Origin of the sequence: Shouchella shacheensis (assembly GCF_001484965.1) — a bacterium.
Lineage (GTDB): Bacteria > Bacillota > Bacilli > Bacillales > Bacillaceae_D > Shouchella > Shouchella shacheensis.
The window spans coordinates 1-86,295 of the sequence record NZ_LLYY01000017.1 but is presented as its reverse complement, the minus strand read 5'-3'; the positions used below and the strand labels follow the sequence as shown (position 1 = coordinate 86,295).

Below are 86,295 nucleotides of genomic sequence, written 5' to 3'. Positions count from 1 at the left end.
CGCCTAACCGACATTCATCTCCCCCTTATCGCTGGGCTCCGCCCTACACGCGCTTGAAGAGGGGGTCTTCTTTCGGAAACCGATAAAACAGAGGATTGGTGGAGATTCGACACCCTTCCCCTCTCCAAGCGCGAAGTACGTCTAAATATGCGCTTCCCCGGGAAATGAAAAAAGTCTACTCGTCTTCATTTCCCGCTTTTCGTCTCAAGCGCCCCACTCGTTTAACGGCTTCTGCGTGTTCTTTTGCTGTCTCCGCATAAGCAAGTGCTTCGTCGGCATAAAGACGGGCCTCGTGTACGTTTTTAGAATGATGTTCGAGCAAAAGTGCGCACTGGGTGGCACTGTGCCAGCTTTGATACGAGTGCCGAAGAAGGAACTTATAGCAAGCCAACGACTCATCGTGGCGCCTTTGCTTCTTAAGGAGATCCGCTTTTTTCAACAAGCTGGCTAACGCTAACTCCCCCTCTTCTATAAGGAGCCCTTCATACAGAATAAGTGCCTTCGACTCCTCCCCCACCGCTTCATACCAGCGAGCAATTTCGTATATCTCTTTAGCCGTTGCTTGGTCTGGAGCCCCAAGGATTAACGCGGTCATCTCTGCATAGAGTGCGATTAGGGAAAGCAAATCCCACTCATGGTGGCAAAACACCCCTTCCACAAGACTCGGGTCCTGCTCCCGGACAAAGTCAAAGTAAAGCATTGGAACTAGATAGGAAGGCGTATCCTCACTTCGTGTAAAACAGAGCTTCTCTTCTTCTATCACCCCGAGCCCACACGATGGCAGCGTGTCCTTCCAGAGACGCCGGGCCCCGTGGAGCAAATCAAAATGGCCGAATTTCGGTAGCTTTGGTACACGATCACGGACGAAGGTATGCCTGGTCTTCAATCTCGGCCAGTCAAAAGCTTTGCCGTTAAAGGTCACAAGATGATCCATGGATGCCACATCCGCTAAGAAATGGTGATACAGAGCTACCTCCGCCTCCGGACCTGGCAGGAAGAACTGCCTAATGAGCACATCCTCCTCTGTAAACTTTGCGTACCCAAGCAAAAACATTTGCGTACCGGCTCCACTTGAAAGTCCTGTCGTTTCCGTATCAAAGAACAGCAGCTTCTCTCGCTCAATCCCTTTGCAAGAAAGGGGGTGGGTTTCCTTACACGTTTCCCAGCGCTCCAGTATATCGACCATCTCTTTAAACGTATAGCGTCCATGCTTTTGTTCGTAAGGGATTCGTCGCTCGCGAACGTAAATCGAGGCGCCGTCGAATTCACGTCTCTTCGCCCCGAGGTCGGTCCATTCTTTGGACGTGTTGCGTGCCTCCTTCTTTTGCCCACTTTCCACACCCTTTATGTTGATATGGCCTTCCATCCGCTTGAGCTTTGCTTTTAAGTTAATAAAAACTCCTCCACTCTTATTTCGGTATGTGAAATTTTTATCTCTTGACCATTCGCTCCTCTCTGACCTGAGGATGCTCTTGCAACAACCGGACGAGTCTGCCAACGACGCGTTTAACGCCACCTTCTTCTGACTGAGCACCAACGCAGGCTGGACAACCCGATGTACACAGACAAGAAGAAAGTAGCGCCTGAACATGCCCTAAAATCACCTCGGTTCGCTTGTGCACTTCCTTGGCGAGGCCAATCCCTCCTGGGTAGGAATCATAGACAAAGATGGTCGGAGCCTCTGAATGTTCCGCTTTCATTTGCGGGACGACATGAAGATCGCCGCGATCGCACATGACATGAATCGGTGCGACATGTCCAATCAATTGCGCGAGACCAACGAGTGCTTGGTCGAGCGTCTCCTTGCCAAAGCGCTCAATCACCGACTCATCAAAGCTCAGCCACATTGCGCTTGTGTGGAGCTCTTCCTCCGGCAAATGGATCGGCCCTGACCCAATGTTTTCCATCGTGCTTACGCGAAGCTTTTTGAAAATGGTCGCCTTCGCTCTCACCATCACATCGCCATAAGAGACGGTCGCGTACGATTCCTCTCGTGTCGCGTCTTCTTCCAGCACAGAGAGAGACACCGCTAAATTGGCATCGGTAAAATACTCTACGTGCACTTCTCTAACAAAGGCCTTCTTTTCCTCCCAATCTAAATGTTCGACCTGGTACTGAACGCCTTGATGCAAGTAAATTGCTTCATCGTGCAACAGTGTCATCGCGCTGAATCGATCCATCTCGCCGATCACCGTATGATTCGTCACATCGCTTTGGTCGATAATGACGACATTTTCCTGTGAGGCAGAGCGCAAGCTAATGCCGTGGGCAGGGAAGGCATCGTTCATCCAATACCATCGCCCAGCGCGCTCGTGAACGACGTGTTTTTCAGCCAGAAAGTCCAAATAATCATCGACCTCTTCTCCACCAAAGACATCTCCACTTGAAAACGGCAGCTCATAGGCGGCACATTTTAAATGATCAAGAAAGATGACCAAATTGTTCGGATTCAGTCTGGCAACCTCCGGCGATTTCTCAAAAAAGTATTCCGGATGGTGGACGATGTACTGGTCAAGCGGCGTAGAACCAGCGACCATGATGACAACCGCTTCATTTTGTCGTCTTCCCGCCCGGCCGGCCTGCTGCCAGGAGCTAGAAATCGTCCCTGGGTAACCGGTCATGATACAGACTTGCAGCTGACCGATATCCACACCCAGCTCAAGCGCGTTGGTTGAAACCACCCCCTTGATTGTCCCTGAACGCAATCCCCGCTCAATCTCTCGGCGCTGCTTTGGCAAGTAGCCGCCGCGGTAGCCTCGAATCGCATCCTCCCCAAACCTCCGCTTCGTTAATTCCTGCAAGCGACTGAGAATCAGCTCGACGCGAACGCGGCTCTTCGCAAAGACAATCGTTTGAATGTCGTTTTTTAAAAATGACTTTGCGAGTGCATCCACTTGCATGAGCGCACTCTGGCGAATGTTGAGCGGTTCATTGACAAGGGGCGGGTTGTAAAAGATAAAATGCTTCTTCCCCGTTGGCGCCCCGTTATCATCGATCAGGGAAACCGTCTCTCCTGTTAATTCTTGCGCTAGCTCCCTTGGATTGGCAATGGTCGCCGATGTACAAATAAACTGCGGACTGGACCCGTAGTAGGCACAGATCCGTTTTAAACGGCGAATGACATTCGCTACATGGCTTCCGAAAACCCCTCTGTACGTATGGAGTTCGTCGATAACGATGTAGCGGAGATGTTCAAAAAAGGACACCCATTTCGTGTGATGCGGCAAGATCGCTGAGTGCAGCATATCCGGATTCGTAATCACAACATGTCCAGCTTTGCGAATCGACTGCCTGATTTGCGGGGCCGTATCTCCGTCATACGTGTGGCATTTTACTGGGACCCCCATCGCCTCGATCAGTTCATTGATATCGCTCATTTGGTCTTGAGCGAGCGCTTTTGTTGGAAATAAGTAAAGGGCGCGGCTTTCTTCATTGCGCAAAATTTCGGCCAGCACCGGCGCGTTATAGCAGAGCGACTTTCCAGAGGCGGTTGGCGTCACCGCGACAATATTTTCGCCTCTCTCTGCCCGTTCGAAGGCAGAAGCCTGATGCGTGTATAGCTCGCCAATGCCGCGCGTAGCAAGTGCCTGTGTTAAACGGTCATCCATCGACTCTGGTGGGAGAACGGCCTTGGCAGGCACCGCCTCTATTTCTTGCCAATGCGTAACGTTGGCGTCCTTCTTTAACCCTTCAAGCAGCTGCGTAAGGTTCTTTTTAAACATTGTGGTACCACCTTTGTTTATTCTCTCTCTATTTTAGCGAATGGTTGTTCTGCTGGCTAGCCTTTCACCTAAAATCGAGCCAACAAGTTAGTGGTTATGTCATGCACTCGTTTTCGAAATTGTGTATACTTACATTAATTTCGGTTTCCGAAAAATAAGAGGCGCTGGAGGAGAAAAAAATGGAATTAACCAAACGTCAAGATGTTCCCGCGGAGCAAACGTGGAATTTAGCTGATTTGTTTTCATCCAAAGAGGCATGGGAACAGGAGCTGAAGGAGCTTGAGGAAGACGCGGATAAGCTGTCGATTTACACGGGAAAGTTAGGCGAGCGTGCGAGCAATCTCTTGCTCTGCTTGCAAGCGAGAGAAGCGCTGCTCGAACGAGGGGTACGTGTCATGACCTATGCAACCCTTACCCTCTCGGGCGATGGTTCTGATTCCGATGCTCAGGCAAGCGCGAGTCTCGCCCAGCAAGTCTATGCGTCTGTTCAAGCCAAACTCTCAAACGTAGAAGCAGAAATCCTTGCGTTGCCGAAGAGCTTAATTGAACAGTTTGAAAAAGAGGAATCTGAGCTTGCCACGTATCGAGTCTACTTACATAAAGTGATGAGTGACAAGCCATACGCGCTTACGCCCGAAACGGAAGAAACGCTTGCGGCGCTCGGCCCTGTGATGAATGCCCCTTACGCGATTTATTCAACAAGCAAATCAGCCGACATGACCTTCCCTTCTTTCAGCGGGAAAAACGGCGAAGAGCAACCCCTTTCCTTTGCGAGATTTGAAGATCAGTACGAGCTCTCACCAAACACAGAGGAGCGCCGCCGCGCTTATGAGGCCTTTGACGGGACGCTTCAGCAGTATGAGCACACCTTTGCGAAGACGTACGCCACCGAAGTCACCAAGCAAGTAACGCTTTCTCGCATACGAGGGCATCACTCTGTGACGGATATGCTGTTGCATAGCCAGGATGTGACACAGACGATGTATGAGAATCAGTTAGACATCATTTACAAGGAACTCGCCCCTCATATGCAGCGCTATGCAAAGCTAAAAAAACGCGTGCTTGAGCTTGATGAGATGCGTTTCTGTGACTTGAAAGCGCCGCTTGACCCTGACTTTGAGCCAGAGACATCCTATGAAAAAGCGAGTGAGATGATCAAAGCAGCGCTTGAACCTTTAGGTGAAGAGTACCGCTCGATGCTAGATCAAGCCTTTGCCGAACGGTGGGTCGACCGAGCAGACAATATCGGCAAAGCAACCGGCGCTTTTTGCTCCAGCCCGTACGGGGTGCACCCCTATATTCTGCTAACATGGAAAGATACGATGCGAGGAGCTTTTATGCTTGCTCACGAGCTTGGCCATGCCGGCCACTTTTATCTTGCCAATGCGCACCAGCCGCTCAATGCAACAAGGCCTTCCACGTATTGCATTGAAGCTCCGTCGACGATGAATGAATTGTTTCTTGGCAACCATCTATTAACGGCCACGGAGGACCCGAGAATGAAGCGCTGGGTGCTGATGCAATTTATCGGGACGTACTACCACAATTTTGTGACGCATTTGCTTGAAGGCGAATTCCAGCGCCACGTCTACCGCTTCGCCGAAGACGGACAGCCGCTGACGGCCACGTTGCTGCGGAAAACGAAGCTTGAGGTTCTCCAAGGATTCTGGGGCGATGCCGTCGTCCTTGATGAAGGAGCCGGAAGAACATGGATGCGCCAACCACACTATTATATGGGACTGTATCCGTACACGTATTCTGCTGGTCTAACGGCCGCGACCAAAGCGTATTCTCTCTATCAAAACGAAGGACAGCCAGTGATTGATGCCTGGCTTGAAATGCTCAAGGCCGGTGGTACGAAGCAGCCCCTCGACCTGCTTCGCATGGCAGGAGTGGATATGGAAGACCCGGAAACGATTCGCGACGCCGTTGCCTACGTTGGCACACTGATTTCAGAGCTTGAAGAAAGCTTTGCTTAAGCATCTGAGAAGGCCCTTGAGGAAGGTCCTCAAGGGCTCTTTAACGACTGGACGCGAGCCCAAGGCCGGTTGTCCTGCCACTCCATCGTGACTGGTACGCCTAAAGCTGTACTGACAAACTCTGACGTTAGCACGTCTTCTTTTAGACCAGCAGCCAGTATTTTCCCTTCTTTTAAAAGCAGGACATGCGTAATGGATGGCACAATCTCTTCAGGGTGGTGAGTCACATAAAGAAGCGTCGGCGCTGTTTTCGTATCCAAAAGCTTCTCAATGCTCGCAAGAAACTGCTCCCGAGCTTGAAGATCAAGGCCGCTTGTAGGTTCATCAAGAATGAGCAAGTCCGGGTGATTCATCAACGACCGGGCGAGGAATGTCTTCTTCCTTTCCCCTTGGGACAAGGTGGACAGTGGCGCGTAGGCCACCGTCTCCAAAGCAAATTCACTCGCGAGCTTCAGTGCTCGCTCACAGTCCTCCTGCCTCACTTCCTCGTGAACACCAATCGATGCATGAATTCCGCTGACAATCACATCAACGCAAGCCATCCCTTCATGCGTTCGATAGCGTTCATCAAGGGAAGCGCTCACCCAGCCAATGTTTTTGCGCAGCTCATGAAGCGCGACTGTACCAAACCGCTGATCAAACACAGAGATTCCGCCCTTTGATACCCATTCATACCCAGTGATTAGTTTCAGAAGCGATGTTTTGCCCGAGCCGTTCGCGCCTAGAATCGCCCAGTGTTCCCCGGGTTTCACCTTCCAGTTGAGACTTGCCAAAAGTGTTCGTTCATTACGTACAAACGTCGCTGCGTCCACTTCAATGATTGATTCCATTGTCCGCCCCCTATGTATAGGTCTTTCTTTATCTATCTTATCACAGACATTCGATTTTTCAGTTAGCATGGTGCGGTTTGTTTCCCATTGATGCTAAAGCGCCACCAGACGCATGTTGATCAACATAAAATAGCACCCCGGTACACGAATGTACGGGAGTGCTAGAATGACGCTATTCTTCTTCACTCGCTTGCAGCAATGCTTTATAGCCCGAGCGCGTGAGTTGGTTGTCTTCATCTACGTAGTTGGTTTTGGCGAGTGCGTCTTTGCTTTCTTTGGAGAGCCTTGGCACGAGCCGCTGGATCTCTTGGTTCAACTCTTGAAAAGACCCGTGATCGAGAATCCGCTCGTCAATGGAGGCCGCCATTTCTTTCATCGGACTTTCCTTTACAAACATTCGCTTCGCACCACTAACCATGGACATCATTCGATTCGAAGCATTTAACCATTCCTCGCGCACTTTGGACGTTTCTTTGTCTGCTTCCTGAATTTTTTCGCGAAAACGACTTTTATCAGCTTCTTCTAAAGCGGTCTGACTTAATAGATCCTCAAAAATTTGCGTCCGATCAAGGTCGAGCTTTTGCAGCTCAAATTCCTTTTGTTCCAGGGTTCTTAAGTCATTGGCTTTTGTTTTTTCTACCTCGTCCTCATCCTCCACTTCCCTTATAACTGCGACCGATCCTTTTTCCTCAAGCAGCTCCTCAAGCTGCTTAAAACGGTAAACCACAAACCCACTTAACCCAAGCAGCGCAGCCAAAACAACTGCCCGGTACCATCGTTCTTCAAATATCGCTAAGTAAAAAACAATTGCTAATGCAACGGCTACTCCAGCATAAAGCAGCCAGTTCTTTTTTGACGTTTCTTCACTCATAGTTCTCCCACCTTTTCCATTAAGCAGCGTCCATGCTTTTTTACGAGGATGAGTTCCTTGCATTTTATCCTTTCCTCCTCGCTTTGTCTATACCTAACGAAGAAGCGGCTTTACGAATGGCTGAAGCTCCCCTATACTACTCTCATAACCGGAAAAAGGGGAGGCGCAAACATGAGCTACGTGATTCGAGAGGCGGCGGTGGCTGATGCCGAAGCGATTGCGACGGTCCACGTTCATAGCTGGTTAAGTACGTATAAAGGAATTGTGGCGGACTCGTTTTTGGAAACACTATCCATTCGGGCACGTACGCATCGGTGGCAAGACATCTTAAAGGGCAATCAAGGCCCTGTGTTTGTTGCCGAAGCTGAAGACGGCTCTATCTTCGGCTTTGCCAATGGCGGGCGGAAACGCACAGACGGTTACCCCGATTACGACTATGAGCTGTACGCGATTTATTTGCTCAAAGAATACCAGGGCTTTGGCGCAGGGCGGGCGTTGGTAGAAACCACACTGAGAGATTTACATACTCGGCTTGGCGCTCCTTCCGCCGTCGTCTATGCGTTCACAGATAATCGTCCTGCGTGCGAATTTTATGGAAAACTTGGCGGCGCAACTCTCGGCAACAGCTCCTTCACGATCGCTGAACAATCATACGAGGAGACCGCTTTCGGTATTCCGCATTTGGAGCGGTTTGCTTAGCGGAGGAGCGGTGGTCCTACTCACATATGAAAGCAGCTTAAGCGAAACTTCACTTGGACTGCCGGCGTACTTCCAGCGTCAGCTAAAAAAAGCGACCCTCGTTCGGTCGCTTTTTTTCTTCCTATAACGCCTCGTACCACTCTTTTGCCGCCTGGATTTCCTCCCGCATCAGCTCATGTCCACCTTCTGTCCAGAACGTTTTCACTGCTGCTCCAGCGCTTTCTAAGTCGCGCTTAAGCTGCTCCGTTTCCGGCGCCGGGATCATTGGGTCGTGTTTGCCTGCGCCAATAAAGACATTCGCATTTTCAAGGTTTGGAAGTGCCTCTTTCTGTTGCGGAACCATCGCATGAAACAACATCGCGCCTTTGAACACGGCCCCGTGCTCATAATAAAGGTTTGCGGCAATATTCGCTCCATTCGAATAGCCGATCGCCACGAGATTCTGCCGATCAATGCCGTGCTCCGTGGCCGCCTCTTCTAAAAACGCATGAAGTTCATCCGTGCGAAGTTTTAGGTCTTCCTTATCAAAAACGCCTTCTGCTAAACGCTTAAAGAACCGCGGCATGCCGTTTTCTGAGATGTTCCCGCGGATGCCTAAAACCGACGCTCCTTCATCAATCATGTTCACAATCGGGAGCAAGTCTTTTTCGTTCCCGCCTGTTCCGTGTAGAAGCACAAATGTTGGCTTCGTCTCATCTTCGCCTTTAACGAAAAGATGCTTATGGTCACTCATGGTCGCCCTCCTAGGATTTCGTGTTTAATGGCTTGATTTTGGCTTCGATTTCCGCTCGCTTGCCTTCGAGGTACGGTGGCAATGCGAGGGATTCCCCTAGATGCTCAAAGGATTCATCGCCTTCAAATCCTGGCCCATCTGTTGCTAATTCAATCAAAACGCCGTTCGGTTCACGGAAGTAGAGCGACTTAAAATAATAGCGCTCCACAAAACCAGAATTTGGCAACCCGTAGCTTGTTATACGCTCAACCCACTTGTCCAGCTCTTCCTCGCTTTCCACACGGAGAGCAACATGATGAACACTGCCACGGCCGGGACGCTCCTTTGAGGTTTCTGCATCTTGAAGCAAGTAAATTTCTGCTCCTGTGCCCCCTTCACCCGTAGCGTAGACATCAACCATTTTCTCTGATTCTTCCACCGTTCGCTCGTAGCGGAACCCGAGAATTTCCGTTAATACTCGGGCAGTCACATCAGCGTTACTGATCGTCAGCCGCACCGGTCCAAGCCCATAAATAGCGACATCCGCCGGAACTGGACTCTGATCCCAAGGCTTCCCCCCTGCAACACCGGTATTCTCTTCATCAGAAACAAGCATCAAACGCTGTCCTTCAAAGTCCTCGAAACGAATGGACTGACGCTTTCCCTCGGCTTGGATTCCTTCATGCGCCACATGATAGTCATCAAAGCGATGCACCCAGTATTGGAGAGCTTGATTTGAAGGGACTCGCAAAGAAGTCGTTGAAATGCTGTTGGTGCCTCTATACGTTGTTCCCGCAAAAGGAATTTCAAAAAAAGTTAAATCCGTGCCTGGATTTCCGCGTTCATCGGCATAAAACAAGTGATAGACCGAAGTATCATCTTGATTGACCGTTTTTTTGACGAGCCTCATCCCGAGTACGTCGGTATAAAAGCGTACATTTTCTTTTGCATCTGCCGTGATTGCCGATACATGGTGCTGTCCCTTGATCGGTTTGAGGTTCATTCAAATTCCTCCACAACTGTTTGTTTTTGGAGCTTTCTCATCAGTTCAAGCAATTGTTTCTGCTCTTCCTTTTTCAGCGGTTCAAACAAAGACGCCTGAAATGCCGACTGTTCAGGCATTACCTCTGCTACAAGCGCAGCCCCATTTTCCGTTAAAGCGATTGTTTTTGTCCGCCATTCTTGCTTTCTTGTGATATAGCCACAGCTTTCGAGCTTGGTCAGCGTGTGTGTCATATTTCCTTTTGTGACGAGAAGCTTTTCCGCAAGCTCTCCCTGCGCCACAGGCTGAAAAGCACGAACCTGCACAAGCGTATCAAATTGTGAGAGCGATATGCCCCACTTTCTTACGTGCTGATTGGACATTCGGTTGCTCTCATGGTAGAAGCGAGCGAGGCGAAACCACAGCGTCAGCGCTAAGCGTTCGTCCTTTTTAAATGAGTTCATCTTGTTCCTCCAATGATTAGTTTAGCATTAAACTGATAAAAGCGCAAAATGACAGAAGGGTTCTTAATACCGAAATGTACAGGCGCCCTGCTCACGAGCGACAAGTTCTGAAGAAACCTCGAGCAAGTGGGCGCCAGAGCTAGACGAAGGCCCGGAATATTATTCCGGGCCTGTTTGCGTATGATTCCTTGCCTTTAACTTCTCAATTTCTGCCTCAAGCATTTCCACGTACTCGTCATACGCCGTAATAAATGCTTCCCGGCGGTATTCCTGTTCTTCGTTCTTCATGGCCTCAATTTTGTCTTTGAGTTCTTTCTTCGAAGGTCCTTGTCTCTCAATCATGTCATATCCTCCTCCCTCAGCTTACGATTCAATAGCCTTGAACACTCCTGTTCATATTCCCTTTACTTTCTGTTTTAAACCTTATCTCTGTTACACAACAATCAAACAGAAAGGGAAACACAAAAAAAGAGGCCTAAGGCCCCTTTTACGCGTAAGATTCATTAATCATTTCTAAAATGGACGGTTCCCTCTGTGTATCATGCTCTTCTTGTGTCGGATTCGGTTTCATTTCTGCCATTTCGATCACATCTCCTCTGTTCAGATTTGTTTATCTATTTACAGTATACGCCTGTTGTATTATAACAGTCAACCCATTTTTAAAATTTGTTTTATAACATTTCCATCTCTTCCCGGTGCACAAAAAAGCCCCTGGAGTCAGGGGCTTTTTCTAATCGTTTCTAACAGTCATTTTCACGCCCGCAATCGTATAAATCGCGTGTGCGACGCCATGCTCTTCATTTGTTTTCGTCACATAGTGGCATTCCTCTTGAATCTTGCCTTCAGCGTTCCCCATAGCAACCGCTGTACCCGCTTTTTGAAACATTGAGACGTCATTTAAGTTATCACCAAGCGCCATGCAGTCTGCCAAAGAAACGCCTTTGCTGTTTGCAAGAGCCTCTAGCGCAATTCCTTTTTGCGCGTTTTGATGCGTAATTTCAAGGTTATCTGCAGCTGAAGCACTGACAGCATACGCTTCGTTTTCCTTTAAGCGATCCCTAGCCGCATTTAGTTGATCCGCCTCTAATGAGAACGCGAGCAACTTAAGAATTGGATGTTCCTGGTCGATTAGCTTTTCATAGGAATCAACTGGTTTTACAGAGCCATTTTCAAAGCGCTTCTTAGCCATAGCCAGCATCTCTGCTTCACTTTGGTCGGATCCTGTAGACTTCAAGACATCCACCACCACAGCGAGCGCTTTGCTATAGTTATCGGAGTATGCACCTTCGGTTGTATAGACTTCAAAATAAACGTCTTCTGCACGCAAGACTTCAATCGCCTCTCTTACAAGATCTCTAGAGAGAGGCTCCTCAGCCACAAGCTCCTGCTGTTCATTGTGCATTTGCGCTCCATTCACACTAATAATCGGAAGTTCCAACCCCGCTTTTTGCAGGGGAAGCCTTGCCTCTCTGAGGTCCCGCCCCGTCGCTACGGCCACGATCCGACCGTCTGCAAGGGCGTCTCGCACCGCTTGAGCGTTTTCTTTTGATACCTCTTGTCTATCATTCAGTAGGGTCCCATCCATATCAGTCACAATTAGTTTCATACTCGTCACTCCACTTCTCGTTGTCGCTTCTTATTCTAATCAATGAGTCCTGATGATGCAAACGAATGAAAATCTTGCACGTGGCACATACTACGGGAAAGACGACGCTTATGGAAGGAGTTTCTAGTTATGAAAAGCGTACACAATTGGTTTATTCTAGGCATTGCGCTGCTTCTAGTTGTGACAGGGTGCGTGAGGGGAGATACAGTAGAAGAACCCGGTGCTCTCTCTGAAAGGGAGCTCAGCTCTTTATCCAATACGCGGGAAGTGAATCATCGTGACCTGGTCGTGAATGATCAAATGGTGCTTTACGAGGAACAAATGCGTACCTATGTTGAAGGGCTGCGCCCCTCTCTTTCCGATCTTGGAAAATCGCTTTCTAACGGAGATCAAGAGCGTGCCTTAGCAATTGCGGGAGAACTGCAGGACGACGCTACGCATGTCCGTCTCTTTGTTGAGCCTGAGCCGTTCGCAGGGTTCATTGACATTCACCAAACGTTCCTTGTCTCGATTGAATCTTTGATTGAAGCATTGCAAACCGAGTCGCCCAATGAACAAGAACAGCTTCACTACGAAAACGCGACGCTTTCCGCTGATTTATTAAGTCGAGAATTTACCGCTGTCGTCAAAAAGTATGGGTTAAAACCACAGCGACAAACGAATGTCGAACGATGACTGTTTGTACAATTATTTGACTTCTTTTGTGAAAATGATGTTTCTTTCTCTGATTCCGGCTATAATGGCTTAGGGAAAAATCAAGATTACACATAGACGGAGTGGAAAATCATGATCCAAATAGACATTGAAGCTAAGCGTAATGAGATGCTTTGCGTTGCCAACAAGTATGGGATGAATGCCAGAAAAACCGTGAAGTGCTCGCAAGAATTGGACGTGCTCCTAAACTGTGTTCAGTTTTATCGCATGCAGAACCGAGGCTAAGCGAAGGAGCAGAGAGGAAGGGCCTGCTTCTTTTAACAGAAAACCATTGCAATTGGCCTGAGGGTCTGTTACTGTAGACGTAAGAATATGAACTGAACAAGTTAGTGGGAGTAGAGGTGCGAGAACGATAAGTAAGGTTTTCGAGGAGAATGAGCTCCGTTTGGAGAAAACCTGAAAGGCGTTTTTGCCGAAGCGAGTGGTACTCATCAACCATTTTAGCTGGGGTTGCTACTTAACAAGTGCAGCACTGTCATACGTTTGTATGGGGGGCTTTCTCACACATTGGCACAGGTTTTTACTGTCACCGTGCAACAATGAGCCACCCTCATTGTTGTTTTTTTGTGCTCACACACATGCCCTTGCTTATCCGCAACTTACGTTCTAAGGAGGAAATGGAATATGGATTTTGGACAGATTATAACGGCGATGGTTACTCCTTTTAATGAACAAGGCGGCTTTGATGCTTGTGCAACACAGTCACTCATTCGTCACTTAATCGAAAATGGGTCGGACTCCATTGTTGTAGGTGGTACAACTGGGGAATCGCCAACCCTTAGCTTCGAGGAGAAAAAACAGCTCTTTGCGGTTGCGGTTCATGAAGCGAATGGCGAGATTCCCGTTATTGCCGGAACAGGCTCCAACAACACCTGGCAGACAATCGAGTTATCGCTTGCCGCCGAGGCCGCTGGCGTGGACGCCCTTATGATTGTGGTTCCCTACTATAACAAACCTTCTCAAGAAGGTATTTATCAACATGTAAAAGCTGTGGCCAATGCCACTCACTTGCCGATCATGCTATACAATGTTCCAGGACGCACAGGTGTCTCCATGAGCCCTGAGACGACACTCCGGCTTGCGACACTACCAAACGTCGTGGCCACAAAAGAGGCAAGCGGAAACCTTGATGCTGTTACCGAAATCATTCGCTTGGCACCAGAAGATTTTGCTGTCTACAGCGGCGATGATAGCCTTACACTTCCGATGCTCTCGCTTGGAGCTAAAGGCGTTGTTTCCGTCGCTTCTCATATTGTCGGCAGAGAAATGAAGGAGCTTACGAATGCCTTTTTCACTGGTCATGTGCAGGCAGCTAGCGCGATCCATCAGCGACTGTTTCCTCTCATGCGTGGCATGTTCATGGCTCCAAACCCAACGCCTGTAAAAGCGGCTTTGGATGCTTTTGGCGTCCCGTGTGGCTCCGTTCGCCTCCCACTCCTCCCTCTTACCAATGAGGAAGCAGGGGCCTTAGATCAGCTGATTGCTCCGTTTAGGCCTTATGCAGCTCTGCCATATGAATAACATGAAAAAATCAAAAAGATCGAGCCCGCTGGTTAAGGCGGCGCTCGATCTTTTGCTTTCTCTTATTCGCTAAACCCATACTCTTTTTTCAATTCCTCCAGCTGCTCGAGGCATAAGGCAGCCCACTTACTGTCCTGCTGCTGGAGTTTCTCCCACTCCTCTGCCCATGCCTCTTTTAGTGACGCTGTATAATCCTGCACTCCACCCTCATAAGGTTGAACCGTGCTAAGGGGCATCCATGACTTTTCCAAGTACGCCAGCGCTTTTCGCTGATGAAACAAGGGAACATCCACCTGTTTAGGGTGGTGGAGATCCCCCTGCATCGGATGCTTAAGCACCGCTAGCACTTGAATCAACGCGCGGTTCTCTTGCTCGACTCGCTCCATCATCTTGCCAAGATAGACACCTGTTTTGTATTTCGCCCGCACAAGCTCCATTTCGTCCCTCCTTACGTCATCAACAAGAAAATCACAATGATAAATACAATCACGATCAGAGCAGCAATCGGTCCGCTCCATAGTGCTCTTTTGGGTCGCCCCATCATAAGTCCGTGAATGGCAAGCCCTCCAAACACACCTGCTGAAATGAAACCGGCCATCATCAAGACGACCAGTACCATTCCTTCGCTCTCCGTCAACTATGACGCCTCCCTACAAACCTGGGACAAGCCACGTAAACAGCCCCCACATAAATTCGGATACTGGCACAAGATACGTCTCTGAAAACTGCCTGAGCGAATGGTTGTCCGTAAATGCCTCAATCACAATCAGCGTAAACGTGCCTGTGATCGTCAAGATCGCAACAGCCAGAACAAGCACAAGCAGACCCACATAGATGAAGACAACTCTTAGCAGCCATCTGAGCCAGGCAGGCCACTCTCTCCTTTGCTTTTTCTCTGCTTCCACACCAAGTTCCCCCTCTAAATACCTTCCCCTCCATCGTACCAAATTTTAAAGAGAAGCGGATAGCGAAATAACGAAAAAACTACGAACATTGAACGAAAGGCGGCGGGGGTCTGAACACGAGCGACAAGTTCTGGAGCGACGGCAGGTTCAAGCCCGGTTTTGGCTTGACCTGGCGGCGTGAAGAAACCTCGAGCGAGTGGGCCCCGCAGCTAGATCACGAAAGGCGGAGGCGGGTCGCATCTACCCGCCGCATTCAGCGCAAAAAGGCAAAGACTACGCCGAGAAACGCGGCGGCTCGTCTTTGCCCCAATAGATGCTGCCAAGAGCGAAATGCTCGAGGAAAAGGTCCTCATTCAAATGATAATGAAACTGAAAGTAATGCCCTCTTTTAGGAGGCCGGTCAAGGCGCACATGAAAGCGGAGCAAGTCCTCTCCTGTGGCACTGTTGTAGATATGCATAATTTTTTCGCCTCGCCCAGCCGCTGGAGCTTTCGACACGGCCAGCTCCTCCAAGGTCGTAGGGTCATAGTTTACGAGAATTTTCTCAACAGCATCGCCTAGCGCTGGGATGATTTGATCTTTATAAGAAGACTCTATTCGACTAGCAATGCCTGTGCCAAACTTTTGTAACCCTTGCTTCGTCGCCTCATCGAGAATGAATGTTTCGGTGAGCCAGAGAGGCCCAATATTGACATCGTCATAATTTGGAGCTTCTGAAGCAACCACCGCAGGAAGCAACTCGTACTCGTCAACATCAATTTTTGAGACAAACGACTTAGCTTCTCTCGCGTTTTTTCCGAAAACGACATCGTTTTCCTCCGATGTCAACAATCCGAATGATAAAAAGGTTAGCATGACCATGACCATGCCTTTAATGTGGCGCATCATCATCCTCCACCTCACATCCGACAATTTTATTCTATTATCGCATGAGGCTCACCTATTGGCTACTACTAATCTAAGAAAAAGAGTCAAACATTATGGCAAATACGTATCCCCCATCAAAAACCGGTCACACTCTCTCGCGGCTTCTCTTCCTTCATGAATTGCCCATACAACAAGGCTTTGACCACGACGGTTGTCTCCAGCCGCAAACACGCCCTCTTGGGTGGTCTCGTACTTTCCGTACTCAGCTTTCACGGTTTGCCTGGACGTGCGTTCTACTTGTAAGGAGTCAAGCACGGCTTCCTCCGGTCCAGTGAACCCAACAGCAAGCAAAATAAGGTCTGCTTTCCATACTTGTTCTGTACCGGGAATGACCGTCCGCACTTTATGGCCGTTTTCATCGAAGCTTGTTTCCACCTGTATCGTATGCAGTTCACGAACATTGCCTTCTTTGTCCCCGACAAATTTTGTTGTCTGCACTTTGTACGTCCGTGGATCGCTGCCATAGACCGCCTCTGATTCTTTGTGCGCATCTTCGACGTTGTGGACGATCGGAAAGAGCGGCCAGGCGTTATCGGGTTCGCGCACATCGCTTTTTTGTTTGTTAATATCAAATTGAGTAATGGAGGCCGCTCCGTGACGGACCGCTGTTGTGATACAATCGGCTCCTGTATCTCCTCCGCCAATCACAACCACATGCTTGCCTTTTGCTGAAATATAGTTTTCATCACGATGGTTAGAGTTCAACAGGCTCTTCGTATTTGCGGTGAGAAAATCCATTGCATAGTGAATGCCTGTGAGCTCCCGTCCTTCGGTATCAACATCTCTTGGTTTTGTGGCTCCTGTCGCCAAAATCACAGCGTTGTATTTGCGGCGCAACTCGCGGGCGGTCACATCTTTTCCAACGTCGACACCCGTTTTAAATTCAATGCCCTCTGCTTCCAGCAGGCTGACACGACGTTCCACGATGCCGAATGCAAGCTTCACATCAGGAATCCCGTACGTAAGCAAACCACCGATGCGGTCGTCACGCTCAAAAACCGTAACCAAATGGCCCGCTTTGTTTAGCTGAGCGGCTGCTGAAAGGCCGGCGGGACCTGAGCCTATGACGGCCACTTTTTTCCCCGTACGCGTTTGTGGTGGCTCAGGTACGATCCACCCTTCCTGGAAGCCACGTTCGATGATATGGTACTCAATGGATTTAATCGAAACGGGGTCATCGTTGATGGCAACGGTACAAGAACCTTCACACGGCGCTGGACACACACGGCCGGTGAACTCAGGGAAATTATTCGTTTTATGAAGACGGTCAAGCGCTTCCTTCCACTTCCCGTGATAGACAAGATCATTCCACTCGGGAATCAAGTTGTAGACCGGGCAGCCAATTTCGCCGGAACCGATCATATCGGTACCTGCTTGACAAAATGGAATCGCACAATCCATGCACCGAGCACCCTGAGTCCGCAGAGAGGATTCGGGCATCAAGAGTTGAAATTCTTGCCAATTCTTCGTGCGTTCAAACGGGTCTCTCTTCGATGGGTTTTCACGCGTATAGTCTATAAATCCAGTTTGTTTCCCCACAATCATCACTCCTAACTATTCAAGCACGTCCGCATGTAGAAAACAGCGGGGAGGCTTGTCGCCGCCCCACAATCCTTACGAACCACCGACACGTGATTTCGCGTTTTTGTTTTCATCAAAGGCCATCATCGCTGCTTCATGCTCAGGAACGCCTTCTTTTTTCAATCGTTCAATCGTTTCGAGAATGCGCTTGTAATCTCTCGGGATCACTTTGGTAAACGAAGCCACGGATGTGGACCAATCTGCAAGTATCGCTTCTGCTCTGGCGCTAGCTGTTTCCGCATGGTGCTCTTCCACAAGGGCTTTGAGCACAGTGGCGTCGTTGTCAGAGAGCTCTTCAAGCAAGACCATTTCTTCATTCAAGTGTGTTTTAAACGTGTTATCCTGATCAAACACATAGGCAATCCCGCCAGACATTCCAGCTGCAAAGTTTTTGCCTGTACCACCGAGATTGACAACCATGCCCCCAGTCATGTACTCAAGGCCGTGATCACCAACACCCTCAATCACAACATGGGCACCGGAGTTTCGCACACAGAAGCGTTCGCCAGCCTGGCCAGCGATAAAAGCCTTCCCGTCTGTCGCCCCGTAAAACGTCGTATTGCCAACGATAATATTCGAGTGCGCTTCAAACGTGGCTTGCTTTGACGGTCGAACAACCAATTTCCCGCCAGAGAGCCCTTTGCCCAAATAGTCATTCGCATCTCCCTCAAGGCGAAGCGTCATTCCTTTTGGCACAAACGCCCCAAAACTTTGACCAGCTGAGCCTGTGAACGAAAACTGAATCGTATCTGGCGCTAGTCCTTCCGCCCCAAATCGCTTGCTGACTTCACTACCGACAATGGTACCAACAACGCGATCCGTGTTGCGAATCGGTGTGGAATAGGTGACGAGTGTTCCCGTTTCAAGGGCGGGCGCAGCTGCTGGCAACAGCTCTCGTGCATCAAGGGACACCTCAAGTAAATGGTCTTGCCCACTTGTGCAGCGATGGGCTTTGTCTTCTTTCCCTTTAGGTCTGTAGAGAATGCTGGATAGCTCCACATCACGAGCTTTCCAGTTGTTCACTGTCTCGCTTTGCTTAAGCAAATCCGTGCGTCCAATCAGGTCATCAATCGTCTTGACGCCAAGCTCAGCCATGATTTCACGCATTTCTTCGGCGATAAACGTCATAAATCGAACGACATGATCTGCTTCTCCCATGTACTTTTTTCGAAGTTCAGGGTTTTGCGTGGCAATGCCGACCGGGCACGTGTCCAAATGGCAGACCCGCATAATTACACAGCCAAGAACGACAAGAGGTGCTGTCGAAAACGCGTACTCCTCCGCTCCAAGCATAGCCGCGATCACCACGTCCTTGCCCGTCATCAGCTTGCCGTCGGTTTCAACGGTGACACGGTCGCGCAGATTGTTCATCACGAGCGTCTGATGGGTTTCCGCAAGACCAAGTTCCCACGGCAGTCCCGTATGCTTGATGCTCGTACGCGCAGCCGCACCTGTCCCGCCGTCATAGCCGCTAATGACAATGCCGTCCGCTCGGCCTTTCGCTACACCAGCCGCAATCGTTCCCACGCCTGTTCCTGAAACGAGCTTGACGCTCACTTTAGCGGCAGGGTTTGCATTCTTTAAATCGTGGATCAGCTCTGCGAGATCCTCAATCGAGTAAATGTCATGATGCGGCGGTGGAGAAATTAAGCCCACGCCTGGTGTAGAGCCCCGTACTTCGGCCACCCAAGGATAAACCTTCTGTCCAGGAAGCTGCCCACCTTCCCCAGGCTTCGCCCCTTGAGCGACTTTAATTTGGATTTCGTCCGCATTAACAAGGTAGTGACTGGTGACACCAAACCGCCCTGACGCCACTTGCTTAATTGCGCTTCTCCTAAGATCGCCGTTCTCATCAGGCGTAAATCGCTCAGGATTTTCTCCACCTTCGCCGGTGTTGCTCTTCCCGCCGAGACGGTTCATTGCGATGGCTAGCGTCTCGTGCGCTTCCTCTGAAATCGAACCATAGGACATCGCCCCTGTCCGAAAACGTTTCACAATGGACGCTGCTGGCTCTACCTCTTCAAGCGGGATAGAAGATGTCGTTCCGGAGGTGAATTCTAGCAATCCACGAAGTGTCGTCTGATCGTCGGTTTGTTCATTGATCGACCTTGAATAGTTTTTAAATAACTCGTAATTATCGTTACGACACGCATTTTGCAACATATGAATCGAGTGCGGATTGTATTGATGAGGTTCTCCGCCTCGGCGCCACTGCAGGTCATCGCCAGGCTCCAATTCCTCGTCAAATCCTTCACGTGTTGTAAATGCTTTTTCATGTCTTGCGAGCACTTCTTTCGCAATCGTATCAAGCTTGATGCCGCCAATTCGTGAAGATGTCCACGTAAAATACGTGTCGATCACTTCTGGGTGAATACCAACCGCTTCAAAAATTTGGGCCCCGCGATAGCTTTGAATCGTTGAAATCCCCATTTTCGATAACACTTTCATAACACCCTTTACAGCGCCCTTCACATAACGGCTGCATGCTTCAATATAGGAATAGGAATCAAGCAGTTTATTTTGAATCCACTCATCAAGCACATCAAACACAAGATAGGGATTTACCGCTTCCGCTCCGTAGCCGAGCAGCAGAGCATGGTGATGAACTTCACGCGGTTCGCCTGATTCAACTAGTAAGCTAACGTTCGTCCGCGTTCCTTGACGAATGAGGTGATGGTGGAGACCGCTGACCGAAAGCAGAGCTGGCATAGCCGCACGGCTACTGGACATCGCTCGGTCACTAAGAATCAGAAGGGTCGCACCGCCTTCAATCGCTTTGTCAGCTTGCACGAAGAGCTCCTTTAATCCTTTTTCAAGCGCGTCTTTTTCTCCGCTTGCCGCAAAGAGCGTATCAAGCGTTGCCGCGCGAAAGCCTTCCATTTTGTTGTGCCGCAATTTGGCAAGCTCTTCGTTGTTGAGAATTGGCTGCGGCAAATGAATGTGGCGGCAGCTTAGCGGCTCCGGATTTAACAAATTGCGCTCTGCGCCAATCGTCGTTCCAGTCGCTGTAACGACGACTTCGCGAATCGCGTCAATCGGTGGGTTCGTTACTTGCGCAAACAGCTGTTTAAAATAGTTGTACAACAACTGCGGGCGCTTGGAAAGAACTGCTAGCGGCGAATCATACCCCATCGACCCGACAGGATCACCCGCTTCCTTCACCATAGGAATAATCATTTTGTTTAATTCTTCGTAGGTGTATCCGAAGGCAAGCTGGCGCTGCTTCACCTTCTCGAAGTTCGTGTCACAAACATTGGCTGATTCCAAAACATCTTCGAGCTGAATCAAATGATCGCCCACCCACTCCGCGTAAGGATGTTCGGACGCGATCTGTGTTTTCACTTCTTCATCAGGAATAATGCGTCCTTCCTCCAAATCGATTAATAGCATATGCCCTGGATGAAGTCGTTCCTTCTTTTCAACGTTTTCTGGAGCGATATCAAGCACCCCAACCTCAGAACTCATAACGATATAATCATCTTTCGTCACGTAATACCGTGACGGACGCAGCCCATTTCGGTCTAGGCTCGCTCCTATTTTCGCGCCGTCTGTAAAGACAATCGCTGTCGGACCATCCCACGGTTCCATAAGGGTGCTGTGGTATTCATAGAACGCCCTTCTCTCTGGGCTTAGCTGTGCATTGTTTTGCCAGGGTTCAGGAATCATCATCATCGCTGAATGGGCAAGTGATCGTCCCGAAAGGCTCAAAAATTCCAATGTGTTATCAAACATAGACGAATCACTGCCGCTCTTATCAATCACAGGCTTGATCTTCTCGATGTCTTCTCCAAAAAGCTCGGAAGTGAAATTCGCTTCACGCGCATGCATCCAGTTCACGTTTCCTTTAACGGTGTTAATTTCCCCGTTGTGGATCATGTAGCGATTTGGATGAGCCCGTTCCCAGCTTGGAAATGTATTGGTACTAAACCGAGAATGAACAAGCGCAAGCGCAGATTCAAACGCCGGGTTATTAATATCCAAATAAAACTGGCTGACTTGAGCCGTTGTCAGCATGCCTTTATAGACGACGGTGCGACTTGAAAAACTGGCAAAATAAAACGATTCCGATTCTGGCACAATTTGATCAAGGCTATTTTCACAGCGCTTGCGCACAACGTATAGCTTGCGCTCAAACGCCTCCACGCCAAGCGCTTCGGGTTTTTGGATAAACAATTGCTCAATCTGTGGCATTGACCGTAGAGCGGCTTGACCTAGCATTGAATCATCCGTAGGAACAGACCGCCAACCAATGACATCAAGCGCTTCTTCTTCGAGAATGAGTTCTATTTTTTTCTTACAGGTGGAACGAACGCTTTGTTCTTGCGGCAAGAAAAGCATGCCCACCCCATAGTCCCCTGCCTCAGGCAACGAGAACGCTGTCGCGGTTTTCAGAAAGCGGTGTGGGATTTGCAAAAGCATGCCTGCGCCGTCCCCTGTGTTTACTTCATCCCCTTGACCTCCACGATGCTCAAGGTTCTCGAGCATCACAAGCGCATCCTCAATCACTTTGTGAGATTTTTTGCCTTTCATATGCGCAAGAAAGCCGATCCCGCAGTTGTCATGCTCAAATTGCGGATCGTAAAGACCTTGCTTCTTCGGAAATTCTACGCTGCGCACGAACACCACCCTCTCTCCCAAAAATCGTTATATTTTTTCTCTATGAACATCTCTGTGGCAATTATTCAAGAGTATATCAGTATTCTGATATTTCGGCAAAATAATTTTTGTGTTTTTCTTTGATGAAAACGCTTCATGCCCTATTCTTTCAGCAATAGTTTTTTTAGAAAGGGAAATGAAAAGCGAAAAACCCTATGAATATAAACACTTTTGAATGTATAAAAATTCATTTCTAGATAAAAAAGGAAATCCGCTTGACAACTCAACTGTTAAAACACATTTGTCTATTGACGAATGAATTCAGTCTACACAAGGCGAACATTCCGTGTTTAGAAGTTTATCGCCAAATGACGTATTCGTCAAGCCTCTCTTCCTTCTATAGTAGAATGAATACGGCACATCGGTTGTCCGTGTGATTGTGGTATCTGCAGAAGGATTGCCTCCCTTCCTAAAATCCGTCATAATAAGAGTACGAGTAAGAGACTTGAAACTTCGAGTTCAAAACAACGTACAATAATAAGATGAGAAATCTGACTTACAGAAGTCGAAGCTTTTATGGCTTTTAGTCTATTGAAACTTTGGAGGGACATCGATCATGATGAGTGAACCAACTTCTACCGAGAACCATGATTCGCAAGTTCGCAGTGCTAGGCAAAACGAGACGCTCGAAGCCTATAAAAATGAGACGAACGTCGAAGATCTTCTGGAAAAATTGGATTCCTTGGGGGAAGATGAGCAGAAGGAAGCTGGTGAGTCCCTTGAGGCCCTTAAACGACCGGTAAAGGAAATGATGAATGATAATTCCAATACGCTCCCTACTCAGCTTCATGAACTCAAGGAGATGGTTGGGCAGTTAGAGCCTGAGTATTTAAAGGATTCTCAGTTAAAAAAATGGGTCAATAAACTGATGCGTCGGAGTCCCGTTGAACAATACGCCAAACGGTATCAGACGGTAGAGGCGCAAGTGGAGCATATTATCGAAGGACTTCTAACAGGAAAAGATAAGTTAGAAGAAGACAACGTGATGTTGAAGCAGCTCAAGGTTGTCGCCCAAGAACGAATCGAGAACTTAAATGAGCAAATCGGGCTTGGTAAAGAACTCCATGAAATGCTTGAGGCGGAAATGACCTCCGAACGTTGGGCGGATAACACAAATGAGCTAAAAAAAGGGCAGCTTAAAGTGACAACGCGCGTCAAAAACATGCAGCAAGCGGTGATGGTTTTGCAGCAGTCTTTGGCTTCTGTCGATTTGATCATGGAAAACAATGACAAGCTGGAGGAAGCCATTTTTAACGCGATTACGATGACGAAAAACATTATTACTGTCACAGCGTCGATTCAGCTCGCTCTCAATAACCAACGAAAAGTGATCGATGCGGTTCAAAACGTCAATCAGGCAACGGAGCAAATGCTTCTCTCAAACGCTGAACTCCTTAAGCAAAATACGGAAGAGACGCTGAAAACACTTGAAGAGCCAGCCATCGCTCTCGATGCCTTTAAAAAAGCGTATGACAATGTTTTCAAAGCAATTGAACTAACAGAAGAATCCAATGAGCGCATTGTCACCAATGGAAAGCAGTTCATAGAAGAAATGGACAATTTGAATCGAGACATGCAAACCAAACTACTAAACCGGTAGTTCAACGCTGGATCAAAAGTAAGGTTGGACGAGACAAAATAGCGATAAGCGGATGGGAGGGGTTGAGTTGAAATCACTTTCAATGAGTTCCTTTTTGCAACTGTTCACGCCTGCTCACAAGCGGCCTGTGGATGAACATTTGTTACAAGATGAAACCACGACACGGCTGATTGCCGATACTGAGCGCCTCTTAAGGCGTATGGCCGACAATGCTACAGGGAAGAACGAACGGCGCACGATCCGTCGCCGCCAAAAGGACTGGGACATTAAAGTCAAAATTTCCTATAAGCATATTCGGCTCCTTGTGGCAGATACGAAGCATTCCCGCTCCCCTGTTCACAAGCGGATTCGCGTCACTTGCTACAGAAAATATGTGAGGTCCGCAAATGGTGTCGGTCTACTAAGAGAAGCAACAATTCACTATTTGAAAGACGGTCGAATGCATGTGCGCTCTGTACAACACTCTTCGCTCTTTAAAGGGATTCTATACGGGATCAATCGAATTGACCTCGCCTACGTCGGTGGCAAAAGCGAAGAAGCCTCCTTTGATTTGCTTGCGACTCGCGAAGAACAGTTAAAGAGCAAGCAGGCAAATGATATTCATGTGCTGTCTCAGGAAGCCAAACGCTACGTACAAACGATGCAGCAGTTTTCGCTTGATCCGATGCTTGAAAACAAACTTACGCGCATTCTCGCACAGGTGAAGCGACTGGAGGATGACTTTTCTCTTCTAGGTTACGAAGAAAAGCATACCGTGCGCAGACTTCTAAAAGAAGATCTTCCGAGCCTGATGGGCGCTTACCTTGCTCTCTCTAAAGCCAATCAAATGGAGCAAAAAGACAATGTCTTCGTCTCTCTATCCAAAATGGAGCTTTCCCTTATTGGACTGAACGGGGAGCTGGAGACTACCAAAATCGAACGAATGGAACATGTCCTGCGTCTCCAAGAGCTACGCTATGACCAAACGAAACCATCCGACCCCTCGTAACCGCCCCGTGCTTGCAGGAGTGCGATGGTTTTCGTTATAATAACGATTAGAAGGAACAATGATGTTCCAGCAACTGCGATTGCCATCATGAAACCTCTTTCACAGGGACACTTAACGGAGATCATTGCGATCGTTTATATACGAAACTTTTAAAGGTGTGAGGAAAGAATGAATCGTAACCAAGCACAGCAAGCCATCGGTCAATTCCTTGTAATCGACCTTGGCGCAAATGGACGTTATCTAGGAGAACTGCTCGACGTCATTGCAGAACCAAAAAAGCCATGGCGCGGCAAGCTTCGCGTGCATTCGGTTGTCTCACTGCCAGATTCCATTTTCGAAGGAGGCACCGTTTCACTGCATCAGCTCCCTTATGAGGATGGGGATGTGGCTCTTGTTCCGAGTCATAAACTTCATCGCCCACCTCGGCATTTACCTGCAGAGTCTTTTATTGATTCCATTTTAACAGACCTAAAAAGACGGCATATCCGCTTAAAAAATGATTCCAGTAGCAACACCGTTGAGCTAGAAGCATTAGAAGTGTACATTAAGACACTGTCGAGCCAAAAACGTCGCACGAGGGGTTCACAGCAGACACCCGTGACTCCTTTCTACATTCAATACACGTTTCACATTCAAGACGAACAAATGTACCTATCCGATGAGCACGGAGAAAAGTTGCAGCTAGCTCCTTCTTCATTTGAATATAGCTGGAACGTGCATGATATGCTCGTATCCGGACATTACGAAGGAGACGGGGTGTTTGTTCGCGCCAATGGGCAGCGCTATGTTCCAGAGGAAGGCGCCACCTTTTACATCGACCAGAAACAATTTGACCCGTACTTCATCTTGCGAAATGAGCTCGATCCCGCTGCCTTGCAAGGCTTTGAGCATAATTTAAAAACGTTCGGGCTCACTCACGATGATTTGATTCACTGCTACAACTCGCTGCTTGAACAGCTCCTGTACAGCGAGAGCGCTCACTCATTCTCAGGCGTCAACTTCTTAACGTATCAAACGGATGAGCAGTTTGTACTCATCCAGCATCATTTTAAGCGGGAACTGCGGCAAGCCCATGCCCCGGAGCGAGTTTATGACCGATTTGAATTTACGACGGATAAAGGCAAGCGCACCATCGCCCTTTACACAAACGCCCTTTCTTAACCGAAAAGCGCAGGCGGGTCGTCCAGAAGCGAGAATTTTGGAAGGCCTGGACTAGAAATCCCGGTTTTGGATTTCGGGCCAGGACTGAAAAATCTCGAGCTTCTACCCGCCGGAGCTAGACACCGAAAAGCGCAGGCGGGTCGTCCAGAAGCGAGAATTTTGGAGACCCGATAAACGAAATCCCGAACTTGGATTTCGTTATCGGGGTGAAAAATCTCGACGCTCCTACCCGCCGCAGCTAGACAACCCGAAAAGCGCAGGCGGGTCGAAAGGAGCGAGGATTTTGGAAGGCCTGCACCCGAAATCCCGGTTTTGGATTTCGGGTGCAGGACTGAAAAATCCCGAGCTTCTACCCGCCGCAGCTAGACACCGAAAAGCGCAGGCGCCCTGCTCACGAGCGACAAGTTCTGGAAGAACGGCAGGATCAAGCCCGCCCTTGGCTTGATCTGGCGGTCTGAAGAAACCTCGAGCGAGTGGGCGCCGCAGCTAGATCATGAAAAGCCGCTGCAACCAAGCAGCGGCTTTTTTAACTTCGAGTTCCGTCCCTCGAATACCAAGCAAGGAGGGCATCACCAGTCTCATCGGCAAGGTCATGGACCGTGAACGAGCGACCAGCCAAACTGGATTGGACATTCACTTCAAAGCTTGAGAGTGCGAGATACTTTTGTAGAAACGAAGTGCTACGGGTCGCCGCCTGCACCTTCTGTCTTGGTGTCACGACCACTGTCTGACTTAGCGTTCGATAACGAAGCCAGACATGTTGTTCGTTGAATCCTGCTCCGGCATCTTTGTACTGAAGATAGGCAAGCAGCGCAAGGAGTACAATGAAGATGGCTGCCAATGCCCCTAAGGTGCCGAAGAAATAAATGGCCACACCTGTAAGAAGAACAGGTAGAATGAGGTTGCGGATAAAAAAGCGTTTGGCCGCTCTTCCCGGAGCCGACATCATCTCTCGCTCAAAGGCAAACTCAGGCAGTGTCTCCTCAAAAAATGCGGGCAAATCACGTTTGTGAATCAGGGGAACCAAGAGCGTGGAACCCTGCTCCTGTGCATTGCCTCCCCCTGCCGTTTCAACGTAAATAGAGACAAACCCAAATGGCTGTCGCAAGACATTGCGAATCATTCGCACCGCGGTAATTCGTTTATGCTGAAGCGTTAGTTCCCGGCGTTCCAAGAGCCCTCTTGCCACAACCATTTCCCGCGGATAACGATCAATCTTGAAATTGCCATACGTAATCACCGTAATCAAACACGAAATCAGCCACGAAATAAGTAGTACCCCTATGACAACAACGATCAAAAGCAACACCCCAAGACCTACGAGCAGTTCTGCTGTCTCCTCATAAAAGGAGTCTGGGATAAACTGCCCTGCCTGTGATAAAACAGCCAGAACAGCCGAAATCACCAACCCCAGCCCACTTGAAGTGAGCGCCGCATATAGGAGGCGCTTCTTGCCTAAACGCCATGTATGGAGTGGAGCTTCCTCAGCCTCCTCTTCTGCGACCCGTCCTTCCTCGTCTCCTGCTTCTTCGCTCGTGTCTGGCGGCTCCGTTGCTTTCTTCAGCAGCTCTGCGCGAATCACGTCCGCACCATCTCGCGTGACGGCCACAAGTTCTGCTTCTGCTTCCTCGCCACCGCCGGCGGTGTCTACTTTCACTTTTACGAGGCCAAATAGTCGCTGCAGGACACCGGCATTCACATTAATGCTTTGCACTCGTTTGCGGTGGATGTAGCGCTTCTTTTTGATGAATATTCCCTGCTCAACATAGAGTTCCCCTTCATTTACCTGATAGCGATATTTAAACCAACTAAGCACGGCCGTCAGAACAAGTAGAACAAAGATACCAGCAAGCGCGCTAAAAAACATCCAATTCAAGTCATTTAGAAAGAAAATAATCACAAAAGGAAGAATAAACGATTTCAATGTACTAACAGTGTTGATGAGAATCGCGGCCGGATGCTGTCTTTTTAGCTCACTCATCTTCGTTCACCGAGGCAAGCTCCGCAATTTGATCTCTTAGCGCGTCCGCGTCCTCTAGAAACAGTGTCGGAATCGAGTGTGTTGTAGCCGCAGAGGTGATAGAGACTGCCGCCATTTTGTATCGTCTTAAAATCGGTCCCTGTTCCGTGTCGACATGCTGAACGCGAACCATAGGGATCAGTGTACGTCTGACGATCACCACTCCCTGGCGAATGTCAATCTCTTCATCCAATACTTCATAGCGAAAACGATACCACTGAATTTGAGGCCAAATGACAATGCGGGCCAATCCGTATAAAAGTACGACACCTATCAATCCCCATAAGATCCAGCTTGGCAAGTTCTCAAAGAAAAAGTAGCCGAGGAGACCATAGGCTACGGGAAACAAGGCGAAAAAAAGCGTGTCGAACGAATTCTGAATTCGCCAAACCTGAATCGCCTTCTTTGGCAAGCGTTGGCTAGGCTCCTTTCGCATAGCACCGCCCCCCTTCAAATTTCATTACTATGTAGATCACGCGCCCTGCCCGCAACGCAGCGCGCGTGTCTTCTATTCGTCTTCCTCATCATCCGTGACGTAAACGAGTTCCACTCCTTGTTCCTGAAACCAATCCAAAAGGCGCTGATTTTCTTCAAGATCGTACAAGAGTCCAATCGACTCTACCAGCTCGATCTCTTCCACTTCACCATTTTCGGTATCCTCAATAAGCTCCAACAAGTCTACCATGTTCTGCTCCTTGATTTTAGCAACAATGTCCTCAATCGTCGTCATTTCCAGCACCCTCCTACTTCTGCCTCGCCTCCGTCATTTGTTTCCAAACGGAACCTTTGGCGGCTTCTCCACCTTCAATGCGTTCAAGGGCCATTTTCACTTGCAGCGCTACCTCAAATTCACTGTCCTCTTCGGCCTCTTTCAACGCGGGAACGGCTCTCTCATTGCCAACCTCATACAAAAACATCGCGGCCCGCCAGCGGACGAGCTTATTCTTGTCCTTTAATGATTCAATCATGGCCGGCTGTGCTTTGAGTGAGCCGATATCCGACATACAGTCACCGGCGGTCCGGCGCACAGTCACAGAAGGGTCTTTTAACGCTTTTTCCAGCAGCGGCAGCACGCCTTCGGTCTCGATCATTCCAAGGTACATCGTGGCGAGACGGCGGATGGAACCTTTGTCATCGCTAAGCGCATATTCAAGCACAGGCAGGTCTTTCTCTTTCGGGTCCATTTGCTCAAGCACGGCAAAACGATCGCGCCAGTCTTCTGCTTGCAGCATATCGATGCTAATGTCTTTAAAACGAGCCGCAAACGCCTCGGCCGCTGCCTTTTCCCCTTTGGCTAGTTGAACGAGGCTGTCTAAGCGAGACTGGGGATACGCAGCACTCGTTTCCTCAGCTACATCTTTGGCCATTTGTTCAAGCTCTCCGTAACGGGCCCCTTGATCCTCCCACTTGCGCGCTAGAACGACATTGTCCTCTTGGAGTTGCGCCTTCGCTACAGCCTCTGCAAAACGTGATGGCAAGCCTTCGCGGCGCTCTTCTTCTCCGTCCGAGACTTTCACCTGCATCGGAATCCCCTTGAACATCTGTAATTGGACCGTTACCTCTCCGAACCCTTCCGTTGGGCCGCTTGCTTCTGCCTGCTCCGCCTGCTCTTCCCCAAACCGTTCACGAACCTGAGGAAGAATTCCTTTCCAGTCCACCTTAGGATGGCGATCCACAGCAAGAAAATCGCCGACATGATACACCTGTTTGATCCCTTCAATTTCAAACAATTCCTGAATAAACGCTGGAGCATCCGCTTTGTTTTTTTCTTGGTAGGTCGTGCTTGCTCCCTCGGGTGCTTCACTTAAATTCAGCTTCATCGTATTTGGACTAGGGGTAGGTTCTATCGAACGTATAAACATTTTTTCCTCCTCCTGCATCAAAATCTCCATCAAATTTTAACATAGAGCACAGGGAGTTGCCAGTTTAAGCCGGCCCATTAAGGGTATAGAAAAATTGAAGCGCTAAAGCAGCCGAAACGATGATGTTCTGGTACAATAGACGAAAAGGAGGCTATGCACAATATGCGATTCGCTTTTTTATCTGACATTCATGGAAACGCCACGGCTCTTGAAGCCGTACTGAACGATCTTCGAAGCAAGCAGATTGACCGTGTCTACATACTGGGAGACCTTTGCTTTCGGGGACCCGAACCCAAGCGTGTGCTCGATCTCGTAAAAGCGTCTGGAGCCAACGTCTTGAAAGGGAATGCCGACGAGTGGCTCGTGCGTGGCTTTGAAAAAGGAGAATTGCCGGATGAAGCGCTAGAGGGCATGAACAAAGAGCGCGACTGGACGCTTCAGCGGCTAGACTCTGAAGACATGGACTATTTAAAAAACTTGCCTGAGTCCTTTGTGATTGATGAAGGAGAAGACTTGATTATTCACGCCTTTCACGCGACGCCAGACAGCCTGTTTAATGTCGTTGAGGGGGACGATACCAAGAAGCTTGAGGACGTCATTATGCAAAAAGACGATGCCGATGTCTACATTTATGGACATACACACGTCCCTTACGTTCGCTCTATGCATGGCAAAAACATTGTCAACACGGGAAGCGTAGGGATGCCGTTTGACGGGCACCCCCTCGCCTCCTATGTCATTTTAGAAATCGAGGACGGCACCCATCGAATTCATTTGAACCGTGTCCCATACAACCGCGAACACGTCGTCGAGATTTACAAACAGAGCGGGTACCCAAATATCGAAGCGATGGGAACAGTCATTTACTATGCGGTCCGTCCGTCTTAATCCTTAAAGAATACGGGCGACTTCTTGCATGATTTCCGGCAATGTCGCTTTATCGCCAAAGGTTTGGGCGACGTCGCCTTCCCTAGTAATCAGAATCGTCGTTGGCACGCCGCGGCAGCCGTAGACATCGTAGACGTGCGTTCCTTCGTCAGCAAGAACGGGAAAGGTAAATCCATGGTTCTCTAAGAAATGGGCAAGATCCACGTTCCCTTCTCGCCCGGTCACGTTGATGGTCATAAAAACAAGCGTCCCCGCTTCCATGTTTTCATAAAGGCGCTGTTTTTGTAGCAAGTCGTTTATCGTTTATGGAGTCTGGGCACCAGCTTGTCCAAAATGTAAGCATCATGGCGTGGTCCCCGGCATCTGTCAGGGACCACGTTTCTTGTGTTCGCACATTCGTCAGCGAAAAATCCGGCGCTTTCATTTGATCCCCTCCATTTGGTCTCATGTCAAGCAAGCAAAAAGCCCTTCTTTACGAAGAGCTCTCTGTGCAATGCTCATTGTAAGCAAGAGCAAGATTTCGAACAATATCTTCAGGTTCGGCCCCCTCGATCTGTTCCCGCGGAATAAAGTGAACGACTTCATCCCCTTTAAGCAATGCCATCGACGGCGAAGATGGTGCGTACTCCGGCATATGGGCACGCATCTCGGCGGTCGCTTCTTTGTCCTGTCCCGCAAACACAGTAACCAAGTGATTCGGGGTATGGTCATGCTTAAGCGAATAAATCGCTGACGGCCGGGCAAGGCCAGCTGCACAGCCACATACGGAATTAATAAACACAAGCGTCGTCCCCTCTGCGTGTTCAAGATATCCCGTTACGTCTTCGGCTGTTGTTAATTCTTTAAAGCCAGCATCCGTCAGTTCCTGACGCATGGGCCGTACGACTTGGCGCATGTACTCTTCATAGGCCATTGACATTTGTTGTCGCCTCCTTATCAAGTGAACGTTGTTACGAGTGAATAAAATCACGTACGTGCATGACGGATTGAAAGGCATGCATGCGACGGATCACTTTTCCCTGTTTATAATAAAGCAAGCACGGCACGCTTTCAATTTTTTCGTTCTGGGCAAAAGCAGGCGCAAGCTGAAGATTCAGCTTTTGAATTTGTAGCGACTTCTCTGCGCTCTCCAGAATTTGAAGCATCTTTTCCGCCTGATGGCAAGTGCCACAAAAAGGAGAAAATAGATACAAAAAAAAGGATTTTTCTTCATGAATGAAGCCTTCCAGCTCCTTTATTGTTCGTTCTTTCATGAAGAAGACTCCGGTGCCCGAGGCTTTGCCAGTTCATATACCATCAGGTCCTCTGCGACAATCGTACCGGGACGTCTCTGTTTAACCTCCTGCATATAGGGACGAGAGTCGCGAGCGTAGCGAGAAGAGACGTGCGTCAGCAAGAGCTGCCGAACTTCTGCCAAATCGGCCAGATCACAGATGTCCGCGATGGTCGAATGCCCGTACCCGTGGGCGACCTCCTGCTTATCAGAGGCAAACGTCGCTTCATGGATAAGCACGTCGCACCCTTTGGCAAACGGAACGAGTGCAGACACAGGCTTCGTATCTCCAGCAATAACGACCACACGGCCCTTCATCGTCTCACCTAGATAGTCCTTCCCGTTGAGCTCCCTCCCATCCGCAAGAATGACCGTCTTTCCACTCTTAAGTTCCTTATAGAGAGGGCCTGGTGGAACCCCTTCTGCCTTTAGCTTCTCTACTTGCAGCGCACCGGGCTTATCCGCCTCCGTCACTTTAAACGCAAAACTCGGCACAGGGTGGTTAAGCCGAAGCACATCAACCGTTTTATCCTCGAGCTCGAGCAAAGGACCGGGCTCAAGTTCAACAAAGGAAAGCCGATAGCGGAGCGTCGTCTGAGAAACGCGTAGCGACACATCTACAAAGTCTTCGATTCCCGGGGGGCCATAAATAACAAGCTCGTCCTTCGCTCCTTGAAACGAGCGCGAACTAAGCAGCCCCGGAAGTCCAAGTATGTGATCCCCGTGAATGTGAGTAATAAAGATGCGCGTAATGTCTGATAGACTCAGCGCTGAATGAAGCAGCTGATGCTGTGTTGCTTCCCCGCAGTCAAAAAGCCACGTCTCGCCCCCCTTTTCCAAAAAACGCAGCGCAAGAGCGCTCACGTTGCGGTCGATCGAAGGAACACCGGCGCCAGTGCCTAGGAAATGAAGTTCCACCGGCTAGCTCCCTGCAATCGCATCCGCAAACGCTTTGGCGTAAGGAGGAAGATCCGGCGGTCTGCGGCTTGAAATTAGATGCCCGTCCACGACGACGGCTTCATCATGCCAGATCGCTCCAGCATTTTCCATGTCATCGCGGATTCCTGGAGTGCTTGTGACATTTCTGCCGCTTAAAATATTGGCGGAAATCAGCACCCAACCCGCGTGACAAATCTGTCCGATTGGTTTCTTGTCGGCGTCCATTGTTCGTACGGTTTCTAAGAGCTCCGGAAAGCGGCGAAGTTTATCCGGCGCCCAACCTCCTGGAATTAAAATCGCGTCGTACTCTTTCGCACTTGCATCTTTAAAGGCCAGATCAGAGGTGGCAGGCACCCCGTATTTTCCACTGTACGTCTTATTCGCCTCTGCTGCCGCCAAATCCACGCGTGCTCCTTCTTCCTGCAGGCGCAGAATCGGGTACCATAGCTCCAAGTCCTCAAAATCTGAGTCCAGTGCAGAGAGGATTCGTTTCCCTTCTAGTCTCATCCGCGTCTCCTCCTTCATTCCTTAAATTAACAGCGAGAACAAGTTTTCGTTCTTGTTGACTTCTTCATAGCCAAATCCGATCTGATTCATGCGTTCGATCAGGCCATCGTAGTCTTTGCTATTTTTCAGCTCAATGCCAATGAGCACCGGCCCTCTTGATTTATTGTTTTTCTTCGTGTACTCAAAGCGCGTAATGTCATCGTCTGGCCCGAGAACATCGATAATGAACTCCCGCAAGGCGCCAGCTCGCTGCGGAAACTGTATAATGAAGTAATGCTGAAGCCCCTCGTAAATCAGCGAGCGCTCGCGCATTTCTTCCATCCGCCCAATATCATTGTTGCCACCGCTGACAATACAGACGACCGTCTTGCCCTTAATTTGCTCTTTGTAGAAATCGAGAGCCGCAATCGGCATGGCTCCTGCGGGTTCAGCAACAAGTGCATTTTCATTGTACAACTTTAAAATCGTTGTGCAGATCTGGCCTTCTGGGACAGGGATCACATCATCGAGAAGCTCCTTGCAAATCTCAAACGTCTTCTCGCCCACTCGCTTCACCGCTGCGCCGTCCACGAATTTATTGATTTCCGCCAACTCCACGACTTTTCCCTGCCGAATCGACTCCTTCATGGAAGCAGCTCCGCTCGGCTCGCAGCCAATTAGCTTCGTCCGCGGGCTAATGCTTTTTATGTACGTCCCAACCCCGCTAATCAGACCACCACCGCCGACGGAGGCGAACACATAGTCCGGCGACTCTTCAATATCGTTCATAATCTCAAGGCCGACCGTGCCCTGACCAGCAATCACTTTGTCCTGGTTAAACGGGTGAATGAACGTCATCCCGTGCTCCTCACAGTACTCCATCGCCTCGTCATAGGAATCATCAAACGTGTCCCCATTTAAGACGACGTCCACGTAGTCCCTGCCGAAAAATTCAACTTGCGCGACTTTTTGCTTCGGCGTTGTCGATGGCATAAAGATCACGCCTTTTGTCTTCAGTACCTGGCAGGTGTAGGCCACACCCTGTGCATGATTGCCTGCACTTGCACAGACGACGCCGCTTTCTAGCTCTTCTTTGGATAGACTAGAGATTTGGTAAAACGCTCCACGAATCTTAAAGGAACGAATCACCTGCATATCCTCCCGTTTTAAGAGAACCGTACAGCCGTAACGTTCCGATAAAAATTGGTCCTTTTGGAGCGGTGTGTGCGTCACGACATCTTTAATTTGTTGATTCGCCCGAATGATATCTTGTAAATGCGTTGTCATGAATAAAGAGTCCTTTCACCGCGAAACCTTTACGTATAAATGTCTGCGTATTTATGAGTGGCTTTAGTTTATCACACTCCCCTCTGAATGCGAAACCCTTTCGCACGCCTCTCTAACAGTTGCGCAAGCTGGCTTGACCCTCTATAATGAAACTGAGACCGCTATCAATCGTTCTTTCTTACATAGCATTTGAGGAGGTTTTTGTATGGGTAAAAAAGTAGCTTTTGCCGTGGCCATTGCGCTGCTCTTCGTTCTTTTAGCGCCGCTTGAGCCTGTGCTTGCAGCTGAAACGTCAGAAGATGCGAGTGCACTGGATTCAGGAGGATTATTCACCCCTCTTCTTTCCATTCTCTCGATCGGGACGCTTGTAGGCATGGCCTACTTAATGATCGCCGACCGAGGGTAACCCGAAAAGCGCAGGCGGGTCGAACAGAAGCGAGAATTTTGGAAGGCCTGCACGAGAAATCCTGATTTTGGATTTCCGGGCAGGACTGAAAAATCTCGACGCTTCTACCCGCCAGAGCTAGACACGAAAAGCGCAGGCGCCCTGCTCACGAGCGACAAGTTCTGGAAGAACGGCAGGATCAAGCCCGCCTTTGGCTTGATCTGGCGGTCTGAAGAAACCTCGAGCGAGTGGGCGCCGCAGCTAGACAATCCGAAAAGCGCAGGCGGGTCGGACACAAAAAAGGCTTCCGCAAAAGGAGGCCTTTTTTTAGTGTTCGAGCTCTTCTAACACAATGGTGAGCACATAGCGCACAGCTTTAAAGGTCTCTCGCTGTCGCTTCATTCCAGAAGAGGGATAAAACGATTTGATCGCGACGACGTCTAGATTCTCCACCGTTTGCTCAATTTGCTGTACATGGAGATCTCGAAACTGTCTCTCCCTTACAAACGCTGCCGCAAGAGGGTGCCACTCTGCGGCAAGCGGCTGAACCTTATCGGCAAATGGCTTCACCTTGCCAAAAAAGTCCACTTGGTAAGTTGCATCTTTCTTAACGGTTTCTATATAAAAAGACTCCGCGCTCGCTGTTGCTTCGAGCAATTGTGCCGTACAGCTCGCAAGACGTGTGAGTTCGCTTGTTGTCATCAGAGCACCTCCGCTTCTAGTGTAGCAAAGGCGACCTTTGTTTTAAACCGATAGCATTTGGGCGATCGCTTTCCAAGGCCCTCTTTTTACCTTCGCCCCCCCATGCACTCTTGCAGACTCTCGCCCTACCTTTTGCTCGTTCATTTTCTCTTCAATCCTCTCCATGCGACTTTCAAGCCGAGAAAGCAAGCCTGCCATCTCGTCCAGTTCTGAACGATGTTTTAAAAGCTGATAGCTAACGACGTCATCTGCCTTTGCCTCCAATTTTTCCTCAAGCTCATCGACATGAGTGAACAATTGCGCAAGACGTGCTTCATACTGTTTCGTGGGTACGGAAAGAGAGCGACTTATGGATTCTTTTGGTTCTTCTCCCTCGACCGCTCCTCCTTCAATGCGAATTTCCTTCATTCGTTTGCCGGCTTGTAGTTGTTCATGAATGCTTGCGAGCTGCTCGACGTCGCTTTTTGTATAGAGAAAGTGGCCTTGATCATTCACGTCACAAGCAATGCCAAAAAATTTCGTCCAGCGCTGGACGGTCGTTGGATTCACACCGAGGGATTCTGAAACATCCTTTGTTTTGAGTAACACTTCCATGCTAAGCCCTCCTAAGAAATAATGGATTTTATCCGATTTGCGTATGAAGCATTTCGACCTTTCCTTTAGAACCTCCTCTCCCTCCGACAAAACTAGTACAGGTTCGCCAAAGTTAGTGGCTTTTAGCTAAAATTCATATTTCGGACCCCTCGTCCCTATTGCGACATCGTCCATTATTTTTTACATAAACCAGACCGGATGTTGTCATACTGAGTAGAGCACCGAAGAGGAGGTGTGGAGCATGGCTAAGAAACGGGGAAACAAAGGAGAAAACAAAAAGCCTGAGAACGAAAGCCGTTACACAGGCGACAAGAAGCTTGGGGGACCCGATCGTCCTTCGACATAATAAAGCAAGACAGGACAGCTCATCCGGAGAAACCGATGAGCTGTCCTTTTTTTTGACTAGCTCCAGCGGGTAGGAGTTAACCAACCCCCCTACGCTTTTCTACAAAAAAAGTTTATCGTGTAGCCAAGCCATCGCACGTACTTCTAACGCTTTTTCGCGCACCCAGGCGCTTTCGTCCTTTGGTCTTTTTAGCTGAACAGGCGTGAATAAGTCTTCAATTTGGGAGCGATTAGAGAACCAGTCCTCACGATGAGGGGCTCCATGAGCGATTCGCGGGTAGGCAACCCTTAAAAGCGGGGCCTTTTCCGAAAGATTCCGAGGCTGTCGACGCTCATAATCATGCCGCGACCCGGTCGGTTCTGTGATACGAGCAAAAGTGGCGATCTCCGTCCCGCAGTCTGGATGGTACAATAAAGCCGCTAGCTGCTTGCCCAGTTCAATTCGGGCATGCGCCTGGGCGAAGTCACGTACAGAGCGAACATAAAGATTCCCTCGCGCGTCAGGGAGAAGCACAAAGCTAAAATGAGCGTGCTCCTCCAAAATGTATAGAACCGAATGAAACAATTGCCCGGCGAGCGCTCTCTCCATCAAGCGCATTTGCAGCATTTCCTGTTCGTTAATAATGAGTGCCGTCAGCAGTCGACTCTCGTCTCTCTCGTCCCAAAATCTCTGCCATTCCCGTTCCATAAAGCGTGAAATACCAAGAGGGAAAAGCAAATGGAAGAGTGGTCTTCCCTTCTTTTTCGAGGCTGCATAGACCAGAAGTTGCGGATACGCATCATCAAAAATCAGCCAGTTGGCTCGCTCGTAAATTTTGAAAATTTCGTTTGCACGCTTGTTTGAGAGCAACTGTCTATAAGGAGCTCTGCACAAATCGGTCATATTCCAGCCTGCATTGCGTGAAACCATTCCGGCGAGCAGCGCCCAGCGTATCTCCGGATACCGTTTAGCAAACGCTTCATACGCCTTTGTCCGGGCAATATTGTCCACGTTATAAAAGCCGGTTGTCCTACGAATCAGGCCGACCCTACCCATCTACCCACCCCTTTCTTCATGAAATTTTCATCAACTGTAGCCCCTCACATATTTACTGCAAGAAAACATATGGTAGAATGATGTGATGAACCTCTCTCTACTTTCCCGCAAATAGAGGAGGCTCATTCATCGCAAACCAGAATAAGAAAATCACAAGGGTTGTGAAGAAGATGGCTATTCGTTATCCTAACGGAAAAACGTATGCGGGGAGCGTGAACAAAAGACAAGCAAACCAGCGACTCCCTAGCGACTCCTATTCGAAGCGAGGTATGCGATTAGAAGAAGATATCGACGAGTCGAACGATTTTTACTTGGCACAGGGCGAAGCGGTCATTCATAAAAAGCCAACTCCTGTACAAATCGTCCACGTCGACTACCCGAAACGAAGCGCTGCCGTCATTCGCGAAGCCTATTTCAAACAAGCGTCGACGACCGATTACAACGGCGTGTATCAAGGTTCCTACATTGATTTTGAAGCGAAGGAGACAAAGAACAAATCCTCCTTTCCACTGAAAAATTTCCATGCGCATCAAATTGACCATATGCGCCAAGTCGTTCATGCTGGAGGCATTTGCTTTGTCCTTTTATGCTTTTCGCCCACGCGCGAAGTGTTTTTACTGGATGCCACTCATATGATTGACTTCTATGACAAGCAGCTACAAACACGAAAATCAATTCCAAAATCAGCCATCCAAAAGTACGGACATGCCGTTCGGATTGGCCTTCATCCCCGTATTCATTTCTTAGAAATTGTAAAAACCGTTTACTTTTCGGGGGATTGAGGATAGGAATGACAGAAAGGAAGAGTACAAATGTCAGACGAGTTAAATACAAGACAGGGCAGAAGAAAGGCACAGGAGCGGGTGAAAAAGAAAAACAAGGATAGCGGAAGTGGCGGTGGAGGTAAACGCGGGATCTTCAAGAAAATTTTAGTCGTGCTCGCCATTCTCGCAGGCATAGGCGTTGTTGGCGGTGGGATTACAGTCGCTGCAATTATCGCCGGTGCTCCTGACTTGGACGAAGAGCAGCTCATGCTCGCCCAATCGGTGCAAATTTATGATATGAACGATGAGCGCGTCTCAACACTCGATTCAGGTGAGACGCGAATCAATGCCAGTATTCACGATATGCCCGATCATTTAAAGAACGCTTTTATTGCTGTGGAAGACATGCGTTTCTATGATCACTCCGGCATTGATGTACGCCGCCTTGGTGGAGCCATTGTCGCCAACGTCACCGAAGGCTTTGGGTCGGAAGGCGCCTCCACCATTACGCAGCAGCTGGTAAAGAACTTATTTTTAAGTCAAGAAAAACAACTCACACGAAAAATACAGGAGCAATATCTGGCCATACAGCTCGAGCGTCAATACTCAAAAGACGAGATTCTTGAAATGTACTTAAACCAAATCAACTTAGGATCTTCCGCCGGATACGGGGTTCAAATCGCATCAGAGCGCTATTTTAACAAGTCGCTCGATGAGCTTACGATTGCCGATGCAGCGGTCCTTGCCGGGATTCCGCGTCGTCCGAACTTTTATGACCCCCATCGTAATCCGGAGAATGCGGAAAGCCGTCGAAACCTCGTGATTGGCTTAATGGAAGAGCAGGGGCATATCACCGCTGAGGAAGCCGAAGAAGCACGAAATACGCCGATTGAAGAACAAATGGACTACAACCGAGAGGAGAGCTACCCTCACTCAACGTTCTACGATGAAGTCATAGATGAACTGGAGTCGATGGAGGAGCTCACGGTCAACGACATTCACAACTCCGGACTAAGAGTCTATACAACACTTGACGTCGACGCACAGAACCATGTGGATGATGTGTTGAAATCCGGGGATTACGACATAAACTTTCCAGATGACGAACAGTTTGCGACCGGCGTAACCCTTCTCGATACCGCCACCGGAGCCGTTCGTGCTTTTGGGAATGGCACAGAAGAAAACGACCAGCGTGTGACTAATTATGCCACGGAGCGTAAGCAGCCGGGCTCAACGATCAAGCCGCTACTTGACTACGCACCGCTGATTAATGAACAGCAATTGTCCACCGGTCATATTATGGTCGATGAGCCGTTTAACTATTCAGAAGGTGAGCAAGGACCCGTCAACAATTTTGATGGAGGGTATCAGGGCGCGATGTCGATGCGGCAAGCTCTTGCTCAGTCACGGAATGTCCCGGCCGTGAAGGCTCTCCAACAAGTTGGCAAAGACAATGCCTATGACTTTCTTGAACAAATGATGCCGCTGGATGAAGGAGATGACGGACGCCCCGAGGCTGGAGCGATTGGCGGATTGTCCCATGGATTTTCGACTGAACAATTAGCGGGCGCGTTTGCTGCGCTAGGCAACGGCGGTGAGTTTACCGAGCCACACACGATTCGCAAAGTTGTTTTTCCAGACAACCGCGAAATCAATGTGGAGCCCGAAAGCGCGCGTGTAATGGAAGACTACACGGCATACATGGTCACAGACATGCTCAAAACCGCCGTTGATCGTTCCTCAGGTGGTACGGGCGGAGTCGCTGTCGAAGGCCTTTCCAACGTACCAATTGCCGGTAAAACAGGAACGACGAACTTTGATAATCGGGATGAACTGGGCTTGCCAAGTGATGCTGTCCCGAGCGTCTCGTTCTCGGGGTACTCCACCGATTACACAGCCTCCGTTTGGGTTGGTTTCGATCGGGGACCGAATCCGGAAAATGAGGAGACGATGGATAACTTCCTTACCTATAGCAGCGGCAATACTCAACTTGCCCAGCGCGTGTTTAACGAAGTTATGAAAGGCGTCTCTACTGATGATACCCCCGACTTTGAACAGCCGGATTCCGTGGTAGAACGAGCGGTGGAAGCCTCAACCGGTCTTCTTCCAAGCCCAGCAACGCCAAGCAGTCAAATTCGCACGGAGCTCTTCGTTCGCGGAAATGAAACGAACCAGGTTTCGGAGGAATACGGCATTTCCGATCCGAGCAACGTCTCCTGGGACTACGATGAGGATTCAGGATCGGTGACGTTCACATGGAGTTATCCGGGGGATGAAATCGATGACGTCAGCTTTAATACGAACATTTCCAGCGGTTCACTCTCAGGCGAGACCAACTCTAGCGCCACCCTTCAAGGAGCTGAACCTGGAGAGACGTACACGTTTACTGTGCAGGCAGTCGCTGACGCGGACTCCAGCTTGACAAGTGACAGCATCTCGGTGGAGGCTTCTATTCCAGAAGCCGTCGTAGAGGACGAGGACGAGAACGACGAAGAAGTGGAAGAGGAAGAAAGTACGGAAGAAGAAGCCACTGAGGAGGAAGAGCCTGAAGTGGAAGAGGAACCTGATCAGAGCGAAGACACCGAAGAAGATCCCGGTGACGGAGCTGATAACGGTGACGCTGATAACGACGAAAATGGGTCTGATGAGTCGGAAGCCCCTTCTGATGAAGGCGAAGGAGACGCCGGCGAAGAAAACGGGAATGACGGTGGCAACGGCGACTCAAATGGGTCCAATGGCGACGATAGTGAAGATGGTTCCAATGAGTCTGACTCTGACTCTCCTTCTGAAGAAGACGGAGAGTCAGGGGAGGCGGATGAAAGTGAATCCGACAACGCTAATTCTGATTCCGATGAAGACGCAGAGGGCTCCGAAGAAAACGAGGAGTAACTTCATTACCACCCGAAAAGCGCAGGCGGGATGAGAAAACCGCCGCAGCTAGACCTCGAAAAGCGCAGGCGCCCTGCTCACGAGCGACAAGTTCTGGAAGAACGGCAGGATCAAGCCCGCCCTTGGCTTGATCTGGCGGTCTGAAGAAACCTCGAGCGAGTGGGCGCCGCAGCTAGACACGAAAAGCGCAGGCGGGTTGCCAGAAGCGCGAATTTTGGAAGGCCTGCACGAGAAATCCCGATTTTGGATTTCCGGGCAGGACTGAAAAATCTCGACGCTTCTACCCGCCGCAGCTAGACAAAAGAGCCTGCTAAGTGACCGAACGGTCTTTAGCAGGCTCTTTGTTAATTAGTCCGGGAAGGGCAATTGTTCTAGCTGCTGCGCTTCCTCTCTTATTTGTCTTGCCAGCTTGGGGTCGCTAAGTTCTTTTAAACGCTCCCTTTCGCGCGTTAGCGCCTGGGCGACCTCGTTCGTTCCTGCTATCCAAAGCTCGCTGACGTGCACGAGTAACGCTTCTTTAAGGGCTTCTTCAGCCTCGCGTAAGAACTCCTGGCCCACGGCAGTCGCTTTCTCTGCGACCGCTTCTCTTAGTCGCATGGACTCCCCGCCTTCAAAAAAGGCCTTCAGACTTGTTAGCTGATTCAGATCCTCGCTCAGGCCGATCTCAAGCTGTGCACGCGGCAGTTCCAGGTTAAGCGAAGTGTCTTGCTGCTTTTCATAGAGGAGAACGCTTGGGTGGCTTTTCTGAATGGTCGCCTCCCATTCAGAAAGCCATTTTTCATAAGCCTGTGAAAGAGAGATCTCAAGCCTCACTTTCGTCGCGCCCAACTCTTGATCGAGAAACAAGGCACCGGATTGCAGCCAGTTCTTTACCGCCGTTGCAAGCGCTAAACGCTGTTCCCTTCTCCCAGAACCCTTGACCGTTGTTACGTTTACATGCTCGAGATACGTGTCGAAAAGCGTGTAGCGTAAACGCTCCCGCAGATAGAGAAAGAGTTCGCTCGTCTCCTGCTTCGCCCCTGTCGCAAGCGGTCGCTCTCCTTCCTTCTCAAGCTCCGTTACAAAGTGCCTCGTGCTTGCTTCAAGCGTTTGTTTTTCTTGTTCTTGGACTTCGCGGTTAGAGGAAGCATAATCGCTCGTTTGTGTTAGCACCTCGATGTAATGACGGCATTGGTTGACGAACAAGGAAAGACTGAGCTGCTTTAGTGTGGCGAGGATCTCACTGTACAAACGACCTTCAAACACCGCAAATAAACTTCTCGCTTCTCCTGCGCTTTGCTTTTCAAGCAACCCTTCTTTGCTTGAAACCGGGTACAATCGAGGGTCTTCTACTCCCGCAGCTTGCAGAGAACGAAACACATATTTCTGCACGCCGCTTAATTCCGCTTGACTGCTGGCCAAATCCGCTGCGTTTAGTATGAAGAAAAGCTTGTTGGTAGAAAAATGAGCGTTGATTTTCGCCAGCTGCTCCAAAAACTGGGCATCGGCCTTTGAAAAGGAATGGTTGTAATACGTGACATAAAAAATCGCATCTGATTTCCGCACGTGCTCATAGGCGACGTTCGTATGTCGTCCATGGATGGAATTCACGCCAGGAGTATCAACTAGTGTCATGCCCTCTTTCGTGATCTTGGCATCATAGTAAATATGCACATGCCCAATCAAGCAGGCATGCGTTTCTGTCGCCACTCGCTCCCCTAATTCCTTTAAGGAAACAAGCGCCTCGCTCCCTAAGTGATGCTCGTGTTTTTTGAGACTTTCCTGAACCAGTTCCAGATAGTGAAGCGCGTGCTTTTCCTCTGAGGTTTGCGCTTTAAGCTGCTTTGTTTTCATCCGCGGAAGGGTACCTAGGGTTACACCTGCCTCGAGCGTTCGCGCGACAGCCTGAATTTCTGCATCTAGGGCCTCTGCCGTCTTGTAGGTCACTTGGACCTCCCCATGCGCATGCAGCTCCGTTGATGCCGTCACCGTCGTTACCGTCGCCGTCGTTGGGTGCGGGGACACAGGTAGTACGTCCTCTCCAAGAAGGGCATTGGCAAAGCTGGACTTTCCCGCACTAAACGCGCCAAATAAGGAGATCGTGAAACGCTCGTGCTCAATACGCTCAAGGCTCTCAAGTAGCTGTTCTCGCTCGTAGCTCAGCCACGGTTGATCGACAAACGCTGCAAGCGTTTGTTTCGCCTTGTCCAAAGGAACGTTGGCCATATTCGTATCGCTCCGAGACAAGGACCTTTCTTCGTTTTTCCACTCCGTAGCGATCACGCTTGAGGCTGGGAGAACCGCTTTCGCTAACGAGTGGCTCTCATTGGAATTCTCTTCCGTATACGGATTCCTCAGCTCCTCTTCTATCTGTGCTTCAAACGCGCCTCCATCCTCAAGCGCTCCTGCCTTACGTTGTAGTTCACCGATACGCTCGTGATAGGCTGCTCCTTCCTCCTCCATTTTCCATAAATACGCACGAGCACCTTCAAGTTGCGCAAGAGAGTTTGCAAGCGTTTCTTCCTGTCTTGCAAAATGATCCTCTAGCTCTTGAACCCCGGTCCTTAACGCCGCATGTGCTCTGCTTTGCAGCCGTTTAACAATTTCACCGGTTCGTTCCTTTGCGAACGCGTAAACAAACGCGTCCCCAACCGTTCCACTCGGTTGGTGCCGCTGGAAAAATTCTCTGTCCACCGTATAGGCGACTTGCGTAACGGCCTCATCAAACGCTTCTTTGCTTTGCAAATGTTCGCGCGGGATCGTTTTTAATGATCGCTGGAGATGAAAGACAAGTTGTGAATCCACTGTATCCTGAAGTGCGTTTATGAGAGCATCGAGACGTCTTTCACGCTCTTCCTTTGTCTTCTTTTTGGACCTTAGAACCCCTACTTTAAACGAGGAGGCCGCCGATTCCAGCCAGGCTTGTGCTTTTTCCATCACCTGCGCGGGAAAAAGCGTGACTTGCCTGAAAAGTGACTCCCAATCCTCTTCAAACGACTGCTGCATTTTGTCAGCAGCCCCTTTGGCACGCTCGTATTCCTGCTCCAGTTTATCAAGAGCCTGGACTTCCGCTACGTCGAAACCATCCGCCTCTATCTCGTCCCAAATCGCTTGTTCTCGATCCAAACGTTCGTTTTCCAACCTGCTCACAACCGCCAAATAAAAGCTGCGCTCAAGCCGTTTCCGACTCAGTTTCTCAAGAGAACCCCCCGCGAAAAGCAGCGCTTTCATATCACGGGAAAAGCTTGTAAATCGGTTGTGTTTCCCCTCTCTTCGCGTACTCGTGTAGTAAAGGCGCATATAGGAAATCTCCCACTTGCCAAACGTCTCCTCTGTAGAGGCGTGGAAGGCTTCAAACGAAAGCTCTTGATCGTTGTGCTTATCCACTTGGTTGATGACAAGGAAAAGCGGTTTGCCTTCATCGCTTAACTGCTTTAAAAACTGCAAATTCGTTTCCGCCTGAACATGATTGTAGTCCATCACATAAACAATCACATCCGTGGTATAAAGCGCCTCAAGCGTCATCGCCTGATGCGTCGGGTCGGTGGAGTCCACTCCTGGCGTGTCATATATCGTGCTACTTGCCCCCAGGAAGGAAAGAGGGGCTGTAATGGTGAGCGACTTGATTCCTGCTCCGTCCATTCCCCACTCCCTCACTTTTTCCCATGGGATGTCCCCTTGCCAGTGCTGCGTCTGATCAGCGACCGTCGTCATCGCGACGCCAAGCGGCCCATTTTGAATGGCAATCATATTGGCACTTGTCGGGATTGGACTTGTCGGCAATACCTCTGCGCCTAGCAGCTCGTTCACAATGGTGGATTTGCCCGCGGAAAAATGACCACAGAAAGCAAGGTCAAAACGTGGCTTCTGTTGTTTGGCGGCAAGGGCCGCCTCGTGCTGTTTCTCTTCTTCCGTCCATCGCACCGGACGCATTACATCCATCGATTTCACGTCATTCGTTCCTTTCTCTACACAAGAAGAAATCGCCTTCGTCATGACCTGACTTTAGCCTTCAAGCGCTTTTGCCCTTCTCGGCACATCTCTAGGAGTGGACAGCTCTCACATTTTGGCGAGGCGGCTTTACAGTGATACCGGCCAAAAAAAATTAGACGATGATGGCTGGCGGACCACTCTTCTTCTGGAAGCTTCCTCATCAACGTCTCTTCCACCTGGCGGACATTGTCCTTCCAGCGACAGATGCCGAGGCGTTTTGAGACACGTTCCACATGCGTGTCGACCGCAATCGCTGGCCGACCAAAAGCCACACTTGTGACAACATTTGCCGTTTTCCGGCCAACACCTGCAAGCTCCTCCAGCTCTTCACGTGTTTTTGGCACCATTCCTGCGTGATTTTCAATCAGTGACTGGGAAAGCTTCTTAAGATTCTTTGCTTTGTTTCGAAACAGTCCAATCGAGCGTATATCTTGCTCCAACTCTTCAAGCGGCACTAAAGTGTAATCTTCTGGTTCTTTATATTTGGCAAACAAGTGCGGGGTGACCTTATTCACAAGGGCATCGGTGCACTGTGCCGATAACACCACCGCCACGAGAAGCTCAAAAGGATTGTTATGCACGAGCTCGCACTCAGCCTCCGGAAATAGCTCTCCCATCGTCTGAAGCGCCTGCTGTGTATCTTTTTTCGAGAGCATCAGCACCTCCTCCTACAAGTTCTCTAGCCAGTGAAAGCTCGGAACCGTTTGATCTGGCTTTTTGGATGGCGTCTCTTTTTTTGGTGTGCGCTTGCGAAAGCGGTCGCTGTGATTTTTCGCCTGCTCGACCGTTTGAATGCCGTTTCGCTTCCATTCAAACAAGATCCGGTCAATGTAGCGGAAGTTTAACTTGCCCGAGACGACCGCTTCTCGGAGAGCCGCATAGATCAGCTCTGTGCTATGACCGTCCTGGTCCAACCACATCGAAAGCGTCTCTGCTTCAATCGGTGAGAGAGGGCGCGCGAATTCCTGTTCAAAACGCTGGTAGAGCTCTCCTTCGTTCGATTCATTTTTCTTCTCTTCGGCGTTTTGCTCCTTGCGCTCAAGCAGCTGAATGAGCGTTGCCCAAAGCGGCTCAAGCGTGTAGTACTCATAAAGAATGCCATTATGGTCCCATTTATTTTCAAGAGCAAGGAGCTGTTTTTTCACAAGCGATCCTAACAGCTGTGCACACCCATCAAGCGTAAGCGTCATCCGCTCGCTTAAGTGCTGCGGTGTCGGAAAAGCGTCCCCGCTATCGAGAAAAAACTGCACATGGAGAAGCGCAGCAAATTCCTGCTCATTCATGCCCAGATCCGTATAATGTTCAAGCAAAAGCTGCGGGACTGTCACATGCTTCTGATTCGCCCATTTCATAAAAACATCATTCATCATTACCACCCCTGAACGTTTAGTATAACATGCACCACCCTTCGAGGCGTAGCTAATCCGAAAAGCGGAGACGGGTTGCTTAGAAGCGCGAATTTTGGAAGGCCTGCACGAGAAATCCTGATTTTGGATTTCCGGGTAGGACTGAAAAATCTCGACGCTTCTACCCGCCGCAGCTAGAGCAAAAAAGTTGACCCGAACGATAGGTCAACTTCCGCAATTTATGGGTAAAGCCGGTTTAGGAGCCGCGGAAAACCAATGGTTTCCCGAACATGATCAATGCCCGCGAACCAGGCAACCGTACGCTCAAGACCGAGTCCGAATCCAGAATGAGGAACGGAACCGTATTTGCGTAAATCCAAATACCACTGGTATGTATCAAGGGAAAGATTGTGCGCCTTGATTTCTGCTTTGAGCAGATCATAATCGTGAATTCGCTCAGAGCCGCCAATGATTTCTCCGTAGCCTTCCGGGGCAATCAAGTCCGCGCATAGGACAACATCGTCCCGCCCTTTGGCTGGCTGCATGTAGAACGGCTTCAAGGATTTCGGATAATGGGTAATGAAGACCGGCTTGTCGTAATGCTCAGCAAGCGCCGTTTCGTGAGGCGCCCCAAAGTCATCGCCCCATTCCACATCGTCGAACCCTTTTTCTTTAAGCAGCGTGAGTGCCTCATCATACGTAATGCGTGGAAACGGGGCTTCAATCGCTTCCAGCTTGCTACCATCTCTATCTAGCTGTTTAAGCTCAAGCTGGCAATTTTCCCGTACACACTTCGCCATAAAGGCCACATAGTTCTCTTGAATGTCCAGGCTTTCTTCATGTTCCACAAAAGCCATTTCTGGCTCAATCATCCAGAACTCAATCAAATGCCTGCGTGTCTTCGATTTTTCTGCCCGAAACGTCGGCCCAAATGTAAAGACGCGTCCAAACGCCATCGCCCCTGCTTCCGCATAGAGCTGCCCGCTCTGTGACAGGTACGCATCTTCATCAAAGTATTTCGTATGAAAGAGCTCCGACGTGCCTTCAGGAGAGCTGCCCGTTAAAATCGGAGAGTCCAGCTTCGTAAACCCGTTTTCAAAAAAGAAATCATAGGTGGCACGAATGATTTCGTTTCGAATTTTCATGACGGCATGCTGACGCTTCGACCGCAGCCACAAATGGCGGTGATCCATTAAAAATTCCGTCCCGTGCTCCTTCGGCGTAATCGGGTACTCCTTCGCTTCGTGAATGATCTCAAGCCCCGTAACCGCAAGCTCAAAGCCGGATGGCGCACGGTCATCTTCGCGAACCGTTCCCGATACGTAGACAGAACTTTCCTGGGTGATGCCTTTGGCTGCTTGAAACAGCTCTTCTTCAACCTCAGCCTTAACGATTACTCCTTGAATAAAGCCTGTTCCATCTCTCAACTGCAAAAAAGCGATTTTTCCACTTGAACGTTTTCCGGCAATCCACGCTCCAATGGTTACCTCTTCATTAACATAACGCCCCACTTGGGCAATGGTTGTTTTCACTAAAAGTCCCTCCTGCACTTACTCATAAAACGCTTTAATAGTATACCCTCTGGCAAAAATGGAAGTCAACGGTGAGACTAAGGTCCTGTCCTTAAACTATAGTTTTTGACAAAGGACCCGTCAGCAAAGTCAATGTAGTAAAAGACTTTACGGTCCGAGTCGTCCATGTAGGTAAGCTCATACACAGGGGCGCCGTCCTCGTAGCCCAGGCGTAGACCGTCAAATTCAACACTTGCTCCAATTTCTTGCTGGGCGGCTTGCCATGCTTCTTCCTCTGTGAGGCCCTCTGAAGCAGGAAGAACGACAGGCTCGCTTGATTCCTCTTCTTCTGGAAGCTCCCGAAACAAGTCTTGTTCGATCCAAGCAATGAGCGCTTCGCCGTCCTCGTTCATCCCTCTTGCCACATAGTACCCCGTATTTCCATGGTAAAAGTTCACGGTTTCAACTTCCGCAAAACCATGTTCGCTTTGCAAGTAGGCACTCGCATTTTCGTAGCCTTCCGCAAGCGGCTCACGGACGACCTGATACCCGTAGACAAACAGTCCGATGACCACCACTAAAAAGGCGCCGCTCCCAAGCAGTATCCATTTTTTCATAAAAAACCTTCCTATACTTCATAAATCGTCAGCGTTATTTTTGACTCATCTTTCTCATCCAATGAAAACCCAAAGGTTAACTGTTTGTCTTTTAAGGTTCGGTTCAGTGTGTCCACCACTTTATAGAAATCATCGCTATAGTTTACGGTCACGGTAGACAACACTTTCATTTTTTCTTGTGCATCCAATCTGATCCGTCCTTTCCTAATGGGGACTTATGCGCTCCAATTTATGTTCGCTTGCCACAATCATTGCTAAACATAGCTGCTTCCTCCCCGGTCATACTAAAGATACGCCAGTTGAAGGGGGGCGTAGGACACGATGAATAAGAGCGATTTAGCCAAATGGTATCAGGAGCACAAAAGCACTGCTTCTCTGCTTAGCCGCTCTTCTCTTTCGAGTGAAGAGGCGTGGCCTGTGACCATACGACAAACCGCATTCCCGGATTTGTTTATTCGTTCCTCTGCTCAAGGAGCAGATACGCCGGCTGATCACGATTAAAAACCTTCTGACCACACCTCAGTAGTAGGCGGCCATCGTCGTCGCCTACTATTTTCCATCGTTCAACCTGCGATACACTCGATTCGCTTCATACATAATCGCCTCTTCATCAAGCGTAAGAAGCACATTGTCTTTCATAAGAGGCGTTCCCTGAACAAACACGTCGGTCACATCGCTTGCCTTGGCCGCGAAAACGAGGTGGGAGAGAATGTTTTCTTCCGGTTGCAAATGAGGAAGACGCGGATCTAGCAATATGAAGTCCGCAAGCTTGCCTTGTTCGATCGTACCGAGATGGTCAAAGCGCAAGGCCTGTGCACCGGATGTCGTCGCCATTTGCAAGGCCTCTATCGTTTCCACCATGTCTGCCTGCTCATTGATTCCACGCTGCAATAGAATGGCCATACGCATTTCTTCAAAAAGGTCAAGGGTGTTATTGGATGCAGCGCTGTCCGTTCCAAGACCGACAATGACACCGTGCTTAAGCATGCTCGCCACAGGAGCCACGCCGGAGCCAAGCTTTAAGTTGCTTTTCGGGTTATGGCTGATGGCGGCATTGCGCGACTGCAAGAGTTCCATGTGCTGCTCATGCATATGAACGCCGTGCGCAAAAAGCCATTCCGTCCCCTCAAGCAAATGACGGTCCTCAAGCAACTCCAGTGGGTGAATGCCTTCGTTATCCATAACGTCGGTAATTTCTTTGCGCGTTTCGGCTAAGTGCATATGTACCGGCAATTTCGCATCCCTTGCAGCCTCAACAATTCGCTCGACGTAATCAGGTGGACACGTATAAAGTGCATGAGGGGCAAGCATCGTTTGAATGCGGCCGTCGCCTTTTTTATGCCACTCACAAGCAAACGCTAACGACTCATTAAGCTTCGCATCTTGCTCTTCTTTTGAACATAGACCAATCACTGAACGCATTAAGGTGGCACGCATCCCCGATTGAAGCACCGCTTCAGCAAAGTCCGGCAGATGCAAATGGTACATATCAAGAAAAGTCGTCGTCCCTGACTTAATCATTTCCACCATCGCCAGTTCTCTGGACACTTTCGTGGCCCGTTCATCGAGCTTCGATTCAAACGGCCAGATATCCTGCTCCAACCATTCATTTAGAGGCAAATCATCGCTCATGCCGCGCATCAAGGTCATGGCGGGGTGGCCATGGGTGTTAATGAGCCCAGGCATGAGCCATTTGCCTTTGGCGTCCACCACTTCGTTTGCCTTGCCTCGAATCTCGTTGTCAGGCTCTCCTTCCTCCACTCGAATAAAAAAGCCATTCTTCATCCACACATAGCCACGATTAATCACTTGCTTCTCTTTATTCATCGTTACAATTCGAGCATTCCGAATAATCGTACTCACGATTCTTCCTCCCCAAATTCGAGCTGTAATTGCAGCAAATCCTCAAGTTTTCCTTCGTACATTGGCACGTTTGGCAAAGAGCGTACAAAAGCCTTTCCGTAACGGGCGGTTACAATGCGTCGGTCAAACACAAACACACAGCCAACGTCTTCTTTCGTGCGAATTAAGCGGCCAAATCCCTGCTTAAAGCGAATCACGGCCTGTGGCAACGAGAGGTCGGTGAACGGGTTTCGCCCTTCGTCTTTCGCCTGCTCAATTTGCGCTCGCATCAGCGGCTCGTTCGGTGGTGCGAACGGGAGACGAACAATCACCAAATGCCCCAGCTCCGTTCCTGGCAAATCAACCCCCTCCCAAAAACTGTTGGTGCCAAAAAGAATGCCTTGCTCCACGTTTCTAAAGAGTTTCAGAAGGCGGCTGCGGCTACCGCTCGTTACCCCTTGCCCGATGAGCTGGACAAGATTTTCGCTATTTAAATCTTTAACATAATAATAAACCTTACGCAAAAGCTCATAAGAGGTAAATAAAACGAGTACTTTCTCTCGGGTAACCTCGGCAATCCGCCAAATTTTAATGGCTACATCGCTGGCAAATAGTTCGTCTGCTCGTGCGCTAATAGGCGGAAGGTCGGAAGGAACGAGAAGCTTTGCTTGTTTTTCATAAGCGAAAGGCGACGGAACATGAACGGTTTTCACGCCAAAATCTTCGAGGCCTAATCGCTGCACTTGGTAGGAAAACGATCCGTTAACGGTTAACGTCGCTGATGTGAGAACAACGCTTTTCTTTTTCGCGAAAAACCGATCGGCAAGCTGTTCAGCCACTTGAATCGGTTTGGCCACTAAGTACGTCGCGTTCTTGGCCCCTTTGGGCTCCGCCTCCATCCAGTAGGCGAACGTCTCATCATACTCAAGCAGCAGCTCATACAAGGCTTGAAGATGCTCTGAAAAGATGGCAATCGTTGTCTTTGCATCCGCTAGACGAGAGCGGTCAATATAGCTCATTGTCTCACTGGCCTCGGTTAACACCGCACTCGCATATTCAAATGCTTGAAGCACAGACTCCCCGTTCATCTGGATGCGCATCGCACACTCAAGAACCCCTTGCCAAAGAGTGCCCTTTTCCGAGAAGCTCTTGTACATATGACTTGCCCGGCCGATGTCCGTGGGCCCTTGTTCACTCGCCTTCAATGTGTAGGCGTGAAGCATGCGAAACAGTTCATCGACATCCTCTTTCACAAGCGAAAGGGTGTCTCGAGTTTCCTGTAAGGCGATCGTTTTCGCAAGCCGTCCTCCGATCTCCTCAAGCGTGCCTACCACGCTTTGCTCTTCGTTTCGATCGAGCTTTTGCAACACAAAGGAAAGCGACACATAATCCGTTTTTACGCCGAAATAATCACCGGCAGCTTCTTCCAAATGATGCGCTTCGTCAATCACGGCATGAGAATAGCTCGGAAGCACATGGCCTGCTTGCGTAACATCGGTTAGAAGCAACGCATGGTTGGTGATTACAAGTTCAGCCTTTAAGGTGGCCTGACGAGCTCGGTGGTAAAAACAGCGGGAGGCCCACGGATTGTATTTGCCTAAATCAGAAGCCCCATCGCTTTGTACCTGAAACCAGAAGTTTCTTCCTCCTGATGTTAAATTCAACTCTTCAACATCGCCGCGTTCGGTTTCCAGAAGCCAGACATGCAGCTGCGCTTTTGTTATTAAGACATCATATGAATCCTCCGCAATACTCGCAAGTGACTGCTCAAACTTGCGCAAATCTAAATAGTGCCTCCGCCCTTTTAGCACAGCGACATGGACTGGAAACGGGGTCACGGCCTCAAGCAAAGGAAGATCCCGCTTCAATAACTGCTCTTGCAAGGGAATCGTGTACGTACTAATGACGACCGGCTTTTTCGCCTGCTTGGCGTAATAAGCGGCGGGAAGCAAGTACGCAAGCGATTTGCCTGTGCCTGTGCCCGCCTCAATCAAGGCATGCTGATGCTCGCGAAAAGCATGGTTCACTTCATGCATCATCTGTGTTTGTCCGAGGCGTGTTTCATAGGAAGAAAAGGCTTGGGCAAACGTGCCGTCCTCGCCAAACAAAAGTTCCTGCGCTTCCTCAAACGTTGTTACCGGTTCCTCTGGAGCGCTTGAGCTCCCTACTTCTTGCTTTTTTAAGGCGAGCTGGCGGTAGCAATCATAGTCGTCCTCTCCGGTCTCCCCGCTTTTTAGCTTCATGCGAATCAGAGGATCAAGCAGCTGCTGCCAGTCGCTTTTGAGTCGCTTTCCAATCGGTAAGAGCTGCTGCAACGTTAGAAGAGGCAGCGTTTCAATTGTATGTAGCAGCGCAAGAAACAACTCAGCAGTGGAATACGCGTCGCTATCGGCTTGATGAGGGCGGTTGTGGTCTAAATCCAGGCTCGTGGAAAGCTCTGTCAGCTTGTAGCTAATCTGCTTTGGCCAGAGCACACGACTCATCTCGACCGTGTCAAAAACCGAGCCATTTGGAAAGCTATACCCTTCAAGCTGGAGCTGCTGTTCAAGAAATCCTTTATCAAACGGGACATTATGAGCAACAAAGTCACAGCCCTCCATAAAGGCGAGCAGCTCCTTCGCCACCTCCTCAAATAACGGCGCTTCGCCGACATCTTCGTTATCAATGCCTGTTAGTTCCGTAATAAACGGGGGGATCTCCTGCTTTGGATTCACGTACGTCGTAAAGCGTTCGGAAATATGTCCCGCTTCCACTTTTACCGCCCCAATTTGAATGATGCGATCTCCATGAGCAGGAGAGTGACCCGTTGTTTCTAAATCAACAATAACGTATCTATGTGACATTCTACACCTCTATTTGCGGCACGCGGCCGCATCACGCTACTGCCAATGATTTGCAAGAAGCTGCCAGGACACATGTGCTTCAGGATCCGTCTCACCAAGGGAGGCCAGCAGATTCACCGCCCGCTCATCCCCTAGAAGTGCCTTGTTCCAGGCAAATCCATGCAAGGACGCTTGCGTTTGGCCAGCGATGAACATCATCTGCTCATAACAATAGCAGGCCAGTTCATGCTCGCCAAACCATTCACTACGATGAGCGAGTGCTTGCAAAGCCTCCGTTTCCTTCAACGACTCGGCACACTTCAGCCAGACGCCCCTGCCTTCTTCAAAGCGGCCGGCCTTCATGAGCGACAGCCCTAGGAAATACAGGGCCTCCGTGTCCTCTCGATGTTCCTTCGCGTATTCAGCAAAACAATAGGCAGCGCTCTCGTGCGCGTGAATAACATAATAACATACCCCTAAATTATACACGACATCGGCGTTGTCTGTTAATGATTTCGCTTGCTCAAATTGTGAAATGGCTGCTTCCATTTCGTGAACCAGTACGGCGTGGAGCCCCAAGCCAATATGGGCAAAATGTTCGAGCAAAACGTCCCGTCCAGCTTGAAGCACGAACAGAAAATGCTCTCTAGCTCTCTCCAGTTTGTTTGCATATAGACAGGCAAAGCCTGCGTAAAGCTCTCTCATGGTATCAGCCTGACCTGTCGCGCGCTCGCTCGCAAGTGCTTCTGCCGCCTCTTCAAAGCGTTCAGATTGAAACAAGCGTGTGCCCGCCGATTCGTAGGTCACGGCTTGCGGTTCCTCTTCCATGCGATCAACCAGTGTTTGAAATTTTTCGTCCATCGAGATCCAAGCATCCAGCATAAGACCCATCATTTTCTCAAGCGTCTCAAGATGAATGCTGTTCTCCTTTTCATATGGCTTTTCCCATACATGCTCGTAGAGCGCCTGCCATTCATTTAACCACTGATGCAAAAAAATCCCCTCCAGATAGTCCTCACTTAGGTAAAGTGTGCAACATCCGAAGAGGGAATATGTGCGCTAGAGAACGGTAGAAGCTGGTTCCGTTCCTAGCATTTCCACGATACAATTGTCCTGGTCAAGGATCGCCACTTTCGGGTGGTGGGTCTGTGCCCTCGATTCATCCATGAGCGCATAGCTAAGGATAATCACGACATCGCCCGGTTGTACGAGCCGTGCCGCTGCGCCGTTCAAACAAATACCTCGACCGCCTCTTGGCCCTTTAATCACATAGGTTTCAAAGCGTTCGCCGTTGTTATTGTTGACGATCTGCACCTTTTCATTTTCGAGAATGTCGACCGCTTCCATTAGGTCTTCATCGATCGTAATGCTACCGACGTAGTTTAAGTTGGATTCCGTTACTCTAGCACGATGCAACTTTGCTTTCATCATCGTTCGAAACATTTGCATCCCCCCGTTTCTCTGTACGTACCTCTACCAGGATGTGGTCGATTAAGCGGACCTTGGAAAACTGGTAAGCAAGAGCGATGATCGCTTGGCCACTTAGCTCCTCCTGTTCGTGCAGCTCTGGATAGCTCAGTGCTTCAACGTAATCAATGGCGCCATGCCTGAACTGTTGAAGCTCCTCCTCTACAATGGAGACAAGCGAGGTACGCTTTTGTTCCCCGGTCTCGACGGCCCTTTTTGCCTTTTGTAAAGCCTGGGATAAGCGCGGCGCTTCCGCCCTCTCCTCAGGTGTTAAACGGACGTTGCGCGAACTTCTCGCAAGCCCGTCTTCTTCCCTCACGGTCGGTGCCGCTACCACTTCAATCGGCACATAAAATTCCCGCACCAGCTGAGTGATAATCGCTACTTGCTGCGCATCCTTTTGCCCGAAATACGCTCTTGTTGGCCGAAAGAGACCAAACAGCTTCAAGACAACAGTCGCCACACCGTCAAAGTGACCGGGGCGGCTTTTGCCGCAAAGAACGCCCGCTCCCTTTTGCACGTGGACGATCTGCATCGGCTCACTTGGATACATTTCCTCCACCGAGGGATGAAAAATCAAGTCACAGCCGGCCCTCTCAGCGAGCACTCTGTCTCGTTCGAAATCACGCGGGTAGGAGTCGAAATCTTCTTCTGGAGCAAACTGGAGCGGGTTGACAAAAATACTGATGGCAACAAACTCGTTTTCCGCTTTTGCTTTTTTAATTAACGAAAGATGCCCTTCATGCAAAGCACCCATCGTCGGTACGAGACCGATGGAAGCGCCTTTTTCTCGAATGCTTGAGAGCGCTCGCTCAAGCTCTGCCCTCGTTCTCACAATCATCATCATGAGCGACCTCCGTACAGGCTAAGACGCGCTTCGTCCTTCATCGTATACGTCTGGGCAAGCTCTGGAAAGGCACGCTGCTTCACCTCGTCTACATACGCCGTGAGCCCTTCTTGAATCTGATGGGAGATGTGGACGTATTGCTTGACAAACTTGGCCACTCGTTCCGATTCATAGCCGATGACATCATGGTAGACAAGCACCTGCCCATCCGTCTCGGCTCCAGCACCGATGCCAATCACCGGAATGTTAAGCGTCTGTGCAACAAGTGCCCCTAGTTGACGTGGGACACATTCGAGCACAACGGCAAACGCTCCTGCTTCCTCAAGCGCTCTCGCCTCCTGAAGAAGCGCTTTCGCTTCTTCAGCGGCTTTTCCCTGAACCTTATAGCCGCCAAGCACGGCGACAGACTGTGGGGTTAGCCCAAGATGCCCCATTACCGGCACGCCAGCAGCAACAAGCTGCCTGACGGTCTGAGCGATCTCCGTCCCACCTTCCAGCTTCACCGCGTCTGCTCCGGCTTCTTGAACCAAACGGCGTGCATTGTTCGCTGTTTCCCTGAAATCGGCTTGGTACGTAAAAAAGGGCATGTCGGTCACAATAAACGTTTCCCTGGCGCCACGTTTGGCGGCTTTGGTGTGCAACACCATATCATCGAGCGTCACAGGAATCGTGGAGTCATAGCCAAGCACGACCATGCCTAGCGAGTCCCCTACTAAAAGCAAATCAACACCTGCTTTCTCCGCAAGCGCCGCCGACGGAGCATCGTAGGCGGTAAGCATAGCAATCGGTTCCTTTTCTTGCTTCATCTTTTGAAACGTTGCGGTTGTCTTCACGTTTCTCCCTCCAGTTCAATGTGTTCGTTGAACTGCACGAAACAACGAAAAAGAAGCCTTCTTTCCAAGAGAAAGAAGGCAGAGAGGTAGCGTGTGTGTAAAGGTCGAACATTCATGCACGCGCTTTTATGCTGTCCCGGTCCAACGTGGATCCACGCAGCAAGCCTCAAGCGTTCTTTCCCATTTCGGTGCCGTTCTCACAGATACAGCCCTTGCCCTTTCAGTATAGCATGGAGTTATGTCCTTTTGTCTAGTTCAATGTCTGCGGAATACACAAAGTGTTCTGCACCATTTTCGTCTTTGAGGCGGAGAATCCCTTCATCCGTGATCCCAAGCGAATACCCGTAAATGACCTCTTTTGGAGTTCGGGCGTACAGATACGTGTTCACGCTGATCGAACGCGCTTCCCATAGCGGACGAATCCGAACAAAGCCATGGTCGACATATTCATCATAAAGCCACTCAAACTCGTTTACGATCGCGGCTACAAGCGCTGCTCGTTGGATCGTTCGCCCCGCTTCTATAGAGAGGGAGGTGGCAATGTCTCCAATCTTTTCGGTAAAGTCCTCCTGCTGCTGGTTAATGTTCACGCCCATTCCGACAATCACAAACTGGACAAAATCAGGATCTGCCGCCATCTCCGTTAAAATCCCGACCAGCTTTTTGCCTCCGAGCAAAATGTCATTTGGCCACTTAATGTCACAACGAAGCCCTGTCTCCTGCTCAATCGCCCGCGTAATGGCTACCGCGGCTAAAAGTGTTAGCTGTGGCGCCCGGTGAGGTTCGATATGCGGGCGAAGAATCAAGCTCATCGAGACGCTTGTCCCTTTTTTTGACTGCCACGGACGTCCAAGCCTACCGCGCCCTCCCTGCTGCTCGTTGGCAAGCACAAGTGATCCTTCTACGGCTCCTTTGTTCGCCCACTCGTGGGCCACCGTCTGGGTGGAACTCACCGTGTCATAGTAATGAAGCTCACGCCCGAGCCGCTCTGTCTTCAGAAACGCTCCGACATCGTGGGCGTGAATGGTGTCTGGCCGTCCCGTCAGCCGGTAGCCCCGTTTTGGAACCGATTCAAACGTATAGCCTTGGTCCCTAAGCGCCGTAAGCTGCTTCCAAACCGCCGTTCTTGAGACTCCTAACTTTTTGCTCATCTCTTCACCGGAGACGTACTCCCCTTCTTCCAGCAGAATTAACAGTCGTTCTTTCAATGTCTCCCCACCTCCTTTAGCGCAGCCTTAAGCAGCAACTCACGCTTATTTTCCAATTGCCTTGTTACGACCGCATATTCGGCAAACGCCAGTGCTTCGGCGAGCCAAGGCCCTGGCTGATCCTGACAAGCGTTCAGAAGATCCTTGCCGCTGATCGCGAGCTCTGAGCGACGAGTAATTGGCAAGGAATCAAACTGTGCTTTAACATCAGCCGCCCGTAGTGCTTGAAGCCCGCGGTCCTTCCTTATCTCTTCGGTAAGTACGGCCACCTCAAGCCCGTTCTCATAAAGCGACCCATCATCAAGCGCCGCTCTCATCCGATGTTGGTACATTCTCCAGATTTGCTGCCCCACCTGCTTGGTTTTATTGGCAAGAGGGAGTTCCGAGAGGGCATCCGCAGAACGAAGGCTTACAAGCAGCTCTGCCCACGAGCGACATTCACTCTCCCAGTGCACGGACGGAATCGTTTGCAGTTTTTTTAGCTCAACGTCCCCGAGGCGGAGTCCCGGCAAATAAAGGCCCACCCCTGTTTCACAAAGCAAAGAAAGCGCTCCTTGCACGCCGCTCCCTGCCAACAGCTGCCACAGCTCCTTCACCACTCGTTCCTTGGCCACTGTCGCGATCGTTTCTGCAAACTGAGTCATCTCTCTTTTAAGCAAAGGATCAACGGCAAAGCCTAGCTCACTGTGAAAACGAGCCACCCTAAGCAAGCGCAGCGGATCATCGGCAAAGCTCCGGGCAGGATCATAGGCTCGCAGCAGCCCCTGCTCTAGATCCACTTGACCACCTGTTGGATCGATCAGCTCCCCATGCACATCCATGGCGAGAGCATTAATCGTGAGATCCCTGTGCTGTAAATCCTCTTTCAGCTCACGCCCGCGCAGCGTCGTCACCTCTGCCTGAATGCCGTTATGAAAAAGCAGCACTGTCTCATGATTGTTGTTCATTTGCACGGTTTTTGGAAAGATTCTCCGTACTTCGTCAGCCGCTGCGCTCGAGGCGACATCTACATCTGTGATCGGTCGCTGGAGCAAAAAATCACGCACCGCCCCGCCGACGACGTAAGCGCTATGCCCCGATTCCTCAAGTTTTTTAAGGATTGGGATCGCCTGGACCCACGTCATGTTTCTTCCTCGCTTTGTTCTAACATTTTTTCGTACAAGCGCTCATACTGGCTGACAACATACTGAGAGTAAAACGTGGTCTTTACGCACTCAAGCGCCGCTTCGCGGAAGTCCGCAAGCTTTTTCTTGTTTTTCAGAAGCTCTACCGCCCGTGTGGCCACACACTCGGTATCGCCAAGCTCACACAAGTAGCCGCTCACGCCGTCTTCAATCACCTCAGGAATCCCCCCGACTTTCGTACCAATCACTGGCACACCGCAGGCCATTGCTTCCAGCGCCACAAGCCCGAAACTTTCTTTCTCGCTAAGCAAGAGCATTAAATCACTCATCGATAGCAGCTCAGCGATATGCTTTTGATTGCCAAGCAGGAGCACACGGTCCTCAACGCCAAGCTCTGCGATTCGTTGACGGGCAACGGGGACTTCCGGACCGTTGCCAATGAGGAGGAGCTTGGCCTTGCGCTGTTGTTGAATCAAATAGAAGCTGTTAATAATGTCTGTGATCCGCTTAACGGGACGGAAATTGGAAATGTGAATCAACACATCCTCATCTTCGTCGATGTTGTACCAGTCTTTAAGGCCCTCCACAGGCTTCGGGTAATACTCGCTCTCATCGATAAAATTATAGACGGTCTCAATCGACTTGTCGGTCTCAACCAGTTCCTTCGTTTGCCTAACTAAATCTTGCGACACAGCAGTGACCAGATCCGACTCCTCAATCCCAAAACGAATAAGCTGTCTTAGCGAGGGGTCCCAGCCAAGAACGGTAATGTCCGTCCCATGCAGCGTCGTCATGATTTTGACCTCACGTCCGCTCATTTGCTTTGCCAGAATCGCACAAACCGCGTGCGGCACCGCATAGTGAACATGCAGAAAGTCTAACTCCTTTGTGCGGATCACGTCCGCCATTTTGCTGGCGAGCGTTAAATCATAAGGCGGATGCTGGAAGACCGAGTACTGGTTCACCTCGACTTCATGATAAAAGATATTCGGGTAGACTTTATCATCAAGGCGAAACGGAACGTTCGATGTGATAAAGTGAACTTCATGCCCTCTTGAAGCGAGCTGTTTTCCAAGCTCCGTCGCCACGACGCCAGAGCCACCAACGGTCGGATAACAGCTGATGCCGATTCGTTTCTTCTTCAATGTCAGTCGTTCCTTTCAAGTAAATTCCCCATAAGAAGCGGCAGGCGGGAGCAGAACCCTTCTGCCGCCGCAACACCGACTTCTTTTCCGAAGAGTTTGTCTCTCGCTTCGACGGCCTCGATGTAATCATCGGTAAGCGGCGTGGAGACGCCCTCTATTGGTTGAAATTGACTTTTATAGGCCTGAAGTGCTTCGCGCTTTTTATCTTGGACCTTTGTAATATCAACAACAAAATCAGGTCGTCCGTAACCGTTAATAAAATATGTAAACAGCGCTTCTGGTTTGTGAGCGACTTCGCTCTCCGGTGTCTGATACCGACGAATCCCGGCGTTAAACACGGCTTCACGAACGAGCTCCCCGCATTCTCCGTGATCAGGATGCCGGTCCCCTTCTGGCGCAAACACAAGCCTCGGCCGGGTCTTGCGGATCAGCGCCACCACCTGCGCAAGCTCGTTTGGCGTGACTGATGGCAAGCCACGATCCGAGAAAGAAAACTGGAAACGAGAGGCGCCAATGGCCTCTGCCGCCCGCTCCGCTTCCTTCTGCCTCGCTTCCACCGAGCCGTTTGACGAGAGCTCCGCTTTTGTCAACGCGCAAAGACCAACCCGATACCCATCATTCACATACGTGGCCAGCGTTCCTGCCATGCCAATTTCCACGTCATCCGGGTGGGCGCCAAACGCGAGAATATCCAGCTGCTGAAGGTTCAACGGCCTCAGCTCCTTTTCCTTTTTTATGTATGGTGGAAATCCATTCAATAATTTTTTGCGTCTTCTTGGCTGCCGCATTATACTTACATCCGCCACTTTTCCCGTACATTATAGCATAATTCCGCCTCGTTACCTCACAGACAGGCTTCCTCTTTTGAATGGTGTGAATTCTTAACGAAGATCCCGTCCTAAAAAAACGGCAACCCCGGTTCCGCGAGAAAACCGAGATTGCCGTGCCTATTTCCTGTTGCTAACACGTTTCTTCTTGCTCATGCATCGTTTCGCGAAACTGAAAATCCCCACGTGCTAGTCCTTTAATCAACACTTCAGCCGTACCAATATTCGTTGCAAGAGGGACACACTGCACGTCGCACAGACGAATTAACGCCGTAACATCCGGCTCATGAGGTTGAGCCGTTAACGGATCACGGAAAAACAAGATCAAATCAAACTGGTTCTCCGCCACCAGGGCGCCGATTTGCTGATCTCCCCCAAGCGGACCTGACTTAAAGCGGGTGACTGTGAGCGCTGCTGCTTCCGTGACCCGTGTGCCCGTTGTCCCTGTCCCGTAAAGGTCGTGTTCGGTGAGAATATCCTTATAGGCGATACAAAAATCCACCATTTCCTTTTTCTTCTTGTCGTGCGCAATCAGTGCAATTTTCATCCCCTTCGCCTCCTCATCAGTCGATTAAGTGTTCAAGTCCATAGACGAGCGTCTCAAGCGTGAGCACCTTCTCAACGGCTAATTTCACTCCCGGCATAAAGCTTTGCCGGTTTAAAGAGTCATGACGAATCGTGAGCGTCTGCCCGACACCTCCAAAAATCACTTCTTGGTGAGCGACGCGACCAGGCAAGCGGACGCTATGAATGCGCATTCCCTCCAGCTCTGCCCCGCGAGCGCCACGGAGTTCTTCTTTTTCCTCCGGGTGGCCTTGCCGCTTTTCGTCCCGCTCCCCTGCAATCAGCTGCGCTGTTTTTATGGCGGTGCCAGACGGAGCATCGAGCTTGCCATCATGATGCTGCTCGATAATTTCCACATCGGTCATATAACGGGCAGCCAGTTGCGAGAATTTCATCATCAAAATCGCGCCGATTGCGAAGTTTGGTGCGATAATCGCGCCAAGTCCCTTTTCTTCAGATAGGGTCCGTAGTTCGGCAATATCAGTCTCCGAAAAGCCCGTCGTCCCGACAACGGGCCGCACGTCATGACTGAAAGCAATTTCCATATGCTTCCGCCCGAATTTAGGCGCAGTCAAATCAAGCAACACATCTACATCATGCTCGGATAGACAACGAGCTACGTCTGTATACACCGGGACATCTTCGTTTGGCAGCCCTTCTAGGTCTGAAAGTGTAGCTCCATCATTCTTTGAATCAACCACGGCCGTAAGCGTAAACGTTTCTTCTTCTAACGCAAGGGAGACTGCTTCCCTCCCCATATTTCCGCGCGGACCTGCGACAACGACGTTTATGGTATTCATTGCTCCTCCTCCACTCTACTCCAGCGATCTTTATCTCTAGTGTTGAATTTGTGCATCACTAAACCATGCGCTTCTTCCAGGTCAATATGTAAAGAGTTGGCGAGACAAATCAGAACAAAAAGCATATCGCCTACTTCCTGTTCGATCGTTTTTTCCTCTTCCGTTGCTTTCTTCGGCTTTTCCCCGTAGTAATGATTCACCTCTCGGGCTAGCTCACCAAGCTCTTCGCTTAACCTTGCCATCATGGCCAGCGGGCTAAAATATCCTTCCTTGAACTGTCCAATGTAAGCATCCACTTCCTCTTGCATTGCGGCCATCGTCTTCGCGTTTGACACTAAGCATCACCTCTTTCATCTCTTCTATCGTAGCGAAAAGCGCTGGTTTTCGCAATTGTAAAGATAGGGAGTCCACCCTCGAGTTGTTTCTTTTTGCCTAGCAAACGAGTACACTAGAAGGCAGGGAAATTGAGAGGAACGAACAGCAAATAGGAAAGGGGGGATGTTACGTGGCAAAGCACGCTAAAAATGTTCTCTTTATACTGCTCGGAACGGCGATGATGTCGTTTGGTCTCGTGTACTTCAATATGGCTCACAACCTCGCGGATGGGGGCGTCACCGGGATTACGCTTTTGCTCTTCTTTTTGTTTTCAATTAACCCGGCGATCTCCAACCTCGTGATTAACATTCCGCTCTTTTTTATTGGATGGAAAATGCTTGGACGAACGACGTTTATCTATACGCTCATTGGCACCTTGAGCCTATCGGTCTTTCTGGATCTCTTTCAACGAATTCCGTCGGTGTTTGAATTATACGGGGACCTCATGCTCGCCGCACTTTTTGCAGGCGCGATCGTCGGTGCCGGCCTCGGACTCGTGTTTCGTTTCGGCGGGACAACAGGCGGGGCTGATATTATCGCCAAACTCTGCCTCCGTTACTTTGGCTGGAGCATCGGTCGCACCTTCTTTGTTTTTGACTCCTGCGTGATTATCGTCTCTCTCCTCTACTTGGAGCTACATGAAGCGATGTACACACTCGTCTATGTGTTTATTGCGGCCAAGGTCATCGACTTCATTCAACAAGGGGCCTATTCCGCAAAAGCAGCTTTCGTCATATCGGAGCGAATGCCGGAAATTTCGGATGCGATTTTACGTGAGATGGGGCGCGGTGCTACGACCTTGCAAGGAAAAGGGACGTTCACCGGTGCGGACAAGGAGATTCTCTACTGCGTCGTTGCCAGAAACGAAATTATTCGTTTTCGAAACACCGTGCACAAAATTGATCCGAGCGCGTTTTTGACAATCAATGATGTGCAGGATGTTCACGGGGAAGGGTTCACGCTAGATGATCAGAAGAAACCATTGCAAGACGAACGATAAATGCCTTTAATTCTTGAATAAGCGAAAAATCCGTGAGAACAGCTCGACTCTCACGGATTTTTGTATGGGGATTTGGCAGCCCCTCTTGTGCTGAGGAGACAGGATTTTGATTTACCTATACTTGTACGGTAAATGAAATTTATATTGTTCACGACCAGACGCTTTGAAAGCGAACAGCCTCATACATCAAAATACAGCGGGTAGTGAAAGGCACAGTTCTCGTTAAAAGGGACCCCGCACTCAGGGCAGGCGTGCACATGCATGTACGTCTCTATGGAATGTTCGGTCTTACAAACGCCGCAAAGAATGGCTTTTTCGCTAAATAGTGTCTTGGGCCAGACCTGAATCGCATGGTCTGCTCCTTCCTCGTGGCATTTGTAACAAGGGTAATAGGTGTTACAGCAGGCAAATTTAATTGCTACTACGTCTGAATCTCCACGGTAATGCTTGCAACGAGTTTCGCTGTCAACAGGAAAGCCGGCGATCTGAATCACTCTCGATCCACTCCTCTAGGTTAAACTTGGAAGGTTCCAGATACTGCAATAGTGTACTAACAACATGACGAAGATCGAGGTCTGCGCATTCAACGTTTTTCTTACTGTTTGGTGTGCTACGGGCATCTTGCACCAGCCCTGCTTTCTAACGGAGCCGCTCATTCCTAACGCTCTAAGTATAGCACGAATCACCGAAAAGCGCAGGCGGGTCGAACAGAAGCGAGGATTTTGGAAGACCTGACAAAAGAAATCCGACTTTAGATTCCGTTGTCAGGACTGAAAAATCCTCGCTTCTACCCGCCGGAGCTAGACACGAAAAGCAGAGGCGCCCTGCTCACGAGCGACAAGTTCTGGAGCGACGTCAGCATCAAGCCCGGCTTTGGCTTGATCTGGCGGCGTGAAGAAACCTCGAGCGAGTGGGCGCCGGAGCTAGACACTACCGAAAAGCGCAGGCGGGTTGCTCCTCAGGCCTGAACAACATCGACGCTCTACCAGTCGGAGCTAGACAAAAAAACCGCACCAGTCAAGGTACGGATTTGCGTGTTAATCACGTTGAGACAGAAAAATGAGGATAAAGCGTGCGAGTTCGAGCACAGCCACAAGTGCCGCCGCTACATAGGTTAACGCTGCCGCATCGAGTACTTTCTTCGTCTCTTTTTCTTCATTATTTTGGATGACCCCGCTGGAAACCATTTGTTCCATCGCTCGATTACTGGCATTGAACTCGACAGGAAGAGTCACGACTTGGAAAAGGACAGCAGCTGCAAAGAAAACGATGCCGATAAGCATCATCCCGCTAGCGAGCGTTGATCCCCCGCTGGCTCCTGCTCCAAGCAACATCCCGGCGATAATTAAAAACATCGCCGCATTGGAACCAAAGCTTGCTACTGGCACAAGGGCGCTGCGGAATTTCAAAAACGCGTAGTTTTCTTCATCCTGAATGGCGTGTCCGACCTCGTGCGCGGCTACAGCGGCACCAGCTACCGATGGGTTGCGATAGTTATGTTCCGACAGACGGACCACCTTTGCACGTGGATCGTAGTGATCCGTCAGCGTTCCTTTTGTCGCTTCCACTTTAACATCATAGATGCCGTTGTCGTTTAAGATCTTGCGGGCAACTTCTGCCCCTGTCATGCCGGAGGAGTTGTGAATTTGCGAGTACTTTTTATACGCTCGCTTCACTTTCCCTTGAGCAAGAAGGGGGATGATCATTAAAAGCGCAAAATAAAGCAAATATGCTCCTAGTCCCATTTGTTTAATCACCTCATCTTGCAATTTGTTACGTCTAATTTTACCTTGTAACGTCAAAGAAAGTCAAATTAGACACTCATGTTCACAGTGAAAAAGGGCGGCCCGTTCAAGGGTTGGTCAAACGTTATTCTTTTGCTTTCACTTTTTCTTTTTCCGCCTTGTATTTTCGATAGCCGACGTAGGAAAGTGACGTCACAACCGCACCACCAATCGTAAGCATCACCCAAAGCAGCGAAGGATCGGCTGAGTCTTCTTCGATTTGCTGAAAAAGTTTTTCGTACTCTTCCTGCATCATTTCTACGTGTTTTCCTGCTTCTTCTAGGTTCGACGATTGATTGGTTAAGTATGCATTATACGAATCGAGACGCTGAATCACCTCTGATTCCAAACTTATCGTAAGAGCCGGTCGAATCACAGAATAGTGACTTAAAAATTCATTAAATTGACGAGTGAAATTCTCATTCTCCCCAGCATTTGCTGCGTCTCTCGTTGCTTCAAGGGCGGACATTATCGTCTTCTGCGAATGAAGCCAGAGTGGGTGGTGCTCTCCTGATAGGGCATCCACAGTTAAGCGAAAGGAAGTCACTGCTTGCAACCGCTCTTGAGCGCTTGTCTCCACGGCTGTTAAAGCTCCCTCCGCTTTTTCAAACGATACGGTCAACGTGCGCAACGATGACATCGTCCACTCCTTGTTTTCAACCTCACCATCAAGAAACGTTTCTGAAAACAACCCCATCAGCTTTTTTGCCTCTTCGTACTTCTCCTGCTTGGTCAATTGCAGGACTTGATCCGCTATATGGTTGAGTTCCGCCCACGACTCTTTTTTATCATCATTTGCCGCCATTACCGAAAATGGCAGGACGATGAGTGCGATTGAGGCGAGCAGCACCTTAAAAAACCGCATATCTTGTCCCCCCTCTGCTAATTCAATCCTATGTTGAGGAGGACAAGAGTAGACCATTTTCCTGAGCGGCGGTTTGACGTTAACGAATCTTTTGTGAGGATCTTCTTCGGATGGTGGGGATTCTATGGTGCCACCCCCGCTACCTCACGAAAAAGCGTCGCACTTTTAGCACGACACTTTCACTTCTTTAATGAGACGGCAACTGAAATTTCGCTGATCCCTTTCTTAACGTCAGCATATATATCACGAGCAGCGCCGCCATTCCTAGCCAGAACGTGAAATACGCCACTTGGTCTACATAAGGATGCACATATCGGCTTAACCCAGGGTGCATGCCAAAGACATAATCAATGATGTCATTATGTACCGTCCAGACAGCGGCAAAAACGAGATGCCATCGTTTCAAACGAAAATAAGGCGCAAACAGCACTGCTTGGAGGGCCATGCCCGCATGAGAAAGGTTAAGCATCCAAATTTCCCAGCGCATCTCGCCCCCGAGAAGCACAGTGGACGTGTTCATCACACAGGCCCAAATGCCGTATTTAATGAGCGTAACCCCGGCTAGTGCTTCCATTAAGCCCCAGTTCTTGCCGCGCAAAAAAGCAATCAAGACAAACACAAAGAACAGGCTTGCTGTCGGGCTATCGGGAACGAAAGGGATAAAGTGAGGCGGCGTTATCGCTAACTGATTTTTGTACCACCAAAATCCGTAAATCGTGCCGAGCCCGTTGATAATCAGCAAGGCAACGAGCATGGTCCGATGCGAGAGAATCGCATACAGGTAGGAGAGCAACTCCAACCCCCCTCTTTCTCGAAAAAAGAGCGTCCTTTACTTGCGAATGCCACGCAACTAAAAGACGCCCCCTCCCTCATAATTATTCTGGATCTTCGCCATGGTTCGCAATATATTCAGCGAGGATTTGCAACTCTTCATCAGAGCCTTCAAACTCTCCTCCTGGCATCGCTCCTTGACCATTTTCAACAATTTCGATGACTTCTTCCGGGGACTTCTCGGTTTCAAGAAGATTTGGTCCCGCTGATCCGCCGGTCATCTGATCCCCATGACAGCCAATACAGGACTGTTGCTGTGAATAGATCTCATACCCTTCCGCTTCCATATCAATTTCCGCTTCCTCGGTCAACTGCCCTTGCTGTGCAGCCACTTCCCAGTCATGCTGGTCCACCGACTCCCATGTTAGAAAAATTACGGAAATCACGCCAAGCATCATGAGAGCTGTTGCAATCGGGCGACGATGCGGGCGGCGTTCCTTCGATGTATCCAACCATGGAGCAAGTAGCAACGCGCCAAACGCAACCCCTGGAATAATGACTGTTCCTAAGACGTTGTAATCTCCAGAGGCAAACTGGTATTTAATAAGCTGGAATAAAAACAAGAAATACCAGTCAGGAAGCGGAATATAGCTCCCATCTGATGGATCGGCCGGTGCCTCAAGGGGAGCCGGATGGGCAACCGTTAAGCAGAGAAAGCCCATCAAAAAGACGGCCCCCACCATCCATTCTCTCAGAAGGAAATTTGGCCAGAACGCTTCCGTTTTTCCTGGATACTCGGAGTAGTCTTTTGGAATGTTTGCCTTGCGATTATCCGCTTTAACACGGGAGTCGCCGACAAATACCATTCCTTTGCCTCGATGCATGAAATTTCCTCCTTCTTGTATTGTTATTTAAGTTGACCTATAGAGGTCCGGAAATCCCTTGACGACGAATCATAATAAAATGAGCGCCAAGCAGGCCAAGGAGGGCTGCAGGCAAGAAGAAGACATGAATCGCGAAGAAACGCGTCAATGTCGCTGCCCCAACGATTTCACCACCGGCCAGAAGGGCGTTCGTGAAGTCTCCAATAATCGGCACACTCTCAGCAATCTGTAAGGTGACAACAGTTGCCCAGTAAGCTTTCATGTCCCAAGGCAGGAGATAGCCTGTCAGTCCTAATGCAAGAATGACAAAGAAAAGCAACACGCCGACCACCCAGTTAAGTTCACGTGGTTTTTTATAGGAACCTGTAAAGAAAACGCGCAGTGTATGTAGAAAGATCATAACGATGACGACGCTTGCTCCCCAGTGGTGCATCCCGCGAACAATGACCCCGAAAGCCACATCGCTTTGTAAAAACTGAACCGATGCGTGTGCATTAATGATATCCGGTGCATAATACATCGTTAGAAACATTCCCGACAAAATTTGGATGACCGTCACAAAGAACGTCAATCCACCAAAGCAATAGATGAACGCAGAGAAGTGGTGAGCCGGGTTCACGTGCTCTGGCACTTCGTGGTCCGCAATATCGCGCCACATTGGCGTAATATCAAGACGCTCATCTACATAATCATAAATTTTTTGTAGCATCAATTACGCCCCTCCCTATCTCTGATTCACTTGCCCAAGGTACACTTGTCCATCTTCTACTTGCACATCAAAAATATCAAGCGGTCGCAAAGGCGGGGTACCTGACACATTTTGACCATCTGTCTCAAACAACCCCCCATGACACGGGCAATGGTAACGCGAGTCGTCTTCTTCGTATGTCACTGTACATCCTAAATGCGTACAGGTCGTAGACAGCGCCACCACTTCATCTCCGTCTAAGTAAATATACGCTTCGTGCTCGACCGTTGATTCGTACCAAGAGTCTTGTTGATCAAAACTAAACGTAAAGCGCTGTGGAACGTCTGTCAGGTCGTCGAGATCCGTGACATAGTGCATTTCCGACTCTGCTCCCGCTGTCAAAGCTGGGTCGAGGGCAAAGCGCACCATCGGCATGAGCATTCCCGCTGCCATGAATCCACCTACGCCTGTGAGCGTATACGATAAAAATTGACGTCTTGATACTTTGTGGTCTCTCTCGCTCACTCTTTTTCCCCCCTAACACGTTAAAATCGACTCAGTCCATCCCCCCGAGCCTCTTAACAAATAATACTAGGACGTTACCATCATACTATAAGCGGATACATTTCGCAATATCCGTTGGAACAGCGCTTTCAGTTATTTTGCTGCCATGCATCTGTTAAAACAGGCATCAATTGCTTGAGCTGACCATTTAAAAGTTCACGGCGATTGGCCGGCTCGACAAACTCAAGCGGAACGGAGGGAACAAAAAGCAGCCGCATGTTGTCAAGCTGGCCTTCTTCCGGCTTCCATGTACCGTCGGAGGTAAGCAGCACCACATGTTTAAAAGAAACCGCAAGCTCTTCATACCAATGGGTAAGGCGGAGGACACGCTCTTCTATTGTTTCCGAACTAGTGTATGAAAACGGGGAAAGGAGCATCACTCTTCCGCGGAACTGTCGCTCGAGCTCTTCTGCAAGCAGCAAAGCGAACTCTCCCGTTTGTGCCGCTGTCTTCGGCTCTTTCAACCAAGTGGCCTGTACAAGTGGAACAAGTGCCGTATCCACATAGTCTACCGCTTGTAGATAGGTATCCATATCCTTCGCTTTAAAGCGCATGCTCATACATCCTTTCTTTGAAAACTCTCTTAGCATTATAGCACGGAAAAACATAGACGGGTCGACTGAAAGCAAAAATTGTGGACGGCAAAACGTCTCATTCTCTGGCATGAACGATACCCGCACACCCTGGCGCCTCGTCTAGAAAATCCAAAAAGCTTCAGCGGTTCCTACCCGCTGAAGCTAGACAAAAGAGACTTACAACCACGCTCGATTTCGGGGAAGGAAAAGCTTAATCTTCACTTTCGTCACTGTCAAGCAACAAGGAGGAAGGCTCGGTTTCATCAAGCTTCTTTAACTCCTCCGTTAACGTCATAAACGCCGTTCGGTCCCCTTGATCAAGAGCTTTGTCGATCGCTTCCTCCAGACGCTTTCGCTGAAATTCTTGAATCGACTGCGTTAAAAGTTCCTCTGCACGCTTTTCGATTGCCTCCACTCGTTCCTTTGTTTCTGGTAAAAACGGATTGTCTTCTAACACTGCTAAATACTGCGTAGAGGTTGAAACTCCACTAAAATGCAGTTCGATATAAATATCCTCCGTTTGATTTAACCGAATGTCGTGAAAGGCTTTTTCACAGTCCGTGGTAACATGGTGATTCTTGCGAAACGAAAACGGAATTTGATCCACGCCCTGAGCCGAAATCACGAGTGCTTTTGGCGCCCCCTCACTGCGACTGAGAAAATGAACACGTTCCATTAAGCTGTCATCGTTCATTAAATAGTTGAGAAGCCAGGCACACTCTCTTCGCTTTAACTGGTATCGTTTCAGAAACCCTCTCAAAAACGCCTTCTTATCCATAACGGGAACCATGTTACTCATACTTCTCCCCCCCTTTTGGTCATGTGAGGCCTTCATCACATTTGTTTGACTTGAGTAGTGTTTCGCCTTTAAAAGGCAAAACTCCTGTTATTTTCCGGGAGTTTATTTCAACAAATGCTGTGCTTTTTAGCGATCCTCAGCAAGCGATTCTAATAGCTCTGTCACATCGGCTCGACCTGGGTCGAGCGCACGTGCTTTTTGCAATAAGTCAACGGCCCGTGTGCGCTTGCCCTCTTCAAGGAGGAACTGACCATACTCGCTCAGAAAATCGGTGTCCTCATAAAACGTCGCGTATGCTTCTTCATACAGCTGTGCTGCCTGATGATACTCCTCCTGGTCCGCCCTGGCAAAGGCTTCATACCATGTGAGCATTGCATCGGTTTCTCCATAAGAGGAGGTATGCTCAAGCAGGTCAAGCAAATCCTCGCTTCTCTCCTGCGCGCGCAAGTAAGCAGACAGTGTTTGCAGAGCCTCCATATTTGACGGGTTCAGAGCAACGGCCTGTCTTAAGTAGCCCTCCGCTTGATCTAGATCTTGCTTCTTTAGAGATAGCTTACCCGCAAGGAGGTAAAGGGAATCATTGAATTCATCCATGCCCATGCCATCTCTTAGGACTTCTAGCGCCTCATCAAGACGGTTTTCAGCTTCATAAGCACGAGCCAGAGGGAGATAGACGCTTGTAAAATCAGCATCAAGTGTCTTTACCCCTTCCAGCTGCTCGATCGCGACGGTATAGTCGCCATGCTGATAGGCTGTGAAGCCAAAGTTAAACATTGTCGTCGGCGTAAATTCATCCTTTGCACTTTGTTGATACAGCGATAGAGCGTCTTCAAACTGGCCATTGGCACTGTAAGCTTCTGCAAGCTTTAACCCTACATTCACACCGCCAACATCTTCCTTCGTGTAATGCGCTTGCTTTAAGTAAGGAATGGCTTTATTGTATGCGCCTTGTTCCAAATAAAACTCGCCAAGAGCATAGGTTAGAATGATTTCTTCCGGTGCTTTTTCTCTGGCAAAAAGCAGCTTCTGCTCTGCAACCTCATCGAGCGCTTGAAGTTGATACAAATCAGCAAGCAAAAGCTGAGCTTGAAGAAACGCGTCGTCGTCTTCATGAATGTCAGAAAGCAACTCAATTGCCTCATCTTCCTTATCGGCATCAATCTTCATTTCTGCCGCGAGCACATAGAGACTGCCTTCATCTGGGTAAAGGACCATGAGTTCCTCGACCAACTTCTCGGCTTTTTCCACGTGTCCAAGCTCATAGAACAGCTCTGCCACTTGATATTTTTGCTCGTGATCGCTCGTATCCATCGCCTGGTCGAGAATTTCAAGACCCGCTTCCACATCTCCACGTTCAATGGCCTCTAAAACACGCTCTTGTAGGTTCACATTTGTTCCCTCTCTTTTTATCGATCCTCAGGAGTCATTCGCGTACATCCTTGTTCTGATATCGTACGCTAAACGCTCCCGTCTCATGACCATTTCGTCTTCTTTCCTCTATCATAATCAAGAAACACACGCGTTTCAACCAATCTGTTCGATGGCCGCGCGGGAATTTTTTTAAAAAAGATGTAGCAAAAGTGTTGACTTTGAAAGCGTTTACGTTTATATTTTAAGTAGCGTATGGTTTCTCTCCACTCCTATCCATACATTTTAGCTCATGTAGCTAACTCCTCTTCCTGTAAACGCTTACGTTTTACGCGGGAAGAGGAGTCTTTTTTTTGCTTATAAACCCAAAAAGCGCAGGCGGGTCGCTCAGAAGCGAGAATTTTGGAAGGCCTGGACTAGAAATCCCGATCTTGGATTTCGGGCCAGGACTGAAAAATCTCGAGCTTCTACCCGCCGGAGCTAGACAACACCGAAAAGCGCAGGCGGGTTGCCCAGAAGCGAGGATTTTGGAAGGCCTGCACTAGAAATCCCGTACTTGGATTTCAGGGCGGGACTGAAAAATCCCGAGCTTCTACCCGCCGGAGCTAGAAAAAAACGCCCCTGCGCTGCTCGCACAAAAGGCGTCTTCTTTATCCAGCTGCGGGCCCACTCGCTCGAGGTTTCTTCACGCCGCCAGTTCAAGTCAAGTTCGGACTTGATCTGCCGTCGCTCCAGAACTTGTCGCTCGTGAGCAGGGCGCCTTCGCTTTTTCTTCCTTGTAGGCGACGTAAGTCTTCAAAAAAGCGGGGGTAGGATACGGCAATCGCCTCGCTACCTGCAATTTCTACCTCACCATCTGCCACAAGGCCGGCAATCGCTAAAGCCATGCCGATCCGGTGATCTCCGTGCGAATCTACCGCTCCTCCTGACAGTTGGCTCGGGCCGTGGATGACCATGCCATCTTCGGTCGCCTCGATATCAGCTCCTAGCTTGCTGAGCTCACGAACGACCGTATCAATTCGATTCGTTTCCTTTACTTTCAGCTCCTCTGCATCGCGAATGACCGTCGTCCCATCAAGTTGCGTGGCCAGAACAGCAAGTACAGGAATTTCATCGATCAAACGAGGAATAAGGCTTCCTCCAATGGTTGTCGGTGCGAGCTTCCCTGAGCGAAGACGAATGTCACCGCTTCGCTCTCCACCCGTTGTCTTTTCATTTTCAATTTCAAGCTGCGCCCCCATCTCGCTGAGCACATCGATGATTCCTGCCCGTGTTGGATTGAGGCCAACTTTTTTAAGGATGACGTCGCTACCTTCAACAATGCTTGCCGCAACGAGAAAAAAGGCGGCGGATGAAATGTCCCCAGGGACATCAATGTCACACGCTTCGAGCGATTGACCACCTTCAATCGAAACGGTTTTTTCGTTGCGAGTCACCTTAACACCAAAGGCTTCAAGCATACGTTCGGTGTGGTCACGAGTGGCCTCGGGTTCCGTAACGGTGGTCGTCCCTCTTGCTTGCAAGCCGGCAAGGAGCACCGCCGATTTCACTTGCGCACTTGCCACAGGGGACGTATAGTGAATGGCAGTGAGCCCGCCGCCGCGAATGGAAAGTGGGGTTAAATTGCCATGATCTCGTCCTTCAATACTCGCCCCGAGTTCTTTCAATGGCTCGGTTACTCGAGCCATTGGGCGTTTGGCAATCGAGGCATCTCCGGCTACGGTTGCGTGAAACGGGCGACCGGTAAGAACGCCAAGCATGAGGCGAATCGTTGTACCAGAATTGCCGACATCGAGCACCTCATTTGGTTCCTTCAAGCCATCAAGCCCCGTACCACGAACATGCACAGTGTCATCGGTTTGTTGGACCTCGACACCCATTTTCCGGAAACAATCAATCGTACTCAGACAATCATCGCCGGGTAAAAAACCGCGAATAGAGGTGGTCCCATTTGCCATTGCTCCAAACATCACGGATCGATGTGAAATCGATTTATCTCCCGGAACTGTTAATTCTCCTTGCAAGCCCCGCGTCGCTTTCGTTACGACAGCTACTGCTCTATCTCCCATTTTCTTACCCCCTTAGACAACGTACGTTTCGTACATATGAGCCCCTAGCTGAATCTTCCCAAGCTCTCTATCTTCTTCGGAGCGAAAGCTAAGACGAAGGACACCCATAATATCTTCACGTGTTTCTAATATACGAATATTGGTAATGCTTATCTGTTTTTCGGCAAGCAGATGCGTCACATCGGAAATCACCCCGGGATGGTCAGGAACATCCACGTATAAATCATAGAACGATGGAATGGCTCCACGCTTGCGCACCGGCAAGCCTTCCCGAAACGATTTGGCATCTTCGAAATACCGATAAATGCCGTCGCCATCCTGTGCATCTATAAGCGAACGAATACGCTCCATTTCCACATCCCATTCATCGAGCAACCGTAGCATTTCCTCTTTGTTATGAAGCAGAACGTCACGCCACATCGTGGGAGACGCAGAGGCAATGCGCGTAATGTCGCGAAAGCCTCCAGCTGCTAGCTGAGCGACTTCAGGTTCATCCTTTTGCAAACGTTCGAGCTGGTGCACGAGGCTTGCGGCTATGATATGCGGAAAGTGGCTCACCGTCCCAGCCATGCGATCATGCTGGGCTGGGCTTAACGTCAAAAAGCGCGCCTTGGTCCCTTTTAGTAAATTTTGCAGGGCAATCATTGCTCGGCTCTCTACATTTGCAGGAGGGGTTAGCAAGTAAAAGGCGTTTTCAAATAAATGGGCTCTTGCTGCGCTAACGCCGGTTTTGTGGGAGCCTGCCATCGGATGCCCCCCAATAAAGTGGACATCCTTGCCTTCAAAACAAGCCGCCGCTGTAAAAATTTCTTGCTTCGTTGATCCGACATCGCTGATGATCACTCCGCTTTTTAGAGGAAGCCTGCAAAGCTCATCCAAAAGGGAGACGGTCCTAGTGACCGGTGTGGCAAGAATGATAAAGTCTACATCTTTTACACATTCCTCAACACTGGGAGCGATATGATCAATGACCCCAAGCGATTTGGAGATGTGCAGCTGCTCTGTGGAAATATCATAACCGATAACGGTCACATCGTGCTCACGTTTAATCGAAAGGGCGATGGAGCCCCCGATCAGTCCTATTCCAATGATTCCTACTCGTCGTTTCATCCTTGTCACTCCAACATAAAATCAATCAAATGTATGTCTAGCTCACACGCCTAGCCCAGGCAATATTTCGTTACTGACCTGCAAGAGCTCTCCATTTTCTTCTTCACTGCCTATGGAAATTCGAATCGCCGTTGGGTAGCCAAGCGCTTCTCCAGAACGAAGGATAAAGCCTTTTTCCAAGTAGGCTTGGAAGATCTTGTTTCCTAACACACCAGTCTCAATCAGCAAGAAATTCGTTTCCGAAGGATAGACGAATAGCCCGCGCCCTTCAAAATAAACGCGCAGACGCTCCCGTTCTTGGCGGTTTTTTTCTTTGCACTCGTTGATAAAGGTTTCGTCTTCGAGCGCTGCTGCGGCCGCAATATGACCAAGCGTATTGTTGTTAAACGGGGGGCGAACAGGGTCGACCGCCTGGGCAATCTCCTTTTGAGCCATACCGTACCCAACACGCAAAGCGGCAAGGCCATACGCCTTTGAAAACGTTCTGAGGACAACGAAGTTCGGATACTCTTTAAGAAGGTCAAGGCTTTTTGGATAGTCCTCACGTGCCACATATTCAAAATAAGCCTCATCGCAAACGACGATGCAAGACTCTGGCACACGCTGTAAAAAGTCGATCATGCTCGCTTCATCGAGAGCGACGCCATTTGGGTTGTTCGGGTTACACACCCAGACAATGCGCGTCGTCTCATCAATTGCAGCAAGCATCCCCTCTAAATCGTGGGATCCATCTTCCTTTACAGCTACTTCACGAATGATCGCCCCTTCGATCGTTGCATTCAGCTTGTATTGCGAAAAGGTCGGCGTCGCCATGACTGTGCTCGTCTCAGGTGTCAGAAAGGAGCGGCAAAAAAACTGAATCACTTCATCAGAGCCATTGCCAAGGATGAGCTGCTGTTTATCAAGTGCGTGTTTGGCAGCGAGTTTGTCTCTAAGTACAGTTCCATACCCGTCTGGATAGATCGAAGTGGCCGAAGCTGCGTGTGTAATCGCTTTGGCTACCAGAGGGGAAGCTCCATACGGGTTTTCGTTTGAGGCCATTTTCACGACTTTCGTCAAGCCGTAGTCTTGTTTTACCTCTTCGATTGGTTTGCCAGGCGCATAAGGAGGCAAGCCTTGAATTTGTTGTTTTGCGAACATCACGGCACCAACTCTCTCTTTCAATCTCCTTGTATCGTACGACGAAATGGCAGTGCTAGCAACTAGGTGCGCGACGTTTCCTTTTGCCCGCGAAGGTGGTCGACGAACGCTTGAATTTCAAGAAGAGCGGCCTCTCGTGTCCCCTCATGCTTCAAGTCTTCCGTGCGCCGGCCTACTTCTCTGACAATCGCACTTCCCACTACCACTCCGTCCGTCCATTCATTCATCTGCTCCACCTGCAAAGGCGTGGAAATGCCGAAGCCGACGACAAATGGGACGGAACTTTCCTTCCTCACTGTTTCCAGAAACGTCTGAATGTCCGGGTGCAGTTCACTTCTTGTGCCTGTGACGCCGAGCGACGACACACAATAAACGAAGCCCTGTGCCGCTCGCGCGATTTTTTCCACACGCGCTTTGGATGTTGGAGCAACAAGAGATATCACAGCAAGATCATTTCGTGCGCAGAGCCCCGCAAGTTCCTCGCTTTCTTCAAACGGCAAGTCAGGCACAAGCACGCCGTCGATTCCCAGCCCCCCCGCCTCTTTGCAAAAACGCTCATAGCCATACTGCAGCAACGGATTGGCATAGGTGAACACAATCACCGGAATGGTAAGCCCACGCGCTCTCATCTTGGGCACAAGACGCAAGGCTTTCTCTAACGACATCCCTCCAGCCAGCGCACGCTTGGACGCCTCCTGAATCGTCGGACCGTCTGCCAGCGGATCCGAATACGGAATGCCAAGTTCTAGCACACTTGCCCCGCTTTCTTCAAGCTTGAGAGCGAGCTCAATCGTCGCTTCTGCAACCGGGTCGCCGGCGGTAATGAACGGAATAAACAGCGGCTTTTTCTCTAAGGCGTTTGTTAGACGCTGACTCATGACTCCTCACCCCCGAAATGCTCATGAAGCGTGTGCATGTCTTTATCGCCTCGCCCGGACAAACAGACAAGCACCGTCTCCTCTTGGCTCATGGTCTTCGCTTTTTCAATCGCTGCCGCAAGGGCGTGAGCAGACTCCACGGCCGGGATAATGCCTTCCTTTTTCGACACATAGGCAAGCGCATCAAGCGCCTCTTTATCCGTGACGGATTCATAATTCACGCGTCCGCTATGAGCAAGATAGGCGTGCTCTGGTCCTACACCCGGATAGTCGAGCCCGGCAGAAATCGAATAGGGTTCCGTTATCTGCCCAGATTCATCCTGGAGCAAATACGTCAACGATCCATGAATGATGCCCTGATTCCCTTTGGAAATGGTGGCTGCATGCTGATTTGTCTCCACCCCAAGTCCGGCTGCCTCGACGCCCGTGAGCGCTACATCATCCTCAAGAAACGGGTAAAACATGCCAATCGCGTTGCTACCGCCACCGACGCAGGCAATCGTTTGATCCGGCAACCGGCCTGTGACCTCGAGCATCTGTTGTTTGGCCTCATCGCCAATAATGCGCTGGAAGTTTCGCACCATTTTCGGATAGGGGTGCGGACCAACAACGGAGCCAATGAGGTAGAAGGTATCAAGTGCGTTTGCCACCCAGTAGCGAATCGCCTCATTTGTCGCGTCTTTCAGCGTCTGACTGCCGGACTCCGCCGGTACCACCTTGGCACCGAGAAGTTCCATGCGAAAGACGTTCAGTGCTTGGCGGCGCATGTCTTCCGTGCCCATGTAGACGATGCACTCCAAGCCGTAACGAGCCGCGATCGTTGCTGTGGCCACTCCGTGCTGCCCCGCACCCGTCTCCGCAACGAGCTTCTTCTTGCCCATCCGTTTGGCAAGCAGTGCCTGCCCAATCGCATTGTTGAGCTTGTGAGCGCCCGTGTGGAGCAAATCCTCCCGCTTCAAATAAATCCGGGCTCCTCCTAATTCTTCGCTTAGGTTTTTCGCATAAGTAAGGGGCGTCTCTCTGCCAGCAAATTCACGCAGTTCGTTTTGTAGCTCTTGTTGGAACGCTTCATCCTTCGTAGCTGCCTCTAGCGCTTGCTCAAGCTCCTCAATGACGCTCATCAACGTTTCTGGCACGTATTTGCCGCCAAACGGTCCGAATCGTCCTCGTTTATCTGGAATTGTCGTCATGCTCTCATCCCCATTTCTGACTCTAACTCTCTCATCCGCTGTAGACTTTTTCGTCCGTCTTTTTCAATCCCGCTTGATACATCAATCCCATCAGGATCGTAGGCTAGAAGGCTAGCGATATTTTCAGGCGTAATCCCTCCAGCAATGAAAATAGGCACCCCCTGGCGCCGGCCTTCCTCGATATAGCGGGGAACATGAGCCCAGTCAAACGATTCTCCTGTCCCTCCCCACTCATCGGCAACGTTGCAGTCCACCACATAGCCATCGGCGACGGCATCAAAGCGTTGCATCTCGGATAAAGCGTCACTTGAATGATGGATCGCCTTCCAGACGGGTAGCCCCGTCTCCTCTTTCACCTGCTGGATCGTTTCAGGATTTTCTTTTCCGTGACACTGAATCACATCGATCGCTACCCCACATACGGTTTCTGCAATCACCTTGGGCTCTTCGTGCACGAAAAGCGCCACGGCTTTCTTTCCCCCTAGCTGCCCGGAAGCAAGCCACTGGGCCACCGAGTCGCGCGTGACTTGGCGCTTGCTCTTTGCAAACACAAACCCGACGTAGTCCGAGCGTCCCGCAGCCGCCGCCGAAACATCGTCCGCATGGTGGAGCCCACAGTATTTAAGCTTCATGGCCGGACTTTTCTCCGTAAAACAACGTCGTTATAGCGGCGGCCTGATCCTCACTACGCATCAGCGATTCACCTACGAGCACCGCTTTCGCCCCTGCTGAGCGCACACGCTCGATGTCTGCGGACGTGTGGATCCCGCTTTCGCTGACAATCACCACGCCCTCTGGAATGAGGGAGGCCATCTTTTCGGTTTGCGTGAGAGAGGTCTTGAAGGTTTTTAAGTCACGGTTGTTCACGCCAATTATTTCCGGTGTGAACACAGCGAGCAGTTCTTTGAGCTCTTCTTCGCTATGCACTTCCACTAGGCATTCCAGCCCACTCTCATACGCCTTTACATACAGCTCATGCAGCGTATGGATGTCGATAGCGCCGACAATGAGTAGCAGCGCATCAGCACCTGCGCGTGCCGTCTCCTCCACTTGAAGGGGAGAGATGATAAAGTCCTTGCGCAAAACAGGAAGCGAGACGCTCTGTTTCACTTCTTCGATATAAGAAAGATGACCCTGAAAATAGGAAACATCGGTAAGCACACTAATCGCGCTTGCCCCTCCCTTTTCGTATCCCATTGCAATTTGACGCGGCTCGAACTTCTCACAAATGATGCCTTTGGAAGGAGATGCTTTTTTCACCTCAGCAATTAAGCCGAGCGGGTGTACGGACTGAAGCAATGCCTTCTTTAGCGAGAAGTGTGTCGTCTCCACTTGCGCTGGCAAAACGAGTGAATCTAGCTCTTTCTCTTTCGTTGCCAAAATGTTAGTAAGCATGTTTCGCACCTTCTCTTTCTACTTGCATGCGCTCTACGTAGCGAAGCGTCTGCTGTTGTTGGATCGCCTTCTGTGCCTGATGAACCCCTTCTGCGATGGAAGAGGCGCGGTCAGCGGCGTACAGCGCTGCTCCAGCATTCAAGGCCACAATGGAGGTCGCAGCCTCATTCGCTCTGTTTTGCAAGATATCGCGAATCAACGAAGCACTTTCAAAAGGAGTTTCCACTTGAATGTCTTCGAGTCGTCCGCGGTTGAGCCCTACATCTTTAGGCGAGAGCGTAAAGGTCGTCAGCTCTTCTTCCCGGACTTCTACCACCTGTGTCTCGCCGTGAATGGCACATTCGTCGAGCCCATCCGCCCCGGTTACAAGGAGCGCATGTTTCGTTCCGAGTCTTTGCAAGGCCTCGCCCATCTTCTTGGCGACATCAAAATCATAGACCCCAATCAGCTGATGCTGTGCTCTTGCTGGATTGGTTAGCGGTCCGAGGATATTGAAAATCGTGCGGAACCCAATTTCCTTACGCGGGCTCACCGCATGTTTCATCGACTGATGGTACAGCGGCGCAAATAAAAAGCAAAGGTGGTTTGTAGCAAGCTGTTTCGCTGCTTCTTCGCTGCTTGATTGAATGTCCACACCAAGCTGTTCCAGAACATCCGCACTCCCGCTTTTGGAGGAAACAGAACGATTGCCATGTTTCGCCACAGGAACATCCAGCGAGGCAAGCACGAGAGCCGTCGCCGTTGAGATATTAAACGTTCCAAGGCTGTCTCCTCCCGTGCCACAGGTGTCGATCACACCAGGCAGTGTATGAGGCAAAGCGGTCGCAAAGCTGCGCATGCCTCTGGCGAATCCCGTGATTTCGTCCGCCGTCTCGCCGCGGAAGCGCAGCACGGTAAGAATGCTTGCAATTTGGCTTGGGGTCGCTTCCCCGTTCATGATGGCATTCATAAGCACTTCTGCTTCATGCTCCATCAAGGTTTCGTGGTTCATGCATTTGGTTAGCATTTCTTTGATCACGGGCGCCCCACCTCTTCCGTTGCAAACATTTCCTCGGCCACTTCGATCGCATGAATCAAAGCGCGGGCCTTGCTGCGTGTCTCCTCATACTCAAGTTCCGGCACTGAATCAGCGACGATCCCGGCGCCCGCCTGAATATGGGCTTTGTTGTTTTCAACAACCATCGTTCGAATCGCAATGCATGAATCTAAATTGCCGTCAAAGCCAAGGTAGGCAATTGCTCCTCCGTAGAGGCCGCGCCTTGTCGGCTCGAGTTCCTGTAAGATTTCCATTGCGCGAATCTTCGGGGCGCCAGACAATGTCCCGGCCGGAAAAGCTGCTGCCAGGGCGTCGTAAGCGGTGTAGCCTTCCGCCAGCCCCCCCGTGACTTTGGAAACAATATGCATCACATGCGAAAACTTGCCGATCTCTGCGAGCGTTGGCACAGACACCGTCCCATAAGTGGCAACGCGGCCAACGTCGTTGCGAGCTAGGTCCACAAGCATGTGGTGCTCCGCCTGTTCTTTGTCATCGGCAAGCAGTTCCTCTTCAAGAAGAGCATCCTCTGTCTCTGTGGCGCCTCGTTTTCGCGTGCCGGCAATCGGGTGGATCTCCACATGACGACCATTGACTTGCACGAGTTTTTCCGGAGAACTGCCCACTACCTCGCGGCCGCCAATACGCAAATAGAACATGTACGGAGATGGGTTGATATAGCGCAACACACGGTATAGTTGCAGCCCACTGACACGAACGGGAACGGTAAACCGTTGGGAAAGCACCGCCTGGAAGATATCGCCTGCGCGAATGTATTCCTGAATGGCTCGCACATCTCGCATGTACGCTTCTTTTGTATAGGTGGAGTCAACGACCGCTTGCTTTTTTGGACCTTCCGTCATCCGAGTCAGACCGGTCGCCTCAGGCTGCTCTAAGCGCTCGAGCAGTTGGGCCACTTTGTCTTTCGCGGCATAGAAGGCTTCTTTCGCCCGTTTTTGATCGTTTGTCACAAGGTGGATCACGGTTAATTTCTTGGACTTATGCTCATAGGCAAGCAGCGTTTCACAAAATAAAAAATGATAGTGCGGAACGGTGTTCTCTCTCCCTCGAGCAAGCGTTGGCTCGATTGTCTCAATCGCATCGTAGCTCATGAAGCCAACCGCCCCGCCTCGAAAAGGGATCTGCCCTTCCGTCGGTTCTGGATTGATGATTTCAAAGGTTTCCGCGAGCGTTTGCTCAAATGTGGTACCGGAAACAAGCTCTTCGCCGGTATGACAAACGGTTGCCGCATAGCGCCCGTCTTTCTCCATAAACTCATACTTCGGCGTAAGCCCGATAAATGAATAGTTCGCCCATTCTGATTCAGCGTCACCGCTCTCTAGGATAAACGCCGCTTCTCGTTCAAAGGTTTGAAAAATTTGGATTGGTGTTAAGCCATCTGCAAACACGTGCTCGACATAGAAGCTCGTGCGATACGCGCTGTAAGAAACGCTGAATGACTCATAAGAGGTTTCCTTCACAATCACTCACTCCTTAAGTGGTGAAAATGAAGAGCGGGGAGGGTATACATACAAGGATCTATGGAACTATGAAAAACCCACTTCCAAACAAGAGGTTCCTCTATAGATGTGCTATTGCCTTGTAACTACTCAGCTCAACTGAACTCCGCTCTGCTCATTCTCATCTTTTCGTCTTCTCTCTGCTCTTGCGGCTACCTTCTATGGCAACCCTTGGCGAGTAGTGTACCTTATCCCCCCGCGCTCGTCAAGGTCATTCTGCGCCCATATTTTACAGGGAAGTTGTGCGTGGCATGCACCCCGCTCCTTTGACTCTAGCGCCCCGCTAAATCCGGACGAAGCGCCTTGGCTTCGTGCAGAAAGATGTGTTCCACCTCAGCCTGTGTCTTCGTTGTGTTCACCGTCATCATGACGCGAATGCAAAGAGGCAAGCTCCCTTCAACGGAAATTTCCCTCGCGCACATCACTGGGACAAGCTCCCAGTCATTGAGTTTTCTAAGGGCCCGGGCAGGAAACGCCGCATCAATGTCTGCTGTCGTTGTCACAAGGACCTGAGCGACCTCTTCTGGCTTAATGCCGTTCTTTTTAACCATTTCCCTGACGAGCTCTTCTGTAGAATCGATGATTTTCTCCGCATTGTTTGCACTTACGGTTGTGGCTCCACGTATACCTCTGACCACTGTTCACACCCCCATCTCTTCTAGCAAGCATTCACGAACGAACGCCTGATCCAATTCTCTTGTATACGCGCTCCCCACCTTGTCTAGAAGCACCATCACGATCGTCCCCGCCGTCGCTTTTTTGTCTTTTTGCATAAGGGAGAGGAGCGTCTCCGCATCCAACCCTGCTGGCATTTCTGTTTGGTAGCCAAGCGTTTGATACCAAGACGTCAGCTCAGCAATCGGCAGCGTACACGGCTTGAACTTCTCACTCATGCGCATGGCAAACAGCGTCCCTATCGCTATCGCTTCCCCGTGAGTGATCGTGCCGTAGCCAAGGGCAGACTCAAGCGCATGGCCGAGCGTATGACCGAGATTCAAGTACGCACGAATCCCCTCCTCCTTTTCATCCTCCGCCACAATCTCTGCCTTGATTTCAATCGCTCGTCGGACCATTTCATCCAAACTCTTCGGCTCAATCGTTGTCAGTTTTTTTACGTGCTCGTTTAGCCATTGATAAAACGCAAAATCTCGAATGAGGCCTAATTTAACAATTTCTGCAAAACCAGAGCGCCATTCTTTCTCAGGGAGTGTGTAAAGCAAGCTCGTATCATACAAAACCGCTTCCGGCTGATGAAAGACACCGACCATATTCTTTCCCGCGGGGAGGTTAATCGCCACTTTTCCACCGACACTGGAATCGTGGGCAAGCAGGGTCGTGGGCATTTGCACAAATCGAACCCCACGCATATAAGTCCCTGCTACAAATCCGGCAATATCGCCAACCACGCCCCCGCCGAGCGCAATCACCACCGACTTGCGATCGAGTCCAGAGGAAAGCGCTGCTTGCAGCAGCTGCTCGTAACTTTGAAAAGACTTGGAGGCTTCTCCCGCTTCAATCACGGCCGAATACACCGGCACCGTCTCTTCAAAGCTCTCAAGTACTTGATCCAAATAGCGAGACGCCACTTCCTGGTCGGTGATCACAAAGTACGATGAAGCCGGGGCAAGACGTGCAATGATCTCACCTGCTTTTTGCGCTATCCCTGACTCAATCTGCACGTCATACGATTTTGATGGCGTTAATACAGGCACACGCATGGCTTAAAATTCCCTCGCTTCCTCATTATGACGAGCAATATGGGCCGCGATCGTGTCAACTTTGTCTGCGCCAAACGATTCGAGCAGCGCTTTTGCTACTTCCCACGCGACCACATTTTCACAGACGACCGAAGCCGCGGGCACCGCACAGCTATCGGAACGCTCGACGCTTGCTGAAAAAGCTTCCTTGGAATCAATGTCCACACTTTGGAGCGGTTTATAGAGGGTCGGAATTGGCTTCATGACACCTTTAATCACAATCGGCATCCCATTCGTCATCCCACCTTCGAACCCTCCTAAATTGTTCGTTTTCCGGCTATAGCCTTGTTCTTCATCCCAGGTAATTTCGTCGTGCACCCTGCTCCCAGGCAACCGCGCTGCTTCAAAACCAATGCCCACTTCCACGCCTTTAAAGGCGTTAATGCTCATAACAGCAGCGGCAATTTTCGCATCAAGCTTTCGGTCATATTGAACATGGCTCCCGAGCCCAATCGGCACGCCTTCAATCACAACCTCAACGACTCCACCAATGGAATCTCCGTCCTGCTTGGCCTGGTCAATTGCTGCCATCATCTGCTCTCCCGCTTGCTCATCAAGACAGCGGACCGGCGATGCTTCAGAGCGTTCACGCAGATCCGTCATGGAAGAATAAGAGGTATCTACAGCGCGTATTCCTCCTATTTCTAGCACATGCCCGCCAACTTGAATGTCAAATGTACGCAAGAGTTGCTTGGCGAGCGCCCCAGCAGCTACGCGAACCGTCGTCTCACGAGCCGACGAGCGCTCGAGTACATTGCGCATATCCCGATGGCCATACTTGATCGCGCCATTTAAGTCCGCATGACCCGGACGGGGCCTTGTGACTTTGCGTTTGATTTTTTCTGCCTCTTCGTCGCTGATGGGCGCTGCCCCCATCACCTTTGTCCAGTTTTTCCAGTCCTTGTTCTCCACCACAAGGGCGATCGGAGCACCCGTGGTTTTCCCGTGGCGCACGCCGCTCGTGATTTGAACTTGGTCCTTCTCGATCTTCATCCGCCTGCCGCGTCCATAGCCGCCTTGCCTGCGCGCAAGCTCAGCATTAATATCTTCAGCTACAAGCTGGAGCTGAGCCGGGACCCCTTCTATAATGGTCGTAAGCTGTGGTCCATGTGATTCTCCAGCTGTTAAATACCTCATGCTCAACATCCTTTCGCTACTATGTATCCCATCCAACGCTTTATCGCTTTTGTGCGTTAAATTATAACATGATTCCTGCTAAATGTCTTTAAAAATCAAACTACTTTCTGGTAAAAAAATGGCTCGATCGATTGAAAGCCGTGCTGCTCGGGGCGAAACATTTGCTCCGTGCTGCCTACAAATAGAACGCCGCCGACAGCGAGCGAACGAGCAAAGCGTTTGTAGATGTCTTGCTTGGCTTCTTCCGTAAAGTAGATTAGCACGTTGCGACAGACGATTAAGTCGCATTCCCTCGGGTAAGGATCGGAAAGCAGATTGAGTCGCTTAAATAAAACACGCGATCGTATCGACGGGATCACCTTATACGAGCCGTCCCCTCGCCTGTCCATATAGACACGCCGGACCGAAGCGGGCATTTCCTTTAAGGCTCGTTCATCATAAATCGCTTGCTCCGCTCGCTCCGTCATGCTAGCGTCAAGATCCGTCGCGAACAACTTGCCTTCTTTTAGTGGAATTCCCATCTCGTCTAGTACCATCGCGAGTGTATAGGGCTCCTCCCCAGAAGAACAAGCCGCGCTCCATACCTTTAACGCGGAGGTGTTTGGAAGTTTGGGAAGAACCCTTGTTTTCAGCTGCTCCCAACGAGCATAATTCCGGTAAAACGAGGAAACATTGATGGTCATCCTGTCCAGGCATTCCTCGACAAGCCATGGGTTCGAACAGAGAGCTTCAGCGTAGGCCCGAAGATTCGCGTAGCCAGACCGCTCACCAAGGGCCGCAAGGCGACGCTCCATCTGCGGCTGCTTATACAGTCGTAAGTTCACCCCTGTTAGTGTATGTACCTGCTTGACGAAAAATTGATAGTCATCGTTCATGCGCGTCCTCCGATAGTAGGGTCTTGGTTTTTATCATACAGGAGTGAGGCAAATAGGGGAAGGTTGATTTCGAGCGTCTCCAACTATGGCCGTCGAGAGATGGGGCAGGTCTTGTTCCTCGGCGGCGGTTGAGTTAATAGTGGAAAGAAAAAAGACAATCAAAACCACCCGTGGTAACGGGTGGTTTGCTCTGCGGCTGAAAGCC

General features: G+C 49.9%; 85 protein-coding genes, 1 pseudogene and 1 riboswitch. Of the genes and pseudogenes, 15 read left to right on the top strand and 71 right to left on the bottom strand.

The window, feature by feature from the left end; all coding sequences use genetic code 11:
• Nucleotides 1-175: 175 nt before the first annotated feature.
• The gene (locus tag AVZ68_RS14015) at nucleotides 176-1,366 is read right to left on the bottom strand and encodes a ribonuclease H-like domain-containing protein (RefSeq protein ID WP_059105186.1); all 1,191 of its coding nucleotides are present in this window, start codon (nucleotides 1,364-1,366) and stop codon (nucleotides 176-178) included.
• Between the two features lie 64 nt (nucleotides 1,367-1,430).
• The gene (locus tag AVZ68_RS14010; RefSeq protein ID WP_059105185.1) at nucleotides 1,431-3,722 is read right to left on the bottom strand and encodes a DEAD/DEAH box helicase; all 2,292 of its coding nucleotides are present in this window, start codon (nucleotides 3,720-3,722) and stop codon (nucleotides 1,431-1,433) included.
• Nucleotides 3,723-3,901: 179 nt separating this feature from the next.
• Between AVZ68_RS14010 and pepF the strand changes: the two genes are divergently transcribed.
• The gene (gene pepF, locus AVZ68_RS14005) at nucleotides 3,902-5,701 is read left to right on the top strand and encodes an oligoendopeptidase F (RefSeq protein ID WP_059105184.1); all 1,800 of its coding nucleotides are present in this window, start codon (nucleotides 3,902-3,904) and stop codon (nucleotides 5,699-5,701) included.
• 29 nt (nucleotides 5,702-5,730) lie between these two features.
• On the opposite strand, the gene AVZ68_RS14000 is transcribed toward pepF, so the two are convergent.
• A complete protein-coding gene (locus tag AVZ68_RS14000) occupies nucleotides 5,731-6,531 on the bottom strand; it encodes an ABC transporter ATP-binding protein (RefSeq protein WP_059105183.1) in 801 nt (266 codons plus the stop codon).
• 172 nt (nucleotides 6,532-6,703) lie between these two features.
• Nucleotides 6,704-7,402: a hypothetical protein gene (locus tag AVZ68_RS13995; protein ID WP_157404669.1), complete on the bottom strand. Its 699-nt coding sequence runs from the start codon at nucleotides 7,400-7,402 to the stop codon at nucleotides 6,704-6,706.
• Between the two features lie 171 nt (nucleotides 7,403-7,573).
• Here AVZ68_RS13995 and AVZ68_RS13990 point away from each other — a divergent pair, with 171 nt between their 5' ends.
• Nucleotides 7,574-8,101: a GNAT family N-acetyltransferase gene (locus tag AVZ68_RS13990; RefSeq protein WP_059105181.1), complete on the top strand. Its 528-nt coding sequence runs from the start codon at nucleotides 7,574-7,576 to the stop codon at nucleotides 8,099-8,101.
• Nucleotides 8,102-8,222: 121 nt separating this feature from the next.
• Here AVZ68_RS13990 and AVZ68_RS13985 read toward each other — a convergent pair whose 3' ends face one another.
• The 5 genes from AVZ68_RS13985 to AVZ68_RS13965 form a co-directional block, all read right to left on the bottom strand.
• Nucleotides 8,223-8,834, bottom strand: a complete 612-nt coding sequence (locus tag AVZ68_RS13985; protein ID WP_059105180.1) for an alpha/beta hydrolase — start codon at nucleotides 8,832-8,834, stop codon at nucleotides 8,223-8,225.
• Nucleotides 8,835-8,844: 10 nt separating this feature from the next.
• Nucleotides 8,845-9,816 carry a ring-cleaving dioxygenase gene (locus tag AVZ68_RS13980; protein WP_059105179.1) on the bottom strand — a complete coding sequence of 324 codons (972 nt, stop codon included), beginning with the start codon at nucleotides 9,814-9,816 and terminating at the stop codon, nucleotides 8,845-8,847.
• A complete protein-coding gene (locus tag AVZ68_RS13975; RefSeq protein WP_059105178.1) occupies nucleotides 9,813-10,259 on the bottom strand; it encodes a MarR family winged helix-turn-helix transcriptional regulator in 447 nt (148 codons plus the stop codon). Before AVZ68_RS13975 ends, AVZ68_RS13980 begins: the two co-directional genes overlap by 4 nt.
• A gap of 159 nt (nucleotides 10,260-10,418) precedes the next feature.
• Complete coding sequence (locus AVZ68_RS13970; protein WP_059105177.1) at nucleotides 10,419-10,601, bottom strand: hypothetical protein; 183 nt, start codon at nucleotides 10,599-10,601, stop codon at nucleotides 10,419-10,421.
• 388 nt (nucleotides 10,602-10,989) lie between these two features.
• The gene (locus AVZ68_RS13965; protein WP_059105176.1) at nucleotides 10,990-11,865 is read right to left on the bottom strand and encodes a Cof-type HAD-IIB family hydrolase; all 876 of its coding nucleotides are present in this window, start codon (nucleotides 11,863-11,865) and stop codon (nucleotides 10,990-10,992) included.
• 129 nt (nucleotides 11,866-11,994) lie between these two features.
• On the opposite strand from AVZ68_RS13965, the gene AVZ68_RS13960 reads away from it, so the two are divergent.
• The 3 genes from AVZ68_RS13960 (at nucleotide 11,995) to dapA (ending at nucleotide 14,100) form a co-directional block, all read left to right on the top strand.
• Nucleotides 11,995-12,540, top strand: coding sequence for a hypothetical protein (locus AVZ68_RS13960; RefSeq protein WP_059105175.1), 546 nt, complete (start codon nucleotides 11,995-11,997; stop codon nucleotides 12,538-12,540).
• A gap of 111 nt (nucleotides 12,541-12,651) precedes the next feature.
• Nucleotides 12,652-12,804 carry an aspartyl-phosphate phosphatase Spo0E family protein gene (locus tag AVZ68_RS19920; RefSeq protein ID WP_082676619.1) on the top strand — a complete coding sequence of 51 codons (153 nt, stop codon included), beginning with the start codon at nucleotides 12,652-12,654 and terminating at the stop codon, nucleotides 12,802-12,804.
• Nucleotides 12,805-12,907: 103 nt separating this feature from the next.
• Nucleotides 12,908-13,085, top strand: a riboswitch (Lysine riboswitch).
• Nucleotides 13,086-13,203: 118 nt separating this feature from the next.
• Nucleotides 13,204-14,100 carry a 4-hydroxy-tetrahydrodipicolinate synthase gene (gene dapA, locus AVZ68_RS13955; protein WP_059105174.1) on the top strand — a complete coding sequence of 299 codons (897 nt, stop codon included), beginning with the start codon at nucleotides 13,204-13,206 and terminating at the stop codon, nucleotides 14,098-14,100.
• 62 nt (nucleotides 14,101-14,162) lie between these two features.
• Here dapA and kapB read toward each other — a convergent pair whose 3' ends face one another.
• From kapB to gltB, 6 genes are all read right to left on the bottom strand, one after another.
• On the bottom strand, nucleotides 14,163-14,537 hold the full coding sequence (gene kapB, locus AVZ68_RS13950; protein ID WP_059105173.1) for a kinase-associated lipoprotein KapB: 375 nt from the start codon (nucleotides 14,535-14,537) through the stop codon (nucleotides 14,163-14,165).
• A gap of 11 nt (nucleotides 14,538-14,548) precedes the next feature.
• Entirely contained in the window at nucleotides 14,549-14,737 is a 189-nt protein-coding gene (locus tag AVZ68_RS13945) for a hypothetical protein (protein ID WP_059105172.1), read from the bottom strand.
• A 13-nt stretch (nucleotides 14,738-14,750) separates the two neighbouring features.
• Nucleotides 14,751-15,005 carry a hypothetical protein gene (locus AVZ68_RS13940; protein WP_059105171.1) on the bottom strand — a complete coding sequence of 85 codons (255 nt, stop codon included), beginning with the start codon at nucleotides 15,003-15,005 and terminating at the stop codon, nucleotides 14,751-14,753.
• A 273-nt stretch (nucleotides 15,006-15,278) separates the two neighbouring features.
• Nucleotides 15,279-15,890, bottom strand: coding sequence for a YpjP family protein (locus AVZ68_RS13935; protein WP_180316710.1), 612 nt, complete (start codon nucleotides 15,888-15,890; stop codon nucleotides 15,279-15,281).
• 93 nt (nucleotides 15,891-15,983) lie between these two features.
• Nucleotides 15,984-17,471 (bottom strand): glutamate synthase subunit beta, encoded by a 1,488-nt coding sequence (locus AVZ68_RS13930; protein WP_059105169.1) that lies wholly within the window; start codon nucleotides 17,469-17,471, stop codon nucleotides 15,984-15,986.
• Between the two features lie 75 nt (nucleotides 17,472-17,546).
• A complete protein-coding gene (gltB, locus tag AVZ68_RS13925; protein ID WP_082676631.1) occupies nucleotides 17,547-22,130 on the bottom strand; it encodes a glutamate synthase large subunit in 4,584 nt (1,527 codons plus the stop codon).
• Nucleotides 22,131-22,725: 595 nt separating this feature from the next.
• Here gltB and AVZ68_RS13920 point away from each other — a divergent pair.
• From AVZ68_RS13920 to AVZ68_RS13910, 3 genes are all read left to right on the top strand, one after another.
• Nucleotides 22,726-23,769 carry a toxic anion resistance protein gene (locus AVZ68_RS13920; protein WP_437182699.1) on the top strand — a complete coding sequence of 348 codons (1,044 nt, stop codon included), beginning with the start codon at nucleotides 22,726-22,728 and terminating at the stop codon, nucleotides 23,767-23,769.
• A 67-nt stretch (nucleotides 23,770-23,836) separates the two neighbouring features.
• Nucleotides 23,837-24,757 carry a hypothetical protein gene (locus AVZ68_RS13915; protein WP_245628147.1) on the top strand — a complete coding sequence of 307 codons (921 nt, stop codon included), beginning with the start codon at nucleotides 23,837-23,839 and terminating at the stop codon, nucleotides 24,755-24,757.
• Between the two features lie 168 nt (nucleotides 24,758-24,925).
• Nucleotides 24,926-25,918, top strand: coding sequence for a DUF2777 family protein (locus tag AVZ68_RS13910; protein WP_059105166.1), 993 nt, complete (start codon nucleotides 24,926-24,928; stop codon nucleotides 25,916-25,918).
• Between the two features lie 526 nt (nucleotides 25,919-26,444).
• Here the strand turns inward: AVZ68_RS13910 and AVZ68_RS13905 are convergent.
• The 4 genes from AVZ68_RS13905 to AVZ68_RS13890 all read right to left on the bottom strand — a co-directional run bounded on the left by AVZ68_RS13905 (nucleotide 26,445) and on the right by AVZ68_RS13890 (nucleotide 29,800).
• The gene (locus AVZ68_RS13905) at nucleotides 26,445-27,899 is read right to left on the bottom strand and encodes a PH domain-containing protein (RefSeq protein ID WP_059105165.1); all 1,455 of its coding nucleotides are present in this window, start codon (nucleotides 27,897-27,899) and stop codon (nucleotides 26,445-26,447) included.
• Entirely contained in the window at nucleotides 27,892-28,374 is a 483-nt protein-coding gene (locus tag AVZ68_RS13900) for a PH domain-containing protein (RefSeq protein ID WP_059105164.1), read from the bottom strand. Before AVZ68_RS13900 ends, AVZ68_RS13905 begins: the two co-directional genes overlap by 8 nt.
• A gap of 72 nt (nucleotides 28,375-28,446) precedes the next feature.
• On the bottom strand, nucleotides 28,447-28,668 hold the full coding sequence (locus AVZ68_RS13895) for a hypothetical protein (RefSeq protein WP_059105163.1): 222 nt from the start codon (nucleotides 28,666-28,668) through the stop codon (nucleotides 28,447-28,449).
• Nucleotides 28,669-28,681: 13 nt separating this feature from the next.
• Nucleotides 28,682-29,800 (bottom strand): conserved virulence factor C family protein, encoded by a 1,119-nt coding sequence (locus tag AVZ68_RS13890; protein ID WP_059105162.1) that lies wholly within the window; start codon nucleotides 29,798-29,800, stop codon nucleotides 28,682-28,684.
• 162 nt (nucleotides 29,801-29,962) lie between these two features.
• On the opposite strand from AVZ68_RS13890, the gene AVZ68_RS13885 reads away from it, so the two are divergent.
• Nucleotides 29,963-30,688, top strand: coding sequence for a metallophosphoesterase family protein (locus tag AVZ68_RS13885; RefSeq protein WP_059105161.1), 726 nt, complete (start codon nucleotides 29,963-29,965; stop codon nucleotides 30,686-30,688).
• 3 nt (nucleotides 30,689-30,691) lie between these two features.
• Here AVZ68_RS13885 and AVZ68_RS13880 read toward each other — a convergent pair whose 3' ends face one another.
• The 7 genes from AVZ68_RS13880 to ilvA are packed head-to-tail and all read right to left on the bottom strand — an operon-like array spanning nucleotide 30,692 to nucleotide 34,673.
• Complete coding sequence (locus AVZ68_RS13880) at nucleotides 30,692-30,979, bottom strand: TlpA family protein disulfide reductase (protein WP_157404668.1); 288 nt, start codon at nucleotides 30,977-30,979, stop codon at nucleotides 30,692-30,694.
• Nucleotides 30,954-31,112, bottom strand: a complete 159-nt coding sequence (locus AVZ68_RS20925) for a redoxin domain-containing protein (protein WP_180316709.1) — start codon at nucleotides 31,110-31,112, stop codon at nucleotides 30,954-30,956. The genes AVZ68_RS13880 and AVZ68_RS20925 overlap by 26 nt, the downstream gene beginning before the upstream one ends.
• 48 nt (nucleotides 31,113-31,160) lie before the next feature.
• Nucleotides 31,161-31,607, bottom strand: a complete 447-nt coding sequence (locus tag AVZ68_RS13875) for a BrxA/BrxB family bacilliredoxin (protein WP_059105159.1) — start codon at nucleotides 31,605-31,607, stop codon at nucleotides 31,161-31,163.
• A 31-nt stretch (nucleotides 31,608-31,638) separates the two neighbouring features.
• Nucleotides 31,639-31,941 (bottom strand): thioredoxin family protein, encoded by a 303-nt coding sequence (locus AVZ68_RS13870; protein WP_059105158.1) that lies wholly within the window; start codon nucleotides 31,939-31,941, stop codon nucleotides 31,639-31,641.
• Nucleotides 31,938-32,879, bottom strand: coding sequence for a ribonuclease Z (gene rnz, locus AVZ68_RS13865; protein WP_059105157.1), 942 nt, complete (start codon nucleotides 32,877-32,879; stop codon nucleotides 31,938-31,940). Before rnz ends, AVZ68_RS13870 begins: the two co-directional genes overlap by 4 nt.
• Nucleotides 32,880-32,882: 3 nt before the next feature.
• On the bottom strand, nucleotides 32,883-33,407 hold the full coding sequence (locus AVZ68_RS13860) for a type 1 glutamine amidotransferase domain-containing protein (RefSeq protein WP_059105156.1): 525 nt from the start codon (nucleotides 33,405-33,407) through the stop codon (nucleotides 32,883-32,885).
• A gap of 21 nt (nucleotides 33,408-33,428) precedes the next feature.
• Nucleotides 33,429-34,673, bottom strand: a complete 1,245-nt coding sequence (ilvA, locus tag AVZ68_RS13855) for a threonine ammonia-lyase IlvA (RefSeq protein ID WP_059105155.1) — start codon at nucleotides 34,671-34,673, stop codon at nucleotides 33,429-33,431.
• A gap of 205 nt (nucleotides 34,674-34,878) precedes the next feature.
• Here ilvA and AVZ68_RS13850 point away from each other — a divergent pair, with 205 nt between their 5' ends.
• Complete coding sequence (locus AVZ68_RS13850) at nucleotides 34,879-35,079, top strand: hypothetical protein (protein WP_059105154.1); 201 nt, start codon at nucleotides 34,879-34,881, stop codon at nucleotides 35,077-35,079.
• 306 nt (nucleotides 35,080-35,385) lie between these two features.
• On the opposite strand, the gene AVZ68_RS13845 is transcribed toward AVZ68_RS13850, so the two are convergent.
• Both AVZ68_RS13845 and racA read right to left on the bottom strand, forming a co-directional pair.
• Complete coding sequence (locus AVZ68_RS13845; protein WP_059105153.1) at nucleotides 35,386-35,760, bottom strand: YppE family protein; 375 nt, start codon at nucleotides 35,758-35,760, stop codon at nucleotides 35,386-35,388.
• A 42-nt stretch (nucleotides 35,761-35,802) separates the two neighbouring features.
• Entirely contained in the window at nucleotides 35,803-36,354 is a 552-nt protein-coding gene (gene racA / locus AVZ68_RS13840) for a chromosome-anchoring protein RacA (protein WP_059105152.1), read from the bottom strand.
• Between the two features lie 241 nt (nucleotides 36,355-36,595).
• Here racA and AVZ68_RS20595 point away from each other — a divergent pair, with 241 nt between their 5' ends.
• Nucleotides 36,596-36,700, top strand: coding sequence for a spore protein (locus AVZ68_RS20595; RefSeq protein ID WP_218970847.1), 105 nt, complete (start codon nucleotides 36,596-36,598; stop codon nucleotides 36,698-36,700).
• A 99-nt stretch (nucleotides 36,701-36,799) separates the two neighbouring features.
• On the opposite strand, the gene AVZ68_RS13835 is transcribed toward AVZ68_RS20595, so the two are convergent.
• A complete protein-coding gene (locus tag AVZ68_RS13835; RefSeq protein WP_059105151.1) occupies nucleotides 36,800-37,735 on the bottom strand; it encodes a DUF2515 family protein in 936 nt (311 codons plus the stop codon).
• 170 nt (nucleotides 37,736-37,905) lie between these two features.
• Between AVZ68_RS13835 and recU the strand changes: the two genes are divergently transcribed.
• A complete protein-coding gene (gene recU, locus AVZ68_RS13830) occupies nucleotides 37,906-38,517 on the top strand; it encodes a Holliday junction resolvase RecU (RefSeq protein ID WP_059105150.1) in 612 nt (203 codons plus the stop codon).
• Nucleotides 38,518-38,547: 30 nt separating this feature from the next.
• A complete protein-coding gene (locus AVZ68_RS13825; RefSeq protein WP_059105149.1) occupies nucleotides 38,548-41,388 on the top strand; it encodes a PBP1A family penicillin-binding protein in 2,841 nt (946 codons plus the stop codon).
• Between the two features lie 348 nt (nucleotides 41,389-41,736).
• On the opposite strand, the gene AVZ68_RS13820 is transcribed toward AVZ68_RS13825, so the two are convergent.
• The 6 genes from AVZ68_RS13820 to AVZ68_RS19915 form a co-directional block, all read right to left on the bottom strand.
• Nucleotides 41,737-45,363 carry a dynamin family protein gene (locus AVZ68_RS13820; RefSeq protein ID WP_082676615.1) on the bottom strand — a complete coding sequence of 1,209 codons (3,627 nt, stop codon included), beginning with the start codon at nucleotides 45,361-45,363 and terminating at the stop codon, nucleotides 41,737-41,739.
• Nucleotides 45,360-46,016, bottom strand: a complete 657-nt coding sequence (gene nth, locus AVZ68_RS13815; RefSeq protein ID WP_059105148.1) for an endonuclease III — start codon at nucleotides 46,014-46,016, stop codon at nucleotides 45,360-45,362. The genes AVZ68_RS13820 and nth overlap by 4 nt, the downstream gene beginning before the upstream one ends.
• 12 nt (nucleotides 46,017-46,028) lie before the next feature.
• Nucleotides 46,029-46,727: a DnaD domain-containing protein gene (locus tag AVZ68_RS13810; RefSeq protein ID WP_437182697.1), complete on the bottom strand. Its 699-nt coding sequence runs from the start codon at nucleotides 46,725-46,727 to the stop codon at nucleotides 46,029-46,031.
• Nucleotides 46,728-46,945: 218 nt separating this feature from the next.
• Complete coding sequence (gene asnS, locus AVZ68_RS13805) at nucleotides 46,946-48,238, bottom strand: asparagine--tRNA ligase (RefSeq protein WP_059105146.1); 1,293 nt, start codon at nucleotides 48,236-48,238, stop codon at nucleotides 46,946-46,948.
• Nucleotides 48,239-48,315: 77 nt separating this feature from the next.
• Complete coding sequence (locus AVZ68_RS13800; protein ID WP_059105145.1) at nucleotides 48,316-48,834, bottom strand: PepSY domain-containing protein; 519 nt, start codon at nucleotides 48,832-48,834, stop codon at nucleotides 48,316-48,318.
• An 11-nt stretch (nucleotides 48,835-48,845) separates the two neighbouring features.
• Nucleotides 48,846-49,022: a YpmA family protein gene (locus AVZ68_RS19915; RefSeq protein WP_245628146.1), complete on the bottom strand. Its 177-nt coding sequence runs from the start codon at nucleotides 49,020-49,022 to the stop codon at nucleotides 48,846-48,848.
• 133 nt (nucleotides 49,023-49,155) lie between these two features.
• On the opposite strand from AVZ68_RS19915, the gene AVZ68_RS13795 reads away from it, so the two are divergent.
• Nucleotides 49,156-49,335 (top strand): hypothetical protein, encoded by a 180-nt coding sequence (locus AVZ68_RS13795; protein ID WP_059105144.1) that lies wholly within the window; start codon nucleotides 49,156-49,158, stop codon nucleotides 49,333-49,335.
• A gap of 48 nt (nucleotides 49,336-49,383) precedes the next feature.
• Here AVZ68_RS13795 and AVZ68_RS13790 read toward each other — a convergent pair whose 3' ends face one another.
• The 13 genes from AVZ68_RS13790 to AVZ68_RS13730 form a co-directional block, all read right to left on the bottom strand.
• A complete protein-coding gene (locus AVZ68_RS13790) occupies nucleotides 49,384-50,697 on the bottom strand; it encodes an amidohydrolase (RefSeq protein ID WP_059105143.1) in 1,314 nt (437 codons plus the stop codon).
• The gene (gene dinG, locus AVZ68_RS13785) at nucleotides 50,694-53,519 is read right to left on the bottom strand and encodes an ATP-dependent DNA helicase DinG (protein WP_059105142.1); all 2,826 of its coding nucleotides are present in this window, start codon (nucleotides 53,517-53,519) and stop codon (nucleotides 50,694-50,696) included. Before dinG ends, AVZ68_RS13790 begins: the two co-directional genes overlap by 4 nt.
• Before the next feature lie 36 nt (nucleotides 53,520-53,555).
• A complete protein-coding gene (locus AVZ68_RS13780; protein WP_059105141.1) occupies nucleotides 53,556-54,491 on the bottom strand; it encodes a tetratricopeptide repeat protein in 936 nt (311 codons plus the stop codon).
• A gap of 66 nt (nucleotides 54,492-54,557) precedes the next feature.
• Nucleotides 54,558-54,941 carry an aspartate 1-decarboxylase gene (gene panD, locus AVZ68_RS13775; RefSeq protein WP_059105140.1) on the bottom strand — a complete coding sequence of 128 codons (384 nt, stop codon included), beginning with the start codon at nucleotides 54,939-54,941 and terminating at the stop codon, nucleotides 54,558-54,560.
• Complete coding sequence (gene panC / locus AVZ68_RS13770) at nucleotides 54,901-55,809, bottom strand: pantoate--beta-alanine ligase (protein WP_059105190.1); 909 nt, start codon at nucleotides 55,807-55,809, stop codon at nucleotides 54,901-54,903. The genes panD and panC overlap by 41 nt, the downstream gene beginning before the upstream one ends.
• On the bottom strand, nucleotides 55,809-56,645 hold the full coding sequence (gene panB, locus AVZ68_RS13765; protein ID WP_059105139.1) for a 3-methyl-2-oxobutanoate hydroxymethyltransferase: 837 nt from the start codon (nucleotides 56,643-56,645) through the stop codon (nucleotides 55,809-55,811). The genes panC and panB overlap by 1 nt, the downstream gene beginning before the upstream one ends.
• Before the next feature lie 236 nt (nucleotides 56,646-56,881).
• Nucleotides 56,882-57,853 carry a biotin--[acetyl-CoA-carboxylase] ligase gene (locus tag AVZ68_RS13760; protein WP_059105138.1) on the bottom strand — a complete coding sequence of 324 codons (972 nt, stop codon included), beginning with the start codon at nucleotides 57,851-57,853 and terminating at the stop codon, nucleotides 56,882-56,884.
• Nucleotides 57,850-58,977, bottom strand: a complete 1,128-nt coding sequence (locus AVZ68_RS13755) for a CCA tRNA nucleotidyltransferase (RefSeq protein ID WP_059105137.1) — start codon at nucleotides 58,975-58,977, stop codon at nucleotides 57,850-57,852. The genes AVZ68_RS13760 and AVZ68_RS13755 overlap by 4 nt, the downstream gene beginning before the upstream one ends.
• The gene (bshA, locus tag AVZ68_RS13750) at nucleotides 58,974-60,122 is read right to left on the bottom strand and encodes an N-acetyl-alpha-D-glucosaminyl L-malate synthase BshA (RefSeq protein ID WP_059105136.1); all 1,149 of its coding nucleotides are present in this window, start codon (nucleotides 60,120-60,122) and stop codon (nucleotides 58,974-58,976) included. The genes AVZ68_RS13755 and bshA overlap by 4 nt, the downstream gene beginning before the upstream one ends.
• Before the next feature lie 2 nt (nucleotides 60,123-60,124).
• On the bottom strand, nucleotides 60,125-60,832 hold the full coding sequence (gene bshB1, locus AVZ68_RS13745) for a bacillithiol biosynthesis deacetylase BshB1 (RefSeq protein WP_245628145.1): 708 nt from the start codon (nucleotides 60,830-60,832) through the stop codon (nucleotides 60,125-60,127).
• A 250-nt stretch (nucleotides 60,833-61,082) separates the two neighbouring features.
• The gene (locus AVZ68_RS13740; RefSeq protein WP_059105135.1) at nucleotides 61,083-61,496 is read right to left on the bottom strand and encodes a methylglyoxal synthase; all 414 of its coding nucleotides are present in this window, start codon (nucleotides 61,494-61,496) and stop codon (nucleotides 61,083-61,085) included.
• Nucleotides 61,497-61,512: 16 nt separating this feature from the next.
• A complete protein-coding gene (dapB, locus tag AVZ68_RS13735; RefSeq protein ID WP_059105134.1) occupies nucleotides 61,513-62,313 on the bottom strand; it encodes a 4-hydroxy-tetrahydrodipicolinate reductase in 801 nt (266 codons plus the stop codon).
• Nucleotides 62,310-62,630, bottom strand: coding sequence for a nucleotide pyrophosphohydrolase (locus AVZ68_RS13730; protein WP_082676627.1), 321 nt, complete (start codon nucleotides 62,628-62,630; stop codon nucleotides 62,310-62,312). The genes dapB and AVZ68_RS13730 overlap by 4 nt, the downstream gene beginning before the upstream one ends.
• A 188-nt stretch (nucleotides 62,631-62,818) precedes the next feature.
• On the opposite strand from AVZ68_RS13730, the gene AVZ68_RS13725 reads away from it, so the two are divergent.
• Complete coding sequence (locus AVZ68_RS13725) at nucleotides 62,819-63,688, top strand: YitT family protein (RefSeq protein WP_281176628.1); 870 nt, start codon at nucleotides 62,819-62,821, stop codon at nucleotides 63,686-63,688.
• Nucleotides 63,689-63,867: 179 nt separating this feature from the next.
• Here AVZ68_RS13725 and AVZ68_RS13720 read toward each other — a convergent pair whose 3' ends face one another.
• The 23 genes and pseudogenes from AVZ68_RS13720 to AVZ68_RS13600 all read right to left on the bottom strand — a co-directional run bounded on the left by AVZ68_RS13720 (nucleotide 63,868) and on the right by AVZ68_RS13600 (nucleotide 86,090).
• A complete protein-coding gene (locus tag AVZ68_RS13720) occupies nucleotides 63,868-64,182 on the bottom strand; it encodes a CHY zinc finger protein (protein ID WP_059105132.1) in 315 nt (104 codons plus the stop codon).
• 543 nt (nucleotides 64,183-64,725) lie between these two features.
• Nucleotides 64,726-65,433 carry a zinc metallopeptidase gene (locus tag AVZ68_RS13710; RefSeq protein ID WP_059105130.1) on the bottom strand — a complete coding sequence of 236 codons (708 nt, stop codon included), beginning with the start codon at nucleotides 65,431-65,433 and terminating at the stop codon, nucleotides 64,726-64,728.
• 124 nt (nucleotides 65,434-65,557) lie between these two features.
• On the bottom strand, nucleotides 65,558-66,337 hold the full coding sequence (gene ypjB / locus AVZ68_RS13705; protein ID WP_059105129.1) for a sporulation protein YpjB: 780 nt from the start codon (nucleotides 66,335-66,337) through the stop codon (nucleotides 65,558-65,560).
• 187 nt (nucleotides 66,338-66,524) lie between these two features.
• Entirely contained in the window at nucleotides 66,525-67,091 is a 567-nt protein-coding gene (locus AVZ68_RS13700; RefSeq protein ID WP_082676625.1) for a DUF1405 domain-containing protein, read from the bottom strand.
• A 121-nt stretch (nucleotides 67,092-67,212) separates the two neighbouring features.
• On the bottom strand, nucleotides 67,213-67,992 hold the full coding sequence (locus AVZ68_RS13695; RefSeq protein WP_059105127.1) for a menaquinol-cytochrome c reductase cytochrome b/c subunit: 780 nt from the start codon (nucleotides 67,990-67,992) through the stop codon (nucleotides 67,213-67,215).
• A 37-nt stretch (nucleotides 67,993-68,029) separates the two neighbouring features.
• Nucleotides 68,030-68,701, bottom strand: coding sequence for a menaquinol-cytochrome c reductase cytochrome b subunit (gene qcrB, locus AVZ68_RS13690; protein WP_059105126.1), 672 nt, complete (start codon nucleotides 68,699-68,701; stop codon nucleotides 68,030-68,032).
• Between the two features lie 15 nt (nucleotides 68,702-68,716).
• Nucleotides 68,717-69,205 (bottom strand): Rieske (2Fe-2S) protein, encoded by a 489-nt coding sequence (locus AVZ68_RS13685; protein WP_059105125.1) that lies wholly within the window; start codon nucleotides 69,203-69,205, stop codon nucleotides 68,717-68,719.
• A gap of 128 nt (nucleotides 69,206-69,333) precedes the next feature.
• Nucleotides 69,334-69,798 (bottom strand): YpiF family protein, encoded by a 465-nt coding sequence (locus tag AVZ68_RS13680; protein WP_059105124.1) that lies wholly within the window; start codon nucleotides 69,796-69,798, stop codon nucleotides 69,334-69,336.
• Nucleotides 69,799-70,030: 232 nt separating this feature from the next.
• Nucleotides 70,031-70,618 (bottom strand): ReoY family proteolytic degradation factor, encoded by a 588-nt coding sequence (locus AVZ68_RS13675; protein ID WP_059105123.1) that lies wholly within the window; start codon nucleotides 70,616-70,618, stop codon nucleotides 70,031-70,033.
• 126 nt (nucleotides 70,619-70,744) lie between these two features.
• Entirely contained in the window at nucleotides 70,745-72,007 is a 1,263-nt protein-coding gene (locus AVZ68_RS13670) for a tetratricopeptide repeat protein (RefSeq protein ID WP_059105122.1), read from the bottom strand.
• A gap of 758 nt (nucleotides 72,008-72,765) precedes the next feature.
• Nucleotides 72,766-74,055 (bottom strand): annotated as a pseudogene (gene aroA / locus AVZ68_RS13660) (3-phosphoshikimate 1-carboxyvinyltransferase); the annotation flags it as partial.
• 12 nt (nucleotides 74,056-74,067) lie between these two features.
• Nucleotides 74,068-75,165 (bottom strand): prephenate dehydrogenase, encoded by a 1,098-nt coding sequence (locus AVZ68_RS13655; protein ID WP_059105120.1) that lies wholly within the window; start codon nucleotides 75,163-75,165, stop codon nucleotides 74,068-74,070.
• A gap of 42 nt (nucleotides 75,166-75,207) precedes the next feature.
• Complete coding sequence (gene hisC, locus AVZ68_RS13650) at nucleotides 75,208-76,305, bottom strand: histidinol-phosphate transaminase (protein WP_059105187.1); 1,098 nt, start codon at nucleotides 76,303-76,305, stop codon at nucleotides 75,208-75,210.
• A gap of 62 nt (nucleotides 76,306-76,367) precedes the next feature.
• Complete coding sequence (gene trpA, locus AVZ68_RS13645; RefSeq protein ID WP_059105119.1) at nucleotides 76,368-77,183, bottom strand: tryptophan synthase subunit alpha; 816 nt, start codon at nucleotides 77,181-77,183, stop codon at nucleotides 76,368-76,370.
• Nucleotides 77,180-78,373: a tryptophan synthase subunit beta gene (trpB, locus tag AVZ68_RS13640; protein ID WP_059105118.1), complete on the bottom strand. Its 1,194-nt coding sequence runs from the start codon at nucleotides 78,371-78,373 to the stop codon at nucleotides 77,180-77,182. The genes trpA and trpB overlap by 4 nt, the downstream gene beginning before the upstream one ends.
• Entirely contained in the window at nucleotides 78,370-79,005 is a 636-nt protein-coding gene (locus AVZ68_RS13635; RefSeq protein ID WP_059105117.1) for a phosphoribosylanthranilate isomerase, read from the bottom strand. Before AVZ68_RS13635 ends, trpB begins: the two co-directional genes overlap by 4 nt.
• Nucleotides 78,995-79,768 (bottom strand): indole-3-glycerol phosphate synthase TrpC, encoded by a 774-nt coding sequence (gene trpC, locus AVZ68_RS13630; RefSeq protein WP_059105116.1) that lies wholly within the window; start codon nucleotides 79,766-79,768, stop codon nucleotides 78,995-78,997. Before trpC ends, AVZ68_RS13635 begins: the two co-directional genes overlap by 11 nt.
• The gene (gene trpD / locus AVZ68_RS13625) at nucleotides 79,758-80,786 is read right to left on the bottom strand and encodes an anthranilate phosphoribosyltransferase (RefSeq protein ID WP_059105115.1); all 1,029 of its coding nucleotides are present in this window, start codon (nucleotides 80,784-80,786) and stop codon (nucleotides 79,758-79,760) included. The genes trpC and trpD overlap by 11 nt, the downstream gene beginning before the upstream one ends.
• Nucleotides 80,783-82,282 carry an anthranilate synthase component I gene (gene trpE / locus AVZ68_RS13620; RefSeq protein WP_059105114.1) on the bottom strand — a complete coding sequence of 500 codons (1,500 nt, stop codon included), beginning with the start codon at nucleotides 82,280-82,282 and terminating at the stop codon, nucleotides 80,783-80,785. The genes trpD and trpE overlap by 4 nt, the downstream gene beginning before the upstream one ends.
• Before the next feature lie 311 nt (nucleotides 82,283-82,593).
• Nucleotides 82,594-82,959: a chorismate mutase gene (gene aroH / locus AVZ68_RS13615; RefSeq protein WP_059105113.1), complete on the bottom strand. Its 366-nt coding sequence runs from the start codon at nucleotides 82,957-82,959 to the stop codon at nucleotides 82,594-82,596.
• A 3-nt stretch (nucleotides 82,960-82,962) separates the two neighbouring features.
• Complete coding sequence (gene aroB / locus AVZ68_RS13610) at nucleotides 82,963-84,039, bottom strand: 3-dehydroquinate synthase (RefSeq protein WP_059105112.1); 1,077 nt, start codon at nucleotides 84,037-84,039, stop codon at nucleotides 82,963-82,965.
• A gap of 3 nt (nucleotides 84,040-84,042) precedes the next feature.
• Nucleotides 84,043-85,215 carry a chorismate synthase gene (aroC, locus tag AVZ68_RS13605; RefSeq protein ID WP_059105111.1) on the bottom strand — a complete coding sequence of 391 codons (1,173 nt, stop codon included), beginning with the start codon at nucleotides 85,213-85,215 and terminating at the stop codon, nucleotides 84,043-84,045.
• Between the two features lie 95 nt (nucleotides 85,216-85,310).
• Entirely contained in the window at nucleotides 85,311-86,090 is a 780-nt protein-coding gene (locus AVZ68_RS13600) for a CheR family methyltransferase (RefSeq protein ID WP_059105110.1), read from the bottom strand.
• Nucleotides 86,091-86,295: the final 205 nt, after the last annotated feature.

Coding starts and splice junctions, on each gene's coding strand:
- AVZ68_RS14015 (WP_059105186.1), bottom strand. CDS start 1,366: ATGGAAGGCCATATCAACATAAAGGGTGTGGAAAGTGGGCAAAAGAAG.
- AVZ68_RS14010 (WP_059105185.1), bottom strand. CDS start 3,722: ATGTTTAAAAAGAACCTTACGCAGCTGCTTGAAGGGTTAAAGAAGGAC.
- pepF (WP_059105184.1), top strand. CDS start 3,902: ATGGAATTAACCAAACGTCAAGATGTTCCCGCGGAGCAAACGTGGAAT.
- AVZ68_RS14000 (WP_059105183.1), bottom strand. CDS start 6,531: ATGGAATCAATCATTGAAGTGGACGCAGCGACGTTTGTACGTAATGAA.
- AVZ68_RS13995 (WP_157404669.1), bottom strand. CDS start 7,402: ATGAGTGAAGAAACGTCAAAAAAGAACTGGCTGCTTTATGCTGGAGTA.
- AVZ68_RS13990 (WP_059105181.1), top strand. CDS start 7,574: ATGAGCTACGTGATTCGAGAGGCGGCGGTGGCTGATGCCGAAGCGATT.
- AVZ68_RS13985 (WP_059105180.1), bottom strand. CDS start 8,834: ATGAGTGACCATAAGCATCTTTTCGTTAAAGGCGAAGATGAGACGAAG.
- AVZ68_RS13980 (WP_059105179.1), bottom strand. CDS start 9,816: ATGAACCTCAAACCGATCAAGGGACAGCACCATGTATCGGCAATCACG.
- AVZ68_RS13975 (WP_059105178.1), bottom strand. CDS start 10,259: ATGAACTCATTTAAAAAGGACGAACGCTTAGCGCTGACGCTGTGGTTT.
- AVZ68_RS13970 (WP_059105177.1), bottom strand. CDS start 10,601: ATGATTGAGAGACAAGGACCTTCGAAGAAAGAACTCAAAGACAAAATT.
- AVZ68_RS13965 (WP_059105176.1), bottom strand. CDS start 11,865: ATGAAACTAATTGTGACTGATATGGATGGGACCCTACTGAATGATAGA.
- AVZ68_RS13960 (WP_059105175.1), top strand. CDS start 11,995: ATGAAAAGCGTACACAATTGGTTTATTCTAGGCATTGCGCTGCTTCTA.
- AVZ68_RS19920 (WP_082676619.1), top strand. CDS start 12,652: ATGATCCAAATAGACATTGAAGCTAAGCGTAATGAGATGCTTTGCGTT.
- dapA (WP_059105174.1), top strand. CDS start 13,204: ATGGATTTTGGACAGATTATAACGGCGATGGTTACTCCTTTTAATGAA.
- kapB (WP_059105173.1), bottom strand. CDS start 14,537: ATGGAGCTTGTGCGGGCGAAATACAAAACAGGTGTCTATCTTGGCAAG.
- AVZ68_RS13935 (WP_180316710.1), bottom strand. CDS start 15,890: ATGCGCCACATTAAAGGCATGGTCATGGTCATGCTAACCTTTTTATCA.
- AVZ68_RS13920 (WP_437182699.1), top strand. CDS start 22,726: ATGATGAGTGAACCAACTTCTACCGAGAACCATGATTCGCAAGTTCGC.
- AVZ68_RS13910 (WP_059105166.1), top strand. CDS start 24,926: ATGAATCGTAACCAAGCACAGCAAGCCATCGGTCAATTCCTTGTAATC.
- AVZ68_RS13905 (WP_059105165.1), bottom strand. CDS start 27,899: ATGAGTGAGCTAAAAAGACAGCATCCGGCCGCGATTCTCATCAACACT.
- AVZ68_RS13900 (WP_059105164.1), bottom strand. CDS start 28,374: ATGCGAAAGGAGCCTAGCCAACGCTTGCCAAAGAAGGCGATTCAGGTT.
- AVZ68_RS13895 (WP_059105163.1), bottom strand. CDS start 28,668: ATGACGACGATTGAGGACATTGTTGCTAAAATCAAGGAGCAGAACATG.
- AVZ68_RS13890 (WP_059105162.1), bottom strand. CDS start 29,800: ATGTTTATACGTTCGATAGAACCTACCCCTAGTCCAAATACGATGAAG.
- AVZ68_RS13885 (WP_059105161.1), top strand. CDS start 29,963: ATGCGATTCGCTTTTTTATCTGACATTCATGGAAACGCCACGGCTCTT.
- AVZ68_RS20925 (WP_180316709.1), bottom strand. CDS start 31,112: ATGAAAGCGCCGGATTTTTCGCTGACGAATGTGCGAACACAAGAAACG.
- AVZ68_RS13875 (WP_059105159.1), bottom strand. CDS start 31,607: ATGTCAATGGCCTATGAAGAGTACATGCGCCAAGTCGTACGGCCCATG.
- AVZ68_RS13870 (WP_059105158.1), bottom strand. CDS start 31,941: ATGAAAGAACGAACAATAAAGGAGCTGGAAGGCTTCATTCATGAAGAA.
- AVZ68_RS13860 (WP_059105156.1), bottom strand. CDS start 33,407: ATGAGACTAGAAGGGAAACGAATCCTCTCTGCACTGGACTCAGATTTT.
- ilvA (WP_059105155.1), bottom strand. CDS start 34,673: ATGACAACGCATTTACAAGATATCATTCGGGCGAATCAACAAATTAAA.
- AVZ68_RS13850 (WP_059105154.1), top strand. CDS start 34,879: ATGGGTAAAAAAGTAGCTTTTGCCGTGGCCATTGCGCTGCTCTTCGTT.
- AVZ68_RS13845 (WP_059105153.1), bottom strand. CDS start 35,760: ATGACAACAAGCGAACTCACACGTCTTGCGAGCTGTACGGCACAATTG.
- racA (WP_059105152.1), bottom strand. CDS start 36,354: ATGGAAGTGTTACTCAAAACAAAGGATGTTTCAGAATCCCTCGGTGTG.
- AVZ68_RS20595 (WP_218970847.1), top strand. CDS start 36,596: ATGGCTAAGAAACGGGGAAACAAAGGAGAAAACAAAAAGCCTGAGAAC.
- AVZ68_RS13835 (WP_059105151.1), bottom strand. CDS start 37,735: ATGGGTAGGGTCGGCCTGATTCGTAGGACAACCGGCTTTTATAACGTG.
- recU (WP_059105150.1), top strand. CDS start 37,906: ATGGCTATTCGTTATCCTAACGGAAAAACGTATGCGGGGAGCGTGAAC.
- AVZ68_RS13825 (WP_059105149.1), top strand. CDS start 38,548: ATGTCAGACGAGTTAAATACAAGACAGGGCAGAAGAAAGGCACAGGAG.
- AVZ68_RS13820 (WP_082676615.1), bottom strand. CDS start 45,363: ATGACGAAGGCGATTTCTTCTTGTGTAGAGAAAGGAACGAATGACGTG.
- nth (WP_059105148.1), bottom strand. CDS start 46,016: ATGCTCTCGAAAAAAGATACACAGCAGGCGCTTCAGACGATGGGAGAG.
- AVZ68_RS13810 (WP_437182697.1), bottom strand. CDS start 46,727: ATGAATGATGTTTTTATGAAATGGGCGAATCAGAAGCATGTGACAGTC.
- AVZ68_RS13800 (WP_059105145.1), bottom strand. CDS start 48,834: ATGAAAAAATGGATACTGCTTGGGAGCGGCGCCTTTTTAGTGGTGGTC.
- AVZ68_RS13795 (WP_059105144.1), top strand. CDS start 49,156: ATGAATAAGAGCGATTTAGCCAAATGGTATCAGGAGCACAAAAGCACT.
- dinG (WP_059105142.1), bottom strand. CDS start 53,519: ATGTCACATAGATACGTTATTGTTGATTTAGAAACAACGGGTCACTCT.
- panD (WP_059105140.1), bottom strand. CDS start 54,941: ATGTTTCGAACGATGATGAAAGCAAAGTTGCATCGTGCTAGAGTAACG.
- panC (WP_059105190.1), bottom strand. CDS start 55,809: ATGATGATTGTGAGAACGAGGGCAGAGCTTGAGCGAGCGCTCTCAAGC.
- AVZ68_RS13755 (WP_059105137.1), bottom strand. CDS start 58,977: ATGACGTGGGTCCAGGCGATCCCAATCCTTAAAAAACTTGAGGAATCG.
- AVZ68_RS13740 (WP_059105135.1), bottom strand. CDS start 61,496: ATGAAAATTGCACTGATTGCGCACGACAAGAAGAAAAAGGAAATGGTG.
- dapB (WP_059105134.1), bottom strand. CDS start 62,313: ATGAATACCATAAACGTCGTTGTCGCAGGTCCGCGCGGAAATATGGGG.
- AVZ68_RS13730 (WP_082676627.1), bottom strand. CDS start 62,630: ATGGCCGCAATGCAAGAGGAAGTGGATGCTTACATTGGACAGTTCAAG.
- AVZ68_RS13710 (WP_059105130.1), bottom strand. CDS start 65,433: ATGGGACTAGGAGCATATTTGCTTTATTTTGCGCTTTTAATGATCATC.
- ypjB (WP_059105129.1), bottom strand. CDS start 66,337: ATGCGGTTTTTTAAGGTGCTGCTCGCCTCAATCGCACTCATCGTCCTG.
- AVZ68_RS13700 (WP_082676625.1), bottom strand. CDS start 67,091: ATGCTCGTTGCCTTGCTGATTATCAACGGGCTCGGCACGATTTACGGA.
- AVZ68_RS13695 (WP_059105127.1), bottom strand. CDS start 67,992: ATGCATCGAGGCAAAGGAATGGTATTTGTCGGCGACTCCCGTGTTAAA.
- qcrB (WP_059105126.1), bottom strand. CDS start 68,701: ATGCTACAAAAAATTTATGATTATGTAGATGAGCGTCTTGATATTACG.
- AVZ68_RS13680 (WP_059105124.1), bottom strand. CDS start 69,798: ATGCGCTTTAAAGCGAAGGATATGGATACCTATCTACAAGCGGTAGAC.
- AVZ68_RS13675 (WP_059105123.1), bottom strand. CDS start 70,618: ATGAGTAACATGGTTCCCGTTATGGATAAGAAGGCGTTTTTGAGAGGG.
- AVZ68_RS13655 (WP_059105120.1), bottom strand. CDS start 75,165: ATGAAACGACGAGTAGGAATCATTGGAATAGGACTGATCGGGGGCTCC.
- hisC (WP_059105187.1), bottom strand. CDS start 76,305: ATGTTCGCAAAACAACAAATTCAAGGCTTGCCTCCTTATGCGCCTGGC.
- trpA (WP_059105119.1), bottom strand. CDS start 77,183: ATGAGTCAGCGTCTAACAAACGCCTTAGAGAAAAAGCCGCTGTTTATT.
- trpB (WP_059105118.1), bottom strand. CDS start 78,373: ATGACGACAATTCCAGATAAACGAGGACGATTCGGACCGTTTGGCGGC.
- AVZ68_RS13635 (WP_059105117.1), bottom strand. CDS start 79,005: ATGAAGCTTAAATACTGTGGGCTCCACCATGCGGACGATGTTTCGGCG.
- trpC (WP_059105116.1), bottom strand. CDS start 79,768: ATGCTTACTAACATTTTGGCAACGAAAGAGAAAGAGCTAGATTCACTC.
- aroB (WP_059105112.1), bottom strand. CDS start 84,039: ATGCGTGTGCCTGTATTAACGCCATCAAAATCGTATGACGTGCAGATT.
- aroC (WP_059105111.1), bottom strand. CDS start 85,215: ATGAGGTATTTAACAGCTGGAGAATCACATGGACCACAGCTTACGACC.
- AVZ68_RS13600 (WP_059105110.1), bottom strand. CDS start 86,090: ATGAACGATGACTATCAATTTTTCGTCAAGCAGGTACATACACTAACA.